The following is a 114,131-nucleotide window of genomic DNA, read 5'->3' as shown; positions in this document are numbered from 1 at the left end:
AGACGTTGTAATAGCCCTTTGGTAAAGACGGCGATGATGCCCATGCTCAGCACCGTAATCAGCGCCATCCACATTTCAAACGGCTGACCTGCAACCCCTTTGATGGTCACGGGAGCCAGATTAAGGCCAATAATCATGACGATCGCACCTGTCACCACAGGAGGCATCAGTTTCTCAATCCAGCGTGTACCGGTCAGCATCACTGCAAAACCGATGAGGGCATAAACAATCCCGCAGACCACGATCCCGCCCAAAGCGACTGACAGGTTTGGATTGGCACCCGAGCCCGTAATATGACCTGTTGCCGCCGCAACCACCCCGATAAAAGCAAAACTTGAACCTAAATAACTTGGAACACGACCACCTGTCATAAAGAAGAACAGGATGGTACAGATCCCTGACATTAAAATGGCCAGATTGGGGCTAAAGCCCATCAATAAAGGTGCAAGGACGGTTGAACCGAACATTGCAAATGCATGTTGAACCCCGAGCACCGCACTTTGTAAGGGCGGTAAATATTCATTTGTCGCAACAGGGCGATGATCAACCTGTCCCTGATACGGCTGCCATTTTGGAAACCAACTTGACATAAATTAGACTCATTATGTGATATCAGCGCGTATGATACCCTGTCTTAAAACGCGCTTTCACCTATAAGTCATTGAGAAGATTGCCAGACCAGCCTTTTAGAGTTTGTGTTTTTACCTTTTGGTAAAATTTATTTCAAAATAAGCGTGTGGATTTATTATTGATTTTGTCGAGATTATTTGAAAAGTTAAATATCTTATTTTCAAAATAATTTTTTGAATTTTTTCTCATTTTTTTTATTGAAATGGCATATTTTGCCAATCTTGCCATCAACAGGGGCCTTTCTATTGATGACAAGGCTGACGTGAGACTTAACCCGTGTTACGCAGACCTGCGGCAATCCCTGCAATACTGACCATGAGAGCATGATCGACAGGGCTGTGTTCGGTCTGGTGTTCGGCCAGATAAAGACGACGACGTTTCATCAACTCGGCTTGGAGTAGATGTAACGGTAATAAATAGGGTTTACGCACCTGCATGGACTGATCCAGCACATCATTATTACTCAGCAGTTTCGATTCCCCTTTCAGGCTGAGCAGGGTATCCACTGCATTTTGTAAGCGTTGCCGTAATTCCACGCCAAGCACTTTTAAATCCTGATCTTGGGTCAGATGAGATTCATAATACAGGGCAATATCGGCATCGGATTTAGACAACACCATTTCCAGCATATCAATCAAAGTCTGGAAATACGGCCATTGCTCCAGCATCTCATTTAAGGTGCTTTTATGTTGCTCGTGCACCTGATTAATCGCGGTACCTGTCCCTAGCCAAGCCGGTAGCATCAACCGGATTTGAGTCCAGGCAAACACCCATGGAATGGCGCGAAGCGATTCAATACCACCACTGACTTTACGCTTAGCAGGACGTGAACCGAGTGGTAACATTTGTAATTCCAGCTCAGGCGTGACGGTACGCAGGTAGCTGACAAAGTTGGGGTTTTCACGTACGGTTTGACGATACACTTTGACCGATAAATCAGTCATGTGGTTCATCAGTTCACGCCATTCCTGTTTCGGTTCGGGTGGTGGCAACAACGTCGCCTCTAAAGTCGCTGCGGTATAAATTTCCAGATTTTGTAGCGCGATACCTTCCAAGCCGAATTTGAAACGAATCATCTCACCTTGTTCGGTAACACGGATGGCACCTGAAATTGAACCCGGTGGCTGTGAAAACAGGGCTTGCTGTGTTGGTGCACCGCCACGGCTAATGGAACCACCACGACCATGGAACAGGGTCAATTGCACACCATGCTGTTTAGCGATGGCGGTCAGTTCTTCCTGAGCACGATATTGCGCCCAGTTGGCCGACATAAAGCCAGCATCTTTGGCTGAGTCTGAGTAACCAATCATCACTTCATGTTTGCCTTGAATATGCTGTTTGTACCAATGCATATTGAACAAGGTATTCATGGTTTTGGCCGCGCCGTCCAGATCCTTTAAGGTTTCAAATAAAGGCACCACACGCAATGGATGCTGAATCCCAGCCTCTTTTTGCAGCAGTAACACGGCCAGCACATCACTTGGATATTCCGCCATGGAAATAATATAGGCACCCAAGCTCTCGGTGGGCTGTTCCGCCAAAGTGCGCATAGTGGCAAACACTTCCAGAACATCGGGGTGTTGAATCAGGCTGCCTTCAGGTTCATTGAAGAATTTGGGTAATAACGGGCGTTTGCTCTGTAATTCTTGAATCAGAAAGTTCTGACGGGCCTGTTCGGTCCATGATTCAAAATTGCCCAGACCTAAATATTCGGTAATCGCAGAAATGGCTTGGCGATGGCGGCCGGACTCCTGACGGATATCCAGTTTGAGCAGTTCAATTCCGAAGCAATTGACACGATAAATGAAATCCAGCAATTGTCCATTGGCGATCTCAGCTAAATTACTGTCAATCAAAGAGCGATAGCAGAGCAGCAATGGCGCTAATAGTTCATCTTTATCTTTGATGATATTGCTGTCATCGGCTTCAGCACCTTGTAAGCGTTGCCCCAACCAATAGCGGGTGGCTTTTAAACGTTCACGGGTGTCGCGCAGATATTCACGATAGGGCTCAGGGTGTTCATAGCCCAATGCTTGAGTCAGTTCTTCAGAACAGCTTTGAATTGACAATTCCCAACGTAGATTTTCAATATCACGCAGGTATAGGTCGGCTGCTTGCCAACGTGATAACCACAATACTTCTTGGGTCACCTGATGGGTGACATTCGGGTTGCCATCACGGTCACCGCCCATCCATGAGGCAAAACGAATCGGTGCGATGTGGAGAGGTAAGGCTTGCGCACAATGTTGCTGGGTCAGCTCATTCAGTTCACGGATGAATTTAGGTACAGCATTCCAGAGTGATTGTTCAATCGTAGCAAAGCCCCATTTGGCTTCATCAACAGGGGTTGGACGATGCTGGCGGATTTCATCGGTTTGCCATGCAGAGCTAACCAGTTGTTTCAGGGTGGCGATGGTCTGTTGACGTTCTTTGGGTGTCAGCTTTTGCTGATCTAGTTGTGACAGGCAATCAGTAATATCATCATATTTTTGAATGAGAGTACGGCGGCTGACTTCAGTTGGATGAGCCGTTAGCACCAGTTCAATTTTTAAATCACAGATCTGTTGAAACAGTTGCTTTGCGTTGATCTGTTGGGTTTTGAATTTTTCAAATAGATGCGGGAGCGGATTTGGGCTGGGTGCATGTTCATCGAACTCAGCCTGACGACGGCTACGCACCACATGATATTGTTCAGCAATATTGGCGAAGTTAAGAAAATGTGAGAATGCGCGAGTCAGTGGCAAAATCTCTTCATCTTTTAAACCGAGAAACAATTGTTCGAGCTGTTTTTCCGCTTCGATCTGGCCGTCACGTGCACCTTTGGCTAATGCGCGAATTTGCTCAATCTGATTAAACAAATCTTGCCCAGCATGTTGCTTTAAGGTCTCTCCAAGTAAATTGCCGAGTAAACGGACATCTTCACGTAGTGGAGCAGTGATTTGCTGAATCATTCTAATTCTCCTGTTGTTCTCACTCGACTATAGCGCGATTGGGAGACATTCCAAGAGCAGAACGTAAAAAAATGTGAATATTCTCTAATTTATTGGTTGATATTTAAGCAAAAAAATCTCGATCGCGTGCTGAATCATCTGATCAATTTGAGTTGCTGTTGGCACAGGGGCTAAACCCAGCAACACTTGTTGATGGCGGATGCCCAACATCAGTGAGATGATCAGCTCAGTTTGTTTCATCGGTTCATCGGCCTGAATAAATTTAAAGGCGATGGCTTGCTCGAAAAAATCACACCAGACATGGCACATGCGGGTATGTGAGGCATCAAAGAATTGTTTGGCTAACGGACTTTGTTCTGCCGCCAATTCAAATAGCAAGCAGTCCAGTTTTAAGGCTTCAGGCAGATAAATAATACTTAAAGCCCGCTGGCACATCAGCACCAAGGCTTGCTCAAAGTCGGAATCCGCAGTGAGTTCAAACTGTTTGGTACGAATCGATTCTTCACAGCTTTCTTCAATCGCACACATAAACAGATTACTTTTGTCCTGAAAGTGATTGTACACCGTGAGTTTGGTGACGCCCGCTTCTTTGGCAATCTGATTCATATTGGTGGCGTGATAGCCCATTTTTAAGAAAATAGATTTTGCGGCTTGTAAAATTTTGGCTCTTTTCTCTAAATCTTTAGGACGGCCACTGCTGATTTGCACGTTATCGTTCTCTGTTAATCAATTTTAAAAATCAAAATTCTAACTTTATTTTTTAATTAATGTACCCATGAGTATATTAATTAAAAAATAAACAATCTATGATAATGCTCATATCACGCCTTAAAAATCAATTTGAATAAGAGCGCCATTAGATGAATCAGATCAATCGTATCATATTGGGCTTACTGGTTGTCAGTAGTGTAGTCCTCAGTGCTTGCCAAAAAGAAACACCCAAGACTGAGGAAATCCCTTATGTCATGGTGACCCAGCCAAATAGCAACCATATCGATCAAAAAAGCTATGCGGGGGATGTGCAGGCACGGCAGCAAACGGCTTTGGCTTTCCGTGTCGGGGGACAGATTACCGAACGTTATGTCGATGTCGGTGATCGGGTGAAAGTCGGGCAAGTGCTGGCCAAGCTGGATGTCAAAGATGCGCAATTGCAAATGAATGCGGCCAAGGCACAGTTACAAAGCGCCGAAGCAGCGGCCAAAATTGCCGCTGAAGAATATCAGCGTTATCAGCAACTTCTACCGGTCAATGCCGTGAGTCGCTCACAATTTGATGCGGTCAAGAATCAATATGAATCGGCACAAGCCAGTTTGCAGCAGGCCCGTTCTAATTATCAAGTGTCCTCAAACCAGACGGGCTATAACCAGCTGATTTCGAATAAGAATGGGGTGATTACCCAACGCCAAATTGAGATTGGACAAGTGCTTGCCGCAGGGCAGGCGGCCTATCAATTGGCGATTGATGGGGAGCGTGAGGTGGTTTTCGGAGTACCTGAACAAGCAGTCAGTACCATCAAAGTCGGGCAACCGGTATGGGTGACCTTGTGGTCGCAACCCGACGCCCGTTTTGCGGCCAAAGTGCGGGAAGTATCACCTGCTGCCGATCAATCACGAACTTTCACTGTTAAGGTGTCTTTGCTTGAAGGGCAGTCCAGCATTCAACTGGGTCAAAGTGCACGGGTGTTTTTTGTTGCACATGACAACAATGTTTTGAGCGTGCCTTTATCCAGTGTTACCGCCAATGATCAGCAAGCCTATGTTTGGGTGGTGAATGCCAATCAAACCATTCGTAAAGTGCCTGTGACCTTGGGCAACTATGCACGTGACAGTGTACCTGTCCTCTCGGGCTTAAAAGCCACGGATTGGGTCGTGGTGGGTGGGGTACATTTACTGCGTGAGCAGCAAAAGATTCATCCGATTGATCGTGATAATCGCGATGTTAGCGTCAAAACGGGAGGTTAAAGATGAAATTTAACCTTTCAGAATGGGCGCTCAAGAATAAAGGCATCATCTTTTATTTTATGCTGTTGCTTGGCATCGTGGGCATTATGTCCTATTCCAAGTTGTCACAGAGTGAAGATCCACCGTTTACCTTTAAAGTCATGGTGGTACAGACCTATTGGCCGGGAGCAACGGCCAAGGAAGTCTCGACGCTGGTGACCGACCGCATTGAAAAAGAATTAATGACCACCGGGCAATATGACCGCATCATGGCCTATTCGCGGCCAGGTGAATCGTTGGTGACCTTTGTTGCCAAAGACAGTTTGCCTTCGAGCGCCATTCCTGATGTCTGGTATAACGTGCGTAAAAAGGTCAATGATATTCGCTCACAATTGCCGAGTGGTGTACAAGGGCCGTTCTTTAATGATGAGTTTGGCGATACCTTCGGTAACATCTATGTGCTGACAGGTAAAGACTTTGACTATGCGGTGATGAAAGAATATGCCGACCGTTTGCAGCTGCAATTGCAACGGGTCAAAGATGTAAGCAAGGTCAATCTGGTGGGGCTGCAAGATCAGAAAATCTGGGTTGAGCTATCAAACACCAAAGCGGCACAGTTAGGTGTGCCCGTTACTGCCATTCAGGAGGCGATTCAAAAGCAAAATGATATGGCGGGTGCAGGTTTCTTCGAAACGGGCACAGACCGGATTCAAATTCGGGTCAGTGGGCATTTACACAGTGTTGATGATCTGAAAAAAATGCCGTTGCTGGTGGGGAATAAAACCATTCAACTGGGGGATGTGGCAGAGGTTTATCGCGGTTTTAGTGAACCTGCGCAACCGCGCATGCGTTTTATGGGTGAAAACGGTATCGGGATTGCGGTCTCGATGCGTAAAGGCGGGGACATTATTGCGCTCGGTAAAAATCTGGAAACCGAATTCAACCGCCTGCAAAAAAGCTTACCTTTGGGCATGAAGCTGCAAAAAGTTTCGGATCAACCCGTTGCAGTACAACGCAGTATTCACGAGTTCTTAAAAGTTCTGGCCGAAGCCGTGATTATTGTTTTATTGGTGAGTTTCTTCTCGCTCGGTTTCCGTACTGGTTTGGTGGTGGCGCTGTCTATTCCACTGGTACTGGCCATGACCTTTGCAGGCATGAATCTGTTTGATGTCGGGCTGCATAAGATTTCACTGGGAGCATTGATTCTGGCACTGGGGCTGCTGGTTGATGATGCCATTATCGCCGTGGAAATGATGGCGATTAAAATGGAACAAGGCTACAGCCGGCTGAAAGCTGCGGGTTTTGCTTGGCAAACCACCGCTTTCCCGATGTTAACGGGGACGTTAATTACGGCTGCCGGATTTTTGCCGATTGCCACGGCGCAATCTGGGACGGGAGAATATACTCGTTCTATTTTCCAAGTGGTGACAATTGCGCTGATTGTGTCATGGATCGCTGCAGTGTTATTTGTACCGTATTTGGGTGAAAAATTATTGCCTGACTTCAGCAAACAGAAGCAACAAGCAGCATGGTACTTACGCTTGTGGGCAAGATTGCGCAAGCAACCTGCACCTGTAGTGGAAGCACATGGTCAGCATCATGACCCGTATCAGTCCAGATTTTATCAATCTTTTCGCCGTGTGGTGGAAATTTGTATTAGCTATCGTAAAACCGTGATTGCCGTGACAGTCGGGCTCTTTGTGCTGTCGGTCGCGATGTTTAAATTGGTGCCACAACAGTTCTTCCCGCCATCGAATCGGGCTGAAATTTTGGTGGATTTAAAACTGGAAGAAGGTGCATCACTGACCGCCACGGAACAGGCCGTGCATAAGGTGGAACAGTTCCTGTCTAAACAAAAAGGTATTGATAACTATGTGGCCTATGTCGGTACTGGGTCTCCGCGTTTCTATTTGCCTTTAGATCAGCAATTGCCGCAAGCCAGTTTTGCCCAGTTTGTGGTATTGGCTTCGTCGTTGGACGATCGTGATGAAATTCGCCGCTCTCTGGACAAACAGATTAAGCAGTTGTTGCCTCAAGTACGGACTCGCGTGTCTTTATTGGAAAATGGCCCCCCAGTCGGTTATCCATTGCAGTATCGTGTCTCTGGTGAAGATTTGGGGACGGTGCGTCAATGGGCGCAGAAAGTGGCTAAAGTGCTGAGTGAAGACCCGAATACCACCAATGTACATCTGGATTGGGGTGAGCCGAGCAAAATTATTGCCATTGAAATTGACCAAGACCGTGCACGTCAAATGGGCGTTTCCAGTGTCGATTTGGCCAATTTCCTCAATGCTTCGGTTACGGGTGCGGTGATGAATCAATATCGTGAAAAGCGTGAATTGATTGAAATCCGTTTGCGTGGTGATAAATCTGAACGCGTCGAAGTGGCCTCTTTAGCCAGTTTGGCCGTGCCAACCAGTAAGGGCACCACCGTACCTTTGGCTCAAATTGCCACAATCGAACCCCGTTTTGAAGAGGGTTTGATCTGGCACCGCAATCGTTTGCCGACCATTACTGTTCGTGCTGATATTCGGACTCATTTACAACCCGCCACGGTGGTACAGCAGCTGGCTGATCAGATGCAGACTTTACGTGCCGATTTACCAAGCGGTTATCTGCTTGAAGTGGGGGGCACGGTCGAGGAGTCAGCCAAAGGACAAAACTCGGTCAATGCGGGTATGCCCTTATTTTTGGCTGTGGTGATGACCTTATTGATGATTCAATTGCGCAGTATGTCGCGCGCGACCATTGTGTTGCTGACAGCGCCTTTGGGATTGATTGGTGTGGTGGCGTTCCTGTTACTGTTGAATAAGCCCTTTGGTTTCGTGGCAATGCTGGGTACGATTGCATTGTCAGGCATGATTATGCGTAACTCGCTGATCTTGATTGATCAGATCGAGCAAGACATTCAGGCTGGGCATCAACCGTGGGAAGCGGTGATTGGTGCAACCATGCGTCGTTTCCGTCCCATTGTGTTGACTGCACTGGCTGCGGTGCTGGCCATGATCCCGTTATCACGCAGTATTTTCTTCGGTCCGATGGCGGTTGCAATTATGGGTGGCTTGATTGTTGCGACCTTATTAACCCTATTTTTCCTGCCCGCACTGTACGCAGCATGGTTTAAGGTCAAAAAAACAACACAACTATCGTAATTATTTTGTGAATAAAGGTGCGAAACATTGAAAATTTCAATATAGTAGCACCTATATTTTAAGACCAAAAAATAATTGAATTTCATAGTATGGCAAATTTTGCCTAGTGCTGTGAATGAGGTGATATAGAGCATGGGGCAAGACAGTATTGAACAGCATCGCCGCTATGTGGCGATTTCTTATGTGTTCATGTTTCTTGCATTATTTACAATCGTGTTTGCTGCGTTTGCATACCTGTTAGCACGAAAAGTTGCGATTGTGGATAATGCCGAAGTATGGATACATGCGCATGCACTCTGGATTATGCGTAATGTGCTGTTATTTCTGGTGATGGCGTTCTTTGCAGCTCTATGGTTTATTCCACTGTTCTTTTTCGCATGGAACAGCATCCTCTGGGTCACCGCAATGACGGTTGCCGGTGTGGTGTTTAGTTCGATTGCATGGTTGTTTTTATTGAATGCATGGTTAAAAGGTATTGCCAAGTATTTCAAAAATAAAGCAGTTTTTTAATTTTCTGCTTTTTTATTGCAATAGACCTTGTAAATTTATCGTACAGTCCCTATTAAGGCTCTGTTGACTTTTTTATTTCTTAAGTCGACAGAGCCTATTTGTTTTTTAGATTTAAATAAATTCCGTGAGGAGCATCGCCAACCATGGCTAAACGTGATTATTATGAGGTTTTAGGCGTTTCGAAAACCGCAAGTGATGATGAGATCAAAAAAGCCTATCGTAAGTTGGCGATGAAGTATCATCCAGACCGTAACCCGGACAACGCAGAAGCAGAAGAAAAGTTCAAAGAAGCGGCAGAAGCGTATGAAGTGCTGTCTGATGAAGAAAAGCGCAGCATGTATGACCGCGCTGGACATAGTGCCTTTGAAGGCGGCTTTGGCGGCGCAGGTGGTGGCTTCGGCGGTTTTAGCGCAGAAGACATTTTCAGTCAGTTTGGCGATATTTTTGGTGGTGCATTTGGTGGCGGTGGCCGTCAGCAACAACGTCAACGCCGTGGTTCAGACCTCCGTTATGTGATGGAACTGACGCTTGAAGAAGCGGTCAAAGGGGTGAAAAAAACCATTACCTTTACTGCACCAGCACCATGTGAAACCTGTGATGGTAAGGGATCTAAAAATCCGAATGATGTTGAAACCTGTCGTACCTGTCATGGTGCGGGTCAAGTGCGCATGCAACAAGGTTTCTTCTCGGTTCAGCAGACCTGTAGCACCTGTCGTGGTCAAGGTAAAATCATCAAGAACCCATGCACTAGCTGTCATGGTTCAGGCGTTTCAGACCGTCAGCAAACCCTTGAAGTCACTATTCCTGCAGGCGTAGACAATGGTGACCGCGTACGCTTAACCGGTAAAGGTGAAGCGATTCGTGATGGTCAAGCCGGTGATTTATACGTTGAAGTGGTGGTTCGTGAACACGAAGTCTTCCAACGTGATGGTGCAGATCTGTATATGGACGTGCCAGTCAGCATTGCAGATGCAGCTTTAGGGAAAGAAATTGAAATTCCGACCCTTGATGGTCGTGTCAGCTTAAAAATTCCTGAAGGAACGCAAACTGGTAAGTTATTCCGCCTACGTGGTAAGGGTGTTCGCCCTGTACGTAGCAGTATGGTTGGGGATTTACTCTGCCGTATCGTAGTGGAAACGCCTGTGAACTTAAACAGTCGCCAACGTGAATTGTTAAAAGAACTGCAAGCGTCTTTTGATGGTGATGGTCATGCTGCATCGCCAAAGAAAAAATCATTCTTTGACCGCCTATTTGATTAATTGACATCAATAAAAAACCTGCTGCGGCAGGTTTTTTTATGGGAAATTTTTAGCGCAGCCAAAGAGTTTTGCTATAGTAGCTCAATTGTTTAAATAAAAGACTGGGAAAAATTATGTCAACTTCTCCACGCATTGGAATCTTGGGTGCAGGCGGACGCATGGGACGCATTCTGATTCAGGCGGTACAACAAGCAGGCTATCAACTGGCAGCAGCTGTTGAACGTCCTGAAAGCAGCTTGGTGGGTGCGGATGCAGGTGAGCTTGCAGGGATCGGTAACATCGGTGTCAAGATCGTGGGAAGTTTGAGTGAGGTTCTAAAAGATTGTGATGTGGTGATTGATTTCACGGCACCTGTGGCCACTGAACAGCACTTGAAGTTATGCCGTGAAGCGGGCGTGGCTATGGTGATTGGGACTACGGGCATGTCAGATGAACAAAAGGCATTCTTGGACGAAACCGCAACCCAGACCCCTGTGGTGTATGCCGCCAACTATTCGGTCGGCGTCAATGTCTCGATTAAATTATTGGAACTGGCTGCAAAAGTGTTTGGCGATACGGTGGATATTGAAATCATTGAAGCGCACCACCGTCATAAAGTCGATGCACCTTCTGGTACTGCATTTATGATGGGCGAGGCGATTGCGGATACCTTAGGTCGTAATTTAAAAGAAGTGGCGGTGTATGGTCGTGAAGGCTATACCGGCCCTCGTGATCGTCAAACCATTGGTTTTGAAACCATCCGTGGTGGCGATATTGTCGGTGAACATACGGTGATGTTTATTGGTGAAGGTGAGCGTGTTGAAGTCACGCACAAAGCCACCAACCGTATGAACTTTGCTTCAGGTGCAGTCCGTGCAGCAGCATGGGTGGTGGGCCGAGAAGCAGGTAAATATGATATGAAAGATGTACTAGGCTTTAACGAGATTGAAGTATAAAACGCTACGATTTGCTACTATAAAAGCGCTTGTTGAGCTTGGTTTCCAGTTAGAGTGAGACAGGCGCTTACCATCATTAAAACAATTGAGCATGACATGAATAAAAAACATATTGTTCTTGCTACACTGCTAAGCGTGACCAGCTGGGCTGCAAGTGCTGCGACAGACACTGCCAAACTGAGTTTAAACCGTAATAATATTAAAGTCTGGACGTATCAGGCCGAAAATAATCCGATTATTCAATATAAAGCTGAAACCACCTTTGATGTGCCTTTAGAACGCGCTGTCGCTGTGGTCTTGGATGTTGAGCGTACCCCACAATGGGTACCTTATGTCGGTAAAGTGCAGATGCTATCTCGAGATGATAAAAAGGGTGAGTTTACCCTGTATATGGTGCTGGATTTCCCTTTTCCTTTAAAAGACCGCGATGTGGTGATTAAAGGAAAAATGAGCAAAAATGCAGATGGCAGTATCAGTATCAAAAATAATGCCATTCAGAATAACTACCCTGAGCAGCCTGATGTGGTGCGTTTAACCAAGTATGCAGGCGATTGGACTTTCCAGAAACTCGCCAATAATAAAGTGAAAGTCATCACCAATGGTTATGCCGATCCTGCGGGTTCGATTCCATTGAGCTTTGTGAATATGTTTGTGCAGCAGCAGCCCTATCAAATGCTGATGAAGATGAAAAAAGAAGTCAATAATCCGATCTATGCGCAACCGAAATTACCGGATGTATTAAAATAAAACAAAGCCTGATTTTAATCAGGCTTTGTTTTATTTAGGGAAGATTAAGCTTGCGGACATTGTTGTAATTGCGCACTGGATTTGGCCGCCAGTTTGATTTGAATCAGGACCAAGATCAGACCGATACTTGCCAACACAGCGCCAATCATCGAGACTGCTGCGTAGTTCAAGCCGAGACTTAACACCGCGCCGCCTACAGCTGCACCAATGGCATTGCCGAGGTTAAAGGCGCCGATATTGATTGAAGAGGCAAGACCAGAGGCCTCATGCGCAACTGACATCACTCGCATTTGTAATGGCGGAACGATGGCGAAGGCTGCAGCTCCCCAGATCACTAAAGCAAACGCTGCCCCCAGTTGTGTTTGAGCAAGGATTGGGAAAATCAGCATTAAACTCATCAGCAACAGCAGGAAGCCAATCAGGGTTTTGTTCACGGATACATCCGCAAACTTGCCACCGAAATGGTTACCGATTGAGAAACCAATCCCGATCAAGACCAACATCAGGGTGATAAAGGTCGGTGAAGCATGAGTGAACTCCACCAGACTTGGCGCGATATAGGTGTACAAGGTAAACATGGCTGAGGCACCAAACACCGTGGTCAGTAATGCCAAAACGACAGGCAGGCGAGTCAGAACTTTGAGTTCCATTTTCACATTCGGTTTTTGACCCACAGCACCGACGGGTAGGGCTTTCCAGAGTGCCAGCATGGTAATGACCCCGAGCACAGAAATGGCAAGGAAAGACATGCGCCAGCCAATATTTTGTCCCACCCATGTTGCCAGTGGTACGCCACCAATATTGGCGATGGTGAGCCCCATAAACATGCTGGCCACCGCACTGGCCTGTTTATTTGCCGGAACAACACTAGCAGCCACCACAGAACCAATCCCGAAGAAGGCACCGTGATTCAGACTGGTAATCAGGCGAGCGCCCATCAAACTCATATAGTTGGGTGCAAAGGCTGCGATCAGGTTACCAAGGGTGAAGATTGCCATGAGCAGAATCAGGGCATTCCGACGGGCAAAGCCACCAAACCATAAGGTCATGATCGGTGCACCAAGCATCACGCCGAGCGCATAACCCGTAATCAGCATGCCTGCACTTGGGATCGACACCCCAAGATCATTGGCAATATTGGGTAATAGCCCCATTGGAGAGAACTCTGTTGTGCCAATGGCAAATGCACCAATGGCCAAGGCCAGCAACGGAAGGTTGAGGCGGCTGCTCATGTTATTGGTCCCATTCAGGTGCAAAAGGTTCAGGACTCACTTCTCGACCATTACGTTCCAGTTGAGCGATCAGCTGCATTTCCTCTGCACTTAAAATTAAGTCTTGTGCTTTTAAGTTGCTGATCAGGTTTTCGCGTTTTGTGGATGATGGAATCACAGCAAAACCGTTTTGTAAGGCCCAAGCCAATGCCACTTGTGCGGTGGTTGCCTGATGTTGTGCTGCAATCTCCGATAAGGTTGGATCATGTAGTACTTTGCCATAGGCCAGTGTCATATATGAGGTCACATCAATATTTTGTTCACCTAAAAAATTGACCAAGGTGCGGTTTTGTAAATACGGGCTTAACTCAATTTGGTTGGTGGCAATGTGTTCTACACCAATGCTGTCAATCGCTTGCTGAGTCAAAGCAATATTGAAATTCGAGATACCAATTTGTTTGGTCAAACCTTGTTGTTTCGCTTCTAATAGCAACTGCATCACACTAGGAATAGACACACCGAGTTGTGGCGCAGGCCAGTGGATCAAGGTGAGATCAACAGCATCGGTACGAAGTTTTTGTAAGCTGTCTTTTAAGCTGGGAATGAATTTGTCTTCAGCAAAGTTATCGACCCAGATTTTTGTGGTGAGGAACATATCTTGACGAGCGACGCCACTTTCAGCAATGGCTTGGCCAACCGCAGCTTCGTTTTCATAAACCTGTGCAGTATCAATGGCACGGTAACCCACATCTAGTGCCGTTTTAACTGAATCAATCACTACTTGATCTTTAAGACGGAAAGTACCTAAACCGAATTGAGGGATACGCATATTTTTCACCTAATCTTTTTTCATGCTCTAAAGAGCTGTTTTGTGGATGGCTGTTATTTTGCGATGATTATTGTTGCTAAAAAATAGAGGAATTTGCAAAATACAGTTGACTAAATATCAATAATTGAGAGGGTGGCAATGAAGTCTACGGTAGAAGAACTACTTGCTTTTATGACCATTGTCGATACAGGCTCATTTATTGCTGCAGCTGAACGATTGGGACAGACCGCATCGGGGCTGAGTCGTTCACTCAGTCGTTTAGAATCCAAGCTCGAAGTGACCTTGCTGGAGCGCACCACGCGCAAATTAAAACTTACCCAAGAGGGTCAGCAGTTTCTACAACATGCCCGTAAAATTCTCAGTGATCTGAATGCGGCCGAAGAAGCATTACAAAAATCAGATCAAGATACTTCGGGGGTGATTCGGATTGACTCAGCCACACCGTTTATTCTGCATGTGATTACGCCATTGGTACACAAGTTTCGGCAGTGCTATCCCAATATTGAGGTCGAGCTGAATAGCAATGATTTGGTGATTGATCTGCTGGAACATAAAACCGATGTGGCGTTTCGTTTTGGTGAATTACATGATTCCAGCCTGCACGCCAAATTGGTGTGTAAAAGCCGGATTTATATCGTTGCCAGTCCTGAATATCTAAAGCGTAAGGGGAGGCCTTTACAGCCTCAGGCATTGCCTGAACATGATCTGATAGGTTTTACCCGTCCGACTTATATCAACACTTGGCCGATTAAAATTGAGGGTGAATATTTTCAGGCACAACCCAAAGTCAGAGCCTCAAGCGGTGAAACCGTGCGACAACTCTGTTTACGTGGGCAGGGGATTGCCCGACTGTCTGAATTTGAGATTTGGCAGGACATTAAACAAGGGCGCCTTGAGGCATTGTTTGAGGACCAGATTGAACATTCTTATCAAAGCATCCATGCGGTGTATTATCAGCAAGAGCACTTGCCGAAACGGGTCCGTTTATTTATTGAGTTTTTGACTGAGCAACTAAGTCAGGGCTTCTCGGTTTGCCAATAGCTTCATTTTGCAGTTGTACATTCAGCACCGGAATTGACGGTCCTGCTTTTTGGATCACTGACACCACAATATGTTGCTGCTGTAGCTTACATTCAAGTTCGACCGTTGGCAGAAATGTGCTTGAGAGCATTATGCCATTTTCATTGGGCTTTTTATAGGTGAGTTTGATGATCTGAGCGTGTGCTGGGGCTGTAGCTTGTTCCATTTTCCATAATTCATAGGTCGGTTGGTTCTGAATTTGCAGATAGCCCTGTGAGAGTGATTTACACACTTGTTGTTGCTGATAGGTGGCTTGTTCGGTGAAATGGCAGCCTGTAAATAAAATGGCACTTAATATAAATAAAATATTATTTTTCATAATCTTATCCTTTGGCTGTTGATTTTTATAGCTTAACGGTGTTGTATAAACCAATACAGATACAGAAATTTATAAAAAAGCAGTACAGAGATGACTTTCCAATATCAACGTTTAGCAGAACAGCTGGCGCATAAAATTTACCAGCATGAATTACAGCCCCAACAAAAGTTAAGTTCTTTAAGGGAATTTGCACGTCAGCAAAGCATTAGTTTGAGTACTGCCCAGCAATGCTATGAACTGCTAGAAGCCAAGGGACTGATCTATGTAAAAGCCAAATCAGGCTATTTCGTTAATTCGAGACAATATCAAAGTGCTGTTCCTGATAGCCCGCAGTTTGAATCCAAAGCTCGGCGGGTTTCAAATTTAGATTTGCAAAATCAGATTCAGACCGCTTCAATTCAACACAATTTAACGCCTTTGGGGGCAATTCAATTGTCTCCTCATTTGATTCCTGTGGATGGTCTACGTCGTTCTCTGCAACGTGCCCTCAAACACTGCCAACCTGAAGATTTTTTATATTGTAATAAACAGGGACATCAACATCTGCGCCAAGCTTTGTCCGATCATTGGCGTGAAGATGGGATTTATGTGGCGACAGAAGATATTTTTATTAGCAATGGCTGTATGCCCGCTTTATCGCTGTTGATTCAACAGATCAGTCAAGAAGGCGACAGTATTTTGCTTCCAACTCCGACCTTTAATGGTCAGTTGCAAATGTTGGCCAGCCTGAAGCGCAACATTATCGAAATTCCTGCCGATCATCGTGGTATTGATCTGGAACGTTTAGAGTTTTTTATGCAGCAGGGCAGTGCCAAGCTGTGTTTGCTTACCGCCAATTTCCAGAACCCATTGGGCTACTGTCTCAGCAATGAACAGAAACAGCAGATCGCGCGACTGGCACAGAAATATCAATGCTTTATTTTGGAGGATGATATTTATGGCGAATGTAGCTTCCAAAAAGAACGGCCTTTGCCAGTGCGTTATTGGGATCAGGAAGGCTATGTCATCTGGTGTGGTTCGGTCTCTAAATCATTATCAACAGCCTATCGAGTAGGATGGTTCTGTTTAGGGCGACAGTTACAGCATTTACGTCCTCAGCTTTTGGCCAATAATGTCGGTGTGAATACACCACTACAGTTGGGCTTGGCAGATTTTATTTACAGTCGTGGTTATCGGGAGCATCTGGATCGCTTAAGACCCAAGTTGATGCAGCAGGTGGAACAGTATCGAGCCTATATTCTAGAGTGCTTCCACGGTATTCCGATTGCGCTGAGCCAGTCACAAGGTGGCTATGCCTTATGGATGCAACTACCAGAAAGTACTACGGGTTTGGAGCTCTATTATATGGCGCAAGCACAGGGGATCAATATTGTACCTGGCGAGGTGTTTGGCGAAGACCGTCGTTATCAGCATTTTATTCGATTAAATGCAGGCCATGCATTAACGGCAGAAATCCGTCATGCCATTCAAAAGTTAGCGCAGTGGACACGGGCCAGTTTGAGTTCATTAGAGCATTAAGGTCCAGTCGACCATCAGAATGAAAGAGGGATAAAAACAATGCAACCTACAATTGCTGAGAAAAGAAAAATATTTCGTGACCTGCATCAGACAGGCTGTTTTGTGTTGCCTAATCCATGGGATGCGGGCAGTGCAAAAATGTTGCAGCAACTCGGTTATCACGCCTTGGCAACAAGCAGTGCGGGTTATGCTTGGTCGTGTGGCAAGACCGATGGGCAGTTGTCACGCGCAGAGGTACTGACTCATCTGCGCACTCTGGTTCAATCAACCGACCTGCCGGTAAATGCAGATTTTGAAAGTGGTTTTGCCGAGACCATTGAGGGCGTGTTTGAAAGCGTCAACATGGCAATCGCAACGGGTGTTGCGGGTATTTCGATTGAAGACTCGACCGGCAATATGGAACAACCCTTACGAGAGCTTGAGGATGCGGTTGCGCGGATAGCTGCCGCACGTCAAGCGATTGATGCAAGTGGTGAAGATGTGATGCTGATCGGACGCGCTGAAAACTTCTTTGTTGGTGTTCCTGATCTAGAGGATACCCTTACGCGACTGAAAGCCTATGCTGCTGCGGGTGCAGATTGTCTTTATGCGCCTGGTATCAAAACAGCTGAACAGATTGTTGCGGTGGTGCAAGCTGTGGCCCCCAAGCCCGTCAATGTTCTGATCGCTTGGGACAGTGAACTGAGTGTGCAAACACTGGCATCCTTAGGCGTTCGACGAATCAGTGTCGGGAGTGCATTGGCGCGGACGGCATGGAACAGTTTTATTCAGGCAGCCAGCTCGATTGCGGAAACAGGCCGTTTTAACTGTTTTGCAGAGAATATCTCTGGGGCGGAACTGAATAAAAGATTGGGCTAATATCCGTCAAGCGATTGGTGCATTGACGGACCATAACGAAATCAGCTGAATTAATCGAAATCGGCTTTGAGCACGATACGATAACGGGCTTGCCCTGAATGGAGTCGTTCAATGGCTGCATTCAGTTGTGACATTGGGAACAACTCAATTTGTGGGGCAATGTTTTTTCGTGCCGCAAACTGTAAAAGTTGGCGCAGTGCTAACGGTGAGCCCGTTGGTGATGAGGTGACAGATTTAGCGCCGCCCATGATTGCACCCACGGAAACAGGGATCGGTTCTAAAGTTACACCAAGGAAATGGAGACGACCTTTTGGTGCAAGGGTATTCAGATAGGCTTGCCAGTTCAAGGTCACATTGACAGTGCTGAGTAATAAATCAAATTTGCCACGTTGTGCCTTGATGGCTTGTGCATCGCGACTATTCACCACATGATCAGCGCCCATGGCTTTGAGTTCTTCAGTTTTGTCTGGACTCGAACTAAAGGCGGTAATTTCACAGCCCCATGCTTTCAGCAATTTAATCGCAATATGACCGAGACCACCAATACCGATCACGCCGACATGATGCGTGGCTTGAATTTTATGTTTGAGCAAAGGATCAAAGACCGTAATACCACCACACAGCAGTGGACCTGCACTTTCAGGATCTAAGTCCTCAGGTAGGGGAATGACCCACTGCCAGCCTGCACGGACTTTATCGGCAAAGCCACCAGCATGACCCACAATGGTCGAGATCTTTCCGCCCGTACAGAGCACCTGATTGCCACCGATACACGGATCGCAAGCTTGGCAGGTTTCTGCAGTCCAGCCAATACCGACGCGTTGACCGAGCTTAAGCCCCTTGGCTTCTGACCCCAGTGCAATGATGGTACCAATGATCTCATGACCTGCAACAGCAGGGTAAACCGAGGATTGCCATTCATTATTGATGACGGAAAGATCAGAATGACACAGTCCGCAATATTCGACTTTGACTTCAACCTGATGGGCTGCTAACTCACCCGCGTCAAATTGGTAGGGTACCAGTGGCTCACCTGCCTGCATTGCAGCATAAGCTCGAACTTGATTTTGACTCATGACAACTCCCATTCAAGGAAAATCGATGAAGATTGGTTATTTAAACTGACAACTATTTTCATGGTCATTGACCATGCCGACCGCTTGCATAAAGGCGTAGCAGGTGGTGGGACCTACAAATTTAAAGCCACGTTTTTTTAAGGTTTTGGATAATTTCTGGCTGATCTCGGTCTGGGCAGGCGCATCACGATAATTGACCACATCATTATTTGGGGTTTGATGATCGACAAAACTCCATAGCCAAGCAGGAACATCGTCAACGTCATCTTTGAGTTTCAGCCAAGCAATGGCATTATCCCGAATGGCTTTGAGTTTCCCGAGATGACGGATTAAACCGGCATCGCTGAGTTTGAGTTCGAGTTGATCATCGGTGAGTGCTGCAACTTCGGCAATCGGATGTTGAAAGAAATGTTTACGGTAATGTTCACGTTTTTTCAACACCGTGATCCATGATAAACCCGCTTGTTGCCCTTCCAGACAGAGCATCTCAAATAGGTGTGTTTCATCATGTTGTGGCTTGCCCCATTCTTGATCATGGTAAGCCATATAGAGAGGATCATCGGAGCACCAGCCACAGCGTTGAGTTGTCATATTTGATGCTCCTTGTTGTTATTAGAACAGAGTGAATTAGAGTTTGAATATCACCCATTCATTTGGGCGAGTATCCCAATAATACAATTCTGCGCTGTTTAAATCAGCAAATTTAAGCCAAAAGTCTTTACCTGATTTATCGGCAAAACCGGTACTGATCAGCAAGGCATCTTCAGTAATTTCCATGATCCAACCCTGATAGCTGGTACCATTGATGATGATCTTTTGCTGATTTCCAGACTCTGCAAATTCAACCAGACGTTCAATCAATGCTTCTGACATTGTAGCTTCCTAACGTAAATACGGGTATGGGTTGACTGCACCACGCCCTTTGCCATTTAAATAAATACCGTAATGTAAATGCGGAGCGGTATAGCGGGCATTACCTGTATTTCCCACATAACCGATCAGATCACCTTTGCGGACATAATCTCCGACATTGAGACCACGTTTATGCCCGTCCAGATGTGCATAATAGTGCCAAGATCCTGAGGGTCCCATGATCCAGATGACTTTGCCACCTAAATTATTATTACGTAAATCAGCAACTAAGCCTTCGGTTGCACTATACACTTTCGTACCACGTGCTGCCATGATATCTATGCCTTCATGACTACGGCCTTGACTGCGGGCAGCGCCCCAAGTGTCGCGTAATTCGTTTCGACTTACACCTTTAACTGGCACAGGCAGGCGGCTGTCTAAACGCATCATTTTGAGTTTATTCACCTGTTCATTTGGCAAAGGTGTTGGTTTTTTTGGGGCCGTGGTACATGCTGAAATTAAAACGATCAACACACCAAGAACCGTATAGGATATCGAATGACGCACACAAACTCCTTGCGTTTGAATGACAGCGTTTCGGGCATCAGGCCTGCTGTTTTGCTGTCATCAATTTTTTCATGGCTGTGGGAATGCCTTTGGCAATCGCGGTTTCTGGACTCAGCCATATGCCATTTAATTCGATACTGAGTTGTTCTTTTTGATCGTGTTCCACGTGGAACAGTTTCTCATGCAGTAACCAAGTAAAGTGGGTGAAGCTATGGCTAATCTGCAAAGATGATACTTGAGCTTGGAGTTTAAAGTGCTGTTCGATCTGTTGTAATTCGGTTGCCTGCTCAATAATCGGTAGGCAATACAAGCCACCCCAGAGACCCTGTGCTTCGCGTTGCTGCCACAACCATTCATTACCTGACTGGATCAGGAGGACATTCGCCGTTTTCACAGGAACAGGTTTCTTGGCTTTCTTGAATGGAAGTTCCTGTTCTAAACCTTGTTGATAGGCCTGACAATGTTGCTGCATGGGACAATATAAACATAGTGGCTTTTTCGGGGTGCATACCGTTGCACCCAAGTCCATAATTGCTTGGGTATAATCATGATTGCGCTCTTTTGGGCAGAGATCTTCCGCAATTTGCCAGAGTGCCCGTTCATGTTGGGGCTTCGATAGATCATCCTCGATGGCAAGAAAACGAGCCAATACACGTTTCACGTTGCCATCCATAATCACACCATACTGGCGCAAGCCCAGTGACATGAGCGCCCCAGCCGTGGAACGTCCAATGCCCGGTAATTCGATCCATTGCTCTAGCGTTTCAGGGAAGTGACCTTGTTGGCTAACAATGCCTGCTGCTTTGTGCAGATTGCGTGCACGGGCGTAGTAACCGAGACCTGCCCAATAGGGCGCGACATCATCCCAACTGGCTTGACCTAAGGTTTCGACGGTTGGGAAGCGTTCAATAAAACGATCAAAATACTGTAATACGGTTTTGACTTGCGTCTGTTGCAGCATGATTTCTGAGACCCATACTTTGTAGGGATCATCGGCCACTTGCCACGGGAGGTCGTGACGACCATGTTGGTCGAACCATGTAAGCAGTGCATCAGAAAATGAGAAATCAGGCATGAATCAGGACAGTAAAAAGCAGAGGCGTAGTATAGCCGAAATAGGTTTTTTTAGGCGTTAAAATTCTATTGGAACATCAACGAGATGCAGGTCGTCAAAGACATAGTGTGAAATTCGATGAGAACTTGGCAAGACTCCGTTAAGTTTGCACTGCCCAATTGAAAGCAGAGCAAGGCAGCCAAACAGGCGACATCCATGTCGCCTTGCACAAGTAGACGTTGTCTAGGATTTAAACAAACTATATTTTTTCTCAATTCCGTCCTGATTGGGTTCTTAGAGATAGTTTTTTAAATCACTTTAAATGTTTATCTAACAGCTCATACATCGCTTCAAGACTTTGACGCTCTGCTTCTGCGTTATAGCCTAAGTCAACATTATTGGCTTTGGCACGTTCATCTGCGAGTGGATTGCTAAAACCATGTTTGGCATCTTCAAAAATAATGACTTCATGATCCACTGCGGCATGATGCATTTCCTCACGGAAGCTTGCGACATTGTCCAAGGTAACCATGCTGTCGAGTTCGCCATGTAGAACTAAAATCTCGGCTTTGACTTTGCCTTTTTCAGCAGGGGCTTTTGGACTTAAGATGGCATGGAAGGTGGCAACGGCTTTGATGTCTGCCCCCGCACGCGCTAAATCGAGCACCACTTTGCCGCCATAGCAAAACCCAACTGCTGCGAGTTGATCTGCTTTGACCTCTGGTTGAGCCGCTAAAGCCGCTAAGCCTGCTTGAGCGCGATCAACGATGGTATCTGCATGCTCAAAAGTCTGATTCATCCATTCGGATGCTTGTGGAACAGCGGTCGTTACTTTCTTGTCACCATACATATCAATCGCGAGGGCAGCAAAACCATGCGCTGCAAGCTCACGAGCACGTTGTTCGGTATATTCATTACGGCCCCACCATTCAGGTGCAACAATCACACCTGCAACAGGTTGATCAATTGCAGGGACTGCAAAATAGCCAATGAGACGTTGACCATCTGGTGCGGTATATTCGATTTCACGTGTGTTAATCGGGAAGCTCATTCTATAATCCTGATCTGTATTTTTAAAATGTATTGATTAAAGCATAAAAAAGAAAAATTGATGACATCATCACCGTAAAAGTGTTGCTGTCATTGGGAGGGTTTAGACATAAAAAAAGAAGAATGCGGAGATTCTTCTTTTTCTTCTTGAGTGCTATTCAGCCTCTAGACTTTGCCTCTGGATAAGAAACCGACGATTGCTAAAATCACGGCAACCACCAGTAAAATAACGGCAAAATCTTTAGATAAACCTGCCACGCCACCAAAGCCTAATAAGCTAGCAATGAGTGCGATTACAGCAAAAATAATGGCCCAACGAAACATGTCGTGTCCTCCTATTTTTTCGTTATTTTTTTACTATAGCGCGTGTTTTTTGCACAAAATGTGGTGTTTATGTGGTTTAAATGTTCAATTCTTAAAGAGATGTTCAAGCAATTAAGACAGATTGGGCAAGCAGCTCCTCGATGAATGCTATAATCAAAAACTCATTTAAAAATTGAAACAACTGGTATGTCCATCGAACTACGTCCTAATTTCTGGAAACAATATTCACTTGATCAGCTGAGCAATGCTGAATGGGAAGCATTGTGCGATGGCTGTGGTTTATGTTGCTTAGTCAAGCTTGAGGATGAGGAAACGGCAGAGGTGGCTTATACCAAAGTGTCTTGCAAGTTACTCGACTGTAAAACGGCGCGTTGCTCGGATTATGCCAATCGCCAGCAACAGGTTCCTGATTGTATCCAGTTGACCCCAGAGCGTCTTGCAACGATCTCATGGTTACCGCCGAGTTGTGCTTATCGCCGTTTAAGTGAAGGTAAGAATCTACCCTCATGGCATTATCTCAATACGGGCTCGCGTCAAAGTGTGATTAAGGCCAAAAAATCTGCAGCTGGGCGTTGTATTTCAGAAGTGGAGGTTGATGAGGAGCAGATTGAAGACTACATCGTCCGGTGGATACGTTGATTTTTGCAGGCAATGGATAAGTCGTGCTGATCATAAACACAACACTTTTACAGTATTTTTATTGATTAAACTCCCTAAGATAAATTTTATAAAGAGGGAGAGAAGCAATGAATAAACTGTTAATGACACCTTTGCTCTGTAGTAGCTTTTTATTTTTGTTGGCCTGTGGTCCAAACAATACCAATTCAAAACCGTCTGAAAATAATACCGCTCAGCAAAGCTCACCCCAGACACTCAAGCAGACCTATCAACTTGAATCCGTCACTGGCTTAAATGAGCCTTGGGCAATTGCAATTTTGCCCGATCAGCGTTTACTCATTACTGAGCGCAAGGGACAATTAAAACTCTTTGATCCAAAAACCAAAACCAGTCTGAATGTTTCAGGTGTACCTAAGGTTAGCTACGGTGGCCAGGGGGGCTTGGGGGATGTGGTCCTGCATCCTGATTTTCGCAACAATCATCGGCTTTATTTGAGTTACGCCACTCAAGGACAAGCAGGGTATGGGGCGATGATCTCAACTGCAAGATTGGACTTATCCAATCCTCAGCAACCGAAACTTACGGATTTAAAAGCAATCTGGCAGCAAGTACCGAAGGTTTCTGGACAGGGACATTATGGACATCGAATGTTATTTGGTGCTGATGGCAAACTGTGGGTCAGTTCGGGCGAGCGGCAAAAATTTGATCCCGCCCAAGATTTAAAAAGTAATTTGGGCAAAATTCTACGTTTAAATGAGGATGGAACCGCTGCTGAGGGTAATCCTTTTGCTGCACAAGGTGGGGTCACTGCGGAAATCTGGTCACTGGGTCACCGTAATCCGCTCGGTATGGCATTTGATGAACAAGGACAGCTGTGGGTGGTTGAAATGGGTCCCAAAGGCGGTGACGAGCTGAATCTGATTCTGAAAGGGGCCAATTATGGCTATCCAAAAGTTTCGAATGGTGATCATTATTCGGGTTTACCGATTCCTGATCATAATACTCGTCCTGAGTTTAAAGCCCCTGAAATTGATTGGACGCCAGTGATTTCACCTTCCAGTTTGATCATTTATTCAGGTCAGCAGTTTCCTTTATGGCAACATAAGGCGCTCATTGGCGGTCTCTCCTCTAAGGCAATTGTGGTTGTCGATCTAAAATCTCGACCTGTGCAAGAGGTACAACGACTTGAGATGCAACAGCGCATTCGAGGATTACAACAGGCACAGGATGGTTCGATCTGGGTAATCGAGGATGGCCCTGAAGCCAGACTACTCAAGTTGAGTGCAAAATAAAAGTGAATGGATAGTGAATGGAAAATGATGAACTTGAATGATATCTCTAAGACCTCGAAACAGCTGTTGTTCATGACGGGCTTGGTGTGTGCTAGCTCAATGTTATGGGCACACCCGTTGAATGAGCAACAGGTAAAAGCCATCGTGGATCAGCAATTTAAGCCTTTGTTGGCACAGTATAACATCCCTGGTATGGCGGTTGCTGTGACCCTGAATGGGCAACATTATTTTATCAATTATGGGCTGGCCTCTAAACAAAGCCAGCAAGCTGTCAGCAACAATACCTTATTTGAACTGGGTTCAGTGAGTAAGACCTTTAATGCTACTTTGGCAAGTTATGCCCAAGCACAAGGGCAGTTGTCTTTGTCTGATCACCCTGCCAAGTATTTTCCTGAACTGAAAAATACTGCCGTGGATCGTGCCACCCTGTTGAATCTTGGGACCTATACTGCAGGTGGTTTTCCATTGCAGTTTCCCGATCAGGTGGTTCAACAGCAGGATATGATTCAGTATTTCCAAAGCTGGAAACCAAAAACCGGCATAGGCGCTGCTCGCCAATATTCCAATCCAAGTATTGGTTTGATGGGCTATGTCACGGCGCGGGCAATGAAAAAACCCTATGCAGAGCTGCTTGAAAAAACACTGTTTCCGCAGCTCGGTTTGACCCAAAGTTTTATACAGGTGCCTGAACAACAGATGCCACAATATGCATGGGGATATAAAGCCGATCAAGCCCTGCGTGTTTCACCGGGAATGTTGGATGCGGAAGCGTATGGTGTGAAAAGTAGCAGTGCCGATATGCTGAGATTTCTGGATGTACAAATCAATCCACAACACTTGAAACAGCCGTTACGCAAAGCGATTGAAAATACACATGTCGGTTATTTTAAAGTGGGTGCCATGACGCAAGGTTTGGGTTGGGAGCAATATGCTTATCCTGTTAAGCTAGAGACGTTATTGCAGGGTAATTCAAGCAAAATGGCGTTAGCAAGCCATCCAGCAATTGCAATTAAACGGCCAAAGATTGCCCCAGCCGCCACCTATTTTAATAAAACAGGTTCAAGTAACGGTTTTGGCGCCTATGCTGCATTTATTCCAGAACAAAAAATTGGAATTGTGATGTTGGCCAATACCAACTTTCCGAATGAAGCACGGATTCAGGCCAGTTATACGGTTGTACAACAGCTGCTTCAAACCAATACTGCGCAATAGAATGTCGCAGCGATTGCAGATTCAAATTGTAGATTTGGGTCAGACACAATAGACTAGGGTAAAAGATCATAAAGCCAGTGATGATGTCAGATACGCATATTCCTTTACCTGAACGTTTACGTCCACGTGACTTGTCCGAAATTATCGGACAAGATCATTTGCTGGGTGAACATGCTCCTTTACGCCAGATGATTGATCAGGGGCATTTGCCTTCAATCATCTTCTGGGGCCCACCAGGGGTAGGCAAGACCACGATCGCATTGTTATTGGCTCAAGCGGTGGATCGTCCTTTTATCAGCTTGTCTGCGTTAAATACGGGGGTAAAAGAGCTGCGTGAGGTGATTGCGGAGAGTGGTGATCTGTTAACCCCAGTGGTCTTTATTGATGAAATCCATCGCTTCAATAAATCGCAACAAGATGCGCTGCTGAATGCGGTAGAGAAAGGCAAAATCACGCTGATTGGCGCAACCACCGAGAATCCATCCTTTGAAGTCAACAGCGCGCTGTTGTCGCGCTGTCAGGTTTATACCTTAAACAATTTGAGTGCTGAAGCAATTCAAACGCTACTTAATAAGGCGATTCAAAACGATAAGTTTTTAAAAGAGCGTTTTATTCAGATCGAAGAATACGATGCGTTGGTGCAATTCGCTGCGGGTGACGCACGTAAGGCACTTAATCTGATTGATCTGATTGCCAGTACTTTTGAGCCTGATGTCGAAAATATCGTGACCAATGCGATTGTGGTCAAAGTGGCGCAGCAAAATATTGCACGCTATGACAAATCGGGTGAGCAGCATTATGATCTGGTTTCGGCCTTTATCAAATCGATTCGCGGCAGTGATCCAGATGCAACGCTATACTGGATGGCACGCATGTTAAAAGGTGGTGAAGATCCGGTCTTTATTGCACGTCGGATGTTGATTGCCGCCTCAGAAGATATTGGCAATTCCAACCCGAATGCCTTATTGCTGGCGGGAGAATGCTTCCGTTCAGTGCAGGCGGTAGGCATGCCTGAAGCACGGATTATTTTGGGTCAATGTGCCGTGTATCTGGCCACCAGTCCGAAAAGTAATAGCACCTACCTCGCGATTAATAAAGCGCTGGAGCTGGCTGAGAAAACGGCAAATCTGCCTGTGCCATTACACTTACGCAATGCCCCGACCAAGTTGATGAAGCAACAAGGCTATGGGGTCGATTATCTGTATCCGCATAACTATCCAGAGCATTTTGTTCTGCAAGAATATTTGCCACCTGAATTACGTGGTACCAAGTTGTATGAACGCGCCTTAAACAAACGTGAAGTTGAAGGTGAGCGTTTGCAACAACGACGCTGGCAGCAGGAACAGCAACAGCAGTAGTAAGGATTCAACTCGAATCCTTACGGGTCATTTACAGCTTTCCAAAGCAAGTTTTTGAGTGAAAGCGGAATTTTGCTTTGGTTTAAACGTCTATTTGTATAAAAATGAACGCAAAAAAAGCAACACTGATTGGACTGGTGGCCATCTTTTTATGGAGCTTGATCGTTGCCTTGATCAAGGATGTCAGCAGTCATTTTGGTGCAGTCGGTGGCGCGGCCTTAGTCTATACATTGGCTTCAATTTTTCTGTTGTGCTCAGTGGGTTGGACCCGCCTGAAAAGCTTTCCCAAAGCTTATTTAATTTGGGGCAGTATTTTATTTGTTGCCTATGAGCTTTGTCTGTCACTGTCGATTGGTTATAGCAGTAATAATCGACAAGCCATTGAGGTGGGCATGGTCAATTATTTATGGCCCACCTTTACCATGGTCGCTGCGATTTTGTTTAACCAACAGAAAGCCAATTTTCTGATCATTCCTGGTTTTGCCATTTCTTTGCTGGGGATTGGCTGGGTGTTGGGAGGCGAGCAGGGCTTTGACTTGGCAGGCATGTTGCAAAACATACAGCAGAATCCGCTTAGCTATGGTCTTGCCTTTATTGGAACCTTGCTATGGGCGGCTTATTGTACGCTCACAGCGAGAATTGCGAAGGGTGTAAATGGCATCACCTTATTTTTTATGCTGGTTGCCATCGTACTTTGGATTAAATATCTGTTGATGGGGGGCGGAAGTTTTGATTTCGACGGGTCATCTTCGCTTTCTTTGTTGTTTGCTGCGGCTGCGATGGGTTTTGGCTATGCTGCATGGAATGTTGGGATTCTGCATGGCAATGTGACTTTGTTGGCTGGAGCTTCTTATTTTATTCCTGTTTTTTCAGCTCTTTGTTCAGCAATTTTACTGAGTACCCCATTGACGCTTTCATTCTGGTCAGGTGCCTTGATGGTCTGTTTAGGCTCAATTTTATGCTGGATTTCGACACGGGCGCAGCGCTAAAGGCTGGGTGGCTTGATGCCGTATTTGAGATGCGTCGCTACAGTCACTGTATTTTTGTAAGTGCCCTCTAGACACTGCCGATAAAAGGTCGCATCATCATTCGCTTATCAAGGATGATCAAGCTCCACCATGACCACAAACAAAATTAATGCCGCGGAAAGTATCCGAGGCTTGGCATGTCTCGCCGTTGTGTTGTCACATATCTCACTGACTTTTTTCCCGCAGCTGCATAATTTTGATGTCAGTAGGGTGCCGCAATATGATTTTTTTGCGCAGCTCCATCATTCTCCTCTGGCATTCTTTTATTCGGGTACAGGGGCGGTTTTTGTCTTTTTTGTTTTAAGTGGATTTGTACTGAGTTTATCCAGTTTTAAGAAGCAAAATAGTGCAGCACAGTTGAAAACATCCTTAATTAAGCGCTACCCACGTTTGGCCATTCCGACCTTTGTCTCTTGTGTGATTGCTTATCTGGTGTGTTTTGTCCCTGTTGATGTGTCTCATGTTTCAGAATGGGGTGCAGCGTTAGCCAATCCACATCCACAACTGAGCACAGCACTTTATGAAGGCAGTATCGGTGCATTCTTATTTGGGGATTCTAGCTATAACTGGGTGCTGTGGACCATGCAAATTGAGTTACTTGGGTCACTGGTCATTTATCTTGCCTGTTATTTTTATGGCAAGTTGCCCATTCTCTGTGGTCTGTTTTTGATCTTGAGTGTGATTACTGCTTATCTGATTTCGCAAACGGTATTCCTTGGCATCCTGAGTTTTATTTTGGGGATGGGACTGTTTCTGTATGCCGTAGAGCTGAGTACCGTCGTTTCGGTTGTGCTGTTTATATTGGGCTTATATTTATGTGGTGCGCATAACAGTAGTGCCAGCTATCAGTTTTTTACCCGATTTCTAGGTGAACAAACTTACGACTACCTCAACTTTGTCGGTGGTTTTTGTATTGTGTATGCGGTGCTTAAAGGTCAATGGCTCGCCCAATTTTTTGATCGAACCGTTTGGGTGTTTTTAGGTAAGATCTCATTTTCAATTTATCTGATCCACTTAGCGGTGCTGTATGCTTTGGGCATTCCATTGTTTAATTTCCTCTACGTACAAGGTGGCTTGTCCTATCTCAATGCGGGATTACTGGCGAGTTTAGTGATTATGTTGCTGAGCATTCTTTTGGCACAACCTTATAGCCGTTATGTCGATGATGCCGCGATTAAAATCTCGAATAAGCTGGCAAAAATGTTTTAACTGCTAAGCTATGCCGTCGCTATCCGTTGGCTTGCGGCATATTGAAAAATTGAACAAACATTACAAAAATCATCAGGCAATGCTTTCTATTGTCGCCAGAATCAGTTTTAATCAAAAAACACATAATAAAAATATGGGTTTTAATATATGAACCGTACTCATCTCAAACACTTTAGCCTATTCACTTCGATTTCGGTGGCGATAGCAGGCTGCGCAAGCACAGCAGTACCCGTCACAGCAACAGAACAGCTGTTTTATGGCGGACCGATTCTCACTATGTCGGGCGATGCACCTGAATATGCAGAAGCTATCTTGGTCAAAGATGGAAAGATTCGTTTTGTCGGGTCTAAGCAGCAGGCGGTACGCTTGGCGGATCGGAAAGTTCAGTCGATTGATTTAAAAAATAAAACCTTATTACCGAGCTTTATTGATGCGCATAGTCATGTGAATATGGTCGGTTTCCATCAAATGGTCGCCAATCTCTACCCGATGCCTGATGGGCAGGTTTCAGATATCAATTCTCTGGTGAATGTATTGACGCAATGGAAAGCTCAGAATCCAGCTGTGATTAAAACTATGGGCGGCTGGATTCTGGGTAATGGTTATGATGATGCGCAATTGACCGAGCAACGCCATCCGACGGCAACCGATCTAGACCGGGTCTCCAAAGATCAACCTGTGATGATCTTGCATCAATCGGGGCATTTGGCTTCGGTCAATCATAAAGCACTGGAATTACTGAAGATCGATCAACATACCCCAAATCCAGCGGGTGGGGTGATTCGCCGTGAAGCAGGTTCAAATGTGCCGAATGGTGTATTGGAAGAATCGGCTTTATTTACTGCAATTGGCTCAATTTTTAAAGATGTACCCCCTGCGGTGATGTTTCAGATTGCAGAAAAAGGCATTGATGCCTATGTAAAAAATGGTTTTACCACGGTACAAGAAGGGCGGGCTGATCAGGGTACTACGGAAATGTGGCACGCTTTAGCCAAGCAGAATCGGCTGCCAATTGATGTGGTCTCTTATCCCGATATCACCACCAGTCAAGACTATATGCTTAAGCAAGGCAGTAGCCATCAGTATGATCATCATTTCCGTATTGGCGGAGTCAAAATTAGCTTAGATGGCTCACCTCAGGGGAAGACCGCTTGGCTGACACAACCCTATTTAGTTCCACCTGAAGGTAAAGATAAGACTTACAGAGGCTATCCTGCGATTAGTAATGATCAACAGGTCAAGGACTATATCAATTTAGCCTTTAAGCAAGGCTGGCAAGTACTGGCCCATGCCAATGGTGACGCAGCCATTGATCAGTTTATTGGGGCGGTAAAAGATGCCACCGCAAAACAAGGCAAGGCAGATCGCCGCAGTGTACTGATCCATTCGCAGACCATTCGGGATGATCAGCTGGATCAGCTCAAAGCACTTGATATTATTCCGTCATTTTTCTCTTTACATACTTTTTATTGGGGGGACTGGCATCGCCAACAAACGCTTGGAGAGACGAGAGCTGCCCGTATTTCGCCAACGGCAACGGCATTCAACAAGCATCTGATCTTTACGGAGCACCATGATGCCCCTGTGGTGCCACCGAGTAGCATGATGATGCTGGACGCCACGGTAAATCGAGTCACACGTACGGATTATGTATTGGGCGCAGATGAAAGAATCAGTCCTTATCTGGCATTAAAATCGATGACAGCTTGGGCGGCGTATCAATATTTTGAAGACCAGACCAAGGGCACATTAACTCAAGGCAAGTTGGCTGACTTGGTCATTCTGAATCAGAACCCGTTGACTGTCCCGAGTCGTGAGATTAAAAACATTAAAGTGCTGGCCACTTATAAAGAAGGCAAACTGATTTATCAGGATTCAAGCCATTAAAAGCATAAAAAAACCGAGCTAAAACGCTCGGTTTTTTATCTCTACCAACGGTAATTGATCTTGCCGTAATAGAACGCGCCATTAAAGCCAAAAGGTGAGAACTGGCTATAAGGCAAGCTTCCCCCAGTCGGTTGGTTGATGTCATATACATCTTTATCAGGATAAACATCGGTAATATTGTCTCCACCAACGGTAAAGTTCCAGTTTTGATATTGGTAAGACAGGGCTAAGTCCAGTAACCATTTGGCTGAGAATTTTTGGTCTTTGGCTTCGCCTGAATTACTAAAGGTTTTAAAACTGCCATAGCGGGTGAGATTGGTATTCACACTGAAATTTCCAAGCTTATAGTCATTCGCTAAACTGAATTTATGTTCAGGGGTACTCGCGGCGAGTAGACCATATTGCTCTCGACGGTCCAATCGGGTCAGATTGATTCCCAACGCATCTAGGATGGCAGGATTGCCATCGACATGAGTGACTTTATTTTTATTGTAGTTATAAGCCAAAGAGCTATTCAGTTCCCCATAAGGCAAGTCCGTCCACTTATAGGTCGCGACTAAATCAACACCGCGGGTGCGGGTATCGCTGGCATTGTTGAAATAACGGATGCTGCTGAAGTTGGTGTTGCTGATGCCATTTGAATTCAGATATTGACGTACTGTATCGCTACTGGCATTGATATTGGAAGACAGGCTAATCCGGTGATCAATGTCGATTTGATACGCATCCAAGGTCACATACAACTGATCTGTCGGCGTTAGTACCACACCCACACTATAGTTTTTTGATTTTTCTGGTTTCAGCTGTTCGGCACCGAGTAATTGTGCCACTTGTGAGGTGGTTGGAAAAGTGCCAGCTTCAACCAACTGACCATTGACCAGTTGGGAGGAGGTCTGAGCAAAGTATTGTTGCGCTAAGCTTGGGGCACGAAAACCTGTAGAGGCACTGCCACGTACTGCAAGCGCAGGATGAATGGCATAGCGTAAAGACAGGGATGCATTATCAGTGTGGCCAAAATCATTGTAATATTCATGGCGATAGGCTGTAGATGCAGACAGTTTTTCAGTTAAATTGGCTTCTAAATCCAGATAAGCCGCATAACTGTCGCGTGACCATTCTCCTGCATCAGCAGCACGAAAACCGGCTAAACCAGAAGAGCCACTTTTATAATAAGAAGCAGGATCACCTGCTTGAATTTGATATTTCTGATTCAGATATTGTGCTCCAAAGGCAACATTCAGTGGGCTGGCGAGTGCTGCGAGATTAAACGCTCGAGAAAGATCGAAATTCACCACGGCTTGAGCATTTTTCAGTGAGCCATTTTGGAAACCAAAAGGTGTGACGGCTCGATCTTTATAGAGATCAACATTGATCGTTTTGGTATCAACATCATAGCGATTCAGACCATAATTGACCGAAGCATCATAATGCCATGCGGACCAATCGCCTTTAATCCCTGCCACCGCGCCAAAATCATCCAGTTGTCCTTGTATGATTGGCAGATAGCCATTTGGATAGAGGGCAGGAATATTATTGGAGGCATTGCTTAAACGATAGAATCCCGCAGTCTCGGCATTACGGTGGCTATAGGTGGCAAAGGAATACAGTTCCGTGTTATCACTAAGATCGTAGCCCAGATTGATGGCTGCTTTGACTTCATCAGAATCTGGATCACCAAAGCGGAAAGTGCGTTGCCCATAGGTGGTTGATCTCGGATCACGCAAGTCAGGCCCTGCGCGATTGGTGGCTTGGCTATCCTGCCATTCCCCTGAAAAAATTGCATAGCCATAATGATTCAGTTGGGTGCCACCTGATGCAAAAGATTGTTTTTGCTCACCATCGCCCTTGTTATAAATACCGTATTTAATCCCGGCTTCGCCATGTTTTGGATTGGATTTCAAAATAATATTAATCACGCCTGCAATCGCATCGGAACCATAGCGAGCTGATGCACCTTCACGGAGTACTTCGACACGGCTAATCGCCGAGATGGGAATGGCATTTAAATCAGTGGGTGCAGAACCTCGACCAATGGTCCCGCCGAGATTGATAAAAGCCCCTGTATGGCGACGTTTGCCATTGACCAAGACCAGCACCTGATCAGGTGCAAGCCCTTTCAGTTGTGCAGGGCGAACCAGCTCGGTTCCATCCACCACCGTTGGGCGTGGAAAGTTAATTGAAGGAATAATCCGTGATAAGGCTGTGCCCAATTCATTGGAACCAGTCCGTTCGGTCAGCTCTTTGGCACTAATCACATCAATCGGCTGTAAGGATTCGGTTTGTGAGCGATTGTTGGCACGGGTTCCTGTCACCACAATCGTCGCGAGTGTTTTGACCTGTTCGGGTTCGATAGGATTGTTTTCAGCTGCATGCAGATTGCTATACAGGGCCAGTAGAATCAGGCTCGTACTGAGACGAAAGGGAAACATTTTGATCTGGGGAGTATTCATGTTGATGTTCTAACTCAAGTTCTGTAAATATTTGTGAACATGGTAGGAGCATCAAAATACTTTCAAAAACAATATAAAAACATAAGGTTAGAACAAAATTTGCAAAGCTGAAAATGATGCTTTTTAAGTAAATGATTTATAGGATATTGATATTTAAAATGAAGTTATTTATTTTTGAATCGGAAATAAAAAAACCAGCCCGAGCGGACTGGTTTTTCTGAAGCAGTAACAGCTTCGTCTAACTTAGATATCGTCTAAGTTAATGCCTAAACGGGCAGCGACTTCTTCATAAGCTTCAACCACACCACCTAAACCTTGGCGGAAACGGTCTTTATCCAGTTTCTTCTTGGTGTCTTTATCCCATAAACGACAACCGTCTGGAGAGAACTCATCACCCAAGACGATACGGTCATGGAATACACCGAATTCAAGTTTGAAATCAACCAGAATCATATTACCTGCATCGAATAATGCCTTGAGCACATCATTCACTTGGTAAGTCAATTCTTTCATTTTTTCCAGTTGTTCAGCTGTTGCCCAGCCCAAAGCAATCGCTTGAGATTCGTTTACCATTGGATCGCCAAGCGCATCATCTTTGAAGAACAATTCAAAGGTTGGCGGTGTTAATTCTTTACCTTCCTCAACGCCTAAACGACGGCACAGTGAACCTGCTGCATAGTTACGAATCACGCATTCCACAGGGATCATGTGTAGCTTTTTCACCAGCACTTCAGTCGGAGAAAGCAGTTTTTCGAAATGCGTTTCGATACCCGCAGCAGCCAATTTGTCCATGATGAAGGCGTTAAAACGGTTGTTGACCTTGCCCTTACGATCGAGTTGCTCAATTTTTTCGCCATTGAATGCTGAAGCATCATCACGAAAGACCAAAATCAGGTGATCAGCGTTATCTGTCTCGTATACAGATTTAGCTTTACCAGTATAGAGCAAGGTTTGTTTTAACATGGAGGAACCTTTTGAAAAAAAATGCCTAGTAAACGACTAGGCTGGCCAATTTTGGTAAATCTGGGTTAACACTTCAGTCGCAACCGCTGGGTCTGCGAACGTGGTATCAGGTTTGAAGAGGGCAATGGTATTGCTTGAGCCTACCGCAGACAGCTTCAACACGTAGTTCTGATCATTCACCTTAATCGTTGCTTCATAGCCATGATCTGCTTGCGAGATGACTTTATAGTTGAGGCTGCTCGCGGTGGCAAAGGCATATTGCCACGCAGTCGCCGTTGGACCTTCTACTTTCAGTAATGGATTTTTGTTGCCATCCATGACCAGTTGTGGACGCCCCAAGCTGGTTACTGTCGCTTCAGTGCTATTGCTTGCAGTTTGCATTGACTCTGGACGAGGTAATGCATAACGGTTGCCAGTTTTATTTTCAAATGTTGGCGCATGTTGAATCGCAAGTGGGTCAACCGTTGGTGCTGGATACAATGGCGTGAATGGTCTTACCGTTGCATTCTCAGGGAATTTGAGAGGTTCAAGCGCTTGCGCTTTTTTATAATCTAAAGAATGATTATTGAGGGCAAAACGACCACAACCAGCCAAACTTAAAGCTGAAATGACAAGGACAACACCAAGACGTAATTGCATCATAAATTGCTCGTATTAAATAATGCCCGCAGTTTTTAAATCTGTGCGGAGCGGTTCACGATATTGTTCTGCGAGAGCGGTTAAAGGCAGGCGTAGACCTGTACTAATGTATCCCATCTCATGCAATGCCCATTTCACAGGAATTGGGTTTGATTCGCAAAACAAAATATTGTGTAGATTTGCAATTTGTTGATTCAAACTTTGTGCTTTGGCTTGATCGCCAGCTAAGGCTGCTTCACAAACTTCGCTCATTTGTTTTGGTGCAACATTGGCGGTAACCGAAATATTACCTTTCGCGCCCAGTAAAATCAGTTCCCAAGCAGTTTCATCATCGCCTGAATACACTGCAATTTTACCTTTTAAACCTTCGATGAGGGCTTGACCACGGGGTACATCACCTGTTGCATCTTTAATCCCAACAATGTTTTTAACATCGGCAAGACGAATCACGGTTTCATTTTGCATGTCAACGCCAGTACGGCCTGGAACATTATAAAGAATTTGTGGAATATCAACGGCTTCAGCAATCGCTTTATAGTGTTGATATAAGCCTTCTTGTGTGGGTTTATTATAATATGGCGTAACGAGTAATGCGGCATCTGCACCGAGTTCTTTAGCTGCTTTGGTCAGTTCAATTGCTTCGTGAGTTGAGTTTGCACCTGTACCCGCGATAATTGGAATGCGTTTATTGGCTACACGAATCACTTCTTTGATGACTTGTGTGTGTTCTTCCATGCTTAATGTAGATGCTTCGCCCGTTGTGCCAACAGCAACAATACTATGTGTACCTTGTTGGATGTGCCACTCAACGAGCTTCTCAAGGCTCTTCCAATCTACGCGACCATCTTCAAACATAGGGGTGACGAGTGCGACAATTGAGCCTTGAATATTCGGTGCTAGCTGAGTCATTTTAAAAAACTATCCTATTTTCCCATCCGAGATTGAATTAGTTGAAACGAAATATTGGATGGTTGCAGTATTTTGATTCGCCACTCAATAATGAATCCGATTGAATGACAATTATGCAAATTATGACTGATCGGCGGCATAAGAACAATATGCTTTAGTCAAACAGCTGAAAACTTTCATTCATCTTTAAGCTGAATGATTTTCATCTTATGAAAAGTTTAGATCGGGTTGGCTAGTCAGATGAGGTGAGGCAGGGTATTGTACTCAGGAGTGATCTGGATTGAATAATGAGATGCAAACTGATTCAAAACACAGTGCCTTAATTGTGGTCGATGTGCAAAATGGCTTTACCCCAGGTGGAAACTTGGCAGTCACGGATGCAGATCAGATTATCCCTGTGATTAACCAGCTGGCGCAACAGTTTGATACGGTGATCCTGACGCAGGACTGGCATCCTGATCAGCATATCTCCTTTGCCGATAATCATGTCGATAAACGAGCTTTTGAGACCATCGAGTTGCCTTACGGAACTCAGGTCTTGTGGCCAAAGCATTGTGTACAGGGGACACAGGATGCTGAATTTCATCCCAACCTGAATATTCCAACCGCACAGCTGATTATCCGTAAAGGCTTTCATGTGGAGATCGATAGCTACTCTGCTTTTATGGAAGCGGACCGCAAAACTCCGACAGGTCTCCAAGGCTATTTAAAAGAACATCAAATTGATACGGTCTATATTGTCGGGATTGCCACGGATTTTTGTGTCGCATGGACGGCACTGGATGCTGCACAGATGGGATTCACAACCTATGTCATTGAAGATGCCTGTAAAGCCATTGATTTGAATGGTTCACTGCAACAGGCGTGGCAACAGATGTTGGAGCAAGGGGTGCAGCGGATTCAATCGGCTGCTATTTTGCCATAAACTTGAGCTGTCTGATCTAAAGACGCTAAACTTCGAAAGCTGATGCATGAACATCAGTGAAATTATGCCTTAAACCTGAATTGAGCGTTTTATGACCGTTGAACTTGATGATTTTGATCAAAAAATTATCCATCATTTACAGATGAATGGGCGCTTGGCCAATCAGGAACTTGCTGAGTTGGTCGGACTATCGACCTCTCAATGTTCACGCCGCCGTGTTCAGCTTGAACAGAAGAAAATTATCACGGGCTATTATGCGCAAATCGCATTGAGTGCTGATCCGGCACCGATTATGGGGATTATTGAGGTGAAATTGCAGAATTATAGTGATGCAACCCATGATCGCTTTGTTGAATTTCTGATGCATGAGCCGGCAGTCAAAGATATTCATAAACTGACAGGCAGCTATGATTTTGCATTGAAAGTTGCAGTTAAAAATCTCGATGAAATGGTCAAGCTGATTGGTATCCTGTCTTCCAAAAATTTTGGAGTGAGTAATCTCAATACTTCGATTGTGCTGGAAAAATTAAAAGAAAATGGTATCGGAATTAAATAGCACCCTATCTTGCTCGACTTAGAGGCAATGAAAAATAATACAGGAGGTCGTTAACGGGCGGAGTGTATTTGAAAGGGATTATTTTGAATATAAATTGCATTTATGGCAAAAATATAAGAATAAATTGCGAAATTTAAATAAAAATGATCAAATATGTCATGTCTTTCCTTGAAAGACATCTCTCCCTTCTGCTGTTCTGTTTTTGAGTTATGCCTTATGAATACCGAGCAAAATGTATCTCTGGTAAGTCCAGTCGTGTCTGTCATCGACCAACATTCCAAGGTTGAAGATGCATTGGCCATGTTGACAGGGACATTTATCCTTTCTTTTGCGATGATCTTATTAAAACAAGCAGGCATCATGAGTGGAGGGACGGCTGGTCTATCTTTGTTATTGCATTACATCACAGACCTCAAATTTGGCATGCTGTTTTTCCTGATCAATATCCCATTCTATTATTTTGCCTATAAAAAGATGGGTGTTGCACTGGTGGTGAAAACCTTTATTGCCGTGACATTGCTGGCGGGCTTTAGTGAGCTTATTCCACAGTTTTTTCATCTTTCAGACGTCAATCCAATTTATGCCACCATTTTTGCCAATGTATTGATGGGGGTGAGCTTTCTGATTTTATTTAGACATCGCTCAAGCTTAGGGGGCATTAATTTGCTGGCCTTGTATTTACAGGAACGTTTTAACATTCCAGCAGGTAAAGTTCAGTTAGGGCTGGATATCGCAATCTTGTCCACGTCATTGTTATTTGTGGACTGGAAGCTGATCTTGATTTCGATTTTGGGTGTGATTATTTTGAATTCGATTATTTTACTGAATCATAAAACCACGCGCTATGTGGCATAAAATCATTGTCTTATTATTATAATGAATTGAAAAATATAAAAATAGAAGAAGGGCGAACCCTTCTTCTATTTCAAGGTTTATTCTACGGTCACGCTCTTGGCAAGGTTACGAGGCTGATCCACATCCGTTCCACGTAATACAGCAACATGATAAGAAAGCAACTGCACAGGAATACTGTAGACAATAGGTGCTAACCATTCATTGACTGCTGGGACGTGTACGACATGTTGGCGGTCTTTGCCATGAATGCCGCTGTTTTCATCTGCAAAGATAAACAACTCACCACCACGTGCCTGTACTTCTTCCATGTTGGATTTAAGTTTATCCAGCATATCGTCATGAGGTGCCAAGATCACTACAGGCATATCATTGTCGACTAATGCCAATGGACCATGTTTGAGTTCACCTGCGGCATAGCCTTCAGCATGAATGTACGAAATTTCTTTTAGTTTCAATGCACCTTCAAGTGCAATCGGGAAATTCGTACCACGACCCAAGAATAAGCAATGATTTTTTTCAACAAATAATGCCGACAGGCGAAGAATTTCAGTATCACCTTGTAAGGTATCTAAAATGATTTTCGGGCAGTGCCATAATGCAGTTGCAATTTCTGTAAGCTGGTCAGCAGACAAACGTTGTTTTACTTGACCCACTTTCAGGATTAATAACATCAATGCGGCAAGCTGAGTGGTAAAGGCTTTGGTTGATGCCACGCCAATTTCCGGCCCTGCCAGTGTCAGCAAGTGATAATTTGTTTCACGAACCATGGATGAGGTTGCAACGTTACAAATCGTCATGGTGCTGATGTCAATGTTGTTGGCTTTGGCACGTTTTTGTGTTTCACGTAATGCCGCTAAGGTATCGGCAGTTTCACCTGATTGCGAAATACAGATATATAAGGTGTTGGCAACGATCACTGGGTTGCGATAGCGGAATTCACTTGCAATTTCAACTTGGCAAGGTACGCCAATCAAGGCTTCAAACCAGTATTTGGCAATCATTCCCGCATGGTAGCTGGTCCCACAGGCAATGATTTGGACTTGTTGAATTTTTGCAAAATCAGCATTGGCATGATTGAGAAAATCGTCACGTAAGTTGTTGCCATTGAGTGCTTGGGAAATCGTCTGCTGAATGGCTTCAGGTTGCTCATAAATTTCTTTGAGCATGAAGTGCTTATATTCACCTTTAGACGCATTGCTCACCGTTGCATCCAATTCTTTCACTGGGCGTTCAACCGCTTCACCATTGACAAAAACCTCAATGCTGGTACGAGTTAAACGTGCAATATCGCCTTCTTCCAAGTACACAAAGCGATTGGTCACTGGCAATAAAGCCAATTGGTCTGAACTGATAAAGTTTTCACCAATCCCCACGCCAATGACGAGTGGTGAACCTTCACGCACAGTAATCAGCTCATCAGGATGGGCGGTATGAATAATACCAAGCGCATAAGCCCCTCTAAGACGAGGGGTGATGTTTTGAACCGCTTCCAGTAGGCTATCGGTTTGCTGCAATGCATGATGAACAAGATGCGCAACCACTTCGGTATCGGTTTGCGATGTAAATACATAGCCCAATGCTTGTAATTCATCTTTCAGTTCTTGGTAATTTTCAATAATCCCGTTATGAACCACGGCCACATTACCCGAAACATGCGGGTGCGCATTGTTTTCGGTTGGTTTACCATGTGTTGCCCAACGGGTATGTGCAATACCGACATTTCCCGTTAAATTTTGTTCTGATACCGCTTCAGCCAAGTTGGCGACTTTGCCAACACGACGTTCACGTAAGATATTTTGATTATTCAGTAAGGCCAAACCAGCAGAGTCATAGCCACGATATTCGAGGCGTTTTAAACCTTCAATCAGAATATCGGTTACACAACGTTCAGCAACGCCACCAACAATACCACACATAATTTTATCCTCTTATTTTTTCAGTTTTTGGGGACGTTGATAATTTGCTTTTTCAAACTGTTTTGATCGTTCGACAGCTAAACTATGGTCAGCCACATCTCGGGTTAAGGTTGATCCCGCACCTGTGGTCGCACCTTGACCAATCTTGATGGGTGCAACCAGTGAGTTATTGGTTCCGATAAACACGTTGTCTTCAATAATCGTACGGTGTTTATTGGCACCATCGTAGTTACAGGTAATGGTACCTGCACCAATATTACAGCCTGCACCAATCTCGGCATCACCTAAATAAGTGAAGTGATTGGCTTTAGAACCAAGACCAATCGTTGAGTTTTTTACTTCAACAAAGTTGCCAATGTGAACATCATTGGCAAGGTTGGCACCTGGGCGTAGGCGAGCGAAAGGGCCGATCTGGGTGTTTTCACCCACTATTGCATTTTCAAAAATGCTATAAGCCTGAACTTTGGTACCCGCAGCAATACGGGTATTCTTTAAAATACAGCCTGCACCAAGATGTACGTTATCGCCAAGCTCACAGTCACCTTCAATAATGACATTGACATCGATTTGGACATCTTGACCACATTGAAGGCTGCCACGTAAATCAAAACGATTTGGGTCAATCAGGTGAACACCTTGTTGCATTAATTCTTTGGCTTGCTGCTGCTGGAATTGACGTTCTAAGGTTGCAAGTTGTAAACGATCATTGACGCCTTCAACTTCGAATTCAAGCTCTGGTTGAATAGAGGCAATTTCTAAGCCATCTGCAACCGCCATTGCCACAATATCAGTCAGGTAATATTCACCTTGAACGTTATTGTTCGAGAGCTTTGGCAGCCATTGATGCAACTTGGCATTGCTAACACAATAGATTCCCGTATTAATTTCTTGAATCTGACGTTGTTCTTCATTGGCATCTTTATGTTCAACAATGGCTTGGATTTTGCCTGCTTGACGAACGATACGACCATAACCTGTTGGATTTTCGACATTCAGGGTAATCATACCAATCCCCGATTGGCTTGATGCCTCGAGGAGCTGTTCCAGTGTACTTTGACGAACCAAGGGTACATCACCGTATAAAATCAATGAGATACCATCCTGCGGCAACACAGGCAAGGTCATTTGTACAGCATGGCCTGTGCCGAGCTGTTCAGCCTGTTCAACCCATTCAATTTGTTCCGCTGCAAAACTTTGCTTGACCAAATTGCCGCCATGTCCATAAATGGTAATGATGTTTTGGGCATGTAGTTTTTTTGCTGTTTGAATGACATGTCCAAGCAAAGGACGGCCTGCGAGGGGTTGTAATACTTTTGGTAGTTGTGAACGCATTCGCGTTCCTTTCCCTGCTGCAAGAATAATAACAGTTGTTGACATAACTAACTCTAAATGGCTTAAGTCAAAGGTAAGAGTGGAGAATAAAAATACACAGCGCCGCCCAGAGGCCAGCGATGATGTCATCAAGCATGATCCCTAAGCCGCCAGACACTTTTTGGTCTGCCCAACTGATTGGAAATGGCTTCCAGACATCAAATATACGGAATAAAACGAAGCCCGCAATGACCCATGGCCAGTTCATCTGCCCTAAGTAAAGCAAAGGAAGGAGGGTAATTGATTGTCCCGCAAATTCATCCCACACAATACGTCCGTCATCATGCACATTGATGACTTTTGCGGTGTGGCCACAAATATAAATGCCAATTACTGACATTAAAATGACCACCACCAGACTGGCGGACAAGCCAAGATATAACCAGAGGGGAATAAACAGCAGTGCAAAGGCTGAACCAAAGGTTCCCGGTGCTTTTGGGGCTAAGCCAGAACCAAAACCGACACCGCAGAAAACGATGAAACGGTCTAGCCAGCTCATTTGGCTAAAGTGAATGGGAGGCTTATGCAAAGTGTTGGTATCCATGAACATGTAATGGGGTAATTTTGCCCATATACTCAAATAACAATCCAGTTTGTTGGGTAATTTCGCCGATTATTGTAAGCGGAACATCTAATTGTTGTCGCGACAGTTGGTTAAAATTTTGCGGTGATATTGTAAAGCATAATTCGTAATCATCGCCCCCTGCGAGTGCATAATGCCAAGCCTGTTGCAGATCCAGTTGTTTGAGCGATGGATCTAGGGGAAGTTGATCAAGCTGTAGTTTTGCACCGACATGAGAGGCTTTTAAAATATGTCCGAGATCTTGGGCAAGTCCATCTGATACATCAATCATACTTGATGCCAATCCCTTTAGCTGTTGGCCGAGTTGGCAACGTGGTGTTGGGTAATCTAAGCGTCGTTGTAAGGCATGACTCAAATGCTGTAATCCAAAGGCGGCATCACCAATTTGTCCACTGACACAGATATAGTCACCCACCTGAGCGCCTGAACGGGTAATAGCCTGACCTTGTTCAATCCACCCTAAAGCGGTCACACTAATAGTGAGTTGAGTGCTTTGCGTGGTATCTCCACCAATCAGACTCACAGCAAATTGATCGCAGCAATCAAATAAACCCTGACTAAAGCTAGTCAACCAGTCATGATCAATCTTGGGCAGACTAAGCGCCAGTAAAATACTGTGGGGTTTTGCTCCCATTGCCGCCAAATCTGATAAATTGACAGCCACACTTTTCCAGCCAATCGCATGGGCAGCAGTATCTAGGGGGAAATGTCGTCCAGCAACCAGTGTATCTGCGCAGATCACCAATTGTTGTAAAGGAGGGGGGGTAACGATGGCTGAGTCATCGCCGATACCCAAACTCACATCGGAATTGGATGCTCGCTGAAAGTAACGCTCAATAATTGAAAACTCAGCCATGTAACACAAGCCTATTATTTTGCTTGTTGTTTTTCAGCTTCACGAAGCTTCGATGAAAGACGGTCTAATACACCATTGATGTATTTATGACTATCTGCACCACCAAAGTGTTTAGCTAGCTCAATCGCTTCATCAAGTACAACACGGTACGGAACTTCGAGGTGATCTCGGAGTTCATAGGCACCTAATCGTAAAGTGGCAAGTTCTACGCCATCCAGGGCATTTAACTCACGGTCAAGTACAGGGATGAGTAACTCATCTAAAGCTTCATGTTGAGCAACCACTTGAGTGAGTAATTCATGGTAATAGTTAAGGTCAACTTTGTGCATGGCATTTTCAACACGGGTACGTGCTTCAATTTCATGGACTGGGTTATGACTCATTTGCCATTCATAAATCCCTTGTACAGCAAAACGACGTGCTTTGCGTTTCGCTGCATAAGCGGCCTGAAGTGTTTGCGACATGCTTTAAATTGCCTTTAATAAGTTAACCATTTCGATCGCAGTCAATGCAGCTTCGCTACCTTTGTTACCTGCTTTCGTACCAGAACGTTCAATTGCTTGTTCAATGCTGTCTGTGGTTAAGACACCATTGATCACCGGCATTGTGCTTTCAAGTGCAACCACACCTAAACCTTTTGCACATTCGCCTGCAACAAAATCAAAATGTGGTGTGCTACCACGAATCACTGCGCCTAATGCAATGATGGCATCAAATTTATTTGATGCAGCAAGTTTTTTTGCAACGATTGGCAGTTCCCATGCACCAGGTGCATGAATCACGGTAATCGCATCTTCTGCAACACCATGACGTTTTAAGGTGTCGATCGCGCCTTCAAGTAAATGTTCAACCACGAAGCTGTTGAAACGACCGACTAAGATCGCATAACGACCTTCGCTTGCGAGATGTAATAAACCTTCAATTCGGCGAATTGCCATAGCAACCTCGATTATTTTGCTGTGATTTGATCGGCAGTGATGTATTCCACTACCTCTAAATTAAATCCGGATAAGGCATTGAAGCGAAGCGGCGAGCTGAGCAGCTTCATCTTCTCAACACCTAAATCACGTAGAATCTGTGCACCGACACCAATCGTTTGGTATTGATGGGACAATGCTGCATTGGATTTCAGCGGTTTTGGCTGATTTAAGCTATTCAGTGCAGGACCTAAATCTTCCAGATGATCCTGACCAATCCACACCAATACACCACGATCACTTGCTGCAATGGTTTTCATTGCATGATCTAAATTCCAAGCAGACGAACCATCGGCTTTGTTGAGTTTTAATAAGTCACGAATTGGACTGAAACCATGAACACGCACCGTGGTCACCCCTTGCTTTGGATCACCTTTCACTAATGCCACATGAATGTCTGGATTACCGATTTCACGGTATTTATAGAGTTCAAATGCGCCGTATTCGGTTTCAATGCTTTCTTGAGACAAACGTTCAACGGTTTGTTCATTGGTCATGCGGTAATGAATCAGATCCGCAATGGTGCCAATTTTTAAGCCATGTTTCTCTGCAAATACTTCTAAATCAGGACGACGCGCCATGGTGCCGTCATCGTTAATAATTTCACAGATCACAGAGGCAGGTTCTAAACCAGCTAGGCGGGTTAAGTCACATCCTGCTTCGGTATGACCTGCACGGTGCAATACACCGCCGGGTTGTGCCATCAAAGGAAAGATATGGCCGGGTTGTACGATATCACTTGGTTTGGCATGTGCAGCAACCGCAGTGCGAATGGTATGCGCACGTTCAGCGGCTGAGATCCCTGTGCTGATTCCTTCCGCAGCTTCAATGGAGAGCGTAAAGTTGGTCGCGTGTTGTGCGCCATTTTGATCAACCATCAATGGCAAGTTGAGCTGTTTGCAACGATCGCGACTCAGTGTTAGGCAGACCAGTCCGCGTGCATGGGTAATCATGAAGTTAATATCTTCTGGGCGAACATGCGTTGCAGCGATGACTAAGTCACCTTCATTTTCACGATCTTCATCATCCATGAGGATGACCATTTTGCCTGCACGAATATCTGCGACAAGCTCTTCAACACGACTCAGCGGCATTCGCTTTCACCTTTGATGTTGCCTTTTCAGGCACTAGTATTCGATAAATCTGGCATAGTTTACCGCATTTTAAAAAATTTCGCCTGTGCTTCTTTAGCAATAAAAAGACAGGGGCGACAAATTTCAAAGCAACACTTTAGCCTGCAAAGGCATTTTGTGTTGCGCAAATGAGGATTACCCCAGTAGAGCATTAATATTTGGGTGCCGAGAAAAAATACAAGGCTTTGTATTTAGACAAAGCCTTGTATTTTTAATCACTCAACTGTGGAGCTAAAAGAAGTCAAGCCGAGGCTTATTCAAACTCTGTGGAAGCTCTGGTTTTTTTACCCATTAAAATTTCAGTGCGTAAAGTTTGCGCCAGCGTCGCACATTCTTCATTCATGCCGTTAATCATGAAAGCATGGCGGGTCATAATATTGCTCGGGTTAGGCATTGCCACCAATTCATAGTTGTTCTGAATCGTTTTTAGTTGCTCATGGTTTAAATGCAAAGCGGCCTCTTTCGCATGTAAATGCTGTGCCAAACGTTTTGCGGCTTCAAGTGCATCTAATTGCATGGCATCGACAGCACTGGCAACAGCCCCACGGGTTTGCAAGGCAAAACGTTTATCTTCACGATAACGTTTATACAGCACATCGGACAAGAGTTGGAAAACGGCACCGACCATCATCAGACATTCGAGAGCATGGTTTTTTTCCGAGGTGGTGGCCAAGCTTGCACCGTCGGCACTAAATTCTTGTACCACCTGAATTTGGGCAGCATCAATTTGATAATGTTTGGCACATAGATCAATACTTTTATCCAAGAACAGTTGGCACAGTTTGAAATAAGGCACTGAAACAGATTGGTTGACACTGTTGAGCAACTGCTTAGGGTCATAAAACTGGATATTAAGTGCCAAAGCATGATCGTCCAGCGTGACAGACTCAACTGGATTTTTTTCAATGCGGGGTTTGGCTTGGGCTTTTGCCTGTTGTTGCGCTTGGGCAACCAAAGTCACTGCATTCTGTTTTTCAAGTGCGAGTGCTTGGGTTAGGCGTTGAATTTCATGTTTGAGATGATTTTCCTGATTGATTTTTGCAAGGTATTCACTGCGGGTTTGGCGCGCAATAGCACGATAAGCCAACCAAATCAGGCCATGAATAAATAAAGAAACTAAAATAGCCAGCCATTGAGTCCGTAAGATCTCACCAATGCTCGGTTGGATTAAGGTAATTTCAACCGTACCCACTTTCTTTTCATTTTGCAGCGCATCGCGAACAAACACTTCACCCTGACGGGTTTTGGCCATACCGCTGGTCGCAAGGACTTGTTTATTGGCGTCCAAGATGCGAATGGATGCAACACTTGGGTTGGTTGCATAACGATTGGCCACCAATGCCAATGAAACGGTATTGGCCGGTTCCAATTCGGAAAGCGTATCTGCCACTAACTGACTGGTCATCAGCTGGCCTTGGCTGGCGCGATTTTCATTGAGTTGATGTGTCGTTGCAATCACCAATAAAAAGGTATGCAATGCAAAACTTACGATCAGTAGGCTAGCAAATAGCCCTTGGCGAGGCGCATTCAAGTTAAACTTCCAAGGCAAATAGATTCATGGGTTATGTTATGATTCTTACAATAGTTGTCGCTCAACCACGAGTCAATTCATGCGAGAAATCATTCTTATATCCTTTCTAGGACCAGATCAACCGAATCAGTTTACTCGATTAATGCAAGTACTATCCGTACATTCTTTGCAAATACTCGATGTAGGTCAGGCCGTTATCCATAATCAACTTACCCTTGGGATTGTTGTTGCTTCGGATAATGAGACTGCAACTGCATTAGCAATGAAAGAGATTCTGATTTTAGCACATGATATTGGCTTAACTGTGCGATTTAAACCAATCTCCAACGCAGAATATGATCAATGGGTGAGTGAAGGTGGACGAACACGCTATATCGTTACCGCACTGGCGCCTGAACTGACGGCTGCACATTTGCAAGCCGTCACTAAAATTGTTTCAAGTCAAGGTTTTAATATTGAAACGGTCACGCGGTTATCGGGTCGTTTAGAGCTTGATGTTGAAAATCCATTCCCGCGTCGTGCCTGCGTACAATTTGGTCTGAGTGGGCAGATGCTCGATGCACAGGCCATGCGAGCTGCTTGCCTCAGTTTATCGGGTGAACTCAATATTGATGTGGCGGTACAGGAAGATAATGCTTATCGCCGTAATCGTCGTTTAGTTTGCTTTGATATGGACTCTACGCTGATTGAGCAAGAGGTGATTGATGAGCTGGCATTAGAAGCAGGTGTGGGGGCTCAGGTCGCTGAAATCACTGAACGTGCGATGTTGGGTGAGCTTGATTTTCAGCAAAGTTTCCGTGCCCGTGTTGCGTTGCTCAAGGGGCTGGATGCATCGGTTTTGCCTAAAATTGCAGAACGTCTAACGGTGACTGAAGGGGCGGAGCGTCTGATTTCAACGCTGAAAGCATTGGGTTATAAAACCGCAATCCTGTCCGGTGGTTTCCAGTATTTTGCGGAATACTTACAAGCCAAATTGGGAATTGATGAAGTCCATGCCAACATTCTGGATGTCGAAAATGGTGTGGTGACAGGTGAGGTTAAAGGTGCAATTGTAGATGGTGCACGTAAGGCTGAACTCCTGCGTCAATTGGCCGAGAAGATGGGCATTTCACTTGAGCAGGCCATGGCCGTCGGTGATGGTGCCAATGATTTGCCAATGCTCTCAATTGCTGGTTTAGGCGTTGCGTTCCGTGCCAAGCCGCTCGTTCGTCAAAATGCTAATCAAGCCATATCAAGTGTGGGTTTAGATGGTGTTTTGTACTTGTTGGGTATGCATGATAAAGATTTAAATCGCGCTTAAAACCATGATTTACGTTTGAAATCAGGCCGCTTTTTAAAGCGGCCTGATTAATTTTCAGGACGTCACTATTCCGTCATATTTATGTCTAAATGTATAGAAAAACAACGATAAAAAAAATCTGAAAAAAGTTTTTTTAGGGCATAAAACAACGATATTTTTTTGTAATGACACGCCGCAATTGATGCTATATGGAGATTGAGGACTTTTATAATTTTAAAAAATGTAATGACAAAAGCATATTGCGACAGCTTATGTCGTAAGGTTAATTTCAGGCTCTTCTTTTCTAAAAAAAACCCTCCATAATGCATAAAGACGTGAATGCAACACCAAGTACTGTTTGAGATTACAGAACAAAATAGAGGTCTGAACACAATTGCAGACCACCCTTTTTTAGACGGAGGTTTCTATGGAAGCAGCGAATTTCACCATGTTGGTTGGATTTGGCTTAATCGCTGTCGCAATTATTGCTGTTTTCTTTTCTCCTTATCGTCGTTGGTTAGGTTTTATGTTGGCGGGTATGCTGTGCTGGGGACTGTTAGAAGTGGTACGCTTTGGTGCGCAAACCATATTCGATATGTCCGTCGCCTATAGTTATCTGACTGCCTTGAGCCTCGCGATGATGACGGTTACATTTATTCTTTTACGTGAAGATAAACAAGCACAAAAGCAATTGGCAAATCGCCAGTATATTGAACATACACCTGTATATAAGGATGATCAGCAACAATGTTCTAGCCGATAAATCATAATAATTTGAACAGCAAAAAAGGCATGCTCAGCATGCCTTTTTTGTATTAATTTTCTGCAACAAAGCTTTTACAGACAACTCTACAATTGTGCTAGGATACTGTTGTCTTAATTTTCATCATTATACTGTAGGCATAATTGTCATGAAGCTTTCTTCTTTACCTGTGGTTAAGTTACCTATCGTTGATGTCAGCACTGATCCACTTGATTTGTTGGTGGCAGGTTTGGCACTACGGATGAAGCAATTGGCACGTACGAGTCCGAAGTTTATTGAATTGGTTCATGATCGTGAATTTCGTATTCAAATTGGTACAGATTTAGGCTTTGCACGTCAGATTATTGTGAATCACGGCAAAATTGATACCGTTGCAGGCAGTCCACAACAAGCAGATTTCATTTTGCAATTTGCTTCAAGTGAGCAAGGTGTCAAGACTCTAATTAAGGGTGACCCAACTGCATTTATGACGGGGATGCAAGATGGCAGTATCAAAATGGAAGGCGACTTTAGCTTATTGGTTTGGTTTAACCAAGCGGCAAAATTGATTCCACCAAAAGTGCCAAAACCGGTAAAAGAGAAAATTCGTCAAGCACGTGCATTTATTAAAGAAAAAACTGGCAAATAATAAAAGAGCTGTAATAAAAAAACTCCTTCTCGGGAGTTTTTTTATGTTTTGTGATTATTTAACTTCCAGATTAAACGTCACCGGGCCATCATTGATTAAATGAACTTTCATATCGGCCGCAAAAATACCCGTTTGTACCTGATTGAACTGTTGACGGGCATAGTCAACCAGTTGCTCATATAAGGCTTGCGCCTCGGCAGGTAGCATTGCGGGGCCAAAGTCTGGTCGCAAGCCTTTCTGAGTCTGAGCCATCAGCGTAAATTGTGAGACCAGTAGCAGGCCACCATTGGCTTGGCTGAGGTTCCAGCCCATTTTGCCTTGCTCATCATCAAAAATCCGATATTTCAGAATCTTATCAATCAGTTTTTGGCCTTTTTCAAGGTTGTCTTCTTTACCTAAGCCTAAAAACACCAATAGGCCGTGTTGGATCTCACCTGTAGTTTGGCCCTCAACGACAACTTTGGCTTCGAGAACACGTTGAATTAATGCACGCATAGAAAAGTGAAAATCTGTCTTGTAGAGATGCCGCAGTCTAGCAGATTCAGCGGCTTTACATCGAGCTTGAAAAATGAGGGGATTTGCCATGATCTTATTTTTCGATCTATTTTATTAAAATTATCTTTTTTATCTATTGTTAAAATCTTTGTATAGTTGCCGTGCAGGAAAGGTATTTAGATTTTTGGATTTAACAGTATGTTTAAGCGAACATTTTTATTCACAATAATGGCGGCAATGCTCGGCACAGCGTATGCAGCTCCTTTAACAAAAGACAATGGTGCACCTGTTGGTGACAATCAAAACTCAATGACAGCGGGTGCCAATGGTGCAACCTTGTTGCAAGATGTTCAGCTGATTCAGAAGTTGCAACGTTTCGGCCGTGAACGTATCCCTGAGCGTGTGGTGCATGCCCGTGGTACAGGGGTTTATGGTGATTTTGTGGCAACCAAAGATCTTTCTGATCTGACTGTCGCTTCTATGTTTAAAGCGGGAACAACGACCCCCGTATTTGTTCGATTCTCGACCGTGATTCATCCTAAAGGTTCGCCAGAAACCGCGCGTGACCCGCATGGTTTTGCCGTGAAATTCTATACTCAACAGGGGAATTGGGATTTGGTCGGTAATAACCTACCCGTGTTCTTTATCCGTGATGCGATCAAGTTCCCAGACTTTGTCCATGCGATGAAGCCTGATCCGGTCACCAATGTTCAAGATCCAAACCGCATTTTTGATTTCTTAAAGAGTCAGCCGTGGTCGATTAATATGTTGACCTATGTCTATTCCAATTTGGGGACACCAGAAAGTTACCGTACCCTAGATGGTTTTGGCGTACATGCATTTAAGCTTTATAACGATAAAGGTGAATATAAATACGTCAAATTTAACTGGCGTTCGAAGCAAGGCGTGAAAGGTCTGAACTTAGATCAGGTCAAAGAAGTACAAGGTCGTGACTGGAGTCATTTGACCAATGATATGTACAAAACCATTTACGCGGGTAACTATCCAAAATGGGATCTATATATTCAGGTACTTGATCCCAAAGACCTCGATAAATTTGATTTCAACCCATTAGATGCAACCAAAATCTGGCCGAATGATCTAGTGCCTGAAGTTAGAGTCGGAACCTTGACCCTGAATCGTATGCCAAAGAACTTCTTCCAGGAAACTGAGCAATCCGCGTTTGCTCCAGGCAATTTGATCCCGGGTATTGAGCCATCGGAAGATCGTTTACTGCAAGGTCGTATCTTCTCTTACTCAGATACACAGTTATATCGTCTAGGCGCGAATCATCAGCAAATTCCTGTAAATCGCCCTCGTGTAGCGGTGAATAACAATAATCAGGAAGGGGCGATGAACATGGGACAGACTGAGTCGCATGTCAACTATGAGCCAAGTACGATTGAACCAAAGCCTTCAACTGAGATTGCACGTGCGGTTGCTACACCTTTACAAGGAACAGTGATGCAGCATGCGATTCAAAAACAGCAGCCATTTAAACAGGCGGGCGAGTTATATCGGAGTTATTCGGTAACGGAAAAGAATGACTTGATTCGTAACCTGACTGCGGATTTAGGGCAAGTCAAAGATATGGAAACCAAGACCATCATGCTGTCTTACTTCTATAAGGCAGACGCGGACTATGGAACGCGTTTAGCCAAGTCACTCAATGTTAACCTTAAAAATGTGCAGGCCAAAGCAGCACAATTGCAAGACCAATAATACGTTGAGTATGTGGTAACAGGTGCCGTTATTGTTACCCCCAGCAAGTCCTGTAACCTCAATCGCCTTTCCTGCACCTAGGGTGAGTGTTACAGGCACTCCTTTTTAAATTCAGAGGATGTTGTGATGATTGGTTTAAGAGCGACAGTCTGTGCAATTTGTATCGTGTGCAGTAGTTTATCCATCTCGAGTTATGCGAACCCAGCATCGACTGCAGTAAACGGTTCAGATGAGGTGGTTGAGCTGTTCTTTTCAGCAGCAAAAGTTGGCAATACTGAAGTTTTACAAGAATTTTTAAAGCATGGCTTTCCAGTTGATATCCAAGATCACTCAGGTTACACCGCATTGATGATGGCGAGTTATTACGGACAGAAAGAGGCGGTTCAGCTGTTACTGGATCAAAATGCCAATCGCTGTATTCGAGATAAGCGGGGGCATACTGCGTTGATGGGAGCCATTGTCAAAGCTGAATGGAGCATTGCCAAGCAATTGCGTCGGGTGGATTGTGATCCCCATGCTGCGAAAACAGGTCAACTGACCGCTGAGCAGTTTGCGATTGAGTTTGGGCAACTGCCACGGTTGCGGGAGATTCAGCCTGCTGGTTCGGAGTGAGCTAGGATCTTATTTAACTATTTGAATTTAAAAAGACTCTAGGCAAGATTATGACAAGAAGAATAACCATCGTCGTAGACAGCCTCATTTCTGGCTAAAAGTATGCTTTAATGCTTGAAATAGAATAGATCCTAAGTCAGTCATGTCTACACCCATTATTCAATCTTTGCTGGATACCGACTTATATAAATTCACCATGTTACAGGTGGTGTTGCATCAGTTTCCGCAAACACATAGTGTTTATTTATTTCGTTGCCGCAATTTAGAAGATACGGTTTATCCCTTAGTTGATATTTTAGATGACTTGAATCAGCAGCTGGATTTGCTCTGTGAACTGCGTTTTGCAGAAGATGAATTACAATACCTACGCTCATTGCGTTTTATTAAAAGTGATTTTGTTGATTATCTGGAATTATTCCAACTAAAACGTCGTTTTATCAAAGCCAGTATTGATGAGGCTGGGCGCTTGGATATCCGAATTGAAGGGCCTATGGTTCAGGCGATGATGTTTGAGATTTTTGTCTTGGCTATCGTCAATGAATTGTATTTCCGTCGCATCCGTAGTGATGAGGTATTGGTTGAGGGTGAACGCCGCCTGCAACAGAAGTTGCTGCAATTACATCATTATGCACAAGAACAACAAGATAAAGAGCCTCCCTTTTTAGTATCTGACTTTGGCACACGCCGCCGTTATAGCTTTGAATGGCAAAAGCATGTGGTACAGGCCTTTCAGGCTGTTGCACCGAAAGTCTTTCGCGGAACCAGTAATGTATTGTTGGCCAAGCAATTGGGGATTAGTCCGATTGGTACCATGGCGCATGAATTCTTGCAGGCTTTTCAGGCACTTGATGTGCGTTTGCGTAATTTCCAAAAAGCTGCTTTGGAAGCATGGGTACAAGAGTATCGTGGGGATTTAGGCATTGCCCTAACCGATGTGGTCGGTATGGATGCCTTCTTGCGTGATTTTGATTTGTATTTTGCCAAGTTATTTGATGGCTTACGTCATGACAGTGGCGACCCGTATGAGTGGGGTGATAAGGCGTATGCACATTATCGCAAACTCAAGATTGATACCAAGACCAAGATGTTGACCTTTAGTGATGGTCTGAATTTGGAAAAAGCATGGTTATTGCATCAATATTTTAAAGATCGTTTCCAAGTGAGTTTTGGGATTGGCACCAATTTAACCAACGATATGGGGCAGAAGCCTTTGAATATTGTGTTGAAATTGGTGGAGTGTAATCGTCAGTCAGTGGCGAAGATTTCGGATAGTCCGGGTAAGACCATGACCGATAATGATACTTTCTTGGCGTATTTGCGTCAGGTGTTTGAGATTGAAGAGAACGAAGTCAGTGTCTAGGCAAACAAGTTTAGAGGATGGTGATGGCGGTATCTTACTGGGCATTTTTTAAATATTAGGTTCAACCTTCGGTTTTGCCTACTTTTCTTTCGGGAAAAGTAGGCAAAACCATTGTCATCCACAAAACCTGTTCATTTCCTTCTTCTATTTTATATTTCGCAGAAGCAATACCTTGTAGATATTTCGCAGGTTGTGGATGACGTTTTCGAGTATCCAATTTCATGTGATAGATTATATTAAATCTGAAAAGCATTATGGATATTCATCAGACGGTATATCTACTTTTCTGCTAAATGAATGCAAAAAATCAGACAAAGATAAAAAATCCGCTATGCTAAAATCACCCCCAATGCGGATGATAAAACAGCATAACAATGACTGACGTAGATTTTAAACTGGGTTTACTGATTGAGCCTGAACAATTGGTGCCTTATTTAGGCAGCGAGTTGATTCGAATTGTCGATTTAAGCCGAGCATCGGTGTATGAACAACTGCATATCCCTCATGCAATTCATTTACAACCTAAATTTCTGGTTGCACAACAAGAACAAGCCAGTGGGGTATTGCCTGATTTAGCAGGTTTACAGGCTTTAATCGAGAAACTGAATATTTCGCCGCAACATCATGTCGTGGTCTATGACGATGAAGGTGGCGCATGGGCAGGGCGTTTAATCTGGAACTTACATTGCCTTGGTTTTAATCGAACCAGTTTGATTAATGGTGGGATTCATGGCTGGTTGGGGGCAGGTTTGCCGACCACGGCTGAAGTCGATCCCGTCAGACCCGTTGCCGATCTGTTCCAGATCGATTTAGACACGGTACAGCAGCATCGCATTGAATATCACGAATTGTTACAACAGGTCGAACAGGACAATATTCAGCTCTGGGATTGCCGTACCAACGAGGAATATACAGGCTTGCGCTTGGCTGCACGACGCGGCGGTCACATCCCAAATGCACTGCATTTTGAATGGAGTACTGCCCTAAACCGTGAAAATCATCTAAAATTACACCCGCTTGAACGCACACAACAACGTTTAGAACAATTAGGCTTTAATTTACAACAACCTGTGGTGGTGTACTGTCAGTCTCATCATCGTTCAGGTTTGGCGTATATTTTGGCAAGATTGCTCAACTGGCAAGTTAGAGCCTATGACGGTGCGTGGAGTGAATGGGGCAATCGCCTCGATAGTCCTATTATTTCAGGGGAGTCACCGTCTTGAGTTTTGCAGCAGATCTAAAAAAACAACTCTTTATCAAAGCACAGAATCTTGTGCCGCAACACCAACTGAGCCGTGTGGTCGGTAAAGTTGCCGCAAGTGAAAATGTCTTGGTAAAAACTGCTGTGATTCAGGCATTCAAAGCAAAATATGGCATTGATATGAGCATTGCAGCGCAAAGCAATGCACTGCAATATAAGTCATTTAATGAATTTTTTACCCGTGCGTTAAAAGAGGGTGTCCGTGGTATTGATGAACAAGCCGATAGCATTGTTTGCCCGGCCGATGGTGCGATTTCGCAGCTCGGTAAAATCGAAGCGGGTGATATTTTCCAAGCCAAAGGCCAAAGCTTTTCTGCTGAAAAATTGATTGGTGATCCGCAGTTGGCGAAACCATTTATTGATGGTCAATTTGCAACCGTGTATTTATCGCCAAAAGATTACCATCGTGTGCATATGCCATTGGCAGGTACATTGACTGAGACCTTATATATTCCAGGTGAGTTGTTCTCAGTCAACCAAACCACGGCTGAAAATGTACCAGGTTTGTTTGCACGTAATGAACGTATGGTGTGTTTGTTTGATACCGAACTGGGTCGTATGGCGGTGGTTTTGGTTGGCGCAATGATTGTGGCTGGGATTGAAACGGTTGCAACGGGCAAGGTAAAACCCTCTGGCAAAGTTGAATTGCAGCATCACCAAATGAAATTGGAGAAAGGTGCCGAGTTAGGGCGTTTCTACCTAGGTTCAACCGCTGTGATTTTATTTGAAAAAGATAAAATGGTTTGGGAAGAACAGTTTAAAGCCAATTCGACAGTGGTGATGGGTGAGCGTTTAGGTCATTCGATTTAAGCTTACAAAATCATTTTAAAAGCCCTTTAAAACTTTTAAAGGGCTTTTATCTTTTGTATAAACTGTATTAAATGAATTAGAAAATTTTCATATGATATTTATGAATTAGTATTATTTTATTAAATTTGCTTCTTTAACCATAGATAGTAAGTCTTCCTCTAAATGATCATTCCTCCATCGCCACTCACATTCTTTTAAATGTAAATCAAAATATTTGGAAACCCCATTAAATTTAGATAGTCGGCATTCACAAAAAATCCAAAATAATTTAAGTTCCCGATTGTTAGATGAAAATGAAATGAACTTTGAATATTCTAAAGAAATTAAAAAAGTGTAATTCATATTTTGGTTGGTATTTTTATCGGTGTTTTTTCTAAAAAAAAATTAACCTATGGTATTCATCGACAGGGGTGAAATCTATAAAAACATTCTTCTCTTTTTCATAAATAGATAGTACTAATTTATGGAGATTTAAATGTTTATTGTCTTTTGTATATCCCAAATTAGATCTCATTTTTGTTCTGTTTAAATAAATCAGATTTCTAAATTTTTTATACCAATAATTTACAGTATTTCTATTTATTTTTGTTAGTTCTGCTGTTTCAGATGCTGTGCTATCTTGGCAAAACATACTTATCAATATTTTTAATTTTTGCGGACTTAGTCTCATTTTAAAAAACTCTTTTTATAAAGGAAAGTGCTAACTTAATAACCTATTTTTCAATTAGATACATGCCGATATTACGGTGAACTAGTCTAGGTCTATTTTTTTTTAATTCTATTTGTTAGAGAACTATTATAAGTTTTGATTTCCAGAAAAATATATTTAAGAACTGGGGATATTTTTATATGGTGTGGGGAATTTTTATGAGTTGCTATTTGATATTTATAATGGTTGAATATTATTGTTTTATTAAAAAGCTACTTGTGAAGAAAATCTAGAAACACTAAAAATAAATATTAAATAAGCTTAAATATAATAATTTTATTAGAAAAGATCATTAGGATCTTTATATGAGGTAATACCATGAACTCTGATACTCAAACAAATGTACAAAAACTTAATGCTGCATGGAAAGAGGTCGTAACGAAAGCCCTCGGTCTGGATAGTTCGTTTAAACTAGCTCAGGGCAGTTTAGGTCTTCAAACCAGCGACAGCAGTGGCCTATTTAGTATGGCTGATGCTATTCCACCCAACACAGATCTTTACGATGCAGGCAGCGTGGCAACGTTTTCTGGTGGTTACAAGATGCTCTTGCAAGCACTTTTAGCTGAGCAAGGTACAGATCTCGCAACTTATCTCGGCGATAATTATATCAATTGGATCAATTACAGGAATGCCTACTTTAACGCGAACCCGATGAGCGAAGATTCTCAAGAGGCGGTCTTCAAGAAGTTTGCTAACCAACGCTTGGATCCTCAGAGTGTCCCAGGAGCTCTTTCTGCATTCCAGAAGCAGGCTCAGGCACCATTGAATTTAGCCTTGGATGCGGTCCGAAAAACCTCAAACTACCAGCAATTCACTAGCACATCAGGTCAAATTACAACGTTACCAATCTACGCTCCAACCCTAGACAATGCCAAGAGTCAGCTCAATGCGGGGGCTGGTCCGTTCACAATCGACTTCGACTCGACTGAAACAGAGAAAACGCTGACTCAAACCCAAATTGAGGGCGCCGCAAGTGGATTCTGGAATATATTTGATGGTGGTGCGACAGCAAACTTTGATAAGCTCAATGCAAAAGCTGCTAGTTCTGGTTTTACCATCCAAGGTCAAATTAACAAGATAGCAACACTTAGCGTTACGCGTGGTAATTGGTACTTAGATAATGAGTACAAACGCGCCATTAATGCCAAAAATGATATGAGCGTCTGGGATCCACAAAGCAATGCCGGGAATTGGGGTTTATTTTTTAATCAGCCTGATGGGAGTCTTGCCCGTCGGGTCAGTCAAATCGTCCTAGTCAGCGATTACGAATTCACTGTTACCAGCAATGCGACATATAGTGATCAGGAATATCAACAGATTAAGTCCTCAGCGACATTTGGTATTTGGCCATTTTTCTCTGCGAGTGCTTCAGCAACACACACCACTGACGTACAACTTTCTAGCTCTGGTAAATTAGTAACCACATTCAAACTGGATAAAGGATTATTCCAAATTTGGGGCGTAACGGTTCAGGATGCTTCCTAAGCGCTTCAGCTTTGTACATTGGTTAGTTATGCCATTGCCGTTGTTGGGATGATAAGTCACCCAGATTGAGTCCAGTCATTCATAAAAGGGATCTCTTATTTACCCAAACAATCCAAATGGTCAAAAATGAAAGGTTGGAATGCTTTAACCAGTAAAGTTTATGAAAAGACAGCAGTGTTAGGCTTCCATTCAACAAACTAGTCTAGTGTCATTTTAAGGCACTAGACTACCAAAATAGATATATCGGTCTAGGGGCACGCGGATTTATCTCTGTTGCGCTTTGTCTTAGGAGCTAAGCTTTTAAAGGCTGCCGATTTATCTGTATTAATTTTATAAGGAATGAATTATGAAAATGAATATAAGATCTTATCCCATATTAATAATTTCAGTATTTTTTACATCCTCTGTTTTTGCTGCAATTCCAGATTGTGGCAAGCTACCAGACTACGTTAGAGAGTTTGATCGTAGTATGAGAGTCTGTGTCAAAAATGCAAATATGTGTGGTACAGGTAAGGACAAAATCGTAACACAGGTATTCTCAAATAATGAAGGTAAACTTCCAAAATTAAAAAGTCCTTTTAGTTACGTAGAAGGAAAATATTTTGAACAAGGTCAATTTGATAAATATAATAAATTTAGGCTCGTTGTGAAGGTAGACGGGGGAAATAATTTTTCAGAAAGATACTATACATCTGATCATTATATAACTTTCTGTAAGTTGCCATAAAAAGCTTATATCAATAGGCTCATGCGAATCTTAATTTTTTAAGCTATTGAAAAAAAAGGACATAACCCAATTTGATTTTCGGTCAAGAAAAGAAAAGTAAGTTATGTCCCTCTTTAAATTTAGGCTCTGTCCTATTAACGGTTTAAAGATAACAAGCGTGCGGGATGGCGCATAAAACGTCTAAGTCTTCATTCATTTTACAATCTAAAAAATCTCTTATCCGGAATACAAGAAAATAAGGATTTTCCATTCAACAACTTTCGACTTAACATAATAAATTTTTTTAATTTATTTCTTAAATAATCTTCATATTGGTCAAAAAGGTCGATTTGAAATAAATCATATTTTGTATAAGTTATTTGGGCATGTTTTGCGCAACATTATCCAAACCATGTACGTTTTTGCTTACAGCAATTCAGGGCAATGTCCCATTTTCAACCTAAGCTGAATTGCCTAAGATCAACTCATCAGGAACAGGAAGTTCCAAAACATAAAACAAGAATGATAAGTTTGCGCATCAGGATGTGAGATATGACAGGAGTTGTATCTAGTGAAAGGAATACGAAAAAGCCCGACAGGATGTCGGGCTTTTTTCATTTGAGCTGAAATCAAGATCGTTGTTTAGTTCATTTGCTTGGAACTGTAATAGGCATGAATCGCGTCTGCACAGCTATTAATGATCGGGTCTTCATCTTTTTTCCAGATGAGTTTTACTTCGCTAAGTGTGTTTTTATCTTGAAGGGGAATCAGTCTGACATCGCTCGGCAAAATTACTTTAAATTCTTCAGGCACAATACACACGCCAAAACCATTGGCGACCAGTTCCAGTTGGGACCTTTTTCTTGAATAAATTCGGGTTCTTTTCGGACTAAAACCGTTAACTAAACATAAATTGGCGGCCAAATAACTTAAACCACCTCGGGCTTTATGTGGGACAGAGACAAAATTTAAGGACGCCAACTCACGGATCGATATACTTTCTTTTTCACTTAAAAATGGGTCTGAAATATGGGCGGCGACATATAAAGGTGCGGTATATAAACTGATGGTATTTACATCATTTAAATTGTGATAAATCGGTGGTCGAATAAAGCCCAGATCAATACTGCCATTCAATAAATATTCGAGCTGTAATTCAGAGGATAGGGTATTCATTTCGATATCAATGTTATGGCAATCACAAAGCTGCTCAAAGATTTCCAGCTTGCTTTGATCCAAGACAATACTGCTGGAATGGGCAATTTTAATGATTCGACCTTCACCCCGACTGATACTTTGGGCGCTGACAATGGAACTTTTTAAATGATCAATATTGCTTTTTAAACTTTTATACAGTGCTTCACCTGCAGGTGTGAGTCTAATTTTCTTTTCAGATCGATCAAAAATTTCAAAACCGATTTCTTCTTCTAAATTTTTAATTTGTCTGCTCAGGGCAGATTGAGCAATAAACAACTTCTCCGAGGCAGCAATAAAGCCCCCAGTTTCTACAATCGTGATTAGATAATTAAATTGTTTGAAGGTCCACATATCTCAAAATTAGATCAGTGCTTGTTTTTTCTATATTAGATTAGATGAGAGAAATCTTATACCTTTTTTATAGATCCTTGATTCAGGTCGCTGACGATGACAATGAGAAATAAGATTTTGACCTTGATTGCTGCTGTAGTGATTTGTCTACTGGCACAAAGCTATGATCACTATATGGGCGTAATGAAGACAGAACAGACTATTGATTTATGGGGAGATTAGTAGAGGTTTCTATATTTAATCCGATGGGATCACTTGCTTTCAACATGAGCGTAAAGTGAGGCAATGTACGCTTTTTCTTACAGTGATTAGGGGCAATGTCCCATTTTCAGCCTCAGTTGAATTGCCTAATATGAACTCATCAGGAACAGGAAGTTCCAAAACATAAAACAAGAATGATAAGTTTGTGCATCAGGACGTGAGATATGACAGGAGTTGTATCTAGTGAAAGGAATACGAAAAAGCCCGACTTGGATGTCGGGCTTTTTTTATGCAAGATTGATTTGTTTTTCCCACAGTTCAATCAAGCATTGCATGGATTTGCTCAAAGGTTTATATGCTGGCCAAATCGCATGAATCGGCATACCCAGTCCATTGGTGGTATCGAGAAAGGCCAAGCGTACCAGACTCTGTTTGGCAAAATGTGCTTGTACTACGGATAGGGGGAAATTGCCCCAACCGAGACCTTGTTCCACCATATCAATGGCCATGGATAAATTATCGCTGTACCAATAAGAATCGGAGACCAAAACCCGACTATCAGGTAATGGATAATGCTTACTGTCTACAATAATCTGTCTGAGTTCAGACAGCATGGTGAGCTCATTTTTATTCTGCGCTTTGAGTTGTTGTGCATCTTTAGGTGAAACCGCTGCGACGAATTGTTCCATCCCCAATAAACGAAAGCGTTCATTATTATCGAGTTGCGATGAACTATAGGCAATATACAGATCAATCTCGTTATTGTGCAGTCGTGTCTTGAGCTCCTGTTGCGGGGCACTGACCATTTCAATATTGAGTAAGGGATAGCGTTGAATTAACGGTTCAATCCCTGCCAATAGAAACTTTTGATTGACATCCGCGGCAATCCCAATGCAGAGGTTGGTTTCCAGACCCGTTGAAAGCTCGGTCAGATGCAGGTCAAGTTGACGCAACTTGGTCAGAATTAACTGGGCATGCGGTTCGATCGAGAGTGCAACTTCGGTGGGGGCAAGATGATTTTTACTGCGTTCAAATAATTTTAAATTCAACTCTGCTTCGAGATTGGCAATCGACATACTGACGGCTGAAGGCACACGATTCAAGGCACGTGCCGCTGCGGAAAAATTACCTCGGTCAATAATCTCAAGAATCAGTTCGAGTTGTTCACGACTGAGCTTCATGGTTACTTCCTTGTCAGTAGATCTGATAACGATTAACTTTTTTTATCAAATTTAAAGCGTAAAATCCACTCATTATTGATTTCAAGGTGTGGTTATGCAAGGAACCAAGAGAAGAGTCACCTACGTGTTTTTCTATGAAGTGTTCAGCTTTTTTATCTGTGCGATGGTGTTAGCCGTGCTTTCAGGCACAACCATCAGCCATACAGGGCCGTTATCAATCTTGATCGCGGTGATCGCGGTGACGGTCAATTTTTTCTATAACTATGTGTTCGAGATGTGGGAAAAAAAGCAGAGCTCCAAAAAACGCACCTTGTGGAGACGCGTGGCGCATGCGATCGGCTTTCAAATTGCTTTGGTGATGATTTTGATTCCCCTCATTGCATGGTGGATGCAGATCAGTTTAATCAAAGCCTTCTTGCTGGATTTTAGCTTGATGGTGCTAATTCCATGTTATACCTTTGTTTATAATTACTTTTTTGACCATATTTTTGGTTTGCCCAGCCATTTGCTTGAGCCGACAGCGCTGAATGCTAAAACCAGTTCTTGATGTGCTAGCTGATGGTTAAAATGATAAAAAAGAGTAGATAAAATATACTCTTTTTTATGTGATTTTTATCTATTTTATAGCAAGCAAGGCAGACGCTTATAGACGAATCCAAGTCATGTTGCGAAAGTTATTATTGCTTGGGTTTTTGGCATTGATGCTGAGCATTTTGCCGGTTTTGCTTAAACGCGCATTCAGCTGGTATTTCTGTCCGTCATAGGGGTTGAGCCAAACACCCTGTCCAAACTCTTCATTTTGATTGAGCATTTTCAAGCCGGTTAATACTTCCATCCCGATGATCTGCTGATTCTTTAACGTACCCGTACATGCGCTACATAAAGTCGGCGCAGCTTCCTTGGCAGAAGGATACATTTTGACAATCACGGCACTGTATTGTTCAGTGGCAGAATGTCTGCGAATCACGATATCAGACAGATAAGAACCAGTACGTTCGTCGACGACTTTCCACGTCCCAATCAGTGGATCTGTTGGAGCAGCATGAATCGCCAAAGGCATACCGAGCCCAAGCAAGAGGGCACAAGCACGAAGAAAAGGTGTGTTTAGCATGAGAAATACATCGATAAAAATAGAAATGATGAAGTGAAACAACAATTTATTATATTGTTTTAGTGGAATGATCACATCATATTTCAGGGAACTTGGCAGTTCCCTGTCTGGTTTAAATCATGCGGTATAGACGTTCTTTCGGGAATACCGCAGTAAAGGTTGAACCTTCATTTTCCTTCGAGGTAATTTCCAAATGTGCGCCGTGTTGCATTAACACGTGTTTTACAATTGCCAGACCTAGGCCTGTACCACCTGTCTGACGACTACGCGCGCTATCAACACGATAGAAGCGCTCAGTTAAGCGCGGTAAATGTTTGGGATTAATTCCGATCCCATTATCCTGTACGGTAAAGTAGGCATGGTCACCATCTTCGTGCCAGCCAATGGTAATGATCCCACCCGCAGGGGTGTATTTAATGGCATTGGTAATCAGATTACTAAAGGCACTGGCAATTTCGATATCAGAACCAATCAGGTCACAATGGCTATCAATATCCAGATTTAAGGTATGACCATAATCGAGATTGTAGGCACGCGCATCATCAAAGATCTGGTTCATCAGATTGGCCATATCAATAATCTGATTTTTCGCGACTTTTTTATTATTTTCTAAATTGGATAGCAGCAGCAAGTCATTCACCAGAGCATTCATACGCTTGGTTTGAGATTGCATTTGGGTAAAAGCCCGTTTCCAGCGCGGGGTAATGTCATCTTGATCAATAAAGGTTTCGATATAACCACTCAGTACGGTCAGCGGTGTTCGTAATTCATGTGAAATATTATCGACAAAGTCTTTGCGCATTTGCTCGAGGTTATGTACCCGTGTGGTGTCATAGGCAACCAGTAGACGGCTTTCCCCGCCGAAACGGGTCAGTTTGACTTGTACATAACGCTCTTCATCCATCTGGGCTTGCAGACGAATCCCATCTGGTGACTGGTCGCTATGGTTAAAATATTCAATAAAACTCGGTTGGCGTAAAATCGACAATAAGTTGCGACCACGATCCAAAGGACTAATGCCCAAGAGTTTTTCAGCAGCAGGGTTCCACCATTCGATTTGATGTTGATCATCAATCAAGACCACCGCTTCGGCCAATGCCACCAAAGAGGATTGTGCACGGTCAATCAAGCCGACCATTTCTGCTTGAACAATACGTTCTTGACGCTGTGCGCGATAGACATTGAACAGCAATGCCCCCCAAATCCCATTCAGATTGGGTGGGACATCATAAGGACGGTTGGAAATCCATTCATTGACCAGATAAAGCGAGCGCAGCTGTAGAAAAAAGAACAGCACGAAGGCAATAAAAACACAGCTCCAGAAGTATCCCACCCCGAATCCGACTAAGCTTGCAATCAATAAGAAAAAAAGTAACAGTCTTAAATCTTGTTTTGCAAAGGTCCATAAACTGCTGTAACGAAAACGTTGGTGTTCACGTGCCAGTTCCGGGACGGGGTAAGGCTCATACATAAAGGATTTTTTAACCTACTGCTAAATCTGCTCGTGTGGAGAAGCGGTAACCAGTGCCACGAACGGTTTGTACAAAGCGATCGACACCAAAGGGTTCTAACACTTTGCGTAAACGACGGATATGCACATCAATGGTACGGTCTTCGATATAGACATTGCCACCCCAGACCTGATCCAACAATTGAGCACGGGTATAGGCCCGCTCTGGATGAGTCATAAAGAAAGCCAATAAACGATATTCGGTTGGACCCATGTCTAAAATGCTATTGCCAAAGCTGACACGCTGGCTGACAGGATCAAGCAATAGGCCATTGGCGTCAATGACTTTTTCACCGCTCAGCGCATTGGCACGACGCAGTACCGCCTTGATACGGGACACCAGTTCACGCGTCGAGAACGGTTTGGTCATGTAATCATCAGCACCAGCATCCAGCCCCTGAACTTTGTGGTCTTCTTCACCACGTGCAGTCAGCATGATCACTGGAATCTCGGCCAAGTTCTCATCTCGTTTGAGGCGGCGGCATAAATCCACACCACTCACACCACCTGGTAGCATCCAATCCAGCAAAATAAGTGCAGGACGCTGATCAACGATAATTTGATGCGCTTGTTTGGCATCCTCAGCTTGTAAACATTGGAAGCCTGCCATATCCAAAGAGGTATGGATCATTTCGCGGATCGGTAGCTCATCATCGACAATTAAAATATAGTCATCTTTCACAGCGCAATACCCTTAAAATCTGTAACGGTGAACCGTTTTGTTGTTATGACAGGCTTATTACAAAGATTAATTATGACAATATCATTGCAAAAGAATTAATAAAGTCGAATTTAGCAATAAATTGTGACAATCATGGGGCGTAGAGGTGACGAATTGATGACAATTTGCCTACCAATAAAGCAAATGAATTCATTTGCTTAACTGAACTGTTGTTTTACCGCCGTGCTTGTCACAAAACTGTAAAACGATTTTAATTTTTTTGTGATGTGGTTTCGATAAATGACAAAAAGACAGCACAGCAGGCAGACAAGACATCTTGTAAAGGCTGTTCGAAGCCTTCTGAAACCCAGCGAATAATAATATGGGTCACATAACCATTTAAGCCCGTAGCCATCAGTGAAACTTCTTCAGTACTTTGTGGTGCATTGGGCATGGTGATCATCACAAAGCCTTGAATAATGCGATCAAACTGGGTCAAGGTCTCCTGAATAGTGGCCTGATTATGCAGGTCTTGCACCAGCATGGCATCAATATAAATAATGCGTGCCATACGTGGATCATCTTTAATCGCACTCAACAAAGCCGATAAACCTGCAGTCACCATATTTTTGGGTTCAGGCGCGGCCATCAGGACAGCCTGAGTTAAACAGGTTTGCATTTTCTCAATCATTTTTAAGAACACGGTTTGAAACAGCTCTTCGCTTTTCTTAAATGATTCATAGAAGTAGCGCTCAGTCAGTTTGGCTTCATTACAAACATCTTTCACGGTTACCGAGAAAAAGCCCTGTGTACCATAGGTGGCAATACCAGCTTCAATGAGTTTTTCACGACGTGCTTCTTTACGCTCGGTTAAAGAGAGCCCCTTAAATTGTCGCTCTTTGACTGCGGTATTGTTTTTCTTGCCTGTCACTTGATCTTGAGTTGCCATTGAGAAAACCGTTCCCTAAAAAATCTTTCAATCGTCTGTCTAATGTTTATTTGCATTTCAACGCTGTTGTGCCGACTTAGCATAACCAAAATTTGAAAATATGCCTTGTCTCTTTTAAACATGTTCGGTCATAAAATGTAAATAGGCCTATTATGACATGTGCAGTGTCGCTTATTGCCATTTGTCTTAAAGCTGGAGTGTACTATATTGACAACACGTATTGTCAAAATTATATTGGTTATAGCTTAAACTGCACATGATCTAAGCGAATATGTGCATATCACTCGCAATACAAAGGATAGGCAATGAAAAATTTTAAAAATAAAGTCGCAGCGATCACCGGTGCAGGTTCTGGGATTGGACAGCAATTGGCAGTTTTATTGGCGAAGCAAGGCTGTCATTTGTCATTGAGTGATATCAATGAAAAAGGTTTAGCGCAAACTGTAGAATTAGTGAAACAGTATCCTGTCTCAGTCACCACCAAAGTGCTTGATGTTTCAGATCGCGATGCGGTGAAACAGTGGGCACAAGAAACCGTGCAAGATCATGGTTCAGTCAATATGATCTTCAATAACGCAGGTGTTGCTTTAGGCTCAACCGTTGAAGGGGCAAGCTACGAAGATTTAGAGTGGATTGTGGGTATTAACTTCTGGGGCGTGGTGTACGGAACCAAAGAATTCCTGCCATTTATCAAACAAAGCAAAGATGGTCATATCATCAATATCTCTAGTATTTTTGGTTTGACCTCACAACCAACCCAATCGGCGTATAACGCAACTAAATTTGCGGTACGCGGTTTTACTGAATCATTACGTCAGGAATTGGACATTGAGAAGGGCGGTGTCAGCTCACTCTGCGTACATCCGGGCGGGATTCGTACCAATATCGCCAAAGCAGCGAAAATGAATGACAGCTTGAAGAGTTTGGGGATGGACCCGAATAAATCGATCAAGCAATTCGACAAGTTCCTGCGCACTCCACCCGAAGAAGCAGCACGTCAAATTCTTAATGCAGTTTTGAAAGATAAACGCCGTTTATTGATTGGTACCGATGCCCGTATTGTGGATTCGTTCCAGCGTTTATTCCCAACGGGTTATCAACGGATTGCAGCGTTTGCAACCAAGATGATGTAAGTTGTTAGCATGAAAAAAGCCATTCTCTGAGAATGGCTTTTTTATATCAGTAAAAAGATGCTTTAGATCAGTACTTTAATCTTGGTCTTTTTCCAAAAGAATTGATAATAAAATGCTTGGAAGACACATAGACTCACAAAGGAAAGTGCGTAAGCAATCCAGATGCCTGTTAAGCCCCAAAGTGAGCTAAACCAATAGGCACACGGCACTTCGATCAGCAGAATGGTGAAAATATTGATCAGCATCGGGATGTTAACCGCACCGCTGGCCCGCATGATTGAGGCAAAAATGGCACTGGCTCCAAAGAACAGAATCGACCAGAGCACGATAAATAACAGCTGTTGGCCCAGTTCAATTACGCTGTGATCGGTAATAAACAGCGCCATTAAATATTTTGAAAACAAATAGGCTAAGACAATCAACGTGCCTGTAAATAACAGATTCATGCCCAAAGCGGTACGGGTGACTTTGGCCAATAAATCGGGTTTACCTGCGCCAATCGCTTGTGCAGCAAAGATCGAGGCAGCAATTGAAATCGACAGCGCTGGAAATTGAATATAGTTCAGCACCTGATTGACTGCACCATAGGCTGCTGTGGCATGTGCACCGTAATGGTTAATCAGGCCAATAATCACCAGACCTGCTAAGGAGGTGGTGACCATCTGAATACCCGTTGGAATTCCAAGTTTTAGAATTAATTTACTGAGCTCGGCATCATGACGAATATGTTGCAGCAATAGACGGTCGATCTTTAACGGATGATTTTTATAGTTCAGATAAATTGCTAAGAAAGTCAGCACCGCGGCATAACCGATAATGGTTGCAATCGCAGGGGCAACAATACCTAAAGCCGGAAAACCAAAGTAACCTTTTAGCAAAACAGGCGTCACGCCTAAACCAATCAAGCTGGTCAGGCTCAGGGCAATCAAAGGGGTTACGCTATCGCCAACACCTCGTAAAATCGAGGTGTAAATAATATAGACGAACAGTAAGGGGCTACCCACCAACATCCATTGTACATAAGGCAAGGACAGATGCATGACTTTAGGATCTGTGCCAAGGAGCTCTAAAATATGTTTGGCAAAGATTAAACCCAGTACCGCAATGATACTGCCCCCGATCAGGGTCATAAATACGGTAGAGCCAATCACGGAGCGGACTTTTTCCAGATTCTGTGCCCCCCATGCCTGTCCAATCAGTACCGTGCTGCCTGCGGAAACTCCAATCACAAAGGCCAGTAAAAAGAACAGGATGGGGAAGAAGACCGAGACTGCGGCAATGGCATTGACCCCCATCATTTGACCGACAAAGATGGTATTAATCGTGCCTGACAGGTTTTGTAAAATATTGGTGGCAATCAGCGGCACCAGAAACACAAAAAAGGTTTTCCAGAGATTCGGTTGCATCACCAGAGGTTGGCGTGGTGTCATTCAATTTCCTTCACGCTTCATCCTGAAACGATTGTATTTTTGTCAACATAACATTCTCAGTTGTGTTGAAGATGAGGGTTCAGTTTCTTTTTGTTGATCAACATTGTACGAGAATTTCACCGGCACGTTGTAATGTTTGATCGGTCTTGGCGAAGCAGAAGCGAATCAGTCGCAGTGATTCAGGTGCCTGCTGATAAAACACTGAAATTGGAATGGCCACAATTTTGTGTTGCTCGGCAAGAAATTGGCACATCTCGACATCATTGAGATCAGGGCGAATGTTGCTGTAATCCAGATTCTGGAAATAAGTCCCTGGGGAGGGAATAAAGTTAAAACGCGAGTTTTGAATCTGGGTATTGAACATGTCACGCTTGGCCTGATAAAAGCTTGGCAATTGCTGAATATGCTCAGGATGCTGCTGCATATAGTTGGCCAATGCAATCTGGCACGGGGTAGTGCCACAGAAATTGGCAAACTGATAAATCTGGCGAAATAGACGCATGAGTTGTGGTGCAGCAACACAATAGCCTGTTTTCCAGCCTGTGACATGATAGGTTTTGCCGAAAGAACCAATCACGAAACTGCGTTCACGTAATTCAGGGAATTGCAGTGCACTATGGTGTTTTTGCCCATCAAAAATCAGATGTTCATAGACTTCATCGGACAATACCACGATATTTTTATCTTGGATCAGCTCAATCAGTTGGCGCCAATCCTGTTCTGACCAGATCGCACCTGTTGGATTGTGTGGCGTGTTGACAATAATCATGCGGGTGTTGCTATTGATACTGTCTTTGACCTTCTGCCAGTTCACCTGAAAGCTGGGTGCTTCTAAATGAATATGCACTGATTTTCCACCTGCCAACTGAACCGCAGGGGCATAGCTGTCATAGCTTGGGTCGAAAATAATCACTTCATCGCCTGCATGGATACAGGCTTGAATGGCACAGAAAATCGCAATGGTCGCGCCTGGGGTGATGGTGATTTCAGTGACTGGGTCGAGTTGCAGTTGATCACGTGCTAAGAATTGTGTCGCCAGTTGCTGTCTTAAAGCCAGTACGCCGTCACCTGCAGGGTATTGGTTATAGCCTGAAAGCGTGGCTTGGCTTAGTGCTTCGAGTAGGGCTGGCGGGGCTGGAAAATCGGGGAAGCCTTGGGAGAGATTCAGGGCATTGAGTCGTTGTGCGAGTTCAGTCATGACGCTAAAGATGGTCACGCCTTGGCTAGGGAGTTTTGACTGAAGTTGCAACATGATTGAAATGACCTATAGAATTTTAATGGATTATGTATTTTGATGGTGTCTTACCGAGAGCTTATCTAATTTCAGGATAAGCCTTCAGCTGGAGTTACTTTGGTTTCGCCCAAAGTAACCAAAAGCATTGTCATTCGCAAAACCTGTTCACTTCTTGCATTGGTTTTATTACATCGCAGAAACAGCACTTAATTGAAATCACGCAGGTTGCGAATGACTTTTTTCGCGTATCTTATTGATGACAGGTTTTTGTAGTCAATATTGATGCTATATTACAAAACATTTTCAACAATGGCACGTATCACACCGAGTGCTAAACCAATAAAGGCACCGACAATCACACCATTGACGCGGATCATATGCAAATCACCGCCCACCTCGCTTTCGATTTTGGCAATCATTTCTCGTGAATCCCACTCATGAATCCGTTCACTGATATAACGAATGATCTTGTCGCTATATTGCTCACTGAAATTAATGGCTAAGCCGACCATTTTTTCATTCAGTACCTGACGTACTTTTTCATTTTGAATCAGACTTTCACCGAGTTGCTGGATCGCCGCCTGTAGGTTAGTGGCAATGCCTGAATCTTGCTGCATTAAATCGGTTTTGATGGCATCACATAATATCCCCACCGCACCACTGATAAAATTCAGGACCTGTGGGCTATCAAGCAGTGCATCTTTACCACGATTTAAACGCTGGCTGGCTTCACTGTCGGGTTCTGCCAGTTCCAGCATCAGGTTATGGGTGGTGGCTTCAATATCCTGACGCCATGGATGATCTGGGTTGGCCAGCATCGACTCAACTTTTTCAATCAGAGAGTCAATGGTGCGTTGCTGTACATCAATGCCGATCCAGCTTGCGCCTTTGGCCAGCTTCCAGACCCCTAATTCTTGGAATAATTTACGTGATAAATCACGTGCTTCTTCCGGATGTGACACCATCCATTCATGTGCCAGATCGAGTCCACGTTGTAGCACATCTTGATGGAAATCATTTTCCAGTACAGCGCGCAGCATTTCACTGGCCAGTTTATTGACCTTGGTACTTCTGACCCACTGCACACTGTTGTTCTGGACGAAGTGTGCAATTTGCTCTTGGCTGACAAATTCAAAGATTCTCGGCACGGTGTGCTGAATCATCTGCACCACTTGCTGATTGTTTTTGGGACTGGCTAACCATTGACCTACAGCCAAACTGATATCAGCATTTTGTAGACTGCGTTGCACGATCTGTGGGGAAAGAAAATTTTCCTGTACAAAGCGACCCATTGACTCGGCAATACGGGCCTTATTGCGTGGGATAATTTCGGTGTGGTCACGCAACAGTTTGGGTAGCGGCATTCTGCCAAAAGGATTACGGAATAACACAGTGACCGCATACCAGTCCGCCAAGCCACCGACCACACCTGCTTCCGCGCCGAGCATGAAAATATGGATGAGCCATTTATATTCAGGCAGAAAGTGCGCCGCGACCATTAAAGCGATCCATGACACCACTGCAATGATCAGTGCCATGGTGGCGAAGTATTTACTTCGTTGTAAGCTCGGGACGTGGATTTCTTCGACTGAACTCATGGAGTCATCCTTTTAATTTATTTTTTATTTTGAGGCGGTGCAGGGGGCTGCAACACTTCTCCTGTCGGGCTCAAGCCATATTTTGGCCCTAAAGACTGCAAAATCATTTGAGCATCAAAGGCATCAGGAGATTGCTGCTGTGTCTTAAAGCACTCGATAGTATACGACACTTGAATTGGATCAAGATTGACCACTTGTGGGGTATCGTAGAATGGATCCGGCCAAAAGGCAGGATGACGACGATAATAGCCATAAGGGTAATACGATGGCGTCGGATAAATCACGGCTTGGCGCGGTGTCTTATGGCGGGCATTACTTGGATCATCCACCACACTAAAATAACGGAAACCATTTTTAACCGTAGTTTGTGCGGCTTTAAGCAAGGTAATTTCCTCAGCCGTACCATAACTCAAGTTATTGTCTGCTTGGAAACCGACACGGTAAGTTTTGTTATTTAACGGATAAGTGGTGAATTGGCCCAGTTGGTCAAAGGTTCTGGGTTTGGAGGGAACCGTTGCACATCCTGCAAATGTCAGTGCGACAAGCAGCGGGGTGCATATTAATACGCTTTTCATATGCCATTCCTATGTACAGTGTCGAGGGGAATCGACTTAAAAACTGCTATTCGGTTGAGTTAAAAACTCCAATTCTTCAGCGGTTGAGTGACGTCCTAATAGTGCATTGCGATGCGGATAACGCCCAAAACGATCAATGATCACTTTGTGCTTTTTCTCAAAGCTTAGATTTATTTCATTGCCTAAGCGTTGAAATAATTTCAGGGCAAATTCATGCATGCGTTTGGATTCACTATGCATAAACGGCATATAAAGGAAGGAGCGTTGCTCTGGGCTGAGTTGTGCGTCCAGCTGTAAGCTAATGGCCTCTTGTGCCAATGCGAGTGCAAGGCTGTCATAAGCAAAAGCGTGGGCTTGATCCCGATATAAATTTCGGGAGAATTGGTCGAGTATAATAATTTCCGCCAAGCGCCCTTCAGCTGTTTCACGCCATGACCACAGCTCGGCCTGAGCGGCCTGATGATGAATCTCTGCAAAGGACGCGCGAATTTTTGCATCAAAATCATCACTTTTAGCAAACCAAAGTGAACGATGGTCAGGGTCAAACCAAAAATTAAGAATGTCTTGCGCTTGCATGGGGGAGTATCCACTGGAAGATTTATTTTTTAATAAAATCACAATTTCAGCGTGTCTTATGTAACAAGATTGTGATAAAAATTGCCAAACTAAATCAGATGACTAGATTGTAATTGTCGTTATAATTGGCTGAGTCGAAGGGATTGGCATGCAGATCATGCCTGTAGAATCGACGACGTCGTTACCATGCATGTGGTCGGCTGATCCTGAATAAGCGAGCAATAGAATATGAATCAACCCAGCCTTACTTCCTCTGTGATACCAACTTGGGTAGATGCCTCGCTATTAAAGGGGATGTTACGTGGCATTGAGCGTGAAAGCCTGCGGATGCAAAGTAATGGATTTTTATCACAAAAAAATCATCCAGAAGCGCTCGGTTCAGCTCTGACACATCCATATATTACGACGGATTATTCAGAAGCATTGATGGAGTTTATCACCACGCCACAAACAACGATTGCGGCGGCACTCAATGAACTGAGTGATATTCATAGTATCGTCCATGAGCAACTGGAAGATGGCGAACGCTTATGGCCTCTGTCGATGCCCTGTATGCTGGATGATAACGAAGAAAATATTAAACTGGCACAATATGGCAGTTCCAATATTGGTCGCTTTAAAACCTTATATCGTCGTGGTTTAGGTGTGCGTTATGGTCGCCGTATGCAGACCATTTCCGGGGTGCATTATAATTTATCTTTTCCAGAACAATTATTTGCGCTTTTGCAGCAGCATGAAAGCAACCCACAATTAAAACAGCTCAGCCTGCAAGATTATCGTAGTCACCGCTATTTCGGTTTGATCCGCAACTTTATTCGTTTGATTCCTTTGGTGATGTATATGCTGGGTGCGAGCCCATCGGTATGCCGCTGTTTTCTGACTGGCCGTCAGCACCATTTACAACCCTTAGTAAAGGGTACGCTCTATTTACCTGAAGCAACCGCTTTACGGATGGGGCGTTTGGGCTATCAAAACTCAGCGCAAAAAGAGCTTGGCATTCATTATAACGACCTGCATGATTATCTGGATGGCTTACAAAAAGCCGTGCATACGCCATATCCAGAGTTTACGGCACTGGGCCTCAACGATGAGCAGGGTGAGCCGATTCAGATCAATGATCATGTGCTACAGATTGAAAATGAATACTACAGTCTGGTACGCCCTAAACAGGTACCACAAGCGGGTGAAACACCATCACAAGCCTTAAAAAATCGTGGTGTGGGTTATGTCGAATTACGTGCAGTGGATGTGAATCCGTATAGTGCGATTGGGATTGATGAAATTTCGGCAGGCTTCCTTGAAAGTCTGGCGTTGTACTGTTTGCTCAAAGACAGTCCAGATTTATTTGCTGAAGAACAAGAGCAGATTGACCGCAATCAAACAGAAGTGGTCAATCGTGGTCGTGCAGCAGATGCCAAGATCGAAGAGGGAGACCACTCGATTGCACTAAAAGACTGGGCACAAACCCATTTAAATGCGATTCAAGACTGTGCCAAGCTATTAGACCAAATGGATGGCACACAGCTGTATCAAGATGCGATCCAAGTGATGCAGCAGCGCCTAGACCATGTCGAAAATACCCCTTCGGCTCATGTGATTGCAGATACCTTGCAGCATGGCGGCACATGGAATTTTGGCAGTGTCATGGCGCAGCAACATGTTGATCATTATGACCAACATCCACTCAGTGAAGAACGCAAACATTATTTTGAACAATTGGCGCAAACATCGTTGCAAAAACAGGCGCAACTTGAACAAGATAACGACATGAGTTTTGAACAATATCTTGCACAATACCGTTAAAATTTTAGAGGACTTCCCATGCGATGGAATTACCGCCTAGTCAGCGCTGTTTTGGTACTGACCAGCATCATTGGTATCTCATTTGCGTTGTATCTAGAGCATGTGCAAGGTTTAAACCCTTGTCCATTGTGTATTTTCCAACGTATCGGCTTGATTATAATGGGTTTGATTGCCCTCGTTGCCTTTATTCATAATCCGGTTTCGAGTGCATTCAAACGTTTTTATGCTTTCTTGGCGACCGTATCAATTGGCTGGTCAGTTGCCGTCGCAGCACGCCATATCTGGTTGCAGCATTTACCTGCTGACCAAGTGCCAAGCTGTGGGCCGGGTTTAGATTATCTGGTTGATGTGTTGCCGATGAAGGCGGTATTACAGGAAGTGCTTTCAGGTTCTGGTGAGTGTGCAGTGATTGACTGGACGTTCTTGGGACAATCTTTGCCAGTTTGGTCTTTGTTGTATTTCAGCCTGATTTTATTGATCTGCTTATGGCAGCTGTTTAGAAACTACGGGGTTGCTGCAAAATAACAGCATGCATCTGTACTCGCTGGATAAAGCCCGAAATGTGAATGCATATTTCGGGCTTTATATTCTCTATAACTAAACAAGTTGTGCCATTTTGTTGCTTGAACGCTTTTTTTATGGACAGATAAGTCTGTTTTTTGTAAAGTTCAGCCAAATCCCAGCACAATCCGATTATAAAAAATGCTTTTTAATATATTTAATGTATTAGAAAAAATAGGGCTAAATGCACAGAAACGTGCTATCCACGTACAGTTTTCTAATCATCTACTGAATAATCAAGTTTTTTTACAGCGCATACAAGGCCAGCATCAACTCAATGTGGGTTTGGAAGCTGAGCTGATTTGCCTGTCGACCAATGCCCAGATTCCCCTCAAACAGTTTATTGGGGTTCAGGTTGCGGTTGATCAGGTTACCGATTCAGGGCAGTTGTTTCGCACCACGGGGATTGTGACTGAGGCCAGCTATGGGCAAAGTGATGGTGCATTAACGCTGTATAAGCTAACTATAAACGATGCGACTCATTTATGGCATAAGCGCCGTAACAGCCGTGTGTTTATGAATAAAACGGTTGTGGAAATTACCGAAGTTTTATTCAAGGAGTGGCAGCAAAGAAGCCCACTTTTTGCGGCAAGTTTGAATCTGGATCTGAATGGCTTAAGCCAGAATTATGATATACGCCCCTTTGTGATGGGCTCGAATGAATCTGATTATGACTTTCTAACGCGCTTATGGCGCAGTGAAGGCATTAGCTGGCTGATTGATGAAGCTGAACTTTTTGTGCCGCATTCGAGTACCCCTGTTAAAGCGCAGAAGCTAAGATTAATTGATGACAATAGCCAGTATCAGGCTCTGGCTCGACGGAGCATTCGTTATCATCGCAGCAGTGCCACAGAATTTCAGGATAGCATTACTGGCTTTGTGGCGGTGCGAAGCCTGCAACCCACAGCCGTGCATCTGCAACGCTGGCAGCCCGATGCCTTGGCACAAGAAGAAGGCGCAGGTTCAGTCGTCACCAGCCATAACCATTCGGACAGTTTCGACTCTGCCAGTTTAAGTCTTGAGCAGGCATGGCATATCAGCCCAGCCTGGATGCAGGATTTAAAGGGTGAAGACCAAGCGACAGCTTCTGGGAACAGTCAGTTAGAAAAACTGAATCAGCAATTCAATGACATGTATGCCAGTCAAGCCAAATACTTTAAGGCTTACAGCACGGTACGGGATAGTCAGGTTGGCTATTGGTTTAATCTGAGGGAACATCCTGAAATTGATCAGCATGAAGGGGCTGATCAAGAGTTCCTGATTATCTCCAAGCATTTCTACAATCAAAATAATTTACCGAAAGATTTACAGCAACAGGTGAGTCAGCTGCTCAGCCAAAGCCGCTGGGATCAACACGGCTATGACGAGGCAGAGCGTCAGGGTAATGAACTGACCTTGATTCGCCGTCAGATTAAAATCACCCCTGAATATGATCCAGAGTTGCATCGTCCGATTGCCTATCCGCAACGCGCCAAAGTGGTTGGGCCGGAAGGAGAAACCATTTATGTGGATGAATGGGGACGGATTAAGGTGCGCTTTCTGTTTACCCGTAGCGATGACCATGGACATGATGGTGGTGCGGGCAGCAATGACAATGACACCGACTCTGCATGGGTGGATGTCCTCACGCCTTGGGCGGGGGAAGGCTATGGTGCACGCTTCTTGCCACGGATTGGTGAAGTGGTGGTCATCGATTTCTTTGATGGCAATATCGACCGTCCTTTTGTGACAGGGCGAATCCATGAAGCGCAACGTTCTCCGACCAAGTTTGATGTCAAAGGACAACTCCCAGATACTAAAAAACTCAGTGGTATCCGCAGTCAGGAAGTCAATGGCAGTGGTTTTAACCAGTTACGTTTTGATGATACAACGGGGCAAATCAGTACCCAGTTACAAAGTAGCCATGCTGCAACACAACTGAATTTAGGTAATTTAAGCCACCCTAAAGTGCAGGAAAGCAGCAACGGTCGTGGTGAGGGCTTCGAGCTCAGAACCGATGCTTGGGGCGCTGTGCGGGCAGGCAAAGGCATGCTGATCAGTACCTATGCCCAAGAACAGGCCATTGCTGATCATCTGGAAGCTGCTCAAGCACAATCTTTGCTGTCACAGGGCTATGACAGCATGAAAATGCTCAGTGAAGTGGCTGCTAAACAACAGACCGATGCGCTGAATGTGATTAACCGCTTACCGAAGTTTATTCAGTCATTGGAACTTAAAACCACAGGTCAAGCACTGGATAGTACTTTAAATTTATTTAAAGAAGGGATGAGTAATGACCCAATTCATGCTTTAAAGGATTGCGGTGGTTTTATTGAGGATATTGGTGCACTTGGCGGTAATGCCAAAGGCGCAGTAGAAGAATTTAATGCGTTCTTTAGTGATGCCAAAGATGCGGTTGAAAATCTGAAAGAGTTCATTGAAAACGTAGAAGAGCATGGCGCTGATATTGTCAAAGGTAAGCTTGCCAGTATTAAAGATCGGATTCAGCAAAACCCGTTTGAGAGTATTAAAGAAGTCGGGAAGGTTTTGGCCAATGTCGATATTAAAGATTTTGAGCTGATGAGTACCTGTGGAACCTTTAGTAAAGGCAGCAAGTTAGACATCACTCCGTCCAAAGCCTTGAGCTCATTACAGGGCTTTATGGAAGGTTATACCCAAGGCTTGGAAAGTAGTTCCAATGCCAAGCAACAAGAGCAAGGCAAGATTTTCAGACAGGCCTTGATGTTGTTGGCATCACCGAATGGAATTGCGTTAACCACGCCTGAAAATATTATTTTGCAGGCCTCTCAGGATATTGCCGAGAGTGCCAGTGGTTCAATTAACCTGAGTGCACAGAAGAATATTATTGGGCATGCACAGGACAAGATCAGTTTGTTTGCCGCGCAAAAGGGCTTTAGAGCTTATGCAGCAAAAGGGAAATTGGAGTTGCAGGCGCAGGATGATCTAATTGAAGTGATTGCTAGGAAGGTCATTAGATTAATTTCGACTGAGGAAAAAATTGAGCTTACTAGTGCAAAAGAAATTGATATTAAGGCTGGAGGTAGTCAACTAATTGTGAATGGAGGTGGAGTGTTTATAAAAACAGGTGGCAAGTTTGAGGTGAAGAGTGGGCAGCATATTTTTTTAAGTGGTGAAAATATTTCTATACCAAAATATGATTTACCTAAGATAGAAAAGAATAAATTTAGCTTGAGATTTGCTCCATTTGGTAATGATATTAACTTTGATCTAATGGGCTTTGTTAACCAACCTTATAAAATTATTAATAAAGAAAGTGGAGAAATACTTTCAAGTGGTGTGATCACTGAAACAAAATTGCCACGAGTTTTCAGTGACACTGAAGATGAGGTGGAGTTGTCGATTGGTAAGGAGTTATGGAAAATTGATGTTCAAGAATTATCTTCTAGCGAAGAAAATGAATCAGAAAATGAAGTCGAAATTCCAGAAAATTTATATTGTGAATTTGAAGATGAAAACATTGAGCATGATTTTCTTGATTCAGACCTAATAAATTCGATAATAAATAAATAGGAATATAATTATGGCGAAATTTATTAAAGCATCTCATGACAGACCGACATTGACTGTTCAATATCTTTCAGATGATGGGAAAATCTTATTAAGAACAGGAGGAACAATTGCTTGGAGATTTAACAACCCTGGAAATATGAGACCTAAAGATAAAGGAATGTATCCAGGACAAATTGGTACTGGAAATACGAAAAGTGGAAATTTTGCTATTTTTGAAAGCTATGAAATAGGAAGACGAGAAAAAAAGGCTTTGCTTAGACGTAAATATAATAATTACTCATTAAAAGATGCTCTATATATTTATGCACCGCCTAATGAGAATGATACTGAAGCATATATTGCTTATTTAATAAAACACACAGGTTTTACTCGCTCGACCGTATTGTCATCGTTAGATGATAAAGGAATTGAGAAATTAATGGATGCTATGGAGCGTAAGGAGGGATATTATAATACAAATACACAACCTCCACGTTCTGATAAATGGATTAGTACTACAACTGTAAATGTTAGTAATGGTTCTAATCCATTAGCCGATCAAAAAATCATAATTAATCATAATGATAGGAAAAAAGAATATGTCACTAATAAAAATGGAAATTTACCTCCGATTCCTCATGTAAAACAAGGAGATAAAATTTCTTTTAGTGCTATGGTGGATGGTTGTGAAACATTAATTGGAGAGGTGGTAACTTCTGTTGAGTCTCAAGTGGTTAGTTTGGTTAATAATGCAGCCCGTTTTACCAGTAGGTTAATGCCTCAGAATGGATCTTTTAGCGCAAAAAAAGATGATATACCAAGAATTGATTATGTTGTTGTCAATGGTGATGTGCTCTCAAAAATTGCAAAGCGCTTTCGTGTCACTGCCCAACAAATTCAACAGTGGAATAATATAAAAAATGCAAATGAAATTTATGCAGGTCAAATGCTTGCGATAGGGTATTTTGCAAAAAAAATTAATGAGCAACAAAAAGGTAAAAGTAGAAATAGTTCTGCAAATATTTATAGAGTTAAATCTGGCGATACAATTTATAAAATTTGTAAATTAAAAGGTATCTCAATTGATAGTCTTATGAAAGCAAATCCACAGATTAAAGAAAGAGATACGATTTTAGTTGGTCAAATAGTTACAATACCATCTTCTGTTTCTAGTACTCATACTAAACCAAAAAGTGAAACAAAAAAGCAAGAATCTAATGACGTTGGGACAGCAGCTTTGACCTCAATAACTACGGTTATCTCTGGTTTGGGGAATAATATACAAGAGGTTACAAGAAGTAAATCAGGAACAGGTGAGGGATTAGCGATTTTACCTGTGAATAATCGAGAAGCGCCATGGATGCCAATTGTAATTCGGGAGCTAAAACAATGGTATGGCAAAAGAGAGGGTGTCATTACAAAACAAGATAACTATCATATGTTAACAGGTAGTAAAATCAATACTTTGGTTGGTTCAACTCAGGCATGGTGCGCATCATTTGCAAATTATTGTTTACAAGAAGCTAAATATGCAAAATCAGCTGAGCCAGCAAGTGCATTAAGCTTTCGTCGTGATACAAAAAATTTTGTTAAAATAACAAAGCCTATTTTTGGTGCATTGGCAACTATCCCTACTTCCTCAGGAGCTAGTCCAGAAGCTAAATCAGGTTTTGGTCATGTTGGTTTTGTTTATTGTTTAGATAAGACGAGTGGTCGATTTCTTATAATAGGTGGGAATCAGGATGATCAAATCACGATTGCTAGTAAATCAATATCAGCTTATAGATTCTATGTACCAAAAGCTTATCATGAGTTTTCGAAATCTCAACTTTTGGAAAAGAAAATGTCTGTTGATGATCTATATGGAGCTTTAGGGCTAAAAACAGTTCGTACAAGCAATGCAACACGGTAGAATCAGGATATATTTATGAAATTTAGTACCATCTGCTTTTATTCTTCTTTATTTCTTTTAAGTGCTTGTTCACAATCAGAAACTCAAAATCAGCACTTAAATGAGAAAACTGAGCAAAAACTTGAAGCCCATGATAAAAGTACTGATTCGGTTATCTTGTATATGAAGAATGCAGAATCATCTGGTCAAGAAATGACAACAAAAGAACAGGCAGAATTTTATCGGGTTTTATTAAAGAAGTTAGATGGGCAAAGATTTTTAGTTCAGGATTTCTATATTACGGGTAAAAAACAAACTGATCCGTATATTTTAACAGATGGTAAATTGGATTATGTTTATAATGAACAAGCTGATACATCATATTATCCGAGAGAAGGTTCTAGAATTGTATGGTATGAGTCTGGTAGTAAAGCAGCGGAGACCGAATATAATGATCATAAAGAAAATGGTCTATGGCGTGTTTGGTATGAAAATGGAAATTTAAAGGAAGAAACAAATTATAAAGCTGGTAAAATAAATGGTAATAGTAAAAATTGGAATGAAGATGGCAAGTTAACAGGTGAGTGCAATTACAAAGATGGTTTGGAAGATGGTAGATGCTATGAAAAATATACTATGAACCCTCAAATTTTTATCTATGATGGTACATATAAAGAGGGAATTAAAGTGGGTAAATGGAAAGAGTGGGATGAGGAAGGTAAATTAGTAAAAGTAGAGAGCCATAATGATTAACTTAAAAATAAACGCTTTGTTTTTTTTCATAGTAGCGAACACCATATTTTTATCGCAAACATATGCGAGTGATAATTTTACAATCCTAACAGGTCATATATTAAATAAAAAGAGTATAGATGAACAAAATAAAATACATCCGTATGATGTTGTTTTATTGCCAACAGCTAGAGATTTTTATTTAAAAGAAGAGGGTGAAGAGTATAAAAAAATAAAAGAAATCCAGTTGAACTATTTAGATGTGAAATATAAGATTGAATATAATAAGCCCGCACAAATAACATGCAAAGGTTTGTATTCAGCTGATTCTATGTTTCATTATACCAATTTAATTTGTGTGGTTGGAAAAATAAATTATATAAAGCGATGATTTTAGTCTTGTGTAATTATAAGTTTCTAGGTGGCACTATTTGATTTTTTTAAAAAATTAATAGTTTTAATAATTAAGCCCTGAATTGATGAGCCGAAATAAATCATAGTGGAAATAGTAATAATGAAAAATACATCTGTTAGCTTAACTCTACTTGTAGTTTTATCAGTTTTAGGGTGTTCAGGTAATACAATTGCAGCAAAGGATATTAATAAAACAGAAGAAAATGTCAGAGTAATTAAATACCCTATATCATCAAATTTTTATTCAGAATGTAGAGAAAATAAATCTGAAAAAGAATGCAGGAAAATAAGTGATATAAAAGATTATTCTTATCAATCAACGAAAATTTTAAAAGAACTCCCAGTTGAAGTGAGTTTTTTGTCAGATAGTAAGGTAAAAGATCTTAATGTCGATAATTTTAGATTTATATCTAAGGGTAATGATATAGTTTACTCTATAGCTGAAAAGTATGTAGATACAGATGAAGAGGCTAAATCAGAATTTTATTTGATTAAAATTAAGCCAAAACTGGAAATAGAAAAAATAGGTGATTATTACTCAATTGATAGCTTAGGGATAATAACTTATAAAGATAACAATGGGAAATTACTAAAGAGAAGTTTAAAATAAAAATTACTTAATATTGAGCTGAAATACCCTAACTGAGTTGGGGTGTTTTTAAAATAAATTAAAAATTAAGAGTGGCTGATTTAGACTAATAGGAAATTTGAAATGAATTTTTTGAAAAAAGTAATGATATTTTCTGTTGGTTTAGTAGTATCAAGTTTTTGTTTTTCTAAAGAGAATGGTCAAAATATTAAAGTTGAGCCTTGTGGTTTTGATTATGATGTTAATAACTATTACTGTAAAACGGATAAAATTAAAGTTTTTGAAGGAAATATTGGAAGAAAGTCAGATTTTAATAAAGATTATTCTGTAATAAAAATTGATGATGGAAAATATTATAGATTGGCCGCATTAAATCAAAGAAGTTATAAAGTTTACCCTTTGAATTACCAAATAAATAAGAAAAAAGCTAACTTTAATTACGCTGTTGAAAAAGATGAGTTGTGTGTATCAGGGGATTTATATTCTTATAGAGATACATATTTAAATTCAAAAGCGTGCTTTAAAATTATTGATAACGCTTTTGTAAAAGTGAGTATTGTAGAGGATATAAGTCAAAAAAATAATAGTAATAGCCTTGTGTTTATTAAAACACCTATCTCATCTGATTTCTTCTCTAAATGTAATGAGAAAAATCCAGTGAAAAAATGTGAGCAGCTTGAAAGTTCTAATAATAGGGCATATTCTTTATCTGAGTTAAAGAAAATATCTCCTGATTTTTTGAATATATTTGATAATCCTAAAGTGGATTCATTGAATGCAAATACGTTTAGGTTTCTTCCTAAAATGAAAGATGGTTTTTATTCTATTGCTGAAAAGTATATGGAAACAGATGAAGGAACTAGTTCTGAGTTTTATCTGATAAAATTAAAACCTACACTAAATGTAGAGAAAATTGGTGATTATTACTCAATTGATAATTATGGAGTAATAACTTATAAAGATAAAAATGGAAAATTATTGAAGAGGAATTTAAATTAATTTGAACACTATATTTAGTATTTTTTAGTACACCTCAATAGTTTTGGGGTGTATTTTTTATAAATTAATCTAATTTTTTATAGGGAGGTTGAAATAAAGATTATGAATAAATTTATTTTTTTAAAGATGATAGTTGCTTATGGTTTTTTCTTTAACTTTTGTTATGCAAAAGAAAATTCTTCATGGAATGATTATCTTCAAGATTCTACCCAAGTGAAATCACCTGTGGAATATCTAGATGTATATAATAAGTATTCAGTTATCAATCCTAATTTAAAAATAAAGTTAACGGATTTTGGTAATATTGATAAAACAAAGAAAAATATTAACTACACATTAAAAAAATATGGTGTCCAAATATTAAATGGTAAGGTTGTATATGATGTTTTAAGGACAGCAGTGCCTGTGGAGTCTAATGTTGACTTAGCTTTACTATATCACGATAAAGCTATTTTAGCTTTTAGAATAAGAGAGTTAAGTACTGTTAACTATGTTAAAGTTCCGTTTAAAAGTAATAAAGTCACTGTTTTTATATATAATATAAATAATAATAATTTTACCGAAATACCCGTTATACATTCTGATAGTGAAGATAAGAGTGAACAAACAGACCAACTCATGGGTGATCAGGTAACATATGACATTAAGAAAGGACAGTATACTTATCTTGCAAATGTTAAAACTTATAAAGATGGAAAAATTTCCCAATTCAAGGCTGTTTTAAATGGTAGCTTAAAATGTATTTCGTCGACTTTAGGTTGTGAAACAACAGGAATTCTGTCTGCTGAAAAACAAGCTAAGTAATTTAATTTAGATTTTGGTTAGGTATTTTATTTTAAAGGAATTTATTATGACTTCATCCTATAGAAAATATACCTACATTCTAGGCTTGGTCAGTCTAAGTCTCTTAGCTTCTTCCTGTAGCAATGCGCCAGAAAAGAAACATGAAATTTCCGATCAAAGCCAAATAAAAAAAGGCCCGTCAATTTCTACAAAGTTAAAAAATGATGATGGTTTCCTGATCACTTCGCTTCCTTATAACTCAAATGCACATCTTAACTGTATTTTATCGGCACAAAGAATGAACTGCGGCTCAATCAATTTGATTGATAGTGTTCGTCTAATCAAAGTTTATAACTTTATCAACCCACGTTATGGTGATTCAGTCGTTTTCCCAGAAACAAGTGCAGGCATTTTATTAATTGCATCTCCTTCTTCAAGTGAAGCAGGAAATCCAGAAATAAATCTGACAACAGTAAACAAGTTTGGTTTGGTTAAAAGCATTACCTTAGATGCATCTCAAAATATTGTGATTAATCAGAAGTATGAAATTTTATATAAAGAAGATGGAAAAGATCTAAAACTGAAATTAAATGACCGAGGTGAATTTGTGAAGTAAAGCTATTCCTTAGATGATTGAGCCTGTTACAGCTTTTGACCGAAAAAAGCTCAGCTAAAATCTAACTGAGCTTTTATCGTTTAGGTCTCAACAATGCCTTCTAAATCATCAAAGGTATAGTTATGCGGGACATTGATCATATGGGTTTGTACACCGGCCTCAACTTTTTCTCTGGCATCTGGGTATAACCAACGCGTAATCTGTTCGGCCACACTCGAATGATACTGAATTTCAAAATGATTCAGCCCATAAAAAACTGCTTTATGCGTATCAGGCAACTTCAACTGAAAACGTGGATTCTGGTGTTCACCCAAAGCACTCTTCACACTGACCAAATAGTCCCCAATCACAGACAGCGCTTTATTCCGTAACTTCTCAAATTCTAAAGTCCCTGCAATCAAGAAGGTATTGATATGGGACGGTAACGGAGCGGGTTTGCGATTGTCATCAGCAAAACCAATGCGGGCATCATTGTGTTCCCAGTCATCATCACGAACACTGCCATAACGCAGATCGAGTATGCCATTACTACGCACATTCACCAACTGACCTAGCAAGTTGATAAAGGGGAAGCCGCCGAGTTTGTCCTGCAAGACGAAACCAAAGCGTTCAAGTACTGCACCATGATGAGGCGAACCGATGCAGACCAGATTCTCGACCATATGAACCCATTGATACAGATTCTGTTTGCCATAAAACAGGGCACTACGTGAAACCAAGCCGCCCATACTGTGGCCAATCAGGTCAATACTGGTGATACGTGGGTTACGTTGCACCAAATCCTCTAAGGTATTGGCAAAACTACGGCCATTGGCAGAAATTCGGCGTCCGGTGTTGTAATTGAGATACAACATGGTGTTGTTATCTCGTTGCGCAAGTAAGCGTTCACCAATCCCGCCATAGCGATGATTAGACCAGGTCAAATGGTTCATGCATAAACCATGGGCAAGAATTACCACACGTCCGGTTAACTCGCCTTGCTGTAAAGAACCATAGTGATCATAAAGCACCATTGGCAAGGCCATTGGATTGTGTTGCTTTAAAAAGAAATCACCAAAAATTCCATTCAGTGCGCCCACTAAAAAATGCAGTGTGGGAGTCAGAGGTTTGTCATGTAAGACTGGAAATTTTTCAATAATGCGACGTAAATTGGGCGCAAGAAAGTGACTGCCATATTTTTGCAGTGCTACATAAGAGAACTGATAAAATTTTTGCAGTTGTGGGTGCTTTTGTAATTGTTTGGCTTTTTGTGCACTTAAACCGAGCGTTGTCCTTAATACCTCGGTTTGTACCACTTGAATCAGTTCGTGTACGCCACTGAGGCTGGTACTGACCAGCTGTGCCAAACCCTCCAAAACATCTGCCTGACTTGGGGGCGTGCGATCCCACTTACAATAAGTTTCATGCAGAGGTGTTAAACTTGGCATATTAATTTCCCCATCCTTGATATATACCGAAGGTTTGAAGTGATTTTTCTGAATATTGTTTAGATAAACTACAACAAACGCTTACATCTTATGTCTTTCATGCGTAATTTTTTTAGAATACTGATGAACGGAGTACAGTATCGTTTTTTGTGTCAGACAATATCGAGCTTAAATGTAATTTATATTGTTGTTTGATTAACAATTAATCAAAATAATGTGATTTATTTCACTTTATGTCAAGCTATTGCCTATTTGGGTGCGTATGCAAATTATCTATCTACATGGTTTTCGCAGCAGTCCGATGTCAGTAAAAGGGCAACAGCTGCAACAATTTTGTGCACAGCATGACACGATACAGGTGCATTTACCTGATTTAAATCAAACGCCCGAGCAGGTACTGACACAACTTTCGCAGCTTATCGAAAATTTACCATCTGATAAAGTGGTTTTAGTTGGAAGTAGCCTTGGAGGCTTTTACGCGACATATCTTGTCGCCAAATATGCCTGTCCTGCTGTACTGATCAATCCAGCTATGCAACCATGGCAATTATTCGAAGATTTATTCGGGATTGAGCAAATCCCGCTCAAAGTCACTGAATCATGGACGCTTGATGCCGATCAATTGCAGCAATTACAATCGATTGCTGACACGAAACTCAATCATGCTGATAAAATTCTGGTGCTGTTGCAACAAGGCGATGAAGTCTTGGATTATCGTGAAGCTCAACGTTATTATAGTGCTGTTCATCCATCATCATTGATTTTAACCGACGCAGATGGTAATCATGCAATGGATGATTTTGAAGAAAAATTACCTTTAGTTCTCGAATTTTTATCGGCAGCCCTCCAATAAGGAAGTCAGACCCAGTGACACAATACACGGCACAATCCCTTGAAGTTCTTTCTGGTTTAGATCCAGTTCGTCGTCGACCAGGCATGTATACCGATACCTCACGTCCAAACCATTTGGCGCAAGAGGTAATTGATAATGCAGTCGATGAAGCGCTTGCAGGGCACGCCAATCAAATTTGTGTCACGGTTTATGAAGATGGCTCATTGTCGGTTGAAGATAATGGACGGGGGATGCCTGTCGATATCCATCCTGAATATGGACAAAGTGGTATCGAAATCATTTTGACCAAATTGCATGCCGGTGGCAAATTCAGCACCGATAACTACCAGTTTTCGGGGGGATTGCACGGGGTTGGGATTTCGGTGGTGAATGCGCTATCGACCCGTGTTGAAGTTGCGGTACAGCGTCAGGGTAACCTGTATCAAATGGCCTTTGAACAAGGTGAGCCTGTTGCTCCTTTATCGGTGCTTGAAGGTAAAGTGGCCAAGCGCGCAACGGGTACAACGGTGCGTTTCTGGCCTGAAGGCAAGTATTTTGATAGCCCTAAATTTGCACTGAAAGCGCTGAAACATAATTTAAAAGCCAAAGCCGTTTTAGCCGCGGGCTTAAAGATTATTTATGACGATAAAATCAATAAAGAAAAGATTGAATGGCAGTTTGAAAATGGTCTGGTCGACTATTTGATGGATGAACTGCAAGATCGGGACATCTTGCCTGATCCTGCTTTTGTCAGTAGTGGCCAAGCAGACCGCGCGGCCTGTGAGTTTGCGATTTGCTGGAATGTCGAAGGTGGCGAGCAGATTCAGGAAAGTTATGTCAACCTGATTCCAACCGCGCAAGGCGGTACCCATGTCAATGGTTTACGTTCGGGTGTGACGGAGGCTTTGCGTGAGTTCTGTGAATTACGCAATTTGTTGCCACGTAATATGAAGTTGTCTGCGGAAGATGTTTGGGATGGGGTGAATTTTATTCTATCGCTGAAATTCCAAGAGCCACAATTCTCGGGCCAAACCAAAGAACGGTTATCCAGTCGTGAAGCCTCTAATATTGTACTGAACATCGCCAAAGATGCGTTTGCTTTATGGCTGAATCAACATGCGGAGATTGCGACGCAATTGGCTGAAATGGCGATTGCCAAAGCCGGACGTCGTCTCAAAGCCGCTAAAAAAGTTGAACGTAAAAAGATTGTTGCCGGCCCGGCTTTACCTGGAAAGTTGGCAGACTGTGTCGGCTTAACTCGTGAAGACAGTGAGCTGTTTATTGTCGAGGGAGATTCTGCAGGCGGTAGTGCCAAACAGGCGCGAGACAAGAATTTCCAAGCGATTATGCCGATCCGCGGAAAAATTCTGAATACTTGGGAAGTCTCTTCGGACGAAGTGCTGGCTTCTCAAGAAGTGCATGATATTGCCATCGCCATTGGCGTTGATCCGGGCAGTGATGATCTGTCTGAATTACGCTATGGCAAAATCTGTATCCTTGCCGATGCGGACTCGGATGGTCTACATATCGCCACCTTATTATGTGCTTTATTTGTCAAACATTTCCCGACTTTGGTTGAAGAAGGTCATTTGTTTGTGGCGATGCCGCCGCTCTATCGTATTGATATTGGTAAAGAAGTGTACTACGCCTTGGACGATGATGAGCTTGAAAGCATTTTGAAGAAGGTCAAGGGCAATAAAAATCCGCAGATCACCCGATTCAAAGGGTTGGGTGAGATGAATGCCAGTCAGTTGCGTGAAACCACCATGGACCCGAACACCCGTCGTTTGGTGCAGTTGGATTTGGATGATGCGCATTTAACCGCAGGTTTATTGGATAAATTGCTGGCGAAAAAGCGTTCAGCTGACCGCAAACACTGGTTAGAGCAAAAGGGTAATCTCGCTGATATTACTGTCTAAATGGCTTGAGCCATGCACCGATTAAAGCCAAGCTGATGCTTGGCTTTTTCTTTGGCTGCTTGATTCTGATTCGAGCTGAACAAATTTGCATCATTTTAGTTCATCGCGTATTTTTTGTATGCAATGTTGTATACAAGATCCATGAAATAATCAGAGACCTTGATTAAATATAATAAAAAACAATTGGTTATTGTGTTGGCATAAAAATTGAATAACTCCACCCAGTAAAAATCACAATATTGATGGGTGGAGAGGAAGATGCAAAATAAATTGTCGATGTCCGTACTGATGGCTGCCATGATGGGAATCGGTCTGGTCGGCTGTTCAAAACCAGCAGAAAAAACAGAACAAACCAAAACAGAAACCAAGATGGCACCCGCAACAAGCGGCGACACCATTAAAGTGGGAATCCTGCATTCACTTTCAGGCACCATGGCGATCTCAGAGACTTCGCTGAAAGACACCGCCTTGATGACCATCAATGAAATCAATGCCAATGGTGGGGTACTGGGTAAAAAGTTAGAACCTGTGATTGTTGACCCTGCGTCGGATTGGCCATTGTTTGCAGAAAAAGCCCGTCAGTTGATTACTCAAGATAAGGTCGCAGTCATTTTTGGCTGTTGGACATCCGTTTCGCGTAAATCAGTGCTGCCTGTGGTCGAAGAGTTGAATGGCTTGTTGTTCTACCCAGTGCAATATGAAGGCCAAGAACAATCTAAAAATATCTTCTATACCGGTGCAGCACCGAATCAACAAGCGATTCCTGCGGTTGAATATTTGATGGGGGATGAAGGCGGTAAAGCAGAACGTTTTGTGTTGCTCGGCACCGATTATGTCTATCCACGCACCACCAATAAAATCTTACGTGCCTTCTTGAAGTCGAAAGGCGTGGCTGATGCCGACATCATGGAAGAATACACCCCATTTGGTCACAGCAATTATCAAACCATTGTTTCCAATATTAAGAAGTTCTCTGCGGGTAAAAAGACTGCGGTGATCTCGACTATTAATGGAGATTCTAATGTGCCGTTCTATCGTGAATTGGGTAACCAAGGCATTAAAGCATCCGATATTCCAGTCATGGCCTTCTCTGTAGGTGAGGAGGAATTACGTGGGATCGATACCAAACCATTGGTCGGTCATTTAGCAGCATGGAATTATTTCATGTCGGTGAAAAATCCGAAGAACACCGAGTTTGTGAATAAATTCAAACAATATGCAGTGCAATACAAATTGCCAAATGCCGACAAAGTCGTGACCAACGATCCGATGGAAGCGACCTATGTTGGGATCAATATGTGGAAGCAAGCCGTTGAAAAAGCGGGCACGACTGAGGTCGACAAAGTCCGTGATGCGATGGCGGGTCAGACCTTCGCTGCCCCATCAGGCTATACCCTCAAAATGGATGAAAGCAATCACCATCTACATAAGCCAGTGATGATTGGGCAGATCCGTGCGGATGGCCAATTTGATGTGGTCTACAAAACACCGCAAACCATCAAGGCCGAGCCTTGGAGTCCGTATATCCCGAAATAAAGTTTTTTCGCCTGCTGTGTTGGCAGCAGGCATTTTTGTTCTGACTTTTTGATCTATTTAAAACCGTAAAAATAAGGGGGAGTTCTATGACGAAACACTATGTTTTGGCACTGCTCTGCATCATGGCACAGATAATGTTTAGTCCAGCATGGGCAGAAGTCACATCCGCAACAACCGTGACGTCTACAGCTTCTCAAGATGCGATTCAGACCTTTGTGAAGTCAGATTTTGCGGCGCGTCGTGCCATGCTCAATCAATGGCCTGCCAGTATTGAACAGCTGGATCAACTGGTCGCCTATATTGATCAAAATGAGCTGTATACCGACAGTGCAGGCAATACCTATCTGTTAAAAAATGATGACAAACTGTTCAGTTACCCCGCACAGCAAGCCATTGAAAATTGGCCTGCCGATCTCACCCAAGTCACTTTGGTCAATACTCTGCGCAAGGCGCTGAATTTTGGTCAGGCCAAGGCCAAACTGAATTCTACAGATGCCTCGCAACGTTTGGCTGCGGTGGATATTTTAGAAAATAATTTGGCTGAACTCGATGTCGCGATGGTGAAGCAGCTTTATCTGAATGAAAAAAATGATCAGGTCAAAGCACGTTTAGCACAGCTCAAAGCCCGTTTGGATTTTAACAGTCCTGATGCGTTTACCCAGCTTGAAGCCGTAAAAGTCTTGGCGGATTCCAATCGTCCTGATGTGTTTGCCTTAATCACTCAAACTTTACAACAACCACAAAGCAATCCTGCATTGAAGGCAGCGTTGTTGGATGCACACAATAAAATTAAAACCCGACTACAAATCAGTGAGTGGTCAGGCCATATCTTTTCTGGCCTCAGTACCGCCAGCATTTTGCTGCTTGCGGCACTTGGCTTAGCCATTACCTATGGTCTGCTTGGGGTAATTAACATGGCACATGGTGAGCTGATCATGATCGGTGCCTATACCACCTATGTGATTCAAAGCTTTTTTAAAACCCATTTTGCGGGGCTGGTGGACTGGTATCTATTGGCGGCAATTCCTGCGGCTTTTCTGGTTAGTGCCTTGATGGGCATGTTGATTGAACGCACCGTGATCCGTCCGCTCTATGGTCGACAATTGGAGACTTTACTTGCGACCTTTGGGGTGAGTCTGATCCTGATGCAATTGGTGCGGATGGTGTTTGGTGCGCAAAATGTCGAGGTTTCTAACGTGGTATGGCTCAGTGGTGGCATCGCGGTGACGCCAAGCTTAATGCTACCTTATAACCGAATTGCGATTATTGCTTTTACTGTTGCGGTGCTATTACTGCTGCTGTTTTTACTCAATAAAACCCGTTTTGGTTTATTTGTCCGAGCTGTGACCCAAAACCGTCAAATGGCGCGTGCTGTGGGTATCCGTTCTGCACGAATTGACATGATGGCCTTTGGACTGGGCTCAGGTTTGGCAGGGTTGGCAGGCTGTGCCTTGGCGCAGGTGGGTAATGTTGGACCTGACCTTGGGCAAAATTACATTATTGATGCCTTCCTTGTGGTCGTGGTCGGTGGTGTTGGTCAAGTCTGGGGCGCGGTATTGGCAGCCCTTGGATTGGGCATTAGTGGCACGGTGCTGGAAATTGGTTTAGGTGCAGTGCTGGCAAAAATTATTCTCTTGGTTCTTGTGATTTTGTTTATCCAAAAGCGTCCACAAGGTTTGTTCGCCATCAAAGGCCGTTTTGTGGAGTAAGCCCATGAAAATCACTTCTTTATTTGCCGACAAACCGTATAGCGCCGTGGCGATTGCAGTTTGTTTCGGGGTGCTGTTGCTGTTGCCGTGGTTGCATCTGTTGTCGCCTGATTCGACCTTTTATCTGTCTGCTTATTGGATCACCTTGATTGGCAAGATCATGTGTTTGGCCTTGGTGGCTTTGGCATTGGATTTGGTCTGGGGCTATGCTGGGATTTTGAGCTTGGGGCATGGTTTGTATTTTGCTTTGGGCGGTTATGCCTTTGGCATGTACCTGATGCGTCAATCCGCAGGCGATGGGCTGCCTGATTTTATGCGTTTTCTCAGTTGGACGGAGTTGCCATGGTATTGGGTCGGTACCGAGCATATTGCCTGGGCTTTGGCTTTAGTCATTCTTGTTCCTGGTCTGATCGCATTTATTTTTGGTTTCTTTGCCTTTCGCTCGAAAATCAAAGGTGTGTATTTTTCGATTATTACTCAAGCCATGACCTTTGCCGCAGCGTTATTGTTCTTCCGCAATGAAACAGGCTTTGGCGGCAATAATGGTTTTACGGGTTTTAAGACCATTCTTGGTTTTGATATCACCTCTGCACCGATGCGTGCCACGCTATGCTTTGTGACGGCATTGATGTTGATGTTGTGCTTCCTTGGTCTGCGCCAACTGATGAATCGTCCTTATGGACGGGTCTTGGGTGCAATTCGTGATAGTGAAAATCGCTTGCAATATCTTGGCTATCGCACGTTGTGGTACAAGCTGTCGGCATGGGTACTGTCGGCGGTGATTGCGGGTATCGCTGGGGCATTATATGTGCCGCAGGCGGGCATCATCAACCCAAGTGAAATGAACCCAGTCAATTCAATCGAAATGGCGGTGTGGGTGGCTGCGGGTGGACGCGGAACCTTGATTGGCCCAATTTTAGGGGCTGGTTTAATCAATGCAGTGAAAACCTATTTCACAGTGGCTGCACCAGAAGCATGGTTATTGATCTTAGGTGCGTTGTTCATCGTGGTGACCTTATTCTTACCTAAGGGTGTCATTGGTTTATTTGACCGTTTTAAAAAGGAGCGTGACTAAATGAGTGATGTATTAATAGACTCAGCTCAACATGGCGGTCAACTGGGTGAGGGCTATGGTCGTGCCAAGCCACAAGGTGCGGATTTTAGCCACGGCATTGCCTTGTATCTGGAAAAAGTCAGTGTCTGGTTTGACTCATTCCGAGCCTTGAATGATCTGTCGCTGTACATTGCTGAGGGCGAATTACGCTGTATTATCGGGCCAAATGGGGCGGGTAAAACCACCTTGATGGATGTGATTACTGGTAAAACTCGTCCGACCACAGGCACGGCATTTTTTGGGCAAAACTATGATCTTGCCAAAATGAGTACCGAGCAAATTGCTGAAGCGGGCATCGGTCGAAAATTCCAAAAACCAACCGTATTTGAAAATTTTACCGTCATGGAAAATCTACTGTTGGCAGCACCTCGAGATAAACGGGTGAAAAAAAGTTTATTTTCCCGTTTAGATCCAGAAGCGCAATTGGCCTTGGATGAAAGTCTGGAACAGATCCGCTTACAGGAATTTGTGCAAAAGCCAGCAGGGTTACTTTCACATGGACAAAAACAGTGGCTGGAAATTGGCATGTTGCTGATGCAACGACCGCAGTTAATTTTACTGGATGAGCCTGTTGCTGGTATGACCGATGCTGAAACTGAGCGCACGGCTGAACTGTGTCTGGAGCTGAAGAAAAATCATACTCTTGTAGTGGTCGAGCATGACATGAGCTTTATTGACACCATCAGTGAGAAAGTCACGGTACTGGCGCAAGGGGCAATCTTGGCCGAGGGCACATTGGCAGAGGTTCAGGCCAATGAAGATGTGATTGAAAAGTATTTAGGACGCTAGGAGAGACACATGCTAGAAGTGAAACAAATCAATCAATTCTATGGTGGCAGTCATATTCTGCGTGATGTGTCTTTTAACGCGCCTGTGGGTGAATGCAGTGTGGTGCTAGGACGTAATGGTGTGGGCAAAACCACCTTGCTGAAATGCTTGATGGGCATTCTGCCGATTAAGTCGGGGCAAATCCTGCTGGATGGCAAAGACATCGCCAAAATGTCCCCTGAGCAACGGGTGCGTGCGGGTTTGGCCTATGTGCCGCAAGGTCGTGATATCTTTTCAACCTTGACCGTAGAGGAAAATATTTTAATTGGTATGGCGAAATTTTCAGGAGCCAAGACCCGTAAAGTGCCAAGCCATTTATATGAAATTTTCCCTGTGCTGGATGAAATGAAACATCGCCGTGGTGGTGATTTATCCGGTGGGCAGCAACAACAGCTTGCGATTGCCCGTGCTTTGGCTTCAGAGCCGAGTGTTTTGATTTTGGATGAACCGACCGAAGGGATTCAGCCCTCGATTATTAAAGATATTGGTCGGGTGATTCGTAAGCTGGCCGATCAGGGCGAAATGGCGATTATTCTGGTAGAGCAGTTTTATGATTTTGCCGAAGAGTTGGCAGATGCGTATACCGTCATGGCGCGTGGGCAGGTGATTGCGCAAGGGCGGGGGGAGGAGATGCCTGAGAAGGGGATTCGAGAGTTGGTGGCGATTTAAAACACTCGAAAGAGATTTTCGGCCTACGGCCTGATTAAACAGTGATCATTGTGGAATCTTATTGTTTTATATCTAATCTTAGGATAAACCTGCGGTTCGCCCTACTTTGGTTTCGCCCTGAGAAGCGTTTGAAGCTTCGTAAGGGCAAAGGCATTTATCACCTATGCAATGAGTGATTAAAGCTGCTCAATCTTTATTGCAACTTTTCTTGCGCTTCGCTAAAGCTTTAGTCGCTTTAGCTTGCTCAGGTTGTAGATGACATTTCCGAGTATCATATTTGAGGCTGACTTTTGATGGTTTGTTAACCTTCAACCTTATAGAACGTTCCGCCTGCATAGACATTGTGTCCAAAGCCACATGAGGACTCACCATTGTTTTGTTCAACCTCAATTTTTTGTCCAAGCTTTGCATCATTGGCAAATTGGAGTTTGATCTGACAGTCTTCATAGCGATAGCTGGCTTGCTTTGACTTGAGTGGCATGGTCGTTTCGAATTGCCCCATATTCGGACCATAGATCAAACCGCGCAGCCCGAAGTAGTAGCCATCGAAGGCGATCTGATATTGATTCTGTTTTTTGCTGACCTTGAGATAATCCCATTGTCCAAAACCATTGGCACGGACATAAGTCCCTTGTAGGTCAGAGGATATTTTAGGTTTAGGCAATTGTTTTAAGTTGTATTGACTGGTTTTCGAGTCTTTATCTCTGAGAAACCAAACGCTTGCCCATTGCGGTTTGCCTAACTTGGCATAACTCAAGCCGACATTATTGTTGGCGATTTCAATATCTCGGTCACTGACCTGAATACCGCTTTCATCTGCATTGGCCTGACAAAAATGCGCCCATGCTGCTTGGTCTTCAAATTGTTTGGCGGCTTTGAGATATTGTTTTTGATCGTAAAACTTTTTACCTGCTTGTGCATATTGTTTCACTTTGGCACAACCTTGCTGTAATTCCTGCTCAAAAGAAAATTCGGCAAAGCTGGCGCTTGAACTGATTGCCATGACGAGGCACAGACCGAGTTGGGATGTTTTAATCATTTTGGCTATTTTTGAAATGAAGTCTTGTTTTCATTTTAAGCCATAATAGAGTTGCCTGACAGTACGGTAAAAGTAAGGTTTTTATGGAGATTCTGTGAGTTGCAGTTGCATCCAGACCAAATCCCGCCATGTCCCAAACTTTTGTCCTACCTGCGGCATATAGCCTGTTTGGACAAAACCAAGCTGTTCGTGTAGCACAATCGAGCCCTTATTTTCACTATCAATGGCAGCCACCATGATATGCATGTTTTGCTGTTTGGCCAGATGAATCAGTTGTTGCATCAGGGCCTTGCCCAGACCTTGGCGTGCATAGCTGGGGTCAACAAACACAGAATGTTCAATGCTTTGACGATAGCCGCTGATGGTTCGAAAGGCTGTGTAATAGGCATAAGCAGCGACTTGATGGCTATTCAGGTCTTCAACCACAATCATGGGAAAATGCTGTTGCTGCATGTTATGGAAGCGTTGTTGATAATCCGCAAGTGAAACAGCTTGATCATTCCAGTTCGCCGTGCCATTGAGAATCTCTGCATTATAGATGGCAAGGATTGTCTCAAGGTCATCAACGGTGGCAAAACGAATTTTGAAGGGTGCAGCTACACAAGATGGGGCAAGAGCAATATTTACAGACATGGGCGAAGGTCATCACATCAATCAATAGATACAACGTTGATAGAACCAAAATCAACGATGCTTAATATTCGGTGATACAAATAAAAACAGCAAGGAATTCCTTGCTGTTTTTAACATTCTAAAGCGTTTAGAAGTGGTATTTAATTAAAGCGCTGACGTTGTTTTCGTCACGGTTTTTCATACCGAATTTGTTATTCCAAATCGAATGCTCAACACCTAAATAAAGACGTGTATCCGGTGAAATGTGTTTACCTAGATTCCACTTGTATTGCGTGGTCCAGTTCAGTTCGCTGGCATGATCTTTCTCGCCAGTCGACCAGTCAAGGAAACCATCCACCAAAAAGTCTTCATTTGATACTTTAAATGGCAAAGCATAAGCGATGGTCATTTGATAGTCATCAGCAGTTTTTTCGTTGTTGGCGCGATAGAAGTTGACATTCATATATTGGAAATATGGAACTGCAAGATCGAAGCCGACACCATACAAGAAGTTGTCAAAACTAGAGAAATCGTCGTTATTGCTTTCCCAGGTGGTTGAGATCAATACATCTTTAATCGGGCCAAACGCAAGTTTCTGACCTGAAATTTCACCGAGGCTTAAACGAGGAGAAAGCTCGAAATAGGTGCTTTTATGGTCATCGCTGCCACGCATACGATCCATAAAGAAAAAGACATCGGCATATTTAACTTTTGCCGCATACTCAACGGTCAATGTTGTTTGTTTTTTATCAACAACTTCATAGTTTTCACCATATAGTCCGGTCAAGCTAAAGTCTTGCCAAATCGGCTTTGCTTGCGCAAAAGTTGCTGTTGATCCCAATAAACATACCGCTGTAAGTTGCTTCAATTGCATTTAAAAAATCTCCCCCCAAAAAGGCGTGTAAAGCATACAAGGTATTAAGCAAAAATAAAGCCAAATTTGACCAAATGAACAAAAGAATTGTATATGGCAAAGCAGGTGATTCAGGGGGTAAAAATAATGCTCTTTTTGCTGAAGATTTCATCAAAATGTCAAAAATCAGCTTGCATATTTGTAAGGAAAGACAGATATTGAAGTTATAGAAGATCTTCTTACATACTGAAAAGCAACAGATGCAAGCGAGGAGACAACAGGTATTTACATAATCAAAATATACAACTGCACTGAATGATCGCATGCTCAAAGTGTGCCAAATAAGAAAGTTTTGTAGCACCGTCTCACAGATAAGAGAGGAAGATATTTATGAATATTGAAATCCGTACAGATAAAAACATTCAAGGTAGTGAACGCTTAATCAGTTATGTTCGTGCAGAACTTACACAAGAATTTCAACGCTATAGCGAGCGTATTACACATTTTTCGGTTCATATTAGTGATGAGAACGGGGAGAAAACGGGCGATCATGACAAACGTTGTATGATTGAGGCTCGTCCAGCAGGAATGAAACCTGTTGCAGTGACACATAAAGCAGCAAATATTGATAACTCGATCCATGGTGCGATTGATAAACTGAAACGTAGTTTGGAGCATCTCTATGAGAAAAAAGAGCACCACCGTGGTGGTTTACCCGAATATGTTGATGTCGATGATGATGTAAAAGTAGATGATGAAGCCTAAGAGGCAACGCATAAAAAAAGCCCTGTTTGGGGCTTTTTTTATGCCTGTATCAAATTTATACATGATTTTTTAGGTGCTTTTATAAAATCCTGTCAGGATATTCGGCATAATAGACCCATTAAAAAATATTGTGAGAAATGGTCATGTTAAATAAGCAGCAGCAGGCCTTGGTGCAAGCCATACAACAACTCGATTTAGACCAAGTGCGAGCTTTACTTGCTGAAGGACTTGATCCGAATTTTATTGACCCGGAACAAGGTCCCCCAGTTTCCGTCATTTGTGATGGTTTATTTGTCTGGTGGGAACAAATCTGTGAGGCCTATGAAGCCGGAAAACCCTTGAGCGAAACAGAAAAGCAACAACAGCTGCAAGTTTATTTAGACATTTTAGATGTGCTCATTCAAGCCAAAGCCAATTTGCATTTATGGGACGCAGAAGAATTTTATGGTCCGCTTTGGGATGCAGCAAGTTCTGCCTGCGTGCCTGTGGTTCAACGTTTACTTGATGAAAAAGTCGATCCAAATACCCGTGATGAAGAAGGTCTCACTGTTTTATCATCGATCAGTCAATTATTTTTTGATTGCGAATTTGATGAAATCGATTGGTCTGAGTCATTGCAGGAAGAGCGTGCAACATTGGAGTTGCTACGTCAACATGGTGCAAAAATGTCAAAAGAGCTCAGCGCATAAGCGAAGCCAGCAAAATACAAAGAGGAACATGATGAAAACATTTCAAACATTGAGCTTGGTTACAGCATCGATGCTGGCAAGTACGGCTTTTGCGGCTGACTTTTCTTTTGATCGCCCTGGTTCGGGGATCAGTACAGGGATTACTCCTGTCGGGCAGTTAGCCTGGGAGCAGGGTTTGCCAACGGTTAGCTACCACGAGGGGAGTGTCAATGGAGTCAAAGACAAGACTTTAACCTTGAATGGTGACATGTTATTGCGTACTGGTTTGGCAGATGGCCTGGAATTACAACTCGGTTGGCAAGGGCCTGTTTGGCAGCAGTACAAACGTGCAGGCGTGACAAAAGAAAGCAATGGTTTAGGCGATGTCAGTATCGGTTTGAAAAAAGCCATTGATTTAAAAGATGACCGTTTATCGATGGCATTATTGGCCGAAGCAATTATTGCAACGGGCAATGATGAATTCACGGCACATGATGATATCTATAGCTTAACCTCAGCCGTGGCATATAAGTTCAGTGATTTGATTGGTACCTCGATTACCATGCGTTATGAAGCGCAGAACAGTAATTGGGCGGTGACTGCGATTCCAACCATTGACTATAAAATTGCAGGTAAATTATCGGGCTATTCTGAGTTTGTTTACCGTAAAGCAGAGAGTCAAGACTATGAATATGGTCTAGGCACAGGTCTGATTTATGCCTTGAATAATCGTATGCAATTGGATGCCAGCATTGGGGTTGATCTCAATGGGGATCAGAAAGGTTATAACGGTGGCTTCGGCGTGTCGGTTTTATTCTAACAACAATGCTCCTGAATTCTCTTAAATTCACTTCTGCATAAGTGGCAGGGAGGCTCAGGAGAATAACAGTGAGATAATCATGAAAATGTCTGTTCAAGGTGGTAATTGTTTCCCACTGATGAGTTGGTTTGTGGGGACCTTATTGCTGTTATGTGGGTCGTTGGCTTACGCGCAAGCGAATTCATCAGCAGCTTTGCTGAGCCCTGAACAGGCATTTGCATTTACAGTTGAATCGACGCAGCCGAATCAGGCGCGTTTACATTGGTCAATTCAGCCGAACTATTATCTTTATCAACATAAATTTGAAGTACAACAAGGCAATCAGCCACTTGCATTAACATTGCCTAAAGCAGTCGAGCAGTATGATGAGAACTATGGCCATAGCCAAGTCTATTATCAGCAAGCGGAGTTTAGCATCCCGACGCAGGCATCACAGCATTATCGGGTGACTTGGCAAGGCTGTGCCAAAGACCGGATTTGTTATCCTCCGCAAAATATTGAATTTCAGACCGATGCCGATGGCTTGGTCAGTGCTCAGAATGTCAGTGCAAATAGCAAAAAAAGCTTTTTAGATGTGGCTCGCTCATCGAGCGCCTTAAATGCCCAAACGGCAAACAAGGATGACGTGCAAGCTGAGCCAACTGCACAAAGCTCAAATTCAAATAACTCGGTTGGTATGGCACAAGACCAAAAATGGTCCAGCGCACTCGAACAGCATTCCTTGGCCTATAGCATTTTATTATTTTTGGGTTTGGGCATTTTATTGGCCTTTACCCCATGTTCTTTGCCGATGTTACCCATTCTGACCTCCTTGATTGTACGAGACAATAAAGGGGTGAAAGCATGGTCGATTGCACTGACTTTTGTGGTCAGTATGGCCTTGGTCTATGCGGTATTGGGTTTAATTGCTTCTGCGGCGGGATTGAATTTTCAGCGTTGGTTACAGCAACCTGCAACGCTGATTGCATTTAGTCTATTATTCGTGGCATTTGCCCTCAATCTATTTGGTTTATTTGAGTTAAAACTGCCGCAGAACTGGGTTAATCGACTGGATCAGATGCAATCCAATCAAAAGGGCGGGACCTTGGTCGGCGCCAGTGTCATGGGCATGATCTCTGCCCTGTTGGTGGGGCCGTGTATGACTGCACCTTTGGCAGGGGTGTTACTGTTTATCTCGCAGACGCAGAGCCAATGGCAAGGTGCGCTGCTGCTATTTACACTGGGTTTTGGCATGGGAATTCCCTTGCTACTCGCCAGTGTGTTGGGGGCGAAAGCCTTACCCAAAGCTGGCGACTGGATGAATCAAATCAAAGTCATTTTTGCCTTTCTGATGTTGGCATTGAGCATTTATTTTATTCGTCCGTTATTGCCGGAACTGGCGATTCAAATGCTGAGCCTGATTCTCGGTTTGGCCTTTATTATTTATGCGGCGTATCGTCTATTTGGACAGAAATCTAAACTGCAATGGCTGTATGCGGTGTTGCTGGTTTTAGCCATTCCGGCATTGGCGTTTAACCAATACCAGCATATTCAAAATCTCAGCTCGGTTCAGGCAGATAAATTGGCTGACTGGCATGTAGCACAGACGGCAGCTGAATTTCAGCAAATCCTTGCCCATGCTCCCAAAGATCGTGGCATTGTGATTGATGTCTATGCGGACTGGTGTGTAGCATGCCAGCCGATTGAGCATCGCATTTTAAAAGATGCAGAGGTGCAACAAGCATTATCAGGCTATTATTTGATTAAACTGGATTTAAGCCACTACGATGCATCACATCAAGCCTTGTTGGCACAGTGGGATATTTTAGGACCACCCACTTATTTGTTTTTAGATCAGCAACAACAAGAAATTCGCTCGCTGCGCTTAACTGGCGCATTTCAAAAAAGCGAGCTATTACAACAACTGGCTTTATTTAAAGGGAAACAATAACAATGTATCAGCTCTTTATTGGTAATAAAAATTACTCTACTTGGTCAATGCGTCCGTGGATTTTATTCACACAAGCAGGCATTGCATTTCAGGAGCATTTGATTCAGTTTGATGATTTTGAACCAGACAGCCAGTTTAAAACAGAAATTCTAAAATTGAACCCGACAGGCAAAGTCCCTGTGCTGGTGAATGGTGAGCTGACGGTTTGGGACAGTCTGGCCATCTGTGAATATATTGCCGAGCAGCATCCTGAACTTGAATTATGGCCACAAGAAAAAGCCTTACGTGCACGGGCGCGTTGTATCAGTGCAGAAATGCATAGTAGCTTTCAAAGCCTACGCAATCTGTGCCCGATGAATGTCGAAGCTGATCTGGCACATATCGGCAAACAGCTTTGGGCAGAACAGCCACAATTGCGTGCCGATGTGGCGCGGATTGATCAGATCTGGTCACAACGTCCGAATGCAGACAGTTTTTTATGTGGCGACACGTTTAGTATCGCAGATGCCTTTTATGCGCCTGTGGTGATGCGTTTTGAATGCTACCAACTGCCACTTTCCGCGTCTAGCCAAGCCTATACGCAAAAAATCTTGTCTTTGGCATCAGTACAGCAATGGATTGCCGAAGCCAAACAAGAACAGATGTTTGTGCCTTTTGATGAGCCCTATCGTCAACACCGTGAAGAATTTCTAAAAGGTAAATAGCGCTTTGACCATAAAGGCGTAGCAAAGCCTTCATGGTGTTAGCTGCTGATCAGATCCGTAAAAACTCTCACCTGATTGCGGCCAGCGGCTTTGACCGCATACAGGGCCTGATCGGCTTGGCTGATAATCAGATGAGGTGCATCAGCACTGAGCGAACTGCTGATGCCAAAACTAGCGCTGATGACAAATTCCTGTTTTTGCTCGGTGATAAAATGTAGCTGGGTTATTGCGAGACGGCAACGTTCTGCCACATTGTGTGCTTGTGCCGTGGTGGTGTTGGGCAGTATTAGAATGAATTCTTCTCCGCCAAAACGACCAATCACATCTTGATCACGCAGATTATGGGTGAGACATTTGGCCACTTGCACCAAGACTTGATCGCCCATGCTGTGACCGAAGTGATCATTAATACTTTTAAAATGATCCAGATCGAGCAGGATAATTGAATATAAGGGATCAGGCTGCTGATGTAATTTTTCTAAATAGCTGTCGATACTGCGTCGATTGAATACATTGGTTAAGGGATCCAGACGACTGAGGATCTGAATTGTCATTTCCCGTGTTCGCCATTGCGTCAGCAAAATTTCAAACAAAAATAAACAGGCCAACATGATCGGCAATAAGAAAAACATCATGCTACCGACCCAAAACGGGTGCATGGGGACTTGGTTAAGATGCTGCATATTAAACAGCGGTGCGTAGGTCAGGACTCCAATCATGCTTAAATAATTGCAGAACAGCAGCGCAAGCGTTGCTGGAATGAGCGCACAATACACCATTCTACGGTCAAACAGTACTAAGCCCACACCCACAACACTGACATAACCCACCATTGTTGCCGGACTGAAACTTCCGACCAAATAGCTGTTATGGCATAACATCGCAGTAAAAATCTGTACGCTGAGAATCGGTAAAAAGCTTTGCGCCCAAAGTTGTTCTCTAAAAATATGGCAAGGGATGATCAGCAACAACAGAATGCCCAGCATGATCAAACTGGTCCATAATTGTGAACGTACCAGATTCAAATGTACCCATTCTGAATACTGTGGATTGACCAAGACAAAAATGTCCCAGCTGATCCAGAACAGATTCATAAAAGCGGCAAGTATCAATAATAAAATACTTTTTTTGAGTATGGTCCAATTGACGACAATATGATGTTCCCAAGAAAGCTGAAAGCCCCATCTTTTTGTGTCAGTTGACCGATTAAAACGAATCTTGACCATTGGCATGCATCCTTTTATGCAATGAGATTCCCAGCAACTGTAGATTTGTCCTCAAAATATCGAAGAACGATTATTGAAATAACAATAGCATCTTTAGAATGAGAAAAAAGTCCAGTGATGAGGTTTTAATGCAAATCAGGACGGGAAAAATGCCTTGAAAAATAGGCTATTATCTAAATATCCAATCATTTTTATTTTATAATGACAAAATTGAATTAACAGTGACAATGGTCAGACATAGCTGACCATTTTTTACACGATTTTGTTTTAATCAATCCCGATCAAGTGCATGAGCAAATTCAGCAATATCAGCCAGAGCCTGTTTTGCTTCAGGGAACCATGCATTAAACATCTGGAAGTTATGCCACATGCCCGTATACAGTTTGAAGCTGACATCGACATCGGCTTGCACGGCTTTTTCTCTAAAGCGTTTTGAATCATCTAATAGAATTTCTTTAGAACCAACTTGTACCAAAGTGGGTGGCAGTCCTGTTAAATCATCAAAGAGTGGTGAAACACGTGGATCATCGGCTTGGATATTGTCCGTGAGATAATGATTGATGCCGGCTTGTAAGGCTTCGATTGACAGCAGTGCATCATGTTTCTGGTTAAAACGTAGCGATTCGCTGGTCAAGGTCAGATCAAGATAAGGTGACATTAGAATCAGGCCACTTGGCATCAACTCAGGCTGTTGTTTGAGACGTAAACATAAGGCCAAAGCCAGATTGGCACCACAAGAATCGCCTGAAATAATGATATCTTTCGGTTTAATGCCTTGGACCAGCAAGGCTTGATAGACATCAAAAATCGCATCAATCGCTTCGGGAAAGGGATGTTCGGGCGCAAGAGGATAATCAACATGAATGACTTGCATCTGGGTACGTGCGGCAATATCGGTCATCAGGGCACGATGGGTATTCAAACTCCCTAAGAAGAAAGCACCGCCATGGATATGGAAAATCAGCTGAGTTGCTGTAGCTTGCGCCTTAATTTCCTCACCACGTACACCGGCCAGACGTATTGAACGGATTTGTACCGTTGGATCGTGTGGAAATACGCGACACAGTTGATCCAGAAGCGGACGTAAAGCATTGGGAGCCAAGTTAAATTGACTTGGTGTCCGAATTGCCGCTTTAAGTAAGGATTCAGTAAAATAATATTTCCAAACAGTAGCAAGTTTCATAATTTTTCCATATTGTTAGATCAGTATCGGAATAAGAATATTCTTGAAGATAAGCGATGCCTAAGCGTTACGATAAAAACTGAAAAAAATTGTGCGCTACGTCACCCTTACTCAGGTTATACCAAATAGTCATAATCAAGAATTGCAATATTGATCGAAGTTCTCAATACTTTGAGTTTGAAAGACCCTTAAGGATATTACAAAAATGAAGAAAATTGCTTTAGCATTTGGATTGCTTGGTTTAACAACTTTTGCCAATGCGGCAGATGCGCTAAACGGCAGTGTTTGGCAGACGATTGATGATGAAACAAAGCAGCCAAAGGCAATCGTGAAGTTTACGGAACAAAAGGATGGAACACTGACTGCATCTATTCAAAAATATTTAGTTGCAGATCAGGAGAATGCCTGCTCTAAATGTGAAGGAACCTATCACAATAAGCCATTGAAAGGTTTAACCATTGTACATGGTCTTAAAAATGTCGGTGGGACAAGCTATGACAATGGCTCCATTATTGACCCTAAAAACGGTAAAACCTATCGATTGAAAGCTGAAATCCTAGAAGGCGGGAAGAAGCTGAAATTACGTGGCTATATTGGTGTTGCTGCTTTAGGTCGTAACCAAACCTGGATTCGTGCCAATTAATCCGCGAGAGCTAAACCATAAAAAAACCGAGCACTGACTCGGTTTTTTTATTTCTGCTCATCTTTAGCGTTTAAGCGGATAAGGCTTGATAGGTGGCCTCATCAAAGCCAATCACAAAACCTTTTGGAGTTTGCAGTACAGGGCGCTTAATCAGGCTTGGTTGCGCGATCAGGGTTTCAATCAGGTTCTGCTCATTACTGGTCGCGTGTGCTTGCTCATCTGCGCTTAATTTACGCCAAGTGGTGCCTTTTTTATTCAGCACTTTGTCTGCACCGATCTCTTTTAGCCAAATCGCCAAAGTTTCTGCATCAATGCCTTGTTTTTTGTAATCATGAAATTCGTAATTGATACCCTTGGCTTGCAATGCATCAAAGGCTTTCTTCATCGAATTACAATTTTTAATGCCATAAATTTTGAACATGTGAAAAACCATAGAAAACAATAAAAAAGATGGCTCAAAGCCTAACGTAAAAGTAGGGGAGTGTACCAGTTGAAATTTTTGATTAGGTTGATCGGTCAGGTGTATGAAGCAGAAATGATAATATGCTTTGAGTACACATGCTTCAGACAGGTCAAACAAAGAAAAACGAAGATCTAGAAAAGAGAAAACCCGCATATAATCTTCCTGATTATGCGGGTCTCATTTCAACGTCCATTGTCTCATCCATGCAAATAAACTTAATCTAAGTTTATTTTATCTTCCTACGGCTTCCTATCCCTTTTTGGTCATCCTGACCGCTTCCTTGTGCCGTGAAGCTATAATGCCGTTCTAGCTGTGAAATAAAAATACACAAAAGCGACAAGTTCTGTAAGCTAAAGAAGCGACCTAAGTGAACAAGTGTTCACTTATTCGTGTATTTTATAGTCGATAATTACCGGTGCATGGTCGCTAAACCATTGTTCTTTATATACCCACGCATTTGTTGTACGTGCTTTCCAGTCTGGAGAGCAGGCTTGGTAGTCAATACGCCACCCAACATTTTTTGCACGCGCTTGACCGCGATTTGACCACCATGAATACAATTCTGCTTCAGGGCGAACTTCACGGAAGGTATCCACATAACCCAACTCATCATAGATATGATCGAGCCAAGCACGTTCATGTGGCAATACGCCAGATGATTTCTGGTTACCTGACCAGTTTTTAATATCGATGCGTTTATGCACGATATTGTAGTCCCCGCAGACAATGATTGATTTATTTTCATCTCGCCACTGTTTGAGTATTTTGGCGTATTCTTGTAAAAACACGTCTTTGCGTGCTTGCGCTTCGTCACCGCTTGATCCTGATGGCAAGTATAACGAGGCAATATGAACAGTTTGTGACAAGCCTAAATCAAATTCAGCGGTGATAAAACGGCCCTGAGAGTCAGCGAGTTCGAAGCCTAAACCATCTTTTACCGATACGAATGGCAGACGGCTATAAATCGCCGTACCTGCGTAGCCTGCACGTTCAGCAGGGAACAGGTGGGTATACCAGCCTTCAGGTTTAAATTTATCGGTCCATTGCTCATGGGTGATGCGGCTTTCCTGCATACACACCACATCGGCACCCGACTGTTCTAACCATTCGAGCAGGCCTTTGGTGACTGATGAACGCAAGCCATTTACGTTAATTGAAACGACTCGAAGAATTTTTACATCACTTGGATAGCTATCCTTTGGTATCATACGTCTGTTTAACCTCAATTGAAGAATTTGGAGCACCTTATATGACAACGCCTGTGTCATTTCATCCGCAAGCTTTTATCGAACTCGCATTATCACGTGGAGTGCTTAAATTTGGTGAGTTTACCTTAAAATCAGGCCGTGTCAGTCCTTATTTCTTTAACGCAGGTTTGTTAAACGATGGTGAAGCACTGTCTTTGTTAGCGCAAGGCTATGCCGACAAACTGGTGCAGTGTGACAATGTTGGTGTGATTTTTGGCCCAGCGTACAAAGGGATTCCTTTTGTTGCAGCAACAGCTGTGGCATTGTCTCAAGTGCATGGCAAAAGCGTACCGTGGGGCTTTAACCGTAAAGAAGCCAAAGATCACGGTGAAGGCGGTGTGTTGGTGGGTGCATCGGTTGCAGGTCAAAAGGTCTGGATCATTGATGATGTGATCACTGCGGGAACGGCAATTCGTGAAGTCGTGACCATCTTAAAAAATGCAGGTGCTGAAATTGCAGGTGTATTGGTGGCGCTAGACCGCCAAGAACGTGGTCAAGGTCAGCTTTCTGCGATTCAGGAAGTGCAAAAAGAACTCGAAATTCCTGTACATGCATTGATTACCATGAAAGATTTGATGGATTATTTAGATGCAAAAGGCGAAAAAGACGCTTTAGCCAATATGCAGGCGTATCGTGAAAAATATGGCATCTAAGTTTTAGATGTAAAAGAAAAGGAAGCGAAGGCTTCCTTTTTTATTTACTATGTCGTTATATTTGGAGTAATTGATTATTTAAAGCAGAGAAATTTAATAAATGTATGATTATAAAAAAGAAGAGATTAAAGCGAAAAAGTTAAAATATTTAATTTTGATGGTTGTATTTGCTATCGCTTCAAGTCTAGCCATTTCATTATCAATACAGCCTTTGATTAGCCTTATAGCTGCTGTTGTATGTTTTATATTGGCTATCTTTTTTGCGATTCAGTACATTAAAACGGTGAAACAAAAATTATAAAGCTGTAACTGATATGGTTTATAGCAGTTTTTAAGATCAATTGAGTTTGATTTTGCCAGAATTACTATCATAGATGCTCTCTATCATCTTAAAGATGGTGGAGGGGTATGGTTGGCTCTCTAGAAATTAAGAGACAAATCAAACATTCTGATCCAACATCGCCGGCATCAAGATTTCTTTAATGCAAGTTGCTTTACTGGTTGAAAGAATAAAATGAATCGCCTGAATCACATCGGTTAAAGGGATGAGAGAATATTTGGTTTGTTCTAAAACATCCTGAGTAGGTTGATCAATCTCATATTCACTGGCTAGATAGCCCAAGTTAATTACACTGACGCCAATCAAGTGCTCACGCAAGATTTCTCGTAGTGATTGCGCAATACCTCTTAACGCAAATTTGGTAGCGGAGAAAACAAGTTCTTTACCGTTATGATTATCAACCCCCCACGTTGAGCCGATCAGAATAATTTTAGCGTTGTCGGAGAGTTTTAGATTTTCAATGAATGATTGAATCGATAGGATACAGGTGCTGATATTGGTATTGATGATTTGGTTAATTTCAGCAGCAGAAACATTTTCAAAATTATAGTGTTCGCTAAATGCTTGTTGCTCCCAAATACCCACATTGTAAATCAGCACATTAAGTTTTTGCTGTCCAATTGTTGCCTTTACATCGCTTACAGCCTGCTCTGGTTTGGACAGATCAGCACAAATCCAGTTTAGGTTTGGAGTTTGTTGTGGTTGGCTGCGAGATACGCCATAGATGGTATCTGTTGGCTTTGGTACTGCTTGAACAATGGCTTTTCCTAGGCCTTTGCTGACACCGTATATAAGAAACGTTTTACTTGAGTTATCCATCCATCTCCCCGTATTTTTGAGATCAATGGGTAACTATAAAAGCTCAAGTTGGCTTGAGGTCAATACTTAAAATTAGTGTTCTAGAATACGCCTTGGCGTATATGTAAGCTTATCGTGAAAAATATGGGATCTAAGTTTTAGATATGGGAAAGGAAGCAGAGGGGCTTCTTTCTTCTTTGAGTTTAATTAACGAATTATTGGAAATAATGATTGAAAAATAAGCGTGGAACGTGAAAAATCATGTAAAAGCCGTTCTAGTGCGCTGAACTCTAGAACGAATTATTTTAAGATATTGATACTAAATAGAAAAATTCAAAAAATTCGCATAAGGCGTATTATGTTAATTGTAGAAAATCTTAATCATGAATGAAAAATCATACTCATCTTAATTACTTGAATCGAAATAAAGAAAATCTATATTTTATAAAATATGCTATAAAATTAGTTAAATTTTTAAGATGTTTAGAACGATGTTTAAAATTTTAGGAACTGCGAAAGATTTAAAAAGTGGAGCCCATATTATATATTGCCAAACCACACCCGATAAATATTTAGAAATTATTGGTCATAATTTTGAGGATTTTGAGCTTCAACGAAAAAGGGAAAATCACAAGGGATATTCAAGATTAAAAAATGACATTATTGAAGGAGCTTTGTTACCTTCAATTACGTTGTCTGTTAAGCATGAGTATGTAAGTGATTTGCTCGCTAAATTAGACAATCATCATGAAATAGAAAAGACCTTGGCTTCAAATGTGGGTATCGTTGATATTTTAGATGGGCTTCAAAGAACTATAATTTTAAAAGAAGTTTCTAATGAAGGTATTACCTTTAAAGATGAACAAACATTATTACTTGAATATTGGTTAGATTCTGACCTCAAGAATATTGTTTACCGTATGATTGTCCTAAACTCTGGTCAAAAAGCGATGTCTATGCGTCATCAAATAGATTTACTTTTTGCAACTACTAGAAAAACTATAGAGGAGAAAGTTACAGGAATTGACTTGTATACGGAACGTGAAAGTAGACGACGTGTTTCTGCAAACAAATATCCTTTAAATAATATTGCATCAGCATATTATGCTTTCTTAAAAGCAACACCAGAACAAGATAATGAAAATATTGTTAATGACCAAATCAAGAACAATGAAATATTTGAATCTACAAAAGAAAAAATAAATGAGGACTTTGATAATTTCATTGAAATTTTAAATAAATTTACAATAATTGATGCACTTGCCTGGGATTTATATAAAGATGAACCAAACAGCGAAGATGGCTCTTATTGGCTTGGAAGTGAAAATGTAATGTTAAGCTTTTTTGCTGCAGCAGGAGTATTTATTAAAAGTGGTAAAAAAGACAAAGTAGATAATTCTCTTAATGTGATTATAGATCAACTTCATAATTATATTGAACAAGGTGCACCTTATGATTACTTTAGTTTAGAAAAATATCAAAATTTAATAAAAGGTATTAACTCTAGAAAAGTTAATATTGGTTCAGCAAGAAGGAAGTATATATTTACTATGTTTAAAGAATTTTTCAGGTCAGAAGGAGAATTTGATTTTAGTGCTAGTTGGGATGCGGCTGCAATATAATGTTTACAGATAGAGATGAATTCTTCATTAGAGCATATAATGAAGCTAGTGACTATGATATTAATAGCTCTTTAACTATTAACAATTACGTTAACCATGATTTTAGTAGCTTACTATATGATAATAAAATTATTATCAATGTATATGACATGGAATGTCATTTATCTACTGAGGAGATCGTCAAATTATCTTTAAATGGTCAAGATATTGGCTATATTGTATCTACGAATAGAATAGATGATCCTAATGTTAGTTTAAGCAATTTTACAGCAGATGAAATCTTGTTTATTTGGAATATTTATAAAAAACAAGGTCTTATTCCAAATAAATTAGAAAATAATTTTTTAGTTATTTATCAAAATCATGCTGAAATTTATTTCAATCAATTTTATGGAAAAGAAAGTCCATGGGGGGGATTCAACCATACAGAATATACTCTAACACCATCTAAAAAAACTGAAAAAATTTATTTATCTGATCTAGAAATTAAATTTCCAACTGATCTAAACTTAATGAATTCAAAAACAGCTATTAATTCTAATAGTATTTTTGATTTATTCCTAAAAAATTATCATAATATAGAACTATTATTTAATCTAATATTTTTAAGAGAGTTAAGACAGATTGATATCAATAATATTTCTGAAGCAAACTCTATCTATAAGAAATTAAATAAAGATGAAATCGACTCTTTAAAATATCTAATTTCTGAATTTACCACGAATAAAATTATACTATTAAAATTAATTATAAAATCATTTAATGATTACCCAGGAATAACTAAAGAAATTTTATATGAATACGGTAAAGAATCTAGCCCAGTTAAAGACTCCGTTGTTAGAGGTAAGTTCAATGACTTCATAGAAAAATGTAAATTAGATGACCCTGGAAACATTGGTGAATACTTAGAAATCTCTAAAAATAAAAAATTTAAAAGTGATGAAAAAAGCTTTATTGATTTTATAAATAATTTTATAGCATATTTTATTTATAGAATAAGATGCTCTATAGCACACAAAAAATTTGGAGAATTTATATTTTCTGAAAATGAAGAGAGTAAAAATTTTATGATAGATATTTCTTTACCCCTTATAAAAAATACAACAATGGAAATATTCTCTAATCATAAATTTAAAGTTATCTTTTCTGAATAAATGTACGTGCCCGAATAGTTAGTAAGAGACAATTCTTAAACTTGCTACCTATCCTCCTAATATTGAGCTTCAGAGCCATGTATAACTGTGTTATAGCTAAATCAACTTTTAGATTACATATTTTAAATTATAAGATATTGATATAATTAAATTTATAAATAATATCTATGTGTCATAAAAAACTTGGTTAGCTATATCTACACAAAAAGGGAATTCTAAAATTTTTCCCAACATATACTTTTGAATATCATTTAACATAAAATCTCTTATCCGAATCATACCTCCTCACACTTCCTACATTCCAACATCACACCTAGTTTCTCATTCCGCCCTTGTTCGGTTAACACCCAAGGGCGATTCTGCCACGGTGGATCATGGCGCACATGTTGCCCATGCCCACAGGCGAGATCAGCAACCCAATGTCCTTCCTCATCGAGATGAAAACCCACAATCGCTTGCTGCATTTAATTTTCTAGACTCTCGAGTTTAGAGTGCTCTAAACCCTTTAAAAAACGATGGCATAAGTTATGAATCGCCACTAAATCATTCGGGTCCATACCCAATGAGCAGGCGAGCTTAAACGGAATCAGGGTAATTTCATCTTTTGAGATTAGTGCTTTTTCTAGCAACACAACTTTTTTCATCCGCTCATCTTCTTTGACCGCAACACGCTTTAAAAACTGCTTTTCTTCAAGTTTTTTAATAATCGGTGTCAACGTTCCTGAATCAAAAAAAGTCTTTTGCCCAATCTCAGACAACATCACATTGTCCTGCTCATACAAAGCCAGCAATACAATAAATTGCGGATAGGTCAGATCATATTCCTGCAGTAAAGGGCGATACTGGCGAATCATCGCATTGGTCGCGGAATACATGGCAAAACACACTTGGTTATCCAAAAATGAAACGTCAGCCATGATGTATTTTCCTCGACTCGGTTGTTGAACATTCAGTATAAATTGGATTGCTTTAAAAGTACATTGCGCATAATAAACTTGCACGCAAGATAATTGTGTGCAATATTAAATAAGCAAGCTGAATGATTCAGCAAATTATTATGAGCAATTCCATATTGGATAGATGAGAGAACACCTATGAGCAAGATTTATGATTTTCAGGCTGAACTGTTAGAAGGCGAACAAAAGAACCTTGCAGATTACCAAGGCAAAGTTTTATTGGTGGTGAATACCGCAAGCCAGTGCGGTCTAACACCACAATTTGAAGGCTTGGAAAAGCTATATCAGGACTATCAACAACAAGGGCTGGTGATCCTGGGTTTTCCATGTAACCAATTTGCCAATCAAGATCCATCCAGCAATGAAGAAATCGGCAGCTTTTGTCAGCGCAACTATGGCGTATCTTTCCCGATGTTTGCCAAGGTGGATGTGAATGGCCCAACCGCACATCCCTTATATCAATACCTCACTTCTGAAGCCAAAGGTTTATTAGGCAGCAGTATTAAATGGAACTTCACTAAATTTCTGATCAATCAAAAAGGTGAAGTGGTTAAACGCTACGCCCCAATCACCAAACCTGAAAAAATTGCCAAAGATATTCAAAAGCTCTTGCGATAAATAGGCCAGAAAATGAGGAAGATGGAAATGACTGGTCTACGATGCATCCACTGGTGATTTCCTCTTCCGAAACAAATTAAATCATAAAGCTGAATATTTTTAATATGTTGTAATTAATTGAACAAAATAGATTTTTTAATCTTTAAGATTTATACAACTTGTTTCACGATTGACTGCAAACTTCGCTATACTTTTTGCCAAGATTAAAAATACGAGCGTCAGAATATGCGTGTACTGGTGGTGATGGACCCGATTGAAACTGTGAATCTCAAAAAAGATTCAACCATGGCAATGTTATGGGCGGCCAGCCGTCGCGGACATGAATTGGGTTATGCATTACAGCACGATTTATATATCGATCAAGGCAAAGCCTTTGGCCTAATCTCACCTTTAAAAGTCTTTGAAGATTATAGCCATTACTATGAGCTAGGCGAGCAGCGCAAAGAATCATTGGCAGATTACGATGTGGTGTTGATGCGTAAAGACCCACCGTTCGACATGAACTTTGTCTATACCACTTATATTCTGGAACAGGCCGAGCGTGAAGGGGTGTGGATTATCAACAAACCACAATCGCTACGTGACTGTAATGAAAAGTTATTTGCCACGCAGTTCCCAGAACTACAAGTACCAACCTTGGTGACCTCACAACAAAGTCTGATTCGTGAGTTCATCAAAGAACATGGCGATGTCATTGTGAAGCCTTTGGATGGCATGGGCGGCATGGGGATTTTCCGCCTATACCAAGATGGCGTGAACATTGGTTCGACGTTGGAAATGCTTACGGAAATGGGCACACGTCCAATCATGGCGCAACGCTATATCCCTGAAATTGTCGAAGGTGATAAACGTATCTTGATGGTCAATGGTGAACCGATTCCATATTGCTTGGCGCGTATTCCGCAAAATGGTGAAGTGCGGGGGAACTTGGCCGCTGGTGGTCTGGGTCAAGCGCGTCCACTGACTGAAAATGATAAGTTGATTGCCGCAAAAGTTGGTCCATTCCTGCGTGAAAAAGGGCTGGTCTTTGTGGGTTTGGATGTGATTGGTAATTATGTGACTGAAATTAACGTCACTAGTCCAACCTGTATCCGTGAGATTGATGCACAGTTTGGGACGTCCATTGCCGATGATCTTTTCGATGTTTTAGAAGCTGGTCGTAAAAACTAAAAAGTTGCATTTTTGACCGAATTGCCCGTTTGAATGTCAGTGTAATTGGCAGTTAAACGGGCTTTTCT

At 42.6% G+C, this 114,131-nt stretch carries 110 protein-coding genes; 61 read left to right on the top strand and 49 right to left on the bottom strand.

Annotation, left to right across the window (positions count from 1 at the left end):
* The 3 genes from Aba26S_RS04035 to Aba26S_RS04025 form a co-directional block, all read right to left on the bottom strand.
* Positions 1–590, bottom strand: a 590-nt coding sequence (locus Aba26S_RS04035) for a solute carrier family 23 protein (RefSeq protein ID WP_043970089.1), incomplete at its 3' end; no start/stop codon positions are given.
* A 309-nt stretch (positions 591–899) separates the two neighbouring features.
* A complete protein-coding gene (ppc, locus tag Aba26S_RS04030) occupies positions 900–3,581 on the bottom strand; it encodes a phosphoenolpyruvate carboxylase (protein WP_016651250.1) in 2,682 nt (893 codons plus the stop codon).
* A gap of 84 nt (positions 3,582–3,665) precedes the next feature.
* A complete protein-coding gene (locus Aba26S_RS04025) occupies positions 3,666–4,289 on the bottom strand; it encodes a TetR/AcrR family transcriptional regulator (protein WP_016651251.1) in 624 nt (207 codons plus the stop codon).
* A 152-nt stretch (positions 4,290–4,441) separates the two neighbouring features.
* Here Aba26S_RS04025 and Aba26S_RS04020 point away from each other — a divergent pair, with 152 nt between their 5' ends.
* The 6 genes from Aba26S_RS04020 (at position 4,442) to Aba26S_RS03995 (ending at position 12,124) form a co-directional block, all read left to right on the top strand.
* Positions 4,442–5,542, top strand: a complete 1,101-nt coding sequence (locus Aba26S_RS04020; RefSeq protein WP_005270113.1) for an efflux RND transporter periplasmic adaptor subunit — start codon at positions 4,442–4,444, stop codon at positions 5,540–5,542.
* 2 nt (positions 5,543–5,544) lie between these two features.
* Positions 5,545–8,673, top strand: a complete 3,129-nt coding sequence (locus Aba26S_RS04015; protein WP_016651252.1) for an efflux RND transporter permease subunit — start codon at positions 5,545–5,547, stop codon at positions 8,671–8,673.
* Positions 8,674–8,805: 132 nt separating this feature from the next.
* Positions 8,806–9,183 carry a hypothetical protein gene (locus Aba26S_RS04010; RefSeq protein ID WP_016651253.1) on the top strand — a complete coding sequence of 126 codons (378 nt, stop codon included), beginning with the start codon at positions 8,806–8,808 and terminating at the stop codon, positions 9,181–9,183.
* Between the two features lie 143 nt (positions 9,184–9,326).
* Positions 9,327–10,442 carry a molecular chaperone DnaJ gene (dnaJ, locus tag Aba26S_RS04005; protein WP_016651254.1) on the top strand — a complete coding sequence of 372 codons (1,116 nt, stop codon included), beginning with the start codon at positions 9,327–9,329 and terminating at the stop codon, positions 10,440–10,442.
* Positions 10,443–10,555: 113 nt separating this feature from the next.
* Positions 10,556–11,377, top strand: coding sequence for a 4-hydroxy-tetrahydrodipicolinate reductase (gene dapB, locus Aba26S_RS04000; protein WP_016651255.1), 822 nt, complete (start codon positions 10,556–10,558; stop codon positions 11,375–11,377).
* Between the two features lie 96 nt (positions 11,378–11,473).
* Complete coding sequence (locus Aba26S_RS03995; RefSeq protein WP_016651256.1) at positions 11,474–12,124, top strand: START domain-containing protein; 651 nt, start codon at positions 11,474–11,476, stop codon at positions 12,122–12,124.
* 44 nt (positions 12,125–12,168) lie between these two features.
* Here Aba26S_RS03995 and Aba26S_RS03990 read toward each other — a convergent pair whose 3' ends face one another.
* Positions 12,169–13,356, bottom strand: coding sequence for an MFS transporter (locus tag Aba26S_RS03990; protein ID WP_043970086.1), 1,188 nt, complete (start codon positions 13,354–13,356; stop codon positions 12,169–12,171).
* Position 13,357: 1 nt separating this feature from the next.
* Complete coding sequence (gene dkgB / locus Aba26S_RS03985) at positions 13,358–14,164, bottom strand: 2,5-didehydrogluconate reductase DkgB (RefSeq protein WP_043970084.1); 807 nt, start codon at positions 14,162–14,164, stop codon at positions 13,358–13,360.
* 138 nt (positions 14,165–14,302) lie between these two features.
* Between dkgB and Aba26S_RS03980 the strand changes: the two genes are divergently transcribed.
* Entirely contained in the window at positions 14,303–15,205 is a 903-nt protein-coding gene (locus tag Aba26S_RS03980; RefSeq protein ID WP_043970082.1) for a LysR family transcriptional regulator, read from the top strand.
* Here the strand turns inward: Aba26S_RS03980 and Aba26S_RS03975 are convergent.
* The gene (locus tag Aba26S_RS03975; RefSeq protein WP_043970080.1) at positions 15,153–15,563 is read right to left on the bottom strand and encodes a hypothetical protein; all 411 of its coding nucleotides are present in this window, start codon (positions 15,561–15,563) and stop codon (positions 15,153–15,155) included. The two genes, Aba26S_RS03980 and Aba26S_RS03975, sit on opposite strands and share 53 nt — an antisense overlap.
* 90 nt (positions 15,564–15,653) lie before the next feature.
* Here Aba26S_RS03975 and Aba26S_RS03970 point away from each other — a divergent pair, with 90 nt between their 5' ends.
* Together Aba26S_RS03970 and Aba26S_RS03965 are read left to right on the top strand one after the other, a co-directional pair.
* The gene (locus Aba26S_RS03970; RefSeq protein ID WP_016651261.1) at positions 15,654–17,081 is read left to right on the top strand and encodes a PLP-dependent aminotransferase family protein; all 1,428 of its coding nucleotides are present in this window, start codon (positions 15,654–15,656) and stop codon (positions 17,079–17,081) included.
* Between the two features lie 39 nt (positions 17,082–17,120).
* A complete protein-coding gene (locus tag Aba26S_RS03965) occupies positions 17,121–17,939 on the top strand; it encodes an oxaloacetate decarboxylase (protein WP_016651262.1) in 819 nt (272 codons plus the stop codon).
* Between the two features lie 50 nt (positions 17,940–17,989).
* Here Aba26S_RS03965 and Aba26S_RS03960 read toward each other — a convergent pair whose 3' ends face one another.
* The 7 genes from Aba26S_RS03960 to Aba26S_RS03930 all read right to left on the bottom strand — a co-directional run bounded on the left by Aba26S_RS03960 (position 17,990) and on the right by Aba26S_RS03930 (position 22,862).
* Positions 17,990–19,015, bottom strand: coding sequence for an NAD(P)-dependent alcohol dehydrogenase (locus Aba26S_RS03960; RefSeq protein ID WP_005270129.1), 1,026 nt, complete (start codon positions 19,013–19,015; stop codon positions 17,990–17,992).
* Between the two features lie 36 nt (positions 19,016–19,051).
* Positions 19,052–19,606, bottom strand: coding sequence for a DNA-3-methyladenine glycosylase I (locus Aba26S_RS03955; protein WP_016651263.1), 555 nt, complete (start codon positions 19,604–19,606; stop codon positions 19,052–19,054).
* A gap of 36 nt (positions 19,607–19,642) precedes the next feature.
* Entirely contained in the window at positions 19,643–19,888 is a 246-nt protein-coding gene (locus Aba26S_RS03950; RefSeq protein ID WP_005270132.1) for a hypothetical protein, read from the bottom strand.
* A gap of 9 nt (positions 19,889–19,897) precedes the next feature.
* On the bottom strand, positions 19,898–20,434 hold the full coding sequence (locus Aba26S_RS03945) for a M23 family metallopeptidase (RefSeq protein WP_016651264.1): 537 nt from the start codon (positions 20,432–20,434) through the stop codon (positions 19,898–19,900).
* Positions 20,435–20,471: 37 nt separating this feature from the next.
* Positions 20,472–21,509, bottom strand: coding sequence for an A/G-specific adenine glycosylase (gene mutY / locus Aba26S_RS03940; RefSeq protein ID WP_005270136.1), 1,038 nt, complete (start codon positions 21,507–21,509; stop codon positions 20,472–20,474).
* 292 nt (positions 21,510–21,801) lie between these two features.
* Positions 21,802–22,539, bottom strand: coding sequence for a dienelactone hydrolase family protein (locus tag Aba26S_RS03935; RefSeq protein ID WP_016651265.1), 738 nt, complete (start codon positions 22,537–22,539; stop codon positions 21,802–21,804).
* Between the two features lie 164 nt (positions 22,540–22,703).
* Entirely contained in the window at positions 22,704–22,862 is a 159-nt protein-coding gene (locus Aba26S_RS03930) for a DUF1328 domain-containing protein (RefSeq protein WP_004656956.1), read from the bottom strand.
* 186 nt (positions 22,863–23,048) lie between these two features.
* Here Aba26S_RS03930 and Aba26S_RS03925 point away from each other — a divergent pair, with 186 nt between their 5' ends.
* From Aba26S_RS03925 to Aba26S_RS03895, 7 genes are all read left to right on the top strand, one after another.
* Positions 23,049–23,501 (top strand): YcgN family cysteine cluster protein, encoded by a 453-nt coding sequence (locus Aba26S_RS03925; RefSeq protein ID WP_005270140.1) that lies wholly within the window; start codon positions 23,049–23,051, stop codon positions 23,499–23,501.
* A gap of 107 nt (positions 23,502–23,608) precedes the next feature.
* Positions 23,609–24,772 carry a PQQ-dependent sugar dehydrogenase gene (locus Aba26S_RS03920; protein ID WP_016651266.1) on the top strand — a complete coding sequence of 388 codons (1,164 nt, stop codon included), beginning with the start codon at positions 23,609–23,611 and terminating at the stop codon, positions 24,770–24,772.
* 72 nt (positions 24,773–24,844) lie between these two features.
* The gene (gene ampC / locus Aba26S_RS03915) at positions 24,845–25,984 is read left to right on the top strand and encodes a class C beta-lactamase (RefSeq protein ID WP_370538953.1); all 1,140 of its coding nucleotides are present in this window, start codon (positions 24,845–24,847) and stop codon (positions 25,982–25,984) included.
* A gap of 83 nt (positions 25,985–26,067) precedes the next feature.
* The gene (locus tag Aba26S_RS03910) at positions 26,068–27,342 is read left to right on the top strand and encodes a replication-associated recombination protein A (RefSeq protein ID WP_016651268.1); all 1,275 of its coding nucleotides are present in this window, start codon (positions 26,068–26,070) and stop codon (positions 27,340–27,342) included.
* A gap of 104 nt (positions 27,343–27,446) precedes the next feature.
* Positions 27,447–28,331, top strand: a complete 885-nt coding sequence (gene yddG / locus Aba26S_RS03905) for an aromatic amino acid DMT transporter YddG (RefSeq protein WP_016651269.1) — start codon at positions 27,447–27,449, stop codon at positions 28,329–28,331.
* Positions 28,332–28,460: 129 nt separating this feature from the next.
* Positions 28,461–29,579, top strand: coding sequence for an acyltransferase (locus Aba26S_RS03900; protein ID WP_016651270.1), 1,119 nt, complete (start codon positions 28,461–28,463; stop codon positions 29,577–29,579).
* 147 nt (positions 29,580–29,726) lie between these two features.
* Entirely contained in the window at positions 29,727–31,466 is a 1,740-nt protein-coding gene (locus tag Aba26S_RS03895) for an amidohydrolase (RefSeq protein ID WP_016651271.1), read from the top strand.
* Between the two features lie 41 nt (positions 31,467–31,507).
* Here the strand turns inward: Aba26S_RS03895 and Aba26S_RS03890 are convergent, their stop codons facing one another.
* From Aba26S_RS03890 to dapA, 4 genes are all read right to left on the bottom strand, one after another.
* Positions 31,508–33,916: a TonB-dependent siderophore receptor gene (locus tag Aba26S_RS03890; RefSeq protein WP_016651272.1), complete on the bottom strand. Its 2,409-nt coding sequence runs from the start codon at positions 33,914–33,916 to the stop codon at positions 31,508–31,510.
* A gap of 243 nt (positions 33,917–34,159) precedes the next feature.
* Complete coding sequence (purC, locus tag Aba26S_RS03885) at positions 34,160–34,879, bottom strand: phosphoribosylaminoimidazolesuccinocarboxamide synthase (protein ID WP_005270154.1); 720 nt, start codon at positions 34,877–34,879, stop codon at positions 34,160–34,162.
* A gap of 36 nt (positions 34,880–34,915) precedes the next feature.
* Positions 34,916–35,518 carry a hypothetical protein gene (locus tag Aba26S_RS03880; protein WP_005270156.1) on the bottom strand — a complete coding sequence of 201 codons (603 nt, stop codon included), beginning with the start codon at positions 35,516–35,518 and terminating at the stop codon, positions 34,916–34,918.
* Positions 35,519–35,533: 15 nt separating this feature from the next.
* The gene (dapA, locus tag Aba26S_RS03875; protein WP_016651274.1) at positions 35,534–36,427 is read right to left on the bottom strand and encodes a 4-hydroxy-tetrahydrodipicolinate synthase; all 894 of its coding nucleotides are present in this window, start codon (positions 36,425–36,427) and stop codon (positions 35,534–35,536) included.
* 292 nt (positions 36,428–36,719) lie between these two features.
* Here dapA and pncA point away from each other — a divergent pair, with 292 nt between their 5' ends.
* From pncA to Aba26S_RS03860, 3 genes are all read left to right on the top strand, one after another.
* A complete protein-coding gene (gene pncA, locus Aba26S_RS03870) occupies positions 36,720–37,352 on the top strand; it encodes a bifunctional nicotinamidase/pyrazinamidase (protein ID WP_005270158.1) in 633 nt (210 codons plus the stop codon).
* Positions 37,353–37,443: 91 nt separating this feature from the next.
* Positions 37,444–37,908 carry an Lrp/AsnC family transcriptional regulator gene (locus Aba26S_RS03865; RefSeq protein ID WP_005270160.1) on the top strand — a complete coding sequence of 155 codons (465 nt, stop codon included), beginning with the start codon at positions 37,444–37,446 and terminating at the stop codon, positions 37,906–37,908.
* Positions 37,909–38,124: 216 nt separating this feature from the next.
* Positions 38,125–38,763, top strand: a complete 639-nt coding sequence (locus Aba26S_RS03860) for a YitT family protein (protein ID WP_016651275.1) — start codon at positions 38,125–38,127, stop codon at positions 38,761–38,763.
* A gap of 77 nt (positions 38,764–38,840) precedes the next feature.
* Here the strand turns inward: Aba26S_RS03860 and glmS are convergent, their stop codons facing one another.
* The 8 genes from glmS to Aba26S_RS03820 form a co-directional block, all read right to left on the bottom strand.
* The gene (gene glmS / locus Aba26S_RS03855; RefSeq protein WP_016651276.1) at positions 38,841–40,679 is read right to left on the bottom strand and encodes a glutamine--fructose-6-phosphate transaminase (isomerizing); all 1,839 of its coding nucleotides are present in this window, start codon (positions 40,677–40,679) and stop codon (positions 38,841–38,843) included.
* Between the two features lie 12 nt (positions 40,680–40,691).
* Positions 40,692–42,056 carry a bifunctional UDP-N-acetylglucosamine diphosphorylase/glucosamine-1-phosphate N-acetyltransferase GlmU gene (gene glmU, locus Aba26S_RS03850; RefSeq protein WP_016651277.1) on the bottom strand — a complete coding sequence of 455 codons (1,365 nt, stop codon included), beginning with the start codon at positions 42,054–42,056 and terminating at the stop codon, positions 40,692–40,694.
* A 22-nt stretch (positions 42,057–42,078) separates the two neighbouring features.
* On the bottom strand, positions 42,079–42,594 hold the full coding sequence (locus Aba26S_RS03845; protein ID WP_016651278.1) for a phosphatidylglycerophosphatase A: 516 nt from the start codon (positions 42,592–42,594) through the stop codon (positions 42,079–42,081).
* Positions 42,572–43,489, bottom strand: coding sequence for a thiamine-phosphate kinase (gene thiL, locus Aba26S_RS03840; protein WP_016651279.1), 918 nt, complete (start codon positions 43,487–43,489; stop codon positions 42,572–42,574). The genes Aba26S_RS03845 and thiL overlap by 23 nt, the downstream gene beginning before the upstream one ends.
* 14 nt (positions 43,490–43,503) lie before the next feature.
* A complete protein-coding gene (gene nusB / locus Aba26S_RS03835; protein WP_004657014.1) occupies positions 43,504–43,953 on the bottom strand; it encodes a transcription antitermination factor NusB in 450 nt (149 codons plus the stop codon).
* Between the two features lie 3 nt (positions 43,954–43,956).
* Positions 43,957–44,427, bottom strand: a complete 471-nt coding sequence (gene ribE / locus Aba26S_RS03830) for a 6,7-dimethyl-8-ribityllumazine synthase (protein ID WP_004637206.1) — start codon at positions 44,425–44,427, stop codon at positions 43,957–43,959.
* Positions 44,428–44,438: 11 nt separating this feature from the next.
* The gene (ribBA, locus tag Aba26S_RS03825; RefSeq protein WP_005238032.1) at positions 44,439–45,560 is read right to left on the bottom strand and encodes a bifunctional 3,4-dihydroxy-2-butanone-4-phosphate synthase/GTP cyclohydrolase II; all 1,122 of its coding nucleotides are present in this window, start codon (positions 45,558–45,560) and stop codon (positions 44,439–44,441) included.
* A gap of 292 nt (positions 45,561–45,852) precedes the next feature.
* Complete coding sequence (locus Aba26S_RS03820) at positions 45,853–47,148, bottom strand: hypothetical protein (protein ID WP_164743254.1); 1,296 nt, start codon at positions 47,146–47,148, stop codon at positions 45,853–45,855.
* Positions 47,149–47,209: 61 nt separating this feature from the next.
* Here Aba26S_RS03820 and serB point away from each other — a divergent pair, with 61 nt between their 5' ends.
* The 3 genes from serB (at position 47,210) to Aba26S_RS03805 (ending at position 49,800) form a co-directional block, all read left to right on the top strand.
* Positions 47,210–48,430: a phosphoserine phosphatase SerB gene (gene serB, locus Aba26S_RS03815; RefSeq protein ID WP_005270174.1), complete on the top strand. Its 1,221-nt coding sequence runs from the start codon at positions 47,210–47,212 to the stop codon at positions 48,428–48,430.
* A 406-nt stretch (positions 48,431–48,836) separates the two neighbouring features.
* On the top strand, positions 48,837–49,172 hold the full coding sequence (gene aciT, locus Aba26S_RS03810) for a ciprofloxacin tolerance protein AciT (RefSeq protein ID WP_005238035.1): 336 nt from the start codon (positions 48,837–48,839) through the stop codon (positions 49,170–49,172).
* Between the two features lie 148 nt (positions 49,173–49,320).
* On the top strand, positions 49,321–49,800 hold the full coding sequence (locus Aba26S_RS03805) for a hypothetical protein (RefSeq protein ID WP_005238037.1): 480 nt from the start codon (positions 49,321–49,323) through the stop codon (positions 49,798–49,800).
* A gap of 54 nt (positions 49,801–49,854) precedes the next feature.
* On the opposite strand, the gene dtd is transcribed toward Aba26S_RS03805, so the two are convergent.
* Complete coding sequence (dtd, locus tag Aba26S_RS03800) at positions 49,855–50,295, bottom strand: D-aminoacyl-tRNA deacylase (RefSeq protein ID WP_032861732.1); 441 nt, start codon at positions 50,293–50,295, stop codon at positions 49,855–49,857.
* Positions 50,296–50,493: 198 nt separating this feature from the next.
* Between dtd and Aba26S_RS03795 the strand changes: the two genes are divergently transcribed.
* The 3 genes from Aba26S_RS03795 to pncB all read left to right on the top strand — a co-directional run bounded on the left by Aba26S_RS03795 (position 50,494) and on the right by pncB (position 53,989).
* Complete coding sequence (locus Aba26S_RS03795; protein ID WP_016651282.1) at positions 50,494–52,017, top strand: catalase; 1,524 nt, start codon at positions 50,494–50,496, stop codon at positions 52,015–52,017.
* 126 nt (positions 52,018–52,143) lie between these two features.
* Entirely contained in the window at positions 52,144–52,629 is a 486-nt protein-coding gene (locus tag Aba26S_RS03790; RefSeq protein ID WP_016651283.1) for an ankyrin repeat domain-containing protein, read from the top strand.
* 142 nt (positions 52,630–52,771) lie between these two features.
* Entirely contained in the window at positions 52,772–53,989 is a 1,218-nt protein-coding gene (pncB, locus tag Aba26S_RS03785; protein WP_016651284.1) for a nicotinate phosphoribosyltransferase, read from the top strand.
* A 61-nt stretch (positions 53,990–54,050) separates the two neighbouring features.
* On the opposite strand, the gene Aba26S_RS21090 is transcribed toward pncB, so the two are convergent.
* Positions 54,051–54,212, bottom strand: a complete 162-nt coding sequence (locus Aba26S_RS21090) for a hypothetical protein (protein WP_016651285.1) — start codon at positions 54,210–54,212, stop codon at positions 54,051–54,053.
* 151 nt (positions 54,213–54,363) lie between these two features.
* Here Aba26S_RS21090 and Aba26S_RS03780 point away from each other — a divergent pair, with 151 nt between their 5' ends.
* The 4 genes from Aba26S_RS03780 to Aba26S_RS03765 all read left to right on the top strand — a co-directional run bounded on the left by Aba26S_RS03780 (position 54,364) and on the right by Aba26S_RS03765 (position 58,981).
* Positions 54,364–55,212, top strand: coding sequence for a sulfurtransferase (locus Aba26S_RS03780; protein WP_016651286.1), 849 nt, complete (start codon positions 54,364–54,366; stop codon positions 55,210–55,212).
* Entirely contained in the window at positions 55,209–56,060 is an 852-nt protein-coding gene (gene asd / locus Aba26S_RS03775; RefSeq protein WP_016651287.1) for an archaetidylserine decarboxylase, read from the top strand. Before Aba26S_RS03780 ends, asd begins: the two co-directional genes overlap by 4 nt.
* Positions 56,061–57,087: 1,027 nt before the next feature.
* The gene (locus tag Aba26S_RS03770; RefSeq protein ID WP_016651289.1) at positions 57,088–58,254 is read left to right on the top strand and encodes a hypothetical protein; all 1,167 of its coding nucleotides are present in this window, start codon (positions 57,088–57,090) and stop codon (positions 58,252–58,254) included.
* Between the two features lie 346 nt (positions 58,255–58,600).
* Complete coding sequence (locus tag Aba26S_RS03765; protein ID WP_005238049.1) at positions 58,601–58,981, top strand: ribonuclease domain-containing protein; 381 nt, start codon at positions 58,601–58,603, stop codon at positions 58,979–58,981.
* Between the two features lie 621 nt (positions 58,982–59,602).
* Here the strand turns inward: Aba26S_RS03765 and Aba26S_RS03760 are convergent.
* On the bottom strand, positions 59,603–60,508 hold the full coding sequence (locus Aba26S_RS03760) for a LysR family transcriptional regulator (RefSeq protein ID WP_016651290.1): 906 nt from the start codon (positions 60,506–60,508) through the stop codon (positions 59,603–59,605).
* 96 nt (positions 60,509–60,604) lie between these two features.
* Here Aba26S_RS03760 and Aba26S_RS21575 point away from each other — a divergent pair, with 96 nt between their 5' ends.
* Complete coding sequence (locus Aba26S_RS21575) at positions 60,605–60,730, top strand: hypothetical protein (RefSeq protein ID WP_016651291.1); 126 nt, start codon at positions 60,605–60,607, stop codon at positions 60,728–60,730.
* 266 nt (positions 60,731–60,996) lie between these two features.
* On the opposite strand, the gene Aba26S_RS03755 is transcribed toward Aba26S_RS21575, so the two are convergent.
* Positions 60,997–61,890 carry a LysR family transcriptional regulator gene (locus Aba26S_RS03755; protein ID WP_016651292.1) on the bottom strand — a complete coding sequence of 298 codons (894 nt, stop codon included), beginning with the start codon at positions 61,888–61,890 and terminating at the stop codon, positions 60,997–60,999.
* Positions 61,891–61,984: 94 nt separating this feature from the next.
* Between Aba26S_RS03755 and Aba26S_RS03750 the strand changes: the two genes are divergently transcribed.
* Positions 61,985–62,437 carry a PACE efflux transporter gene (locus tag Aba26S_RS03750; RefSeq protein ID WP_016651293.1) on the top strand — a complete coding sequence of 151 codons (453 nt, stop codon included), beginning with the start codon at positions 61,985–61,987 and terminating at the stop codon, positions 62,435–62,437.
* Between the two features lie 96 nt (positions 62,438–62,533).
* On the opposite strand, the gene Aba26S_RS03745 is transcribed toward Aba26S_RS03750, so the two are convergent.
* From Aba26S_RS03745 to Aba26S_RS03730, 4 genes are all read right to left on the bottom strand, one after another.
* Positions 62,534–63,001, bottom strand: a complete 468-nt coding sequence (locus Aba26S_RS03745) for a DUF2147 domain-containing protein (RefSeq protein ID WP_005270213.1) — start codon at positions 62,999–63,001, stop codon at positions 62,534–62,536.
* Positions 63,002–63,113: 112 nt separating this feature from the next.
* Complete coding sequence (gene phoR, locus Aba26S_RS03740) at positions 63,114–64,472, bottom strand: phosphate regulon sensor histidine kinase PhoR (protein ID WP_005270214.1); 1,359 nt, start codon at positions 64,470–64,472, stop codon at positions 63,114–63,116.
* Between the two features lie 10 nt (positions 64,473–64,482).
* The gene (phoB, locus tag Aba26S_RS03735) at positions 64,483–65,193 is read right to left on the bottom strand and encodes a phosphate regulon transcriptional regulator PhoB (RefSeq protein WP_004657056.1); all 711 of its coding nucleotides are present in this window, start codon (positions 65,191–65,193) and stop codon (positions 64,483–64,485) included.
* A gap of 250 nt (positions 65,194–65,443) precedes the next feature.
* Entirely contained in the window at positions 65,444–66,121 is a 678-nt protein-coding gene (locus tag Aba26S_RS03730) for a TetR/AcrR family transcriptional regulator (RefSeq protein ID WP_016651294.1), read from the bottom strand.
* Positions 66,122–66,426: 305 nt separating this feature from the next.
* On the opposite strand from Aba26S_RS03730, the gene Aba26S_RS03725 reads away from it, so the two are divergent.
* Positions 66,427–67,254, top strand: a complete 828-nt coding sequence (locus tag Aba26S_RS03725) for an SDR family oxidoreductase (protein ID WP_016651295.1) — start codon at positions 66,427–66,429, stop codon at positions 67,252–67,254.
* A gap of 62 nt (positions 67,255–67,316) precedes the next feature.
* Here the strand turns inward: Aba26S_RS03725 and Aba26S_RS03720 are convergent, their stop codons facing one another.
* From Aba26S_RS03720 to Aba26S_RS03700, 5 genes are all read right to left on the bottom strand, one after another.
* Positions 67,317–68,684 (bottom strand): MATE family efflux transporter, encoded by a 1,368-nt coding sequence (locus tag Aba26S_RS03720; RefSeq protein WP_005270217.1) that lies wholly within the window; start codon positions 68,682–68,684, stop codon positions 67,317–67,319.
* A gap of 97 nt (positions 68,685–68,781) precedes the next feature.
* Entirely contained in the window at positions 68,782–69,936 is a 1,155-nt protein-coding gene (locus tag Aba26S_RS03715) for a pyridoxal phosphate-dependent aminotransferase (protein ID WP_016651296.1), read from the bottom strand.
* Between the two features lie 272 nt (positions 69,937–70,208).
* Positions 70,209–71,516, bottom strand: a complete 1,308-nt coding sequence (locus Aba26S_RS03710) for a DUF445 domain-containing protein (RefSeq protein WP_005270220.1) — start codon at positions 71,514–71,516, stop codon at positions 70,209–70,211.
* Between the two features lie 17 nt (positions 71,517–71,533).
* A complete protein-coding gene (locus Aba26S_RS03705) occupies positions 71,534–72,091 on the bottom strand; it encodes a hypothetical protein (protein ID WP_005270221.1) in 558 nt (185 codons plus the stop codon).
* Between the two features lie 36 nt (positions 72,092–72,127).
* The gene (locus Aba26S_RS03700) at positions 72,128–72,667 is read right to left on the bottom strand and encodes a DUF924 family protein (RefSeq protein WP_016651297.1); all 540 of its coding nucleotides are present in this window, start codon (positions 72,665–72,667) and stop codon (positions 72,128–72,130) included.
* 228 nt (positions 72,668–72,895) lie between these two features.
* Between Aba26S_RS03700 and gshA the strand changes: the two genes are divergently transcribed.
* The 10 genes from gshA to Aba26S_RS03650 all read left to right on the top strand — a co-directional run bounded on the left by gshA (position 72,896) and on the right by Aba26S_RS03650 (position 84,565).
* The gene (gshA, locus tag Aba26S_RS03695; RefSeq protein ID WP_005270225.1) at positions 72,896–74,470 is read left to right on the top strand and encodes a glutamate--cysteine ligase; all 1,575 of its coding nucleotides are present in this window, start codon (positions 72,896–72,898) and stop codon (positions 74,468–74,470) included.
* Between the two features lie 18 nt (positions 74,471–74,488).
* Positions 74,489–74,995, top strand: a complete 507-nt coding sequence (locus Aba26S_RS03690) for a disulfide bond formation protein B (RefSeq protein ID WP_005270227.1) — start codon at positions 74,489–74,491, stop codon at positions 74,993–74,995.
* A 177-nt stretch (positions 74,996–75,172) separates the two neighbouring features.
* Positions 75,173–78,562, top strand: a complete 3,390-nt coding sequence (locus Aba26S_RS03685; RefSeq protein ID WP_016651298.1) for a type VI secretion system Vgr family protein — start codon at positions 75,173–75,175, stop codon at positions 78,560–78,562.
* Between the two features lie 10 nt (positions 78,563–78,572).
* Positions 78,573–80,453 carry a LysM peptidoglycan-binding domain-containing protein gene (locus Aba26S_RS03680; RefSeq protein ID WP_016651299.1) on the top strand — a complete coding sequence of 627 codons (1,881 nt, stop codon included), beginning with the start codon at positions 78,573–78,575 and terminating at the stop codon, positions 80,451–80,453.
* A 15-nt stretch (positions 80,454–80,468) separates the two neighbouring features.
* Positions 80,469–81,185, top strand: coding sequence for a toxin-antitoxin system YwqK family antitoxin (locus Aba26S_RS03675; protein ID WP_016651300.1), 717 nt, complete (start codon positions 80,469–80,471; stop codon positions 81,183–81,185).
* Positions 81,178–81,555, top strand: coding sequence for a hypothetical protein (locus Aba26S_RS03670; protein WP_016651301.1), 378 nt, complete (start codon positions 81,178–81,180; stop codon positions 81,553–81,555). Before Aba26S_RS03675 ends, Aba26S_RS03670 begins: the two co-directional genes overlap by 8 nt.
* A gap of 123 nt (positions 81,556–81,678) precedes the next feature.
* Complete coding sequence (locus Aba26S_RS03665; RefSeq protein ID WP_016651302.1) at positions 81,679–82,188, top strand: hypothetical protein; 510 nt, start codon at positions 81,679–81,681, stop codon at positions 82,186–82,188.
* A 102-nt stretch (positions 82,189–82,290) separates the two neighbouring features.
* Positions 82,291–83,166, top strand: coding sequence for a hypothetical protein (locus Aba26S_RS03660; RefSeq protein WP_016651303.1), 876 nt, complete (start codon positions 82,291–82,293; stop codon positions 83,164–83,166).
* Between the two features lie 102 nt (positions 83,167–83,268).
* The gene (locus Aba26S_RS03655; RefSeq protein ID WP_043970067.1) at positions 83,269–83,970 is read left to right on the top strand and encodes a hypothetical protein; all 702 of its coding nucleotides are present in this window, start codon (positions 83,269–83,271) and stop codon (positions 83,968–83,970) included.
* A gap of 46 nt (positions 83,971–84,016) precedes the next feature.
* Entirely contained in the window at positions 84,017–84,565 is a 549-nt protein-coding gene (locus Aba26S_RS03650; RefSeq protein WP_016651306.1) for a hypothetical protein, read from the top strand.
* A gap of 80 nt (positions 84,566–84,645) precedes the next feature.
* Here Aba26S_RS03650 and Aba26S_RS03645 read toward each other — a convergent pair whose 3' ends face one another.
* Entirely contained in the window at positions 84,646–85,992 is a 1,347-nt protein-coding gene (locus tag Aba26S_RS03645) for a hypothetical protein (protein WP_005238071.1), read from the bottom strand.
* 262 nt (positions 85,993–86,254) lie between these two features.
* Between Aba26S_RS03645 and Aba26S_RS03640 the strand changes: the two genes are divergently transcribed.
* From Aba26S_RS03640 to urtE, 7 genes are all read left to right on the top strand, one after another.
* Positions 86,255–86,845 (top strand): YqiA/YcfP family alpha/beta fold hydrolase, encoded by a 591-nt coding sequence (locus Aba26S_RS03640; protein WP_005270254.1) that lies wholly within the window; start codon positions 86,255–86,257, stop codon positions 86,843–86,845.
* A gap of 14 nt (positions 86,846–86,859) precedes the next feature.
* Positions 86,860–88,743, top strand: coding sequence for a DNA topoisomerase IV subunit B (gene parE, locus Aba26S_RS03635; protein ID WP_005238075.1), 1,884 nt, complete (start codon positions 86,860–86,862; stop codon positions 88,741–88,743).
* A 258-nt stretch (positions 88,744–89,001) separates the two neighbouring features.
* Positions 89,002–90,279, top strand: a complete 1,278-nt coding sequence (gene urtA, locus Aba26S_RS03630) for an urea ABC transporter substrate-binding protein (protein WP_043970064.1) — start codon at positions 89,002–89,004, stop codon at positions 90,277–90,279.
* A gap of 86 nt (positions 90,280–90,365) precedes the next feature.
* Entirely contained in the window at positions 90,366–91,988 is a 1,623-nt protein-coding gene (gene urtB / locus Aba26S_RS03625) for an urea ABC transporter permease subunit UrtB (protein ID WP_016651307.1), read from the top strand.
* Between the two features lie 4 nt (positions 91,989–91,992).
* Positions 91,993–93,063 (top strand): urea ABC transporter permease subunit UrtC, encoded by a 1,071-nt coding sequence (gene urtC, locus Aba26S_RS03620; RefSeq protein ID WP_016651308.1) that lies wholly within the window; start codon positions 91,993–91,995, stop codon positions 93,061–93,063.
* On the top strand, positions 93,064–93,891 hold the full coding sequence (gene urtD / locus Aba26S_RS03615; protein ID WP_016651309.1) for an urea ABC transporter ATP-binding protein UrtD: 828 nt from the start codon (positions 93,064–93,066) through the stop codon (positions 93,889–93,891). It abuts the gene before it with no gap.
* A gap of 9 nt (positions 93,892–93,900) precedes the next feature.
* The gene (urtE, locus tag Aba26S_RS03610; RefSeq protein ID WP_004776300.1) at positions 93,901–94,599 is read left to right on the top strand and encodes an urea ABC transporter ATP-binding subunit UrtE; all 699 of its coding nucleotides are present in this window, start codon (positions 93,901–93,903) and stop codon (positions 94,597–94,599) included.
* Between the two features lie 301 nt (positions 94,600–94,900).
* On the opposite strand, the gene Aba26S_RS03605 is transcribed toward urtE, so the two are convergent.
* From Aba26S_RS03605 to Aba26S_RS03595, 3 genes are all read right to left on the bottom strand, one after another.
* Positions 94,901–95,638, bottom strand: a complete 738-nt coding sequence (locus Aba26S_RS03605) for a hypothetical protein (RefSeq protein WP_016651310.1) — start codon at positions 95,636–95,638, stop codon at positions 94,901–94,903.
* 81 nt (positions 95,639–95,719) lie between these two features.
* Positions 95,720–96,271, bottom strand: coding sequence for a GNAT family N-acetyltransferase (locus tag Aba26S_RS03600; RefSeq protein WP_016651311.1), 552 nt, complete (start codon positions 96,269–96,271; stop codon positions 95,720–95,722).
* A gap of 127 nt (positions 96,272–96,398) precedes the next feature.
* Positions 96,399–97,124 (bottom strand): outer membrane protein OmpK, encoded by a 726-nt coding sequence (locus tag Aba26S_RS03595; RefSeq protein ID WP_005270274.1) that lies wholly within the window; start codon positions 97,122–97,124, stop codon positions 96,399–96,401.
* 369 nt (positions 97,125–97,493) lie between these two features.
* On the opposite strand from Aba26S_RS03595, the gene Aba26S_RS03590 reads away from it, so the two are divergent.
* The 5 genes from Aba26S_RS03590 to Aba26S_RS03570 all read left to right on the top strand — a co-directional run bounded on the left by Aba26S_RS03590 (position 97,494) and on the right by Aba26S_RS03570 (position 101,990).
* Positions 97,494–97,868 (top strand): HPF/RaiA family ribosome-associated protein, encoded by a 375-nt coding sequence (locus Aba26S_RS03590; protein WP_005270277.1) that lies wholly within the window; start codon positions 97,494–97,496, stop codon positions 97,866–97,868.
* A 143-nt stretch (positions 97,869–98,011) separates the two neighbouring features.
* Positions 98,012–98,557 carry an ankyrin repeat domain-containing protein gene (locus Aba26S_RS03585; protein ID WP_016651312.1) on the top strand — a complete coding sequence of 182 codons (546 nt, stop codon included), beginning with the start codon at positions 98,012–98,014 and terminating at the stop codon, positions 98,555–98,557.
* 31 nt (positions 98,558–98,588) lie between these two features.
* A complete protein-coding gene (locus Aba26S_RS03580; RefSeq protein ID WP_016651313.1) occupies positions 98,589–99,356 on the top strand; it encodes a transporter in 768 nt (255 codons plus the stop codon).
* A gap of 79 nt (positions 99,357–99,435) precedes the next feature.
* Positions 99,436–101,286, top strand: a complete 1,851-nt coding sequence (gene dsbD, locus Aba26S_RS03575) for a protein-disulfide reductase DsbD (RefSeq protein ID WP_016651314.1) — start codon at positions 99,436–99,438, stop codon at positions 101,284–101,286.
* 2 nt (positions 101,287–101,288) lie between these two features.
* Complete coding sequence (locus Aba26S_RS03570) at positions 101,289–101,990, top strand: glutathione S-transferase family protein (RefSeq protein ID WP_043970059.1); 702 nt, start codon at positions 101,289–101,291, stop codon at positions 101,988–101,990.
* A gap of 38 nt (positions 101,991–102,028) precedes the next feature.
* Here Aba26S_RS03570 and Aba26S_RS03565 read toward each other — a convergent pair whose 3' ends face one another.
* A complete protein-coding gene (locus Aba26S_RS03565; RefSeq protein WP_016651317.1) occupies positions 102,029–103,216 on the bottom strand; it encodes a GGDEF domain-containing protein in 1,188 nt (395 codons plus the stop codon).
* A 271-nt stretch (positions 103,217–103,487) separates the two neighbouring features.
* On the bottom strand, positions 103,488–104,399 hold the full coding sequence (locus tag Aba26S_RS03560) for an alpha/beta hydrolase (protein WP_016651318.1): 912 nt from the start codon (positions 104,397–104,399) through the stop codon (positions 103,488–103,490).
* Positions 104,400–104,604: 205 nt separating this feature from the next.
* On the opposite strand from Aba26S_RS03560, the gene Aba26S_RS03555 reads away from it, so the two are divergent.
* Entirely contained in the window at positions 104,605–105,042 is a 438-nt protein-coding gene (locus Aba26S_RS03555; protein WP_005270293.1) for a DUF2147 domain-containing protein, read from the top strand.
* A gap of 70 nt (positions 105,043–105,112) precedes the next feature.
* On the opposite strand, the gene Aba26S_RS03550 is transcribed toward Aba26S_RS03555, so the two are convergent.
* Together Aba26S_RS03550 and Aba26S_RS03545 are read right to left on the bottom strand one after the other, a co-directional pair.
* Entirely contained in the window at positions 105,113–105,463 is a 351-nt protein-coding gene (locus Aba26S_RS03550; protein WP_043970091.1) for an arsenate reductase, read from the bottom strand.
* 425 nt (positions 105,464–105,888) lie between these two features.
* Positions 105,889–106,713 carry an exodeoxyribonuclease III gene (locus Aba26S_RS03545; protein WP_005270296.1) on the bottom strand — a complete coding sequence of 275 codons (825 nt, stop codon included), beginning with the start codon at positions 106,711–106,713 and terminating at the stop codon, positions 105,889–105,891.
* A 41-nt stretch (positions 106,714–106,754) separates the two neighbouring features.
* Between Aba26S_RS03545 and pyrE the strand changes: the two genes are divergently transcribed.
* Both pyrE and Aba26S_RS03535 read left to right on the top strand, forming a co-directional pair.
* A complete protein-coding gene (gene pyrE, locus Aba26S_RS03540) occupies positions 106,755–107,405 on the top strand; it encodes an orotate phosphoribosyltransferase (RefSeq protein WP_004657130.1) in 651 nt (216 codons plus the stop codon).
* A gap of 100 nt (positions 107,406–107,505) precedes the next feature.
* On the top strand, positions 107,506–107,706 hold the full coding sequence (locus Aba26S_RS03535) for a hypothetical protein (protein WP_016651320.1): 201 nt from the start codon (positions 107,506–107,508) through the stop codon (positions 107,704–107,706).
* A 138-nt stretch (positions 107,707–107,844) separates the two neighbouring features.
* On the opposite strand, the gene Aba26S_RS03530 is transcribed toward Aba26S_RS03535, so the two are convergent.
* The gene (locus tag Aba26S_RS03530) at positions 107,845–108,564 is read right to left on the bottom strand and encodes an SDR family oxidoreductase (RefSeq protein WP_016651321.1); all 720 of its coding nucleotides are present in this window, start codon (positions 108,562–108,564) and stop codon (positions 107,845–107,847) included.
* A gap of 470 nt (positions 108,565–109,034) precedes the next feature.
* On the opposite strand from Aba26S_RS03530, the gene Aba26S_RS03525 reads away from it, so the two are divergent.
* The gene (locus Aba26S_RS03525) at positions 109,035–110,165 is read left to right on the top strand and encodes a hypothetical protein (protein ID WP_016651322.1); all 1,131 of its coding nucleotides are present in this window, start codon (positions 109,035–109,037) and stop codon (positions 110,163–110,165) included.
* Positions 110,165–111,319: a hypothetical protein gene (locus tag Aba26S_RS03520; protein ID WP_043970051.1), complete on the top strand. Its 1,155-nt coding sequence runs from the start codon at positions 110,165–110,167 to the stop codon at positions 111,317–111,319. Before Aba26S_RS03525 ends, Aba26S_RS03520 begins: the two co-directional genes overlap by 1 nt.
* 275 nt (positions 111,320–111,594) lie before the next feature.
* On the opposite strand, the gene Aba26S_RS03515 is transcribed toward Aba26S_RS03520, so the two are convergent.
* Positions 111,595–111,783, bottom strand: a complete 189-nt coding sequence (locus Aba26S_RS03515; RefSeq protein ID WP_016651325.1) for a DUF3565 domain-containing protein — start codon at positions 111,781–111,783, stop codon at positions 111,595–111,597.
* Positions 111,784–112,236 carry a MarR family winged helix-turn-helix transcriptional regulator gene (locus tag Aba26S_RS03510; protein WP_016651326.1) on the bottom strand — a complete coding sequence of 151 codons (453 nt, stop codon included), beginning with the start codon at positions 112,234–112,236 and terminating at the stop codon, positions 111,784–111,786.
* A 177-nt stretch (positions 112,237–112,413) separates the two neighbouring features.
* Between Aba26S_RS03510 and Aba26S_RS03505 the strand changes: the two genes are divergently transcribed.
* Together Aba26S_RS03505 and gshB are read left to right on the top strand one after the other, a co-directional pair.
* A complete protein-coding gene (locus Aba26S_RS03505) occupies positions 112,414–112,893 on the top strand; it encodes a glutathione peroxidase (RefSeq protein ID WP_004657140.1) in 480 nt (159 codons plus the stop codon).
* 225 nt (positions 112,894–113,118) lie between these two features.
* Entirely contained in the window at positions 113,119–114,063 is a 945-nt protein-coding gene (gshB, locus tag Aba26S_RS03500) for a glutathione synthase (protein ID WP_016651327.1), read from the top strand.
* The last annotated feature ends 68 nt before the right edge of the window (positions 114,064–114,131 follow it).

It is taken from the genome of Acinetobacter sp. NBRC 110496 (genome assembly GCF_000876115.1).
GTDB lineage: Bacteria > Pseudomonadota > Gammaproteobacteria > Pseudomonadales > Moraxellaceae > Acinetobacter.
Note: the sequence above shows the minus strand (reverse complement) of the source record. Positions and strands in the feature narration are given on the sequence as shown.

What these genes read in the sequence shown, in the direction of transcription:
- ppc (WP_016651250.1), bottom strand. Translation starts at nt 3,581, where the DNA reads ATGATTCAGCAAATCACTGCTCCACTACGTGAAGATGTCCGTTTACTC.
- Aba26S_RS04020 (WP_005270113.1), top strand. Translation starts at nt 4,442, where the DNA reads ATGAATCAGATCAATCGTATCATATTGGGCTTACTGGTTGTCAGTAGT.
- Aba26S_RS04015 (WP_016651252.1), top strand. Translation starts at nt 5,545, where the DNA reads ATGAAATTTAACCTTTCAGAATGGGCGCTCAAGAATAAAGGCATCATC.
- Aba26S_RS04010 (WP_016651253.1), top strand. Translation starts at nt 8,806, where the DNA reads ATGGGGCAAGACAGTATTGAACAGCATCGCCGCTATGTGGCGATTTCT.
- dnaJ (WP_016651254.1), top strand. Translation starts at nt 9,327, where the DNA reads ATGGCTAAACGTGATTATTATGAGGTTTTAGGCGTTTCGAAAACCGCA.
- dapB (WP_016651255.1), top strand. Translation starts at nt 10,556, where the DNA reads ATGTCAACTTCTCCACGCATTGGAATCTTGGGTGCAGGCGGACGCATG.
- Aba26S_RS03995 (WP_016651256.1), top strand. Translation starts at nt 11,474, where the DNA reads ATGAATAAAAAACATATTGTTCTTGCTACACTGCTAAGCGTGACCAGC.
- Aba26S_RS03990 (WP_043970086.1), bottom strand. Translation starts at nt 13,356, where the DNA reads ATGAGCAGCCGCCTCAACCTTCCGTTGCTGGCCTTGGCCATTGGTGCA.
- dkgB (WP_043970084.1), bottom strand. Translation starts at nt 14,164, where the DNA reads ATGCGTATCCCTCAATTCGGTTTAGGTACTTTCCGTCTTAAAGATCAA.
- Aba26S_RS03980 (WP_043970082.1), top strand. Translation starts at nt 14,303, where the DNA reads ATGAAGTCTACGGTAGAAGAACTACTTGCTTTTATGACCATTGTCGAT.
- Aba26S_RS03975 (WP_043970080.1), bottom strand. Translation starts at nt 15,563, where the DNA reads ATGAAAAATAATATTTTATTTATATTAAGTGCCATTTTATTTACAGGC.
- Aba26S_RS03970 (WP_016651261.1), top strand. Translation starts at nt 15,654, where the DNA reads ATGACTTTCCAATATCAACGTTTAGCAGAACAGCTGGCGCATAAAATT.
- Aba26S_RS03965 (WP_016651262.1), top strand. Translation starts at nt 17,121, where the DNA reads ATGCAACCTACAATTGCTGAGAAAAGAAAAATATTTCGTGACCTGCAT.
- Aba26S_RS03960 (WP_005270129.1), bottom strand. Translation starts at nt 19,015, where the DNA reads ATGAGTCAAAATCAAGTTCGAGCTTATGCTGCAATGCAGGCAGGTGAG.
- Aba26S_RS03955 (WP_016651263.1), bottom strand. Translation starts at nt 19,606, where the DNA reads ATGACAACTCAACGCTGTGGCTGGTGCTCCGATGATCCTCTCTATATG.
- Aba26S_RS03950 (WP_005270132.1), bottom strand. Translation starts at nt 19,888, where the DNA reads ATGTCAGAAGCATTGATTGAACGTCTGGTTGAATTTGCAGAGTCTGGA.
- mutY (WP_005270136.1), bottom strand. Translation starts at nt 21,509, where the DNA reads ATGCCTGATTTCTCATTTTCTGATGCACTGCTTACATGGTTCGACCAA.
- Aba26S_RS03935 (WP_016651265.1), bottom strand. Translation starts at nt 22,539, where the DNA reads ATGAGCTTCCCGATTAACACACGTGAAATCGAATATACCGCACCAGAT.
- Aba26S_RS03930 (WP_004656956.1), bottom strand. Translation starts at nt 22,862, where the DNA reads ATGTTTCGTTGGGCCATTATTTTTGCTGTAATCGCACTCATTGCTAGC.
- Aba26S_RS03925 (WP_005270140.1), top strand. Translation starts at nt 23,049, where the DNA reads ATGTCCATCGAACTACGTCCTAATTTCTGGAAACAATATTCACTTGAT.
- Aba26S_RS03920 (WP_016651266.1), top strand. Translation starts at nt 23,609, where the DNA reads ATGAATAAACTGTTAATGACACCTTTGCTCTGTAGTAGCTTTTTATTT.
- ampC (WP_370538953.1), top strand. Translation starts at nt 24,845, where the DNA reads ATGACGGGCTTGGTGTGTGCTAGCTCAATGTTATGGGCACACCCGTTG.
- Aba26S_RS03910 (WP_016651268.1), top strand. Translation starts at nt 26,068, where the DNA reads ATGTCAGATACGCATATTCCTTTACCTGAACGTTTACGTCCACGTGAC.
- yddG (WP_016651269.1), top strand. Translation starts at nt 27,447, where the DNA reads ATGAACGCAAAAAAAGCAACACTGATTGGACTGGTGGCCATCTTTTTA.
- Aba26S_RS03900 (WP_016651270.1), top strand. Translation starts at nt 28,461, where the DNA reads ATGACCACAAACAAAATTAATGCCGCGGAAAGTATCCGAGGCTTGGCA.
- Aba26S_RS03895 (WP_016651271.1), top strand. Translation starts at nt 29,727, where the DNA reads ATGAACCGTACTCATCTCAAACACTTTAGCCTATTCACTTCGATTTCG.
- Aba26S_RS03890 (WP_016651272.1), bottom strand. Translation starts at nt 33,916, where the DNA reads ATGAATACTCCCCAGATCAAAATGTTTCCCTTTCGTCTCAGTACGAGC.
- purC (WP_005270154.1), bottom strand. Translation starts at nt 34,879, where the DNA reads ATGTTAAAACAAACCTTGCTCTATACTGGTAAAGCTAAATCTGTATAC.
- Aba26S_RS03880 (WP_005270156.1), bottom strand. Translation starts at nt 35,518, where the DNA reads ATGCAATTACGTCTTGGTGTTGTCCTTGTCATTTCAGCTTTAAGTTTG.
- dapA (WP_016651274.1), bottom strand. Translation starts at nt 36,427, where the DNA reads ATGACTCAGCTAGCACCGAATATTCAAGGCTCAATTGTCGCACTCGTC.
- pncA (WP_005270158.1), top strand. Translation starts at nt 36,720, where the DNA reads ATGCAAACTGATTCAAAACACAGTGCCTTAATTGTGGTCGATGTGCAA.
- Aba26S_RS03865 (WP_005270160.1), top strand. Translation starts at nt 37,444, where the DNA reads ATGACCGTTGAACTTGATGATTTTGATCAAAAAATTATCCATCATTTA.
- Aba26S_RS03860 (WP_016651275.1), top strand. Translation starts at nt 38,125, where the DNA reads ATGAATACCGAGCAAAATGTATCTCTGGTAAGTCCAGTCGTGTCTGTC.
- glmS (WP_016651276.1), bottom strand. Translation starts at nt 40,679, where the DNA reads ATGTGTGGTATTGTTGGTGGCGTTGCTGAACGTTGTGTAACCGATATT.
- glmU (WP_016651277.1), bottom strand. Translation starts at nt 42,056, where the DNA reads ATGTCAACAACTGTTATTATTCTTGCAGCAGGGAAAGGAACGCGAATG.
- Aba26S_RS03845 (WP_016651278.1), bottom strand. Translation starts at nt 42,594, where the DNA reads ATGGATACCAACACTTTGCATAAGCCTCCCATTCACTTTAGCCAAATG.
- thiL (WP_016651279.1), bottom strand. Translation starts at nt 43,489, where the DNA reads ATGGCTGAGTTTTCAATTATTGAGCGTTACTTTCAGCGAGCATCCAAT.
- nusB (WP_004657014.1), bottom strand. Translation starts at nt 43,953, where the DNA reads ATGTCGCAAACACTTCAGGCCGCTTATGCAGCGAAACGCAAAGCACGT.
- ribE (WP_004637206.1), bottom strand. Translation starts at nt 44,427, where the DNA reads ATGGCAATTCGCCGAATTGAAGGTTTATTACATCTCGCAAGCGAAGGT.
- ribBA (WP_005238032.1), bottom strand. Translation starts at nt 45,560, where the DNA reads ATGCCGCTGAGTCGTGTTGAAGAGCTTGTCGCAGATATTCGTGCAGGC.
- serB (WP_005270174.1), top strand. Translation starts at nt 47,210, where the DNA reads ATGCGAGAAATCATTCTTATATCCTTTCTAGGACCAGATCAACCGAAT.
- aciT (WP_005238035.1), top strand. Translation starts at nt 48,837, where the DNA reads ATGGAAGCAGCGAATTTCACCATGTTGGTTGGATTTGGCTTAATCGCT.
- Aba26S_RS03805 (WP_005238037.1), top strand. Translation starts at nt 49,321, where the DNA reads ATGAAGCTTTCTTCTTTACCTGTGGTTAAGTTACCTATCGTTGATGTC.
- dtd (WP_032861732.1), bottom strand. Translation starts at nt 50,295, where the DNA reads ATGCGTGCATTAATTCAACGTGTTCTCGAAGCCAAAGTTGTCGTTGAG.
- Aba26S_RS03795 (WP_016651282.1), top strand. Translation starts at nt 50,494, where the DNA reads ATGTTTAAGCGAACATTTTTATTCACAATAATGGCGGCAATGCTCGGC.
- Aba26S_RS03790 (WP_016651283.1), top strand. Translation starts at nt 52,144, where the DNA reads ATGATTGGTTTAAGAGCGACAGTCTGTGCAATTTGTATCGTGTGCAGT.
- pncB (WP_016651284.1), top strand. Translation starts at nt 52,772, where the DNA reads ATGTCTACACCCATTATTCAATCTTTGCTGGATACCGACTTATATAAA.
- Aba26S_RS21090 (WP_016651285.1), bottom strand. Translation starts at nt 54,212, where the DNA reads ATGAAATTGGATACTCGAAAACGTCATCCACAACCTGCGAAATATCTA.
- Aba26S_RS03780 (WP_016651286.1), top strand. Translation starts at nt 54,364, where the DNA reads ATGACTGACGTAGATTTTAAACTGGGTTTACTGATTGAGCCTGAACAA.
- Aba26S_RS03770 (WP_016651289.1), top strand. Translation starts at nt 57,088, where the DNA reads ATGAACTCTGATACTCAAACAAATGTACAAAAACTTAATGCTGCATGG.
- Aba26S_RS03765 (WP_005238049.1), top strand. Translation starts at nt 58,601, where the DNA reads ATGAAAATGAATATAAGATCTTATCCCATATTAATAATTTCAGTATTT.
- Aba26S_RS03760 (WP_016651290.1), bottom strand. Translation starts at nt 60,508, where the DNA reads ATGTGGACCTTCAAACAATTTAATTATCTAATCACGATTGTAGAAACT.
- Aba26S_RS21575 (WP_016651291.1), top strand. Translation starts at nt 60,605, where the DNA reads ATGACAATGAGAAATAAGATTTTGACCTTGATTGCTGCTGTAGTGATT.
- Aba26S_RS03755 (WP_016651292.1), bottom strand. Translation starts at nt 61,890, where the DNA reads ATGAAGCTCAGTCGTGAACAACTCGAACTGATTCTTGAGATTATTGAC.
- Aba26S_RS03750 (WP_016651293.1), top strand. Translation starts at nt 61,985, where the DNA reads ATGCAAGGAACCAAGAGAAGAGTCACCTACGTGTTTTTCTATGAAGTG.
- Aba26S_RS03745 (WP_005270213.1), bottom strand. Translation starts at nt 63,001, where the DNA reads ATGCTAAACACACCTTTTCTTCGTGCTTGTGCCCTCTTGCTTGGGCTC.
- phoR (WP_005270214.1), bottom strand. Translation starts at nt 64,472, where the DNA reads ATGTATGAGCCTTACCCCGTCCCGGAACTGGCACGTGAACACCAACGT.
- Aba26S_RS03730 (WP_016651294.1), bottom strand. Translation starts at nt 66,121, where the DNA reads ATGGCAACTCAAGATCAAGTGACAGGCAAGAAAAACAATACCGCAGTC.
- Aba26S_RS03725 (WP_016651295.1), top strand. Translation starts at nt 66,427, where the DNA reads ATGAAAAATTTTAAAAATAAAGTCGCAGCGATCACCGGTGCAGGTTCT.
- Aba26S_RS03720 (WP_005270217.1), bottom strand. Translation starts at nt 68,684, where the DNA reads ATGACACCACGCCAACCTCTGGTGATGCAACCGAATCTCTGGAAAACC.
- Aba26S_RS03715 (WP_016651296.1), bottom strand. Translation starts at nt 69,936, where the DNA reads ATGTTGCAACTTCAGTCAAAACTCCCTAGCCAAGGCGTGACCATCTTT.
- Aba26S_RS03710 (WP_005270220.1), bottom strand. Translation starts at nt 71,516, where the DNA reads ATGAGTTCAGTCGAAGAAATCCACGTCCCGAGCTTACAACGAAGTAAA.
- Aba26S_RS03705 (WP_005270221.1), bottom strand. Translation starts at nt 72,091, where the DNA reads ATGAAAAGCGTATTAATATGCACCCCGCTGCTTGTCGCACTGACATTT.
- Aba26S_RS03700 (WP_016651297.1), bottom strand. Translation starts at nt 72,667, where the DNA reads ATGCAAGCGCAAGACATTCTTAATTTTTGGTTTGACCCTGACCATCGT.
- gshA (WP_005270225.1), top strand. Translation starts at nt 72,896, where the DNA reads ATGAATCAACCCAGCCTTACTTCCTCTGTGATACCAACTTGGGTAGAT.
- Aba26S_RS03690 (WP_005270227.1), top strand. Translation starts at nt 74,489, where the DNA reads ATGCGATGGAATTACCGCCTAGTCAGCGCTGTTTTGGTACTGACCAGC.
- Aba26S_RS03685 (WP_016651298.1), top strand. Translation starts at nt 75,173, where the DNA reads ATGCTTTTTAATATATTTAATGTATTAGAAAAAATAGGGCTAAATGCA.
- Aba26S_RS03680 (WP_016651299.1), top strand. Translation starts at nt 78,573, where the DNA reads ATGGCGAAATTTATTAAAGCATCTCATGACAGACCGACATTGACTGTT.
- Aba26S_RS03675 (WP_016651300.1), top strand. Translation starts at nt 80,469, where the DNA reads ATGAAATTTAGTACCATCTGCTTTTATTCTTCTTTATTTCTTTTAAGT.
- Aba26S_RS03670 (WP_016651301.1), top strand. Translation starts at nt 81,178, where the DNA reads ATGATTAACTTAAAAATAAACGCTTTGTTTTTTTTCATAGTAGCGAAC.
- Aba26S_RS03665 (WP_016651302.1), top strand. Translation starts at nt 81,679, where the DNA reads ATGAAAAATACATCTGTTAGCTTAACTCTACTTGTAGTTTTATCAGTT.
- Aba26S_RS03660 (WP_016651303.1), top strand. Translation starts at nt 82,291, where the DNA reads ATGAATTTTTTGAAAAAAGTAATGATATTTTCTGTTGGTTTAGTAGTA.
- Aba26S_RS03655 (WP_043970067.1), top strand. Translation starts at nt 83,269, where the DNA reads ATGAATAAATTTATTTTTTTAAAGATGATAGTTGCTTATGGTTTTTTC.
- Aba26S_RS03650 (WP_016651306.1), top strand. Translation starts at nt 84,017, where the DNA reads ATGACTTCATCCTATAGAAAATATACCTACATTCTAGGCTTGGTCAGT.
- Aba26S_RS03645 (WP_005238071.1), bottom strand. Translation starts at nt 85,992, where the DNA reads ATGCCAAGTTTAACACCTCTGCATGAAACTTATTGTAAGTGGGATCGC.
- Aba26S_RS03640 (WP_005270254.1), top strand. Translation starts at nt 86,255, where the DNA reads ATGCAAATTATCTATCTACATGGTTTTCGCAGCAGTCCGATGTCAGTA.
- urtA (WP_043970064.1), top strand. Translation starts at nt 89,002, where the DNA reads ATGCAAAATAAATTGTCGATGTCCGTACTGATGGCTGCCATGATGGGA.
- urtB (WP_016651307.1), top strand. Translation starts at nt 90,366, where the DNA reads ATGACGAAACACTATGTTTTGGCACTGCTCTGCATCATGGCACAGATA.
- urtC (WP_016651308.1), top strand. Translation starts at nt 91,993, where the DNA reads ATGAAAATCACTTCTTTATTTGCCGACAAACCGTATAGCGCCGTGGCG.
- urtD (WP_016651309.1), top strand. Translation starts at nt 93,064, where the DNA reads ATGAGTGATGTATTAATAGACTCAGCTCAACATGGCGGTCAACTGGGT.
- urtE (WP_004776300.1), top strand. Translation starts at nt 93,901, where the DNA reads ATGCTAGAAGTGAAACAAATCAATCAATTCTATGGTGGCAGTCATATT.
- Aba26S_RS03605 (WP_016651310.1), bottom strand. Translation starts at nt 95,638, where the DNA reads ATGATTAAAACATCCCAACTCGGTCTGTGCCTCGTCATGGCAATCAGT.
- Aba26S_RS03600 (WP_016651311.1), bottom strand. Translation starts at nt 96,271, where the DNA reads ATGTCTGTAAATATTGCTCTTGCCCCATCTTGTGTAGCTGCACCCTTC.
- Aba26S_RS03595 (WP_005270274.1), bottom strand. Translation starts at nt 97,124, where the DNA reads ATGCAATTGAAGCAACTTACAGCGGTATGTTTATTGGGATCAACAGCA.
- Aba26S_RS03590 (WP_005270277.1), top strand. Translation starts at nt 97,494, where the DNA reads ATGAATATTGAAATCCGTACAGATAAAAACATTCAAGGTAGTGAACGC.
- Aba26S_RS03585 (WP_016651312.1), top strand. Translation starts at nt 98,012, where the DNA reads ATGTTAAATAAGCAGCAGCAGGCCTTGGTGCAAGCCATACAACAACTC.
- Aba26S_RS03580 (WP_016651313.1), top strand. Translation starts at nt 98,589, where the DNA reads ATGAAAACATTTCAAACATTGAGCTTGGTTACAGCATCGATGCTGGCA.
- dsbD (WP_016651314.1), top strand. Translation starts at nt 99,436, where the DNA reads ATGAAAATGTCTGTTCAAGGTGGTAATTGTTTCCCACTGATGAGTTGG.
- Aba26S_RS03570 (WP_043970059.1), top strand. Translation starts at nt 101,289, where the DNA reads ATGTATCAGCTCTTTATTGGTAATAAAAATTACTCTACTTGGTCAATG.
- Aba26S_RS03565 (WP_016651317.1), bottom strand. Translation starts at nt 103,216, where the DNA reads ATGGTCAAGATTCGTTTTAATCGGTCAACTGACACAAAAAGATGGGGC.
- Aba26S_RS03560 (WP_016651318.1), bottom strand. Translation starts at nt 104,399, where the DNA reads ATGAAACTTGCTACTGTTTGGAAATATTATTTTACTGAATCCTTACTT.
- Aba26S_RS03555 (WP_005270293.1), top strand. Translation starts at nt 104,605, where the DNA reads ATGAAGAAAATTGCTTTAGCATTTGGATTGCTTGGTTTAACAACTTTT.
- Aba26S_RS03550 (WP_043970091.1), bottom strand. Translation starts at nt 105,463, where the DNA reads ATGTTCAAAATTTATGGCATTAAAAATTGTAATTCGATGAAGAAAGCC.
- Aba26S_RS03545 (WP_005270296.1), bottom strand. Translation starts at nt 106,713, where the DNA reads ATGATACCAAAGGATAGCTATCCAAGTGATGTAAAAATTCTTCGAGTC.
- pyrE (WP_004657130.1), top strand. Translation starts at nt 106,755, where the DNA reads ATGACAACGCCTGTGTCATTTCATCCGCAAGCTTTTATCGAACTCGCA.
- Aba26S_RS03535 (WP_016651320.1), top strand. Translation starts at nt 107,506, where the DNA reads ATGTATGATTATAAAAAAGAAGAGATTAAAGCGAAAAAGTTAAAATAT.
- Aba26S_RS03530 (WP_016651321.1), bottom strand. Translation starts at nt 108,564, where the DNA reads ATGGATAACTCAAGTAAAACGTTTCTTATATACGGTGTCAGCAAAGGC.
- Aba26S_RS03525 (WP_016651322.1), top strand. Translation starts at nt 109,035, where the DNA reads ATGTTTAAAATTTTAGGAACTGCGAAAGATTTAAAAAGTGGAGCCCAT.
- Aba26S_RS03520 (WP_043970051.1), top strand. Translation starts at nt 110,165, where the DNA reads ATGTTTACAGATAGAGATGAATTCTTCATTAGAGCATATAATGAAGCT.
- Aba26S_RS03515 (WP_016651325.1), bottom strand. Translation starts at nt 111,783, where the DNA reads ATGCAGCAAGCGATTGTGGGTTTTCATCTCGATGAGGAAGGACATTGG.
- Aba26S_RS03510 (WP_016651326.1), bottom strand. Translation starts at nt 112,236, where the DNA reads ATGGCTGACGTTTCATTTTTGGATAACCAAGTGTGTTTTGCCATGTAT.
- Aba26S_RS03505 (WP_004657140.1), top strand. Translation starts at nt 112,414, where the DNA reads ATGAGCAAGATTTATGATTTTCAGGCTGAACTGTTAGAAGGCGAACAA.
- gshB (WP_016651327.1), top strand. Translation starts at nt 113,119, where the DNA reads ATGCGTGTACTGGTGGTGATGGACCCGATTGAAACTGTGAATCTCAAA.